94 protein-coding genes and 1 pseudogene (2 of these 95 running past the window's edge) are annotated in these 115,343 nt (G+C 69.0%); 44 read left to right on the top strand and 51 right to left on the bottom strand.

The window, feature by feature from the left end; translation table 11 throughout:
• On the top strand, nt 1-774 hold the 3' portion of the coding sequence (locus tag BME24068_RS13330) for a DHA2 family efflux MFS transporter permease subunit (protein ID WP_096499617.1). 615 nt of this gene lie to the left of the window's left edge; 774 of the gene's 1,389 nt are visible here — the last part of the coding sequence; its start codon lies beyond the left edge, outside the window; the stop codon is at nt 772-774.
• Nucleotides 775-807: 33 nt separating this feature from the next.
• Here the strand turns inward: BME24068_RS13330 and BME24068_RS13325 are convergent.
• Nucleotides 808-1,206 (bottom strand): annotated as a pseudogene (locus BME24068_RS13325) (DUF4377 domain-containing protein).
• A 467-nt stretch (nt 1,207-1,673) separates the two neighbouring features.
• On the opposite strand from BME24068_RS13325, the gene BME24068_RS13320 reads away from it, so the two are divergent.
• Nucleotides 1,674-2,867 (top strand): tyrosine-type recombinase/integrase, encoded by a 1,194-nt coding sequence (locus BME24068_RS13320; RefSeq protein WP_096499974.1) that lies wholly within the window; start codon nt 1,674-1,676, stop codon nt 2,865-2,867.
• An 86-nt stretch (nt 2,868-2,953) separates the two neighbouring features.
• On the opposite strand, the gene BME24068_RS13315 is transcribed toward BME24068_RS13320, so the two are convergent.
• From BME24068_RS13315 to BME24068_RS13305, 3 genes are all read right to left on the bottom strand, one after another.
• Entirely contained in the window at nt 2,954-3,172 is a 219-nt protein-coding gene (locus BME24068_RS13315; protein ID WP_096499621.1) for a YXWGXW repeat-containing protein, read from the bottom strand.
• A 65-nt stretch (nt 3,173-3,237) separates the two neighbouring features.
• Complete coding sequence (locus tag BME24068_RS13310; RefSeq protein WP_420887575.1) at nt 3,238-4,410, bottom strand: DUF1501 domain-containing protein; 1,173 nt, start codon at nt 4,408-4,410, stop codon at nt 3,238-3,240.
• A gap of 2 nt (nt 4,411-4,412) precedes the next feature.
• The gene (locus BME24068_RS13305) at nt 4,413-5,807 is read right to left on the bottom strand and encodes a DUF1800 domain-containing protein (protein WP_174926354.1); all 1,395 of its coding nucleotides are present in this window, start codon (nt 5,805-5,807) and stop codon (nt 4,413-4,415) included.
• 583 nt (nt 5,808-6,390) lie between these two features.
• Between BME24068_RS13305 and BME24068_RS13300 the strand changes: the two genes are divergently transcribed.
• Complete coding sequence (locus BME24068_RS13300; RefSeq protein ID WP_174926353.1) at nt 6,391-7,146, top strand: alpha/beta hydrolase; 756 nt, start codon at nt 6,391-6,393, stop codon at nt 7,144-7,146.
• Between the two features lie 141 nt (nt 7,147-7,287).
• On the opposite strand, the gene BME24068_RS13295 is transcribed toward BME24068_RS13300, so the two are convergent.
• From BME24068_RS13295 to BME24068_RS13280, 4 genes are all read right to left on the bottom strand, one after another.
• The gene (locus BME24068_RS13295; protein WP_096499629.1) at nt 7,288-7,791 is read right to left on the bottom strand and encodes a periplasmic heavy metal sensor; all 504 of its coding nucleotides are present in this window, start codon (nt 7,789-7,791) and stop codon (nt 7,288-7,290) included.
• Nucleotides 7,788-8,207 carry a hypothetical protein gene (locus BME24068_RS13290; RefSeq protein ID WP_174926352.1) on the bottom strand — a complete coding sequence of 140 codons (420 nt, stop codon included), beginning with the start codon at nt 8,205-8,207 and terminating at the stop codon, nt 7,788-7,790. Before BME24068_RS13290 ends, BME24068_RS13295 begins: the two co-directional genes overlap by 4 nt.
• Entirely contained in the window at nt 8,204-8,968 is a 765-nt protein-coding gene (locus tag BME24068_RS13285; RefSeq protein ID WP_174926351.1) for an RNA polymerase sigma factor, read from the bottom strand. The genes BME24068_RS13290 and BME24068_RS13285 overlap by 4 nt, the downstream gene beginning before the upstream one ends.
• Before the next feature lie 240 nt (nt 8,969-9,208).
• A complete protein-coding gene (locus BME24068_RS13280; protein WP_174926350.1) occupies nt 9,209-9,508 on the bottom strand; it encodes a YXWGXW repeat-containing protein in 300 nt (99 codons plus the stop codon).
• Between the two features lie 283 nt (nt 9,509-9,791).
• Between BME24068_RS13280 and BME24068_RS13275 the strand changes: the two genes are divergently transcribed.
• Entirely contained in the window at nt 9,792-11,477 is a 1,686-nt protein-coding gene (locus BME24068_RS13275) for a purple acid phosphatase family protein (protein ID WP_174926349.1), read from the top strand.
• A 73-nt stretch (nt 11,478-11,550) separates the two neighbouring features.
• On the opposite strand, the gene BME24068_RS13270 is transcribed toward BME24068_RS13275, so the two are convergent.
• Complete coding sequence (locus tag BME24068_RS13270) at nt 11,551-12,183, bottom strand: LysE family translocator (RefSeq protein WP_174926348.1); 633 nt, start codon at nt 12,181-12,183, stop codon at nt 11,551-11,553.
• A gap of 130 nt (nt 12,184-12,313) precedes the next feature.
• The gene (locus BME24068_RS13265) at nt 12,314-13,210 is read right to left on the bottom strand and encodes a LysR family transcriptional regulator (RefSeq protein WP_174926347.1); all 897 of its coding nucleotides are present in this window, start codon (nt 13,208-13,210) and stop codon (nt 12,314-12,316) included.
• Nucleotides 13,211-13,535: 325 nt separating this feature from the next.
• Here BME24068_RS13265 and BME24068_RS13260 point away from each other — a divergent pair, with 325 nt between their 5' ends.
• The 3 genes from BME24068_RS13260 to BME24068_RS13250 all read left to right on the top strand — a co-directional run bounded on the left by BME24068_RS13260 (nt 13,536) and on the right by BME24068_RS13250 (nt 15,631).
• On the top strand, nt 13,536-14,384 hold the full coding sequence (locus tag BME24068_RS13260; protein WP_174926346.1) for a sulfite exporter TauE/SafE family protein: 849 nt from the start codon (nt 13,536-13,538) through the stop codon (nt 14,382-14,384).
• A 414-nt stretch (nt 14,385-14,798) separates the two neighbouring features.
• The gene (locus BME24068_RS13255) at nt 14,799-15,059 is read left to right on the top strand and encodes a hypothetical protein (protein ID WP_006760082.1); all 261 of its coding nucleotides are present in this window, start codon (nt 14,799-14,801) and stop codon (nt 15,057-15,059) included.
• A gap of 272 nt (nt 15,060-15,331) precedes the next feature.
• The gene (locus BME24068_RS13250; RefSeq protein WP_174926345.1) at nt 15,332-15,631 is read left to right on the top strand and encodes a DUF4148 domain-containing protein; all 300 of its coding nucleotides are present in this window, start codon (nt 15,332-15,334) and stop codon (nt 15,629-15,631) included.
• Between the two features lie 122 nt (nt 15,632-15,753).
• Here the strand turns inward: BME24068_RS13250 and BME24068_RS13245 are convergent, their stop codons facing one another.
• The 6 genes from BME24068_RS13245 to BME24068_RS13220 all read right to left on the bottom strand — a co-directional run bounded on the left by BME24068_RS13245 (nt 15,754) and on the right by BME24068_RS13220 (nt 24,460).
• Nucleotides 15,754-17,529, bottom strand: a complete 1,776-nt coding sequence (locus BME24068_RS13245) for a diguanylate cyclase domain-containing protein (protein ID WP_174926344.1) — start codon at nt 17,527-17,529, stop codon at nt 15,754-15,756.
• Complete coding sequence (locus BME24068_RS13240) at nt 17,526-18,659, bottom strand: extracellular solute-binding protein (protein WP_174926343.1); 1,134 nt, start codon at nt 18,657-18,659, stop codon at nt 17,526-17,528. The genes BME24068_RS13245 and BME24068_RS13240 overlap by 4 nt, the downstream gene beginning before the upstream one ends.
• A gap of 240 nt (nt 18,660-18,899) precedes the next feature.
• Nucleotides 18,900-20,483, bottom strand: a complete 1,584-nt coding sequence (locus BME24068_RS13235; protein WP_174926342.1) for an aldehyde dehydrogenase (NADP(+)) — start codon at nt 20,481-20,483, stop codon at nt 18,900-18,902.
• Between the two features lie 94 nt (nt 20,484-20,577).
• Nucleotides 20,578-21,510 carry a dihydrodipicolinate synthase family protein gene (locus tag BME24068_RS13230; RefSeq protein ID WP_174926341.1) on the bottom strand — a complete coding sequence of 311 codons (933 nt, stop codon included), beginning with the start codon at nt 21,508-21,510 and terminating at the stop codon, nt 20,578-20,580.
• 30 nt (nt 21,511-21,540) lie between these two features.
• Nucleotides 21,541-23,115: a UxaA family hydrolase gene (locus BME24068_RS13225; protein ID WP_174926340.1), complete on the bottom strand. Its 1,575-nt coding sequence runs from the start codon at nt 23,113-23,115 to the stop codon at nt 21,541-21,543.
• Nucleotides 23,116-23,146: 31 nt separating this feature from the next.
• On the bottom strand, nt 23,147-24,460 hold the full coding sequence (locus BME24068_RS13220) for an MFS transporter (RefSeq protein ID WP_174926339.1): 1,314 nt from the start codon (nt 24,458-24,460) through the stop codon (nt 23,147-23,149).
• A 264-nt stretch (nt 24,461-24,724) separates the two neighbouring features.
• Here BME24068_RS13220 and BME24068_RS13215 point away from each other — a divergent pair, with 264 nt between their 5' ends.
• Nucleotides 24,725-25,456, top strand: coding sequence for a GntR family transcriptional regulator (locus BME24068_RS13215; RefSeq protein ID WP_096499658.1), 732 nt, complete (start codon nt 24,725-24,727; stop codon nt 25,454-25,456).
• A 111-nt stretch (nt 25,457-25,567) separates the two neighbouring features.
• On the opposite strand, the gene BME24068_RS13210 is transcribed toward BME24068_RS13215, so the two are convergent.
• Complete coding sequence (locus tag BME24068_RS13210; RefSeq protein ID WP_174926338.1) at nt 25,568-26,290, bottom strand: FadR/GntR family transcriptional regulator; 723 nt, start codon at nt 26,288-26,290, stop codon at nt 25,568-25,570.
• Between the two features lie 262 nt (nt 26,291-26,552).
• On the opposite strand from BME24068_RS13210, the gene uxuA reads away from it, so the two are divergent.
• The 6 genes from uxuA to BME24068_RS13180 all read left to right on the top strand — a co-directional run bounded on the left by uxuA (nt 26,553) and on the right by BME24068_RS13180 (nt 33,557).
• Nucleotides 26,553-27,638, top strand: a complete 1,086-nt coding sequence (uxuA, locus tag BME24068_RS13205; protein ID WP_174926337.1) for a mannonate dehydratase — start codon at nt 26,553-26,555, stop codon at nt 27,636-27,638.
• A gap of 72 nt (nt 27,639-27,710) precedes the next feature.
• Nucleotides 27,711-29,021: an MFS transporter gene (locus BME24068_RS13200; protein ID WP_174926336.1), complete on the top strand. Its 1,311-nt coding sequence runs from the start codon at nt 27,711-27,713 to the stop codon at nt 29,019-29,021.
• A 172-nt stretch (nt 29,022-29,193) separates the two neighbouring features.
• Nucleotides 29,194-30,639, top strand: a complete 1,446-nt coding sequence (locus BME24068_RS13195; protein ID WP_174926335.1) for an aminotransferase-like domain-containing protein — start codon at nt 29,194-29,196, stop codon at nt 30,637-30,639.
• A 101-nt stretch (nt 30,640-30,740) separates the two neighbouring features.
• A complete protein-coding gene (locus BME24068_RS13190) occupies nt 30,741-31,130 on the top strand; it encodes a hypothetical protein (protein WP_174926334.1) in 390 nt (129 codons plus the stop codon).
• Nucleotides 31,131-31,338: 208 nt separating this feature from the next.
• The gene (locus tag BME24068_RS13185) at nt 31,339-33,123 is read left to right on the top strand and encodes a nitrite/sulfite reductase (protein WP_174926333.1); all 1,785 of its coding nucleotides are present in this window, start codon (nt 31,339-31,341) and stop codon (nt 33,121-33,123) included.
• Complete coding sequence (locus BME24068_RS13180; protein WP_174926332.1) at nt 33,120-33,557, top strand: DUF934 domain-containing protein; 438 nt, start codon at nt 33,120-33,122, stop codon at nt 33,555-33,557. Before BME24068_RS13185 ends, BME24068_RS13180 begins: the two co-directional genes overlap by 4 nt.
• A gap of 84 nt (nt 33,558-33,641) precedes the next feature.
• On the opposite strand, the gene BME24068_RS13175 is transcribed toward BME24068_RS13180, so the two are convergent.
• The 4 genes from BME24068_RS13175 to BME24068_RS13160 form a co-directional block, all read right to left on the bottom strand.
• Nucleotides 33,642-34,928 (bottom strand): virulence factor family protein, encoded by a 1,287-nt coding sequence (locus BME24068_RS13175; RefSeq protein ID WP_174926331.1) that lies wholly within the window; start codon nt 34,926-34,928, stop codon nt 33,642-33,644.
• A complete protein-coding gene (mprF, locus tag BME24068_RS13170; protein WP_174926330.1) occupies nt 34,925-37,519 on the bottom strand; it encodes a bifunctional lysylphosphatidylglycerol flippase/synthetase MprF in 2,595 nt (864 codons plus the stop codon). The genes BME24068_RS13175 and mprF overlap by 4 nt, the downstream gene beginning before the upstream one ends.
• A gap of 373 nt (nt 37,520-37,892) precedes the next feature.
• On the bottom strand, nt 37,893-38,333 hold the full coding sequence (locus BME24068_RS13165) for a hypothetical protein (RefSeq protein ID WP_174926329.1): 441 nt from the start codon (nt 38,331-38,333) through the stop codon (nt 37,893-37,895).
• An 80-nt stretch (nt 38,334-38,413) separates the two neighbouring features.
• The gene (locus BME24068_RS13160; RefSeq protein WP_174926385.1) at nt 38,414-39,325 is read right to left on the bottom strand and encodes a LysR family transcriptional regulator; all 912 of its coding nucleotides are present in this window, start codon (nt 39,323-39,325) and stop codon (nt 38,414-38,416) included.
• Nucleotides 39,326-39,421: 96 nt separating this feature from the next.
• Between BME24068_RS13160 and BME24068_RS13155 the strand changes: the two genes are divergently transcribed.
• Nucleotides 39,422-39,859: a GlcG/HbpS family heme-binding protein gene (locus BME24068_RS13155; protein ID WP_096499678.1), complete on the top strand. Its 438-nt coding sequence runs from the start codon at nt 39,422-39,424 to the stop codon at nt 39,857-39,859.
• A gap of 4 nt (nt 39,860-39,863) precedes the next feature.
• Nucleotides 39,864-40,640, top strand: coding sequence for an SDR family oxidoreductase (locus BME24068_RS13150; RefSeq protein WP_096499680.1), 777 nt, complete (start codon nt 39,864-39,866; stop codon nt 40,638-40,640).
• Between the two features lie 45 nt (nt 40,641-40,685).
• On the opposite strand, the gene BME24068_RS13145 is transcribed toward BME24068_RS13150, so the two are convergent.
• From BME24068_RS13145 to BME24068_RS13130, 4 genes are read right to left on the bottom strand one after another with little or no spacing between them, the layout of a single operon-like run.
• Nucleotides 40,686-44,882 carry a bifunctional nitrate reductase/sulfite reductase flavoprotein subunit alpha gene (locus tag BME24068_RS13145; RefSeq protein ID WP_174926328.1) on the bottom strand — a complete coding sequence of 1,399 codons (4,197 nt, stop codon included), beginning with the start codon at nt 44,880-44,882 and terminating at the stop codon, nt 40,686-40,688.
• 16 nt (nt 44,883-44,898) lie between these two features.
• Nucleotides 44,899-45,243, bottom strand: coding sequence for a nitrite reductase small subunit NirD (gene nirD, locus BME24068_RS13140; protein ID WP_096499684.1), 345 nt, complete (start codon nt 45,241-45,243; stop codon nt 44,899-44,901).
• 38 nt (nt 45,244-45,281) lie between these two features.
• Nucleotides 45,282-47,867 carry a nitrite reductase large subunit NirB gene (gene nirB, locus BME24068_RS13135; protein WP_174926327.1) on the bottom strand — a complete coding sequence of 862 codons (2,586 nt, stop codon included), beginning with the start codon at nt 47,865-47,867 and terminating at the stop codon, nt 45,282-45,284.
• A 21-nt stretch (nt 47,868-47,888) separates the two neighbouring features.
• A complete protein-coding gene (locus BME24068_RS13130) occupies nt 47,889-49,214 on the bottom strand; it encodes an MFS transporter (protein WP_174926326.1) in 1,326 nt (441 codons plus the stop codon).
• 663 nt (nt 49,215-49,877) lie between these two features.
• On the opposite strand from BME24068_RS13130, the gene cobA reads away from it, so the two are divergent.
• The 6 genes from cobA to BME24068_RS13100 all read left to right on the top strand — a co-directional run bounded on the left by cobA (nt 49,878) and on the right by BME24068_RS13100 (nt 55,143).
• Nucleotides 49,878-50,648, top strand: a complete 771-nt coding sequence (gene cobA / locus BME24068_RS13125) for a uroporphyrinogen-III C-methyltransferase (protein ID WP_174926325.1) — start codon at nt 49,878-49,880, stop codon at nt 50,646-50,648.
• Nucleotides 50,649-50,817: 169 nt separating this feature from the next.
• Complete coding sequence (locus tag BME24068_RS13120) at nt 50,818-51,411, top strand: ANTAR domain-containing response regulator (RefSeq protein WP_174926324.1); 594 nt, start codon at nt 50,818-50,820, stop codon at nt 51,409-51,411.
• A gap of 5 nt (nt 51,412-51,416) precedes the next feature.
• Nucleotides 51,417-52,460 (top strand): CmpA/NrtA family ABC transporter substrate-binding protein, encoded by a 1,044-nt coding sequence (locus BME24068_RS13115; RefSeq protein ID WP_174926323.1) that lies wholly within the window; start codon nt 51,417-51,419, stop codon nt 52,458-52,460.
• Nucleotides 52,461-52,585: 125 nt separating this feature from the next.
• Nucleotides 52,586-53,185: a uracil-DNA glycosylase family protein gene (locus BME24068_RS13110; protein ID WP_174926322.1), complete on the top strand. Its 600-nt coding sequence runs from the start codon at nt 52,586-52,588 to the stop codon at nt 53,183-53,185.
• A 188-nt stretch (nt 53,186-53,373) separates the two neighbouring features.
• Nucleotides 53,374-54,315 carry a helix-turn-helix transcriptional regulator gene (locus BME24068_RS13105; RefSeq protein ID WP_174926321.1) on the top strand — a complete coding sequence of 314 codons (942 nt, stop codon included), beginning with the start codon at nt 53,374-53,376 and terminating at the stop codon, nt 54,313-54,315.
• Between the two features lie 129 nt (nt 54,316-54,444).
• Nucleotides 54,445-55,143 (top strand): fumarylacetoacetate hydrolase family protein, encoded by a 699-nt coding sequence (locus tag BME24068_RS13100; protein WP_174926320.1) that lies wholly within the window; start codon nt 54,445-54,447, stop codon nt 55,141-55,143.
• 124 nt (nt 55,144-55,267) lie between these two features.
• Here BME24068_RS13100 and BME24068_RS13095 read toward each other — a convergent pair whose 3' ends face one another.
• The 3 genes from BME24068_RS13095 to BME24068_RS13085 form a co-directional block, all read right to left on the bottom strand.
• Nucleotides 55,268-56,479, bottom strand: a complete 1,212-nt coding sequence (locus BME24068_RS13095) for an MFS transporter (protein ID WP_174926319.1) — start codon at nt 56,477-56,479, stop codon at nt 55,268-55,270.
• 250 nt (nt 56,480-56,729) lie between these two features.
• Nucleotides 56,730-58,319, bottom strand: coding sequence for a trypsin-like peptidase domain-containing protein (locus BME24068_RS13090; RefSeq protein ID WP_174926318.1), 1,590 nt, complete (start codon nt 58,317-58,319; stop codon nt 56,730-56,732).
• Nucleotides 58,320-58,618: 299 nt separating this feature from the next.
• Entirely contained in the window at nt 58,619-59,491 is an 873-nt protein-coding gene (locus BME24068_RS13085; RefSeq protein ID WP_174926317.1) for a LysR family transcriptional regulator, read from the bottom strand.
• Nucleotides 59,492-59,631: 140 nt separating this feature from the next.
• Here BME24068_RS13085 and BME24068_RS13080 point away from each other — a divergent pair, with 140 nt between their 5' ends.
• The gene (locus BME24068_RS13080) at nt 59,632-60,885 is read left to right on the top strand and encodes an MFS transporter (RefSeq protein WP_174926316.1); all 1,254 of its coding nucleotides are present in this window, start codon (nt 59,632-59,634) and stop codon (nt 60,883-60,885) included.
• A gap of 26 nt (nt 60,886-60,911) precedes the next feature.
• Here BME24068_RS13080 and pdxR read toward each other — a convergent pair whose 3' ends face one another.
• Complete coding sequence (gene pdxR / locus BME24068_RS13075; RefSeq protein ID WP_174926315.1) at nt 60,912-62,384, bottom strand: MocR-like pyridoxine biosynthesis transcription factor PdxR; 1,473 nt, start codon at nt 62,382-62,384, stop codon at nt 60,912-60,914.
• 160 nt (nt 62,385-62,544) lie between these two features.
• Here pdxR and BME24068_RS13070 point away from each other — a divergent pair, with 160 nt between their 5' ends.
• The gene (locus BME24068_RS13070) at nt 62,545-63,744 is read left to right on the top strand and encodes a GNAT family N-acetyltransferase (RefSeq protein WP_096499714.1); all 1,200 of its coding nucleotides are present in this window, start codon (nt 62,545-62,547) and stop codon (nt 63,742-63,744) included.
• Nucleotides 63,745-63,768: 24 nt separating this feature from the next.
• On the opposite strand, the gene BME24068_RS13065 is transcribed toward BME24068_RS13070, so the two are convergent.
• The gene (locus BME24068_RS13065) at nt 63,769-64,254 is read right to left on the bottom strand and encodes a DUF3331 domain-containing protein (protein WP_096499716.1); all 486 of its coding nucleotides are present in this window, start codon (nt 64,252-64,254) and stop codon (nt 63,769-63,771) included.
• 465 nt (nt 64,255-64,719) lie between these two features.
• Here BME24068_RS13065 and BME24068_RS13060 point away from each other — a divergent pair, with 465 nt between their 5' ends.
• The 3 genes from BME24068_RS13060 (at nt 64,720) to BME24068_RS13050 (ending at nt 67,553) form a co-directional block, all read left to right on the top strand.
• Complete coding sequence (locus BME24068_RS13060; RefSeq protein WP_174926384.1) at nt 64,720-65,784, top strand: 2,3-butanediol dehydrogenase; 1,065 nt, start codon at nt 64,720-64,722, stop codon at nt 65,782-65,784.
• Between the two features lie 160 nt (nt 65,785-65,944).
• The gene (locus BME24068_RS13055; RefSeq protein WP_174926314.1) at nt 65,945-66,601 is read left to right on the top strand and encodes a VC0807 family protein; all 657 of its coding nucleotides are present in this window, start codon (nt 65,945-65,947) and stop codon (nt 66,599-66,601) included.
• 85 nt (nt 66,602-66,686) lie between these two features.
• Nucleotides 66,687-67,553: a CPBP family intramembrane glutamic endopeptidase gene (locus BME24068_RS13050; protein WP_174926313.1), complete on the top strand. Its 867-nt coding sequence runs from the start codon at nt 66,687-66,689 to the stop codon at nt 67,551-67,553.
• A 36-nt stretch (nt 67,554-67,589) separates the two neighbouring features.
• On the opposite strand, the gene BME24068_RS13045 is transcribed toward BME24068_RS13050, so the two are convergent.
• Entirely contained in the window at nt 67,590-68,570 is a 981-nt protein-coding gene (locus tag BME24068_RS13045) for an aldo/keto reductase (protein ID WP_174926312.1), read from the bottom strand.
• 242 nt (nt 68,571-68,812) lie between these two features.
• On the opposite strand from BME24068_RS13045, the gene BME24068_RS13040 reads away from it, so the two are divergent.
• Entirely contained in the window at nt 68,813-69,667 is an 855-nt protein-coding gene (locus tag BME24068_RS13040) for an oxidoreductase (protein WP_174926311.1), read from the top strand.
• A gap of 44 nt (nt 69,668-69,711) precedes the next feature.
• Here the strand turns inward: BME24068_RS13040 and BME24068_RS13035 are convergent, their stop codons facing one another.
• The 4 genes from BME24068_RS13035 to BME24068_RS13020 all read right to left on the bottom strand — a co-directional run bounded on the left by BME24068_RS13035 (nt 69,712) and on the right by BME24068_RS13020 (nt 74,300).
• Complete coding sequence (locus BME24068_RS13035) at nt 69,712-70,383, bottom strand: MarC family protein (RefSeq protein ID WP_096499728.1); 672 nt, start codon at nt 70,381-70,383, stop codon at nt 69,712-69,714.
• A gap of 141 nt (nt 70,384-70,524) precedes the next feature.
• Nucleotides 70,525-71,325, bottom strand: coding sequence for an enoyl-CoA hydratase-related protein (locus BME24068_RS13030; RefSeq protein ID WP_174926310.1), 801 nt, complete (start codon nt 71,323-71,325; stop codon nt 70,525-70,527).
• 40 nt (nt 71,326-71,365) lie between these two features.
• Nucleotides 71,366-72,688, bottom strand: a complete 1,323-nt coding sequence (gene paaK, locus BME24068_RS13025) for a phenylacetate--CoA ligase PaaK (protein ID WP_174926309.1) — start codon at nt 72,686-72,688, stop codon at nt 71,366-71,368.
• 58 nt (nt 72,689-72,746) lie between these two features.
• A complete protein-coding gene (locus BME24068_RS13020; RefSeq protein WP_174926308.1) occupies nt 72,747-74,300 on the bottom strand; it encodes a 3-hydroxyacyl-CoA dehydrogenase in 1,554 nt (517 codons plus the stop codon).
• 544 nt (nt 74,301-74,844) lie between these two features.
• Here BME24068_RS13020 and BME24068_RS13015 point away from each other — a divergent pair.
• On the top strand, nt 74,845-75,933 hold the full coding sequence (locus BME24068_RS13015; protein ID WP_096499736.1) for a calcium:cation antiporter: 1,089 nt from the start codon (nt 74,845-74,847) through the stop codon (nt 75,931-75,933).
• Nucleotides 75,934-76,273: 340 nt separating this feature from the next.
• On the opposite strand, the gene BME24068_RS13010 is transcribed toward BME24068_RS13015, so the two are convergent.
• From BME24068_RS13010 to BME24068_RS35285, 7 genes are all read right to left on the bottom strand, one after another.
• Entirely contained in the window at nt 76,274-77,113 is an 840-nt protein-coding gene (locus BME24068_RS13010; RefSeq protein WP_174926307.1) for an amidohydrolase family protein, read from the bottom strand.
• The gene (locus BME24068_RS13005; RefSeq protein ID WP_174926306.1) at nt 77,110-78,135 is read right to left on the bottom strand and encodes an NAD(P)-dependent oxidoreductase; all 1,026 of its coding nucleotides are present in this window, start codon (nt 78,133-78,135) and stop codon (nt 77,110-77,112) included. The genes BME24068_RS13010 and BME24068_RS13005 overlap by 4 nt, the downstream gene beginning before the upstream one ends.
• Nucleotides 78,132-79,208, bottom strand: a complete 1,077-nt coding sequence (locus BME24068_RS13000; protein ID WP_174926305.1) for a LacI family DNA-binding transcriptional regulator — start codon at nt 79,206-79,208, stop codon at nt 78,132-78,134. Before BME24068_RS13000 ends, BME24068_RS13005 begins: the two co-directional genes overlap by 4 nt.
• 8 nt (nt 79,209-79,216) lie before the next feature.
• Nucleotides 79,217-81,103, bottom strand: coding sequence for a TRAP transporter large permease (locus BME24068_RS12995; RefSeq protein WP_096499744.1), 1,887 nt, complete (start codon nt 81,101-81,103; stop codon nt 79,217-79,219).
• A gap of 3 nt (nt 81,104-81,106) precedes the next feature.
• Nucleotides 81,107-82,138 (bottom strand): TRAP transporter substrate-binding protein, encoded by a 1,032-nt coding sequence (locus tag BME24068_RS12990; RefSeq protein WP_174926304.1) that lies wholly within the window; start codon nt 82,136-82,138, stop codon nt 81,107-81,109.
• A gap of 206 nt (nt 82,139-82,344) precedes the next feature.
• The gene (locus tag BME24068_RS12985) at nt 82,345-83,292 is read right to left on the bottom strand and encodes a LysR family transcriptional regulator (RefSeq protein WP_239008112.1); all 948 of its coding nucleotides are present in this window, start codon (nt 83,290-83,292) and stop codon (nt 82,345-82,347) included.
• Nucleotides 83,285-83,407: a hypothetical protein gene (locus BME24068_RS35285; protein ID WP_275405013.1), complete on the bottom strand. Its 123-nt coding sequence runs from the start codon at nt 83,405-83,407 to the stop codon at nt 83,285-83,287. The genes BME24068_RS12985 and BME24068_RS35285 overlap by 8 nt, the downstream gene beginning before the upstream one ends.
• Between BME24068_RS35285 and BME24068_RS12980 the strand changes: the two genes are divergently transcribed.
• Nucleotides 83,406-84,344, top strand: coding sequence for a 2-hydroxyacid dehydrogenase (locus BME24068_RS12980; RefSeq protein ID WP_174926303.1), 939 nt, complete (start codon nt 83,406-83,408; stop codon nt 84,342-84,344). The genes BME24068_RS35285 and BME24068_RS12980 overlap by 2 nt on opposite strands.
• 69 nt (nt 84,345-84,413) lie before the next feature.
• On the top strand, nt 84,414-85,790 hold the full coding sequence (locus BME24068_RS12975; protein WP_174926302.1) for an MFS transporter: 1,377 nt from the start codon (nt 84,414-84,416) through the stop codon (nt 85,788-85,790).
• 48 nt (nt 85,791-85,838) lie between these two features.
• Here the strand turns inward: BME24068_RS12975 and BME24068_RS12970 are convergent, their stop codons facing one another.
• The gene (locus BME24068_RS12970; protein ID WP_096499752.1) at nt 85,839-86,804 is read right to left on the bottom strand and encodes a LysR family transcriptional regulator; all 966 of its coding nucleotides are present in this window, start codon (nt 86,802-86,804) and stop codon (nt 85,839-85,841) included.
• Nucleotides 86,805-87,170: 366 nt separating this feature from the next.
• Here BME24068_RS12970 and BME24068_RS12965 point away from each other — a divergent pair, with 366 nt between their 5' ends.
• From BME24068_RS12965 to BME24068_RS12950, 4 genes are all read left to right on the top strand, one after another.
• A complete protein-coding gene (locus tag BME24068_RS12965; RefSeq protein ID WP_174926301.1) occupies nt 87,171-88,346 on the top strand; it encodes an HPP family protein in 1,176 nt (391 codons plus the stop codon).
• Nucleotides 88,347-88,450: 104 nt separating this feature from the next.
• On the top strand, nt 88,451-88,864 hold the full coding sequence (locus BME24068_RS12960) for a MarR family winged helix-turn-helix transcriptional regulator (RefSeq protein ID WP_096499756.1): 414 nt from the start codon (nt 88,451-88,453) through the stop codon (nt 88,862-88,864).
• 29 nt (nt 88,865-88,893) lie between these two features.
• Complete coding sequence (locus BME24068_RS12955) at nt 88,894-90,681, top strand: chloride channel protein (RefSeq protein ID WP_096499758.1); 1,788 nt, start codon at nt 88,894-88,896, stop codon at nt 90,679-90,681.
• A 503-nt stretch (nt 90,682-91,184) separates the two neighbouring features.
• The gene (locus tag BME24068_RS12950; protein ID WP_172441859.1) at nt 91,185-91,517 is read left to right on the top strand and encodes a hypothetical protein; all 333 of its coding nucleotides are present in this window, start codon (nt 91,185-91,187) and stop codon (nt 91,515-91,517) included.
• 132 nt (nt 91,518-91,649) lie between these two features.
• On the opposite strand, the gene ppnP is transcribed toward BME24068_RS12950, so the two are convergent.
• Together ppnP and BME24068_RS12940 are read right to left on the bottom strand one after the other, a co-directional pair.
• Complete coding sequence (ppnP, locus tag BME24068_RS12945; protein WP_012366195.1) at nt 91,650-91,970, bottom strand: pyrimidine/purine nucleoside phosphorylase; 321 nt, start codon at nt 91,968-91,970, stop codon at nt 91,650-91,652.
• 194 nt (nt 91,971-92,164) lie between these two features.
• A complete protein-coding gene (locus BME24068_RS12940; RefSeq protein ID WP_096499760.1) occupies nt 92,165-93,067 on the bottom strand; it encodes a LysR substrate-binding domain-containing protein in 903 nt (300 codons plus the stop codon).
• Between the two features lie 182 nt (nt 93,068-93,249).
• Between BME24068_RS12940 and BME24068_RS12935 the strand changes: the two genes are divergently transcribed.
• The 3 genes from BME24068_RS12935 (at nt 93,250) to BME24068_RS12925 (ending at nt 96,600) form a co-directional block, all read left to right on the top strand.
• Nucleotides 93,250-94,434: a M20 aminoacylase family protein gene (locus tag BME24068_RS12935; protein WP_174926300.1), complete on the top strand. Its 1,185-nt coding sequence runs from the start codon at nt 93,250-93,252 to the stop codon at nt 94,432-94,434.
• 55 nt (nt 94,435-94,489) lie between these two features.
• Nucleotides 94,490-95,809, top strand: coding sequence for an MFS transporter (locus BME24068_RS12930; protein ID WP_174926299.1), 1,320 nt, complete (start codon nt 94,490-94,492; stop codon nt 95,807-95,809).
• A gap of 248 nt (nt 95,810-96,057) precedes the next feature.
• Nucleotides 96,058-96,600, top strand: a complete 543-nt coding sequence (locus tag BME24068_RS12925; RefSeq protein WP_096499766.1) for an isochorismatase family protein — start codon at nt 96,058-96,060, stop codon at nt 96,598-96,600.
• Between the two features lie 75 nt (nt 96,601-96,675).
• Here BME24068_RS12925 and BME24068_RS12920 read toward each other — a convergent pair whose 3' ends face one another.
• From BME24068_RS12920 to BME24068_RS12900, 5 genes are all read right to left on the bottom strand, one after another.
• Nucleotides 96,676-97,782, bottom strand: a complete 1,107-nt coding sequence (locus tag BME24068_RS12920; RefSeq protein WP_174926298.1) for a porin — start codon at nt 97,780-97,782, stop codon at nt 96,676-96,678.
• 63 nt (nt 97,783-97,845) lie between these two features.
• Complete coding sequence (locus BME24068_RS12915) at nt 97,846-98,265, bottom strand: DoxX family protein (RefSeq protein WP_096499770.1); 420 nt, start codon at nt 98,263-98,265, stop codon at nt 97,846-97,848.
• Between the two features lie 177 nt (nt 98,266-98,442).
• Complete coding sequence (locus BME24068_RS12910; RefSeq protein WP_096499772.1) at nt 98,443-99,720, bottom strand: cytochrome c; 1,278 nt, start codon at nt 99,718-99,720, stop codon at nt 98,443-98,445.
• A 2-nt stretch (nt 99,721-99,722) separates the two neighbouring features.
• Nucleotides 99,723-101,342 carry a GMC family oxidoreductase gene (locus BME24068_RS12905; RefSeq protein ID WP_174926297.1) on the bottom strand — a complete coding sequence of 540 codons (1,620 nt, stop codon included), beginning with the start codon at nt 101,340-101,342 and terminating at the stop codon, nt 99,723-99,725.
• A complete protein-coding gene (locus tag BME24068_RS12900; RefSeq protein ID WP_124825367.1) occupies nt 101,342-101,848 on the bottom strand; it encodes a sugar dehydrogenase complex small subunit in 507 nt (168 codons plus the stop codon). The genes BME24068_RS12905 and BME24068_RS12900 overlap by 1 nt, the downstream gene beginning before the upstream one ends.
• A gap of 303 nt (nt 101,849-102,151) precedes the next feature.
• On the opposite strand from BME24068_RS12900, the gene BME24068_RS12895 reads away from it, so the two are divergent.
• The 3 genes from BME24068_RS12895 (at nt 102,152) to BME24068_RS12885 (ending at nt 111,472) form a co-directional block, all read left to right on the top strand.
• On the top strand, nt 102,152-108,196 hold the full coding sequence (locus tag BME24068_RS12895; RefSeq protein WP_174926296.1) for an alpha-2-macroglobulin family protein: 6,045 nt from the start codon (nt 102,152-102,154) through the stop codon (nt 108,194-108,196).
• A 7-nt stretch (nt 108,197-108,203) separates the two neighbouring features.
• A complete protein-coding gene (gene pbpC / locus BME24068_RS12890) occupies nt 108,204-110,465 on the top strand; it encodes a penicillin-binding protein 1C (RefSeq protein ID WP_174926295.1) in 2,262 nt (753 codons plus the stop codon).
• A gap of 317 nt (nt 110,466-110,782) precedes the next feature.
• Complete coding sequence (locus BME24068_RS12885; protein WP_174926294.1) at nt 110,783-111,472, top strand: hypothetical protein; 690 nt, start codon at nt 110,783-110,785, stop codon at nt 111,470-111,472.
• A gap of 124 nt (nt 111,473-111,596) precedes the next feature.
• Here the strand turns inward: BME24068_RS12885 and BME24068_RS12880 are convergent, their stop codons facing one another.
• The gene (locus BME24068_RS12880) at nt 111,597-112,844 is read right to left on the bottom strand and encodes a multidrug effflux MFS transporter (RefSeq protein WP_096499784.1); all 1,248 of its coding nucleotides are present in this window, start codon (nt 112,842-112,844) and stop codon (nt 111,597-111,599) included.
• Between the two features lie 372 nt (nt 112,845-113,216).
• Between BME24068_RS12880 and BME24068_RS12875 the strand changes: the two genes are divergently transcribed.
• From BME24068_RS12875 to BME24068_RS12865, 3 genes are all read left to right on the top strand, one after another.
• A complete protein-coding gene (locus BME24068_RS12875; RefSeq protein WP_174926293.1) occupies nt 113,217-113,735 on the top strand; it encodes a hypothetical protein in 519 nt (172 codons plus the stop codon).
• A 327-nt stretch (nt 113,736-114,062) separates the two neighbouring features.
• Entirely contained in the window at nt 114,063-114,923 is an 861-nt protein-coding gene (locus BME24068_RS12870) for an urea carboxylase-associated family protein (RefSeq protein ID WP_174926292.1), read from the top strand.
• An 85-nt stretch (nt 114,924-115,008) separates the two neighbouring features.
• Nucleotides 115,009-115,343, top strand: partial view of a GntR family transcriptional regulator gene (locus tag BME24068_RS12865; RefSeq protein WP_096499790.1) — the beginning only. Its footprint extends 340 nt past the window's final position; only the first 335 of its 675 coding nucleotides appear in the window; the start codon lies at nt 115,009-115,011; its stop codon lies off the right edge, out of view.

The raw sequence follows: 115,343 nt of genomic DNA, 5'->3' as shown, positions 1-115,343 counted from the left end.
GCGATGATCGCGCTGTCGCTCGCGACCGATCCGCCGATGCCCGCGCATCGCACCGGCTGGGCGATCGCGCTGGCCGTGCTCGGCGTCGCGAGCGCGCTCGCCTACCTGCCCCATGCACGCCGCCGCGCGCAGCCGCTGTTCCGGCTCGGGCTGTTCCGCGAGCCGAACTTCGGTTCGGGATTGCTCGGCAACCTGCTGTGCCGGATCGGCACGAGCGCGGTGCCGTTCATGCTGCCGCTGCTGATGCAGGTACAGCTCGGCTATACGCCGCTGCAGTCGGGGATGATGATGTTGCCGGCCGCGATCGCCGGCGTGCTCGCAAAGCGCTGGATCGCGCCGCTCGCCAGACGCTTCGGCTATGCGGCGTTTCTGGTCGTGAATACGGGGATCGTCGGCTGCGCGATCGCCGGGTTCGCGCTGATTTCGACGCGGCCCGCGCCGGTGCTGGAGATCGTGCTGCTGATCGTGTTCGGCGCCGCGAACTCGATGCAGTTCGCCGCGATGAACGCCGTGACGCTCAAGGGGCTGTCGCACGCCGACGCCGGCAGCGGCAACAGCCTGTTCACGATGATGCAGATGCTCGCGATGGGGCTCGGCGTGTCGATCGGCGGCGGGCTCGTGAACCTGTTCGCCGCGCATTGGGGTTCGATGGCGAACGGCTTCATGCTGTCGTTCGCGTGCATGGGCTCGGTCACGCTGCTGTCGTCGCTCGTGTTCCGGCGCATCGACACGGCCGCGCCGCCGCGCCCGATCGCGCCGCGCCCTTCGGCGTAGGCGGCGCCGCGAGCAAGCGGGCGCGCCGCGCCGTCAGTTCACCTGGCGGCGCTCGACGACGCGCTTGAGCACCCAGCGGATCGACGAGCCGTCGGCCGGCGGCTGCGCCACGCGGTATTCGTCGACTTCCAGCACATACTGATAGCCGGGCTGGTACGCAAAGCCCTCGATGCCCGCGTACCACCGGCTCCACGGCTCGGCCGGGCTGCTGCGCACCTACAGGCAGTCCATCGGCGCGACACCCGTGCAGCGCACCGGCCGCGGTGCGACATACACGGTTTTCGTCACGGGGCGGCCATCGGCCGGGCGAGCCGCGCGCGCGTCCGCCGCTTCCGCCGCGTCCGTCGCGGTCGCGCCGGTCTGGCAGCCGGCGAGCAGCGCGCTGCCGGCAATCACGGCCGCGCCGAGCAGCGTTCTGGTCTTGCGATTCATCTGATGTTCCTGTGGAAGCGTGGGCGGGGCGATTAGACGAACGCCGTATCTCGAAAGTTCACAAATAGCTTACAAACAGCGCGCCGCCGCCCTCATTCGCAGGACGTCGCCCGTCCGCCGACGCGCGACCTGGTGCAGATCCGCGCGAACTACGTGACGTTGATCCTGCGCTGGCCCTCAAGCGGTCACGCGGGGCTGATGTTGACATCCTCCGCCGGCTGAAGGTCGTGGATTCCTGCCGCGTTCGAGACGATGATGCTCGTCTCAGATCGCCTCGGCCGTTTCCTGCTTGCCGGAACGGACGATGTAGACGGTATTGCGGGCACGGCATTCCCGATCGCCGCCGACGGCGGCTTCACCGTGTGGTGATCGTGTATTACCATCGGCGCTTCCTCGACCGCTTCGTCGCGCCGCCCGCGCCCGCCCGGCCACTGGCGGGCGACACGGCACGCCTCGCCTCGCTTCGCATGACCTCACCCGTTCCGTCCGGCGCCTCCCTGCGGCCGCTGCCCATCGATATGCTGACCGTGCCGGCCGCGCTCGACGGACGCGCGGGCACGAACCGCTCGACGCGCGCGCATCCGCAGATCGCGGCGACCCACGATCTCGACGCGGTGCGCGCGTGGCTCGCGCGCTTCGTCGATACGCCCGCCACGTTCCAGAACTATCGGAAGGAAGCCGAGCGCCTGCTGCTGTGGGCCGTGATCGCGTGCAGCAAGCCGCTGTCGTCGCTCACGCACGAGGATCTCGTCGTGTACCGCCAGTTCCTGCTCGCGCCGGCGCCCGCCGACGTGTGGTGCGCGAACGGCGGCCGCAAGCATCCGCGCGGCGACCCGCGCTGGCGGCCGTTCTACGGGCCGCTGTCGGCGGCCAGCCAGCGGCAGGCGATGGTGATCCTCAACGTGATGTTCTCGTGGCTCGTGCAGGCCGGCTACCTGGCCGGCAATCCGCTCGCGCTGTCGCGGCAGCGGCAACGACGGCCGGCGCCGCGCGTCACGCGCCATCTCGGCGCGCCGCTGTGGCAGGCGGTCAAGGATGCGATCGCCGCGATGCCGCGCGGCGATGCGCGCGCCGCCTTCCATGCGGATCGCGCACGCTGGGTGTTCACGCTGCTGTATCTCGGCGGGCTGCGCATCACCGAAGCCGCCGACACGACGATGGGGCATTTCTTCGCGCGGCGCGACGCGAACGGGCGCGATCGCTGGTGGCTCGACGTGACCGGCAAAGGCGGCCGGCAGCGGCTCGTGCCGGCCACGGCCGAGATGATGGCCGAGCTCGCGCGCTACCGGCGCGCGCACGGCCTGCCGGCGCTGCCCGCGGACGGCGAGCCCACGCCGCTCGTGCTGCCGGTTGGCCGCACGCGCAAGCCGCTCACGCGCGCGGCGCTGCACCGGATCGTGAAGCAGGTGTTCCGGTTCGCCGCCGACCGGCTGCGTGCGCAGGGGGAAGCCGGCGAAGAACAGGCGCGCGTGCTCGAACAGGCGTCCGCGCACTGGCTGCGCCACAGCGCGGGCTCGCACATGGCCGACGGCCGCGTCGACCTGCGGCTCGTGCGCGACAACCTCGGGCACGTGTCGCTGACGACGACCAGCCAGTATCTGCATGCCGACGACGACTGGCGGCACAGCGAAACCGAGGGGAAGCACCGGATCGACTGGTAGCCGGTCATTGGCCGTGCGCGGTGCGTCGATACGCGGGCCCGCTTCCGTTCTCCCGTGCCGTCACCCGCGCGGCAGGTTGCATGCGCTCAATACACGCCCACCCAATGCCCCGGCACCCACGCCCAGTGGTTGCCGGCCCAGCGGTAATGCCCCTTCGCCCAGCGATAGCCGGGCGCCGGCGGCGGCGGCGCCACCTCGGCGACCGGCGCGGGCTGCGGCGGCCGCGCGGGTTCGACCACGCATGCGGACATCAGCGTCGCGCTCGCGGTCACCAGGACGGCGAGCGATATGGATCGGATCTTCATCGTCGATTCTCCCTGTCGTGTAATCGGTTGGCGGATGCCAGCACCGGCATCCCGGATGCCGCGCGTCACACCGTGGCATGAACGAGCCCCGTCATCGGCCGCGTCGTGCCGCTTTCGGCGAACAAGGCAGCGGCGGTACGGTCGGGGTCGAGCCGCAGGCTTTCGGCCGCCGCACCGGCGATCAGTGCGTCGAGCGACGCGGTCGGCTTCAGGTCGCGCCCTTCGTACAGGTCGGCCGGCCGCAAGCCGGGCCAGTCGGCGATCACGCGGCCGCCCGCGACCGCCCCGCCCGCCAGCATCGCGACCGACGCCTGCCCGTGATCGGTGCCGTCCGTACCGTTCACGGCGGCCGTGCGGCCGAACTCGGTTGCCACCAGCACCGTCGTCTGCTGCCACGCCGGGCCGAGGCCGTCGCGCAACGCGGCGAGCATCGTGTCGAGCGCCTTCAGCTGATTCGCGAGCCGCGCGTTCTGCGCGCTGTGCGTGTCCCACCCGCCCGTCTCGATCATCGCGATCCGCGGGCCGTCATCGCGTGCGAGGAACGTCGCCGCGAGCTTGCCGACGCCGGCCGGATCCTGACGCGCATGCGCATCGCCCGCGAGGCCGCGCGCGGCCATCGCCGATTGCCACAGCGGCCCGAGCTGCGCGTCGGCCGCGTAGAGCGCCGACACGCGCGCGAGCAGATCGTCCGGCGCGGCCGGCAGGCCGGACGCCGCATACGACGCGGCCTGCACGCTGCCGCGCAACGCGAGCGGCACGGTCGGCGCGAACGCGATCGCGCTGTCGCGCGTCCTCGGCAACATCGCGGCCAGCCGGTTCAGCCAGCCGTCTTTCACTTGATACGGCGCACGCCCGCCCGTCTCGAGCACGTTCTGTCCGTCGAAATGCGAGCGGTCGCGATACGGCGACGCGATCGCGTGGACGAACAGCGCCTGCCTGTCGCGCACCAGCTCCGCGGTTCGAACCAGCGACGGATGCAGCGCGAACGTGCCGTCGACGCGTATCGCGGCCGACGCGTCGATCGCGAGCGGGCCGCGCAGCGACGCATACGCGGGTTCCGCATACGGCACGACGATGTTCAGCCCGTCGGCCGCGCCGCGCTGGATCACGAACACGAAGCGCCGGTCGGTTTCGACGTTCGCGAACACGATGCGCGGCGCGACGAGGAACGCGCCTGCGCCGGCGGCGGCCACGCTCAGGAAATGACGACGGGTAAAAGATCGGGCGGGTCGGGCCATGTTCATCTCCGTTGAAAGTCGGGCGACACGAGCAGCAGCGCGAGCGATGTTGTCGCGCTTTCGGCGCGCGACAACGCGGTCGCCGTCGGTGCACTCAGCGAGCCGGCCAGCAGCGTCTTGCCGAGCGTGCGCGGATCGAGCCGGTCGCCGGTGCGCGCGGCGAGCCGCTGCGCGATTTCGACACGGCGCACCAGCGCATCGGGCGCGGCCCAGCTCGCGGCGACGTCGTCGTAGCCGGCCGGCGATCCGGGCCGCCACACGGGCTGGCCGAGTTGCGCGAGCAGCGGCGCGGCCTTCAGGTCGCCCGTGTCGCGCCAGCCGAGCCCGCGCAGCGACGACACGGCCCACTCCCACGGCGTCTTGAACTTGCGGTTCACCGGCGCCCACGTGTCCGGCGCATCGACGAGCGCGCGATAGACGGCCGGCAGGTCGCCGCCGCTCGCGTCGAATGCACGGGCGAGCCGGTCGGTCAGCGCGGGCGGCGGATCGTCGGCGACGAAATGGCGGGCGAGCTGGAACGCGATATGCCGGCCCGTCGCGGGTGAATGCGCAAGGTCGGCCAGAATCGCGCGGCCCTGCGCTTCGCCCGGCTGGTCGTAGCTGCGCCCCGTCACCATGCGTGCGCCCGGCTCGTGCAGCTTCGGGCGGAATACGAACGCGCCGGGCGCCGCATCGCCGGGCTGCGGCCCGCGTCCGCCCGCGATGCTCCAGCCCGTCAGCGCGCGTGCGAATTCCGTCACGTCCGCCTGCGTATAGCCGGTGCGTACGCCGAGCGTATGCAGCTCCATGATTTCGCGCGCGAGGTTTTCGTTCAGGCCGCGCCGCGCCGCGGGATTACGGGCGTCGGCGCGCAGCGCGGCCGGGCTGTCGGGGCCGACCGAGCGCGCCTGGTCGAGGAACAACTGCATCGCGGGATGCTGCTCGACGGCGACGAGCATGTCCTCGAAGCGGCCGAGCACATGCGGACGGATCGCATCGCGCTCGAATGCGCCCGCGTATGCGGCGACCTGCCCCTTGTCGACCGACACCGCGAAATGGTTCGCCCAGAAATGCACGAGACGCTCGACGAACGGCGCCGGCGTGTTCAGCGCACTGTTCAGCCGCGCGGCGACGGCGCTGCGATACGCGTCGTAGCCGTCGCGACGGATCGACTGCGCGGTCGCGCGCCTGGCCGCCGCGTCGTCGCCCGTCATCGCGTTGCGTGCATCCGCGAAGCGCGTCGCGAGCGCCACCGCGTCCGGCTCGCCGGCCCACGCGGCGGGCCGTGCGTCGTAACGGTCGAATTGGGCGACCAGCGCCGCCTTCGGATCCGCGGGCGGCGCTTCGTCGGCCCGCGCGCCGAGACCGAAGCGGTTCAGCGCGATGGCGGCCGGTGAGATGTCGTTCGGGTGGTCCATGACGGGGTTCTCGCGATGCGTACCCGTGTTTAACGGACGGTGGCGGGAAATCCGTCGCCGGGCGGCTGAATTTTTTCTGCATTGCGCGGCGCGGTGCCGCGAGCGTATGCGCTGCCGTTTGCTTTCAAACGATGACGAAAATCCGCCGGACCATGCACGGCCGGCAATTCAGCTGATGGATACGCCGCAATCGACGGCCCCCGAAACGCCGCCCTTCATCCGCTTGCCCTTCCCGCAAAGCCGTCTAGACTCAAAGGAATGTGCCGCCCGCGCGTCACGGGAGTGTCGGCAAGGGCCGCAGGATCCCGTACTCGTGCAACGCCTCGCGCGCGAAAGGCGACGATCTCTACCTGAAGCGCGACAACGCGAAATCATTCAGTTCGTCGAATCGCATTGAACGCCGCGCATCGCGTTGAAGTCGCGACATACCCCTGACGAGGAGACGTCGCCGCACGCCGTCCAGCGACGGCGCAATGCGGCAGCCGCCACGACGATGACTCATCCTTCCGCGCCATTTCATGCCTCGACGTGCCGGCGCGCACCGTCGTTCCGGGCGTGCGCGTGGCTGCTCGCCATCGCGTTGATGCTGCACGGTCATGCGGCTCACACGCAAAACGCGCCCAGGGTCGTCGACATTCCGACGCGCCCCGGCGTCACGCAACGGTTTCTCTTCATCGCACCGCAAACACCGAAAATAGCGGCGATTCTCTATGCCGGCGGACACGGTGGACTGCAGTTGGACCCGTCGGGAAGATTCGGATGGGGAGAAGGCAATTTCCTGGTGCGCACCAGAACGATGTTCGTCGATAACGGCATTGCCGTGGCGGTCATCGACGCACCGAGCGACCGTCAATCCGCGCCCTACCTCAACGGCTTTCGTCTCTCGCGCGAACACGCCGACGATGCACGCGCCGTGATCGCATGGTTGAAGGCGCAGTTGCACGTACCGGTCTGGCTCGTGGGAACGAGCCGCGGCACGCAATCCGTCGCGGCCATTGCGATCGCGCTGGCCGGCGGCGGCGGGCCCGACGGCATCGTGCTGACGTCCACGATTCTCCGCGACAACAGAGGCGGCGACCCGGTCACGAACATGGATCTCGCGAACGTCAGGATTCCGGTCCTCGTCGTGCACCATGAAAAGGACGCCTGCAAGTTGTGCCCGGTGTCCGAGACGGATGCGCTGATGAAGAAACTGAACGCGTCGCCGAAAGCCGATTTGATGATCGTGTCGGGCGGCACGTCGCGCGGCGATCCGTGCGAGGCGTTCGCCTATCACGGCTTCAATGGCGTGGAGGGTAGCGTCGTCGATGCGATCTCGACGTGGATGCTTGCGCGTTGAGCGTGCCGCAGGCGTAACGCGATTGCACGTTCGTGGCGCCGCTGCGCGAAAGTTCGCCGGTGAAGGTTCTCCGTCAGCGATCTGCGCATGCGCTATCGGAAATCGACGACGCGAGCCGAACCCGATCGCATGTCGCCCTGCTTACGGGCTCCCCGCTTCGCCCGGCTTCTTCTGCAATTTCGCCGGCAGCCGCCAGTTCCCGCTACGTCGCAGCCCGTCGACGAACTTCGCGCGCTCGTCCGGCGTCAGCGTCGCCGCGAAATCGACGACACTGCGCTCGACCTGCCCGCGCAACGCGGTGTCGGCCGCCCGCGTACGATCGAGCGCGGCATCGATCGCCGCGCGATCGAGCTGCGGCGCGGCCAGCAGATCCAGCACGGTGATCCGGCCGTCGCGCCCCTCGCGCGCGAAATCCCGACCGTCCTTGCGCGCCGCCTTCAGCGCCGCGGCAAATTCCCGCTGGCGCGCGTCGGTCAATTCGTCCGCGGCGAAACGCAGCGCGGTGTGCTGCGCAGGCATGCCGGCCACGTGCAGGCCGCGATGCGTCGAGAACCACTGATACGCTCCGCCGCCGATCGCGCCGAGCACGAACACGTTCAGCACGACGGAACCGACGAGGATGTATTTCCAGCCGCGTTCGCTCACTCGTCGCCTCCGTCGATGCTCGGGCCGCCGAACGTCGTCGTCAGGTAGCCGGGTTCGTGCTGCGCGACCGGCGCGCTGCCGAGCATCAGCATCGACACGGCCACCGCGCCCGCCAGCGCACCGGCCAGCCCGACGCCCGCGAACGCCGCGCCCGACCACCACACATTGCCTCGGCGCCGCGCGCGTTGCGGCGCGGGCGCCGTCGCGACGATGCGTTCGACCAGCGCCGGCGCGGGCGGCGCAACGGTGTCCTGCGCGAGCCACGCATCGAGGTCGGCCGCATCGTCGAGCGCCTCCAGCGCGTCGCGCGGATGCGCGTGGGCCCACGCTTCGGCCGCCGCACGTTCGTCCTGCGGCCAGCGCCGCGCATCCGAGCCATACGCGGCGACGATGGTACGGAATCGTTCGGGTGTCATCGCTTTTCCTCGCTAGGTGGATCGCCGGCCAGTTGCGCACGCAGGTTGCGCCTCGCGCGCGCGAGCAGGCTTTCCAGCGCATCGACGGTGATGCCCATCAGGTTGGCCGCTTCGATGTTCGACATGTCCTGATAGTACTGGAGCACGAGCGCTTCCCGCTGCCTCGGCGGCAACGCGGCGAGCGCGTCACGCACGCGCGCGTCGCGCGAGCGCCGCTCCGCGTGCGCGGCCGGCCCGGGTTGCGTGTCGGGCACCTCGGGCAGCGTGTCGACCGGCTCCTCGCGCCGCCCGCGCAAGCGGTCGTAGCAGAGGTTCAGCACGACGCGATGCAGCCACGTGTCGAAGCGCGCGTCGCCTTCCCGCCAGCGCGGCGCGTGATTCCAGATCCGCAGGAAGGTTTCCTGCGCAACGTCCTCGGCTTCGGTGCGGTCGCCGAGCATGCGCGTCGCCAGCGCGAGCAGCCGCGGCAGCTTGCGGGCGACGAGCACGCGCACGGCCGACACGTCGCGCGCGCCGACCCGTGCGACGAGTTCCGCGTCCGGATCGCCGTCGCTCAACGCGGGCTGCTCCGCGGCGTGCCGCGCATACGCCGCACTGTGCCGGCGGGTGCGCCCGCCGTCCGGATGAAGCTCATCGTCGTGCTCTCCTTGCATGCGTCGGGCCGGCACCGCGGGGCGCCACGCCGACGGTTCGGCCGCGCGTGATGCGCCGCGGCCGATGTCGGCGCTGTCGGCTTCATCGACATCCGGCTCGAACCGCATACCGATCCGGTCGATCGCTCGCCGGACGCCGCGACCCGCGGCAGCCGGCCGGCGCGATCAATATACGACGACCGGCGCGGGCCGGTAATAGGCCGGACGCGCCGGCACCACGACGCAGCCGGCCAGCACGATGGCCGCGGCCGCCAGTATCACGATGGTTCGGAAAGGCATGGTTCGACTCATGGCGTCTGGATGAAGTCCCGCCGCGCCGGCGCCGCACGCCGCGCGACACCGCGGGCATCACGCCCAGTGGCCCGGCACCCAGCGCCAGCCCGGGCCGCGCGGGGCCCAGTGTCCGGGCGCCCAGCGATAGCCCGCGCGAACCGTCCGCCAGTGTCCGGGGGCCCACACGTAGCGGCCCTGCCGCCAGCGCCAGTGACCTTGATCCCACGCATAGCCCGCACGCGGCGCCGGCACGACTTCGACGCGCGCCGGCGGCGGTGCGACCGGCGCGACGATGACGGCCTGCGCGAATCCGGCGGACGTCGCCAGCGCCGCCGCGCAGCCGGCAGCAAATCGCAATGAAATGGAAAGTTTCATGAAAGACTCCGAAGCATCGGGCTCGGCCGGAAGCAGCCGTTCATGTCCTTGAACGACGCGTGCGGACGAAATCCGTCGCGCCATCGGCAAATAAATGTCCGCCGCGCCGAAAGCACCGATGGAGGCGCGCGATGCGTTGTTTACCGTCTGTCACAACCCGGCAAAACTGCCCTTCGACAATGCGTACCACCGGGATCCCGCTCGTTTCCGGCCCACGCCCCGGCCGCGCACGCGCCGGCCGGGCGGTTCCTCATCTCGCGTCCCAATCAACGAGAATACGATCATGTCGAACCCGGACAACTTCTCCGCCGAGCCGAACGAGCCGGCCGCTTCCGTGTCGCGTCGCGGCTTCCTGAAACTGGCCGGCGTATCGAGCCTCGCCACCGCCACGGGCGGGCTTGCGGCCGCCCGTGCCGCCGCGTCGAACCCGGACGGCACGCCCGAGCAGGTTCACCTGACGTGGGGCAGCGACCCGACGTCCGAAGTCGCGATCTCGTGGGTGTCGCTCGCGCCGGCCGTCAATCCGCGCGCGCGCATCGTCGCCGACGGCGAGGCGGCACACACCGTGCACGGCGTGCAGCGTCTCTACACCGACGGCCTGAACGGCGAGACCGTGTTCACGTATCACGCCCGCGTGCACGGGTTGAAGCCGAACACGCGCTACCGCTACGAGCTGACGGCCGACAACGACAGCAACGCCGCGCAGCCGTTCTCCGCGACCTTCACGACCGCGCCGCGCGGCCGCGCGCCGTTTCGCTTCACGAGCTACGGCGACCTCGCGACGCCGAATGGCGCGTGGGTGCTGTCGTCGCCGCAAAGCCGCTTCGCGGTGCAGGCCGTCGAGCAGTTCCAGCCGCTGTTCCACCTGCTGAACGGCGATCTCTGCTACGCGAACCTGAACCCCGCGCATCAGCCCGAGGTGTGGCGCGACTTCGGCAACAACAACCAGACCTCGGCCGCGAATCGTCCGTGGATGCCCTGCCCCGGCAATCACGAGATCGAATTCAACAACGGCCCGCAAGGCCTCGACTCGTATCTCGCCCGCTACACGCTGCCGGAGAACGGCACGCGCTTCCCGGGCCGCTGGTACAGCTTCCGCGTGAGCTCGGTGCTGTTCATCTCGCTCGACGCCGACGACGTCGTGTATCAGGACGCGGCCGCGTTCGTCGGCGGCCCCGATCCGCTCGTGCCGGCCGCGAGCACCGGCCGCCCGCCGATCGCGCCGGGCACGTCGTTCTACGTACGCGGCTACAGCAACGGCGAACAGACGCGCTGGCTCGAGCACACGCTGCGTCACGCGTCGCACGACGACGACATCGACTGGATCGTCGTGCAGATGCACCAGGACGCGCTGAGTTCGTCGAAGACGGGCAACGGATCGGACAAGGGCATCCGCGAGGCATGGCTGCCGCTGTTCGATCGCTATGGCGTCGATCTCGTGCTGTGCGGCCACGATCACGACTACGAGCGCAGCTACCCGGTGCGCGGCTGCAATCACCGCGCGGGCGTCGATGCGTCGACCGGCGAAGTCGTCGAGACGCTGCAGCCGCGCCCGGTCGGCACGGCCGATCCGGCGCGCACGACGTTCGACACGAGCCACGGCACGATCCACCTGATCCTCGGCGGCGGCGGCACCAGCGCGCCGCTCGACGTGTACGGCGAGAATCCGGCGACAGGTTACGCACAGGCGAAGATCTTCACGAAGCCGAACCGGCCGGTGCCGGGCGCCACTGCAAACACGTTCGTGCGCCAGGGCGCCGATGCGTTGGAGGACGCGATCTGGTCCGCGCGCCGCGATACCGGCACGGGGTACGGCATTGCCGTGTTCGACCACGATCCGGGCAAGCCGGGCGGCCAGACGACGATCACGATGCGCTACTACCACGCGCCGGGCGCGGATCAGCAACCGACCGCGCAATACGAGCTGTTCGAGACGATCGAACTGAGCAAGAAACGGCACGGGCATTGATGCGCCGGTCGCCCGCCGCGCGCGAGGGCGTGGCGGGCGGCGACCGGCTCCCTCGGCACCCTAGCGCCCTCGTCTAGCTTCGCGATTCCAGCGCGATACGCACGGCCAGTCCGGCCAGCACCGTCCCCATCAGCCAGCGCTGAACCAGCGCCCACACCGGCCGGCCGGCAAGAAACCCCGCGATCGCACCGGCCATGCACGCGATCAACGCGTTGACGCAGAGGCTGACCGCGATCTGCACGCAGCCCAGTGCGAGCGATTGCATCAGCACGCTGCCGTGCCCCGGTGAAATGAACTGCGGCAGCAGCGACAGATACATCACCGCGATCTTCGGGTTCGCGAGGTTCGTCACGAAGCCCATCGCGAAGAGTTTCGCACCGCTGTCGTGCGGCAATTGCCGGACCTGGAACGCCGAGCGGCCACCCGGCTTGAGCGCATTCCACGCGAGATACGACAGGTACAGCGCACCGCCAACGCGCAACGCGTCGTACGCATACGGCACGGTCAGCACCAGCGCGGTAATGCCGAACGCTGCGCAGAACATGTAGAACACGAACCCCAACGCCACGCCGCCGAGCGACACCAGCCCCGCGCGGCGGCCCTGGCAGATCGAGCGCGAGATCAGGTAGACCATGTTCGGGCCGGGCGTCAGCACCATGCCGAGCGATACGAGTCCGAATGCAATCAGGGTGGGCAAGGCCGGCACGGCGATCTCCTTCGAGGCAATGGAAATGGAATCAGCGGCGAGTGTCCACAATGTATTGCATGTCAACACAGGTCAGCATGAATAAATTGCAAGCCCCTCATGAGCGCGTTTCATCGCGCTGCGCCCCTCGTTACTTGCTCTTTTTCGCCCGCGTCTGGGTCGCCCTGCCTGCCTTGGCGCGCTGCGCGTCGACCAGCTTCACGAATTCATCGGCGACCGCGTTGCCGGTCGCATTCCACGCCAGGCGCACCGAACGACGCAGCCTGGGCGACAGCTCGAGCACCCGTCCGCCGAATCGCGTGTAGCTCAACGTGATGCGCGGGACGATCGACACGCCCATTCCCGCCTCCGCCATCGACAGGATCGTCCGCATCTCGACCACGTTGAATGCGGCTCGCAGCACCGCACCGTTGCGGGCGAAGTAATCCGCGATGACCGGCCCGCATCCGGCTTTCGAGAAAATGAACGGTGCCGCCGACAACACTTTGGCCGACACGCTCTTGCGGCCGTCGAACGTGTCGTGCGCGGCCACCGCGACGAAATCCTCGTCGAGCAGCGGCAGGTTGTGCGCGAACGTCTTGGTGCCCGCCACCACGCCGATGTCGGCCGTGCCGTCGTCGATCCACCCTTCGACTTCCGCGTCCGTCCCTTCGAGCAGCACCGCCGTCACACCCGGATGCCGCTCTTTCAGCGTCTCCAGCGCGGGCACGACGAACGCCAGCGATACGCTCGGCAGCGACGCGACCACCAGCCGCCCTTCGAGCTTGCCGCGCGACAGGCTGCACTGCTGGCGCAGCGTCTGCGCTTCGCGCACGACGTTCTGCACGTACGGCCACAGGCGTTCACCCGCCGCGGTCAATACGACCGGCTGCCGGTCGCGCAACAGCAGCTTGACCTCGGTGAGCGCTTCCAGTTCGGTCAGCGCGTGGCTGATCGCCGACTGGCTGCGACTGAGCCGATCGGCCGCCGCCGTCAGCGAGCCGAGTTCGACCACGGCCGCCAGTGCCTGCAACTGCGCAAGCGTCATCTCGCCTCCTCGTTTCGATGCATGTATTTTTCACATGCTAGGGTCGCACATCATGAATCGAATTGTATTGAACGGCGGCAACGATATGCAGCGGTCGCCGATGCCCCGCGCCGCGCTCGGGTAAGATTCAGCCTCGAACCGCGTGCGAGGCTGTCGAAGGGGCGCTCGTCTGCCGCGGGCCGGCCGGTGCGGACCGGCGGCCGGGCAATGCAGGCGGGCGACCGGTTCGATTCCAAACCAAACAACAACAGCGTGCCGAGCCGCACGCGCCGGCAGCAGGTGCATTCGATCGTGCCCGCCGCCGGTTAGTCTCGACCTGCTTCCGATGACTCATCTCGATCTGACTGAAGGTGTGCTGGTTGCCAGCCTGCATGGGCTTGCATTGCTCGATCTCGCCGGCATCGCCGTCGCGCTGCTGCTCGGCGGCATGGTCAAGGGGATCACCGGCATCGGCGTGCCGCTCGTCGCGATGCCGATCCTCAGCCAGTTCCTGCCGATCCGGCATGCGGTGCTGCTGCTGTCCATGCCGATCATTCTCGGCAACATCCCGCAAGCGCTCGAAGGCGGCGAAGTGCTGGCCACCGCCCGCAAGATCGCCGCGCCGATCGTGGGTACGGTGATCGGCAACGTCGTCGGGGTCGCCATTCTCCTTTCGCTGAACGCCGGGCACGCGCAGGCCGCATCGGGCGCGCTGCTGATCGTCGCCGCGACGCTGATGCTGAGCGCGCCGAAACTCAACCTGCCGTCCGCATGGCAGCAGCCCGTCGGATTCGCGCTCGGGTTCGGCGCGGCGCTGATGGAGAGCATCGCGTCGGTGCCGGGCCCGCTGCTCGCCACCTACCTGATTTCGTCCGGCGCGACCGGCCGGGCCTTCACGAAGCAGATCGCGATCATCCTCGTGGTGTCGATCGTCACGCTGATCACGACGTTCGGCGGCGCCACGCACGCGAGCGCCGCCGACCTCGCGGTTTCCGCGATGGCCAGCCTGCCGGCCATCGCCGGCATGTGGCTCGTTCGCCCGCTGCGGGACCGGATGTCGCCGCGCATCTTCCGGACCGTCGTGCTGCTGTTCGTGCTCGTCGCCGCGTCGCAGATGATCTGGAAGTCCGGCATCTTCCGGCACGCGGCACCGCCCGTCGCGCAGATGGACAACGGGCACGCCGGCAAGAAATGACGCCGGCGACGCCGGCCCGGCTCCCCGGCTGCAAGCAATCGCGCATGCGTTCTGAAAGCTGCGAAGCGTAGTATTCGCGAACCTGGCGCACCGCGCCCGACTCCACGAGAACGGGCCGGCGTCCGGTATCGACATTGCTGCTTGCCGGCCGACAGCCCGTCGGCGACGGCACGTTCTTCAAAGGCGCGAAATGGAAACATGGGTGTTGCTGGGCTGCGGGTTCGGTGTCGGTTTGCTGATTGCCGTCTGGGGGATCTGGTCGCTCAAGTAACGTGAGCATGACGAAGTTTTCGCCCTGACGCCCGCATCGGCGCGACGCTCGCCGGCGCGCCTCCCTTGCGCGCGGCCCCTGTCATTCCTTCCCCTCCGCCGTCGCGCGCCGCCCCATTCCTCAAGACGCGTTAGACTGTCCGGATGGAACAATGCCGTTATTGCCAGAGAATCCGCGATGAATGGGATTGCCACGGGGACGAATGCCGCCGTGCGATCGCGAAGGCACTGCGCCGACAGCGTGCGGGCCTGCCGATGGTGCCCGATCGCATCCGCAACGAATTGCCGTCCGGCGCGCCGACCCAGCAGGTGATCGCGGTCCTGTCGCGCCAGCGCCTGCGCGCGCGCCGCGGCAACGAGGAACGCCGCGAGCGCAAGGAAATCGACGACGCCGACGGCGTCTGATCCCGCGCCCGGCCCCGGTCCCGCGCCGTCTACCGGCGCCCCGCCGCCGGGCGCCCGCCCGCGCACGGCGGATCGCCGTCTTCCCGCCCTTCACTTGCAGATCCCGCAATATCGATTGGGGCCAGACCGACCTTATCCCGATATTATTGCCTCGCCTGCAATGATCTTTCGCTGGAATACACGTTTACCCTAGATCCACCGAAGCCTACGATGTAATCAATCGCTTACGACATGGTGTCGACGGCGAAGTCAATAAAACATCGGAGGTCATCATGAAATCGCTCGTTTCCGCAGTCGTCGCCGCTGTCGCCCTGTCCGCCTCGTTCGGCGCATTCGCTCAAAGCACCGTGACCCGCGCCCAGGTGCGCAACGAACTCGTCCAGCTCGAAAACGCCGGCTACAAGCCGAGCCAGTCGAGCCCGTACTACCCGGCCGACATCCAGGCCGCGCAAGACCGCGTGCATGGCGCGGACGCCACCGGCTACGGCGCACAAGCGGCCCCGGTCGTCCAGGGCGGCGCACCTGCCGTCAAGGTGCATAACGCACGCGACTCGGTCTACTTCGGCCACTAAGCCTGCCGCCGCCGCGCGCGTCGCGCGGTTCGCGCCAAGCGCTACAACGAGCCCGTCCCGCGACGGGCTCGTTGCGTTTACACCGCGAGCCAGCACACCCGCAAACCGTCAGCCGTCAGCCATCAACCGGTGCCGCCCGACGCAATGCGGCCGTCCGGTTCGGTGCCGAGCGCGCCGCTCAACAGTTCCTGATAGCGCACGCACGCGCGCTGCGCGGATGCCTTCGCCGCGTACATCGCCGCATCGGCCTTGACGAGCAGTTCCTCGGCCGACGCGCCGTCGGCCGGATACTCGCTGACGCCGATGCTCGCGCCGACGGCCACGCGCCTGTCGCCGAACTCGAACTCCTCGGCCATCACGAACTGGATGCGCGACGCGATATCGCCGATCGCCGCCGACGAGCGCAAGTCGGAAATCAGCACGATGAACTCGTCGCCGCCAAGCCGCGCGGCCATGTCGCCGCTGCGCAGCACCTGGCTCAGCCGCTTCGCCACGGCAACGAGCGTCCGGTCGCCGGCCGCGTGTCCGTGCTGATCGTTGATCTGCTTGAAGCGGTCGAGGTCGACGAACATCACGGCCAGCCCTTGCCGCACCGCGGCCGCATGCCGGATCGCCGCGTCGAGATGCGTCATGAAGAGCAGGCGATTGGGCAGCGCCGTCAGCGGATCGTGGCCGGCGAGATGCGTGAGTTCCTGCTGCTTCGCGCGCAGCATCGCGACCTGCGTGCGGATCTCGACGCGCATGCTGTCGAAGCAGCGCGCGAGCACGCCGATCTCGTCCGAACGCGCGACGGGCAACCGTTCGGCGGCCGGATCGTCGAACACGTGCGTCGCGGCGCGCGCGAGCATCTGCAACGGCCGCGTGATCGCGCGCGCGAACAGGATCGCGAGAATCACCGCCATCACGCTGGAGATGAGCACCATCCGGATGATCCGGTCGCCGAGGATCCCGGCCGGCGCCAGCACATCGGCGAGCGGACGCGCCATCCCGAGCACGACGAAGCGGTTGCCCTCGTTTTTGCCGAACGGCGTGCGCACGAACGCGAACATCTGGCCCGGCGCCTCGGCGGGCTGCCGGAGGCCGTTGAGCGTCACCTGCGTATCCGGGCCGGTAAACAGCGTGCGCGTGACGGCAAAGCTGTCCTGCATCAGCACGCGCCGCCCGCGATCGAAGCCGAACGCCTGCGACGGATCGGGATGCACGAGGAAATCGCCCCATTCGTTCGCGAGATACACCACGTAGTCGTGCGGCAGATCGCGTTCGAGCCGATCGAACATGCGCGACAACGCGACGTCGACGATCAGCGCTCCGACGATCCGGCCGGACGTATCGACGACCGGCGTTCCCACGCGCAGGATCGGCAGCCCTTCGGCCGCATGCGAACCGGTCTCGTGATTGATGACGATCGGCGACAGGTAGATGTGACCGGGTGCGGTCGCGAGCGTATCGAACACGTAGGAAAACTGCCCCTTCTCCTGGAACGCGCTGTCGGGCAACACGACGACCCCGTGCGTGTCGCGATCGACGCGGATGCGCTCCAGCCCGAAATGTTCGCTCGCGATCAGGCGGATCTGCAGGTATTCGGGGTGATTCCGCATGAAGCTGTAATACACCTGCTCGAGCCGCGTGCGCGGCCCGCGATCCGCGTTTTCGTCGCGCGCGACGATCGGCGACGACGGCAACTGCGCGAGCACGAGCGCATCGTCGGCGACGTCGGCCAGTGCCGTCGTGAAGCGCTGTCCGAGCAGTTGCGTCGACATCAGCAGGCTGTGCTGCGCTTCGTCCACGAGCATCGTCCGGTTCGCGCGATACGCGTAGTAGCCGGTCGTGCCGGACGCGATCACGCCGATGCACGCGAACAGCACGGACAGTTTCGACGTGAGCCCGAGCCGGATCATTTTTCGAAGCGCTCCGGACGATCGCCCGACACGATGCGGCTCCACAGCGACTCGCGCCGCGCGATGTCCTCGACCGGCTGAATCCACACGAGATGCGGATGCCCGATCGCGAGACCGGGCGGCAGGTCGAGCGTGTTCGCGAGCCCCTGGCGCTCGGTCAGCAACGCGCCGATCGCCGGTTCGAGCATGTAGTTGATCCACGCGAACGCGAGTTCGCGACGCGCCGCACCGCGCGTGACGGCCCAGCAGTCGAGCCATGCGAGCGCGCCCTCGTCCGGAACCACGTAGCCGACGTCCACGCCGGCGCGGCGCAGCAGTTCGACCTGCTGCGTGCCGTAGTTGCCGAACATCAATGCCGCGTGATGCTGGACGAACAGTTCGGTCGCTTCTTCAGGAAGCGTGTAATACGTGAGCAGGTTGCGTCGCAGGTCGATGAGCTTGTGCGTGACGGCCAGCGTCTGCGCGTGCGACAGGTGAAACGGGTCGGGATAGCCGAGCGCGAGCGCGGTAAACGAGAAGTTGTGCTGCGCGCTGTTGAAGTCGAGCACCCTGCCGCGGTAGCGGGGATTCCACAATTCAAGCATCGAGCGCGGCGTGGCCGCCACCTGCCTGCGATCGTAGATGAGGCCCATCGACGAATACGTGAACGGAATCCCGTACGTCGCGCCGCCGTGCACGAGGCCGCCGATCGCCGCGACGTGCTGAAAATTCGGCAGTTGCCGCCGGCGGTTCGGGATACGCGACAGGTCGATCGGCGCGAGCAGGCCTTCGCGCGCATAACGCTGGATCTCCGCCGTGTTGGCGGCGAGCACGTCGTACGGCGGCGGAGACGCGCTGTGCATGCGGGTCCAGAGCGCTTCGTCGGAATCGACGAAGGTCACTTCCACCTGTACATGAAATTGCGCCTCGAATGCATCGACCACATCCTGGTCCGCATAGCCGGGCCATGCAAGCACGCGCAGCAAGCTGTCGGCGGCCATGCCGGCCGACGCCGCGGACGCGGCCGCCGCCGGCACGCAGAACGCGCCGAGCACCGCGACGACGAGCAGCCGACGCAACCCGCGACGCACACGCCGACGCGCGCCGACACCCCTGCCCAATGGCTCTTCGTCCGTATTCCCCGGCTGCATTCGACTGTCCTTTTTCGAGCCGATGCGGATCGTGCAACGAGACCATAAAAAGCCCGCGTACGCAATCGGCACAAGCCGCACGAACGTACGCCCCGAGCGACTGTGACCGGTTGCGCGAATTGAATCGATTCGAATTGAAGCGAATCGAATCGATTCGATTCGATTCGATTCGTCAGCGGAAAGCCTCCGTTGCGCAGCCGGGCCGCGGATGCATGCCGCGCGACCGGCAACGCGTGCCGGTCATGCCCGCACGCCGAGCCTCCCGTCGATGCTCCGCGGCACGTTCAGCGGATTGCCGTCGCGCAGCGCGTCGGGCAACAACCCGTCGGGAACGTCCTGGTAGCAGACCGGCCGCAGGAAACGGCCGATCGCGGCGCTGCCCACCGACGTGGAGCGGCCGTCCGACGTCGCCGGATACGGCCCGCCATGCACCATCGCATGCGCGACCTCGACGCCCGTCCCGAAGCCGTTCACGAGGATCCGTCCGGCGCGACGCTCGAGCAGCGGCATGAATGCGCGTGCCGCATCGCGATCGCGCTCGTCCAGATGCAGGGCGGCCGTCAGTTGCCCGTCGAGCCGTTCGACGAGCGCGTGCATCGCGTCGAGACTCGGGCAGCGCACGATGAGCGACGCGGGGCCGAACACCTCGTCGTGCAATGCCGCGTGCCGCGCGAAATCCTCCGCCCGCGTCGCGAACAGCGCCGCGCGGCCCGCGTGACGGATCTCGCCGCACGCCGCGCCACACGCCAGCCGTTCGACGGCGGCATGGGTCGCGAGCCGCTCGACCGCCGAATCGTATGCGGCATGGATACCCGGCGTCAGCATCGCGGTCGCGGGAAGGTCGGCCAGCGCGGCGGCGGCGGCCGCCTCGAAGCGCCGCAGCGCCGGGCCGTCGACGCCCAGAATCAGCCCCGGATTCGTGCAGAACTGGCCGGTGCCGAGCGTCAGCGACGCGGCGAACGCGCGGCCGATCGCTTCCGCGCGCGCGTCGAGCGCATGCGGAAACAGCAGCACCGGATTCACGCTGCTCATCTCCGCGTACACGGGAATCGGCTGCGGGCGCGCGGCGGCCAGCGTCATCAGCGCGACACCGCCCGCACGCGACCCCGTGAACCCCACCGCCTGGATCCGCGGATGACGCACGAGCGCCGTGCCGACGTCGTGACCATCGTCGAACAGCAGCGAGAACGTACCGTCCGGCATCCCGCATGCGTCGACCGCCTCCCGGATCGCGTGCCCCGCCAGCGCCGACGTGCCGGGATGCGCGGGATGCGCCTTCACCACCACGGGGCAGCCGGCCGCGAGCGCCGACGCGGTGTCGCCACCCGCCACCGAAAAAGCCAGCGGGAAATTGCTCGCGCCGAACACGGCGACCGGGCCGAGCGCGACGTTCTGCAGACGCAGATCCGCGCGCGGCGACGGCTGACGTCCGGGTTGCGCGGGATCGATGCGCGCGCCGAGAAACGCGCCGTCCCGCACGACCTGCGCGAACATCCGCAGTTGCGCGACCGTGCGCGCGCGCTCGCCTTCGACCCGCGCGCGCGGCAAGCCGCTTTCCGCGACACAGCGCGCGATCAGCGTGTCGCCGAGCGCCAGCAGACGGTCGGCGATGGTGTCGAGCAAGGTTGCGCGCGCATCGAGCGGCCGGTTGCGATAGTCGTCGAACGCTTGCGCCGCCAGCGTGCACGCCGCGTCGACGTCCTGCGCCGACGCGCGGCCGAACACGGGATCGAGCGCGGCGCCGGTGGCCGGATCGATCGCCTGGAACCCGGCCGCGCCGGCAACGTCGCGCCGGCCGATCAGGGAAGCGCCGGAAATATGCATGAATCGTCCTCGGTGAATCATTGAATCGTTGAATCGATCAAGCGTGCCGCGCCGGCATGCCGGCCGTCGGGCAGCGTCGGTAGGCGCGGCTGCCTCAACGGCCCCAGCGCAGCACGAGCGGGTCGAGCGGCCGCGCGATGCGCAACAGGCTGTCGCGCGTGGCCGGATGCATCGCCGGCAGCGGATGGCGCACGGCGTCCGACGCGATCACGCCGCCCGCCTTCATCAGCGCCTTCGCGGTCGCGATGCCGCCCTGCCGGTTCTCGTGATTGATCAGCGGCAGCCAGCGCTGGTACCGCCGCTCCGCTTCGGCGGCGTCGCCGGCCACCCATGCGTCGAGGATCGCGCGAATGCCGTCGGGATAGGCGCCGCCCGTCATCGCCCCCGTCGCGCCGGCCTCCAGATCGGCCATCAGCGTGATCGCCTCTTCGCCGTCCCAGGGCCCCACGATCGCGTCGCCGCCGAGCGCGATCAGTTCGCGCAGCTTCGCGGCCGCCTGCGGCACCTCGATCTTGAAGTACGACACGTTCGGAATCTCGATGGCCATCCGCGCGAGCAGCGCGGCGGACAGGTGCGTGCCGCTCGCCGGCGCGTCCTGGATCATGATCGGGATGTCGATCGCATCGGACACGGCGCGGAAGAACTCGACGATCGCCGTCTCGCTCGCGCGGAACGTCGCACCGTGATAAGGCGGCATCACCATCACCATCGCGGCTCCGGCGTCCTGCGCGCGGCGGCTGCGCTGCGCGCAGACGGTCGTGCCGAAATGCGACGTCGTGACGATCACGGGCACCCGGCCCGCCACGTGCTCCAGCACGCAGTGCATCACCGCGTCGCGCTCGTCGTCGGCCAGCGAGAACTGCTCGGAGAAATTCGCGAGCACGCACAGGCCGTCCGAGCCCGCGTCGATCATGAAATCGACGCAGCGGCGCTGCCCGTCGAGGTCGAGGCGGCCGTCGTCCGCGAAGATCGTCGGGACGACCGGAAACACGCCGCGATAGCCGGCGGCTGAAAGACTCGATTGCATGGGTGAAACTCCTTGCTGCGAAAGGTGAGGTCAGGTAATGGCGCCGATCTGCCAGGGCACGAACTCGTTCTGTCCGTAGCCGTGCAGTTCGCTGCGCGTCGGGCGGCCCGAGGCCGCGTCGAGCATCATCCGGAACAGCGTCGCGCCGAGCGCGTCGATGCGCACGCCGCCGTCGAGCACGTCGCCGCAGTTCAGGTCGATGTCGTCGGCCTGCCTGCGCCACAGCGCGCTGTTGGTGGCGAGCTTCAGCGACGGCGTCGGCGCGCATCCGTACGCGGAGCCGCGCCCCGTCGTGAAGCAGATCAGGTTCGCGCCGCCCGCGACCTGGCCGGTCGCGGAGATCGGGTCGTAGCCGGGCGTGTCCATGAACACGAGCCCTTTCGCGCGCACCGGCATCGCATACTCGTAGACGTCGACGAGATTCGTGCTGCCGGCCTTCGCGATGCCGCCGAGCGATTTCTCCAGCACGGTCGTGAGCCCGCCCGCCTTGTTGCCGGCCGACGGATTGTTGTTCATCGATGCGTGATGGCGCGCGCAGTAGTCCTCCCACCAGCGGATGCGCGCGACGAGCTTCTCGCCCACGTCGCGCGACACCGCCCGGCGCGTGAGCAGATGCTCGGCGCCGTAGATCTCCGGCGTCTCGGACAGGATCGCCGTGCCGCCGTGCCGCACCAGCAGGTCGACCGCCGCGCCGAGCACCGGATTCGCGGTAATGCCCGAATAGCCGTCGGAGCCGCCGCACTGCAGGCCGACCGTCAGGTGGCTCGCGCTCACCGGCTCGCGCCGCACGTCGTTGGCGGCGGCGAGCATCGACTCGACGAGCGCGATGCCCTTCTCGATCGTCCTGCGGGTGCCGCCGCTGTCCTGGATCGTGAAGGTGCGCAGCCGCGCGTGTTCGGCCAGCCCTTGCGTCTCGAGCAGGCGCGGGATCTGGTTGGTTTCGCAACCGAGACCGATCATGAGCACCGCCGCGAAATTCGGGTGGCACGCATAGCCGCCGAGCGTGCGCTGCAGGATCGCGAGTGCGTCGCCGTCCGGGTCGACCGCGCAGCCGACGCCATGCGTGAGCGCGACGACACCGTCGACGTTCGGATACGCGGCGAGCGCCTCCGGATGGATGTCCCGGCGGAAATGATCGGCGATCGCGCGCGCCACCGTCGCCGAGCAGTTCACGGAAGTCAGGATACCGATGTAATTGCGCGTCCCGACGCGGCCGTCCTCGCGCACGATGCCGTCGAAGGTCGCGCGCTGCGCGTCCGGCACGAAATCGGTTGCGCCCGCACCTGCGCCGAACGCGTAGTCCCGCGCGAACTCGCCCATGTCGAGGTTGTGGGTATGGACGTGCTGGCCGGGCCGGATCGGCTGGCTCGCGAAGCCGATGATCTGGCCGTAGCGATGCACGGGCGCGCCGGCCGCGATCGCGCGCGTCGCGATCTTGTGGCCGGCCGGGATCAGCCCGGCGACGGTCACGCCTTCGTCGTCGATGAGGGTGCCGCCCACGAGTTGCTCGACGGCGACGACGACGTCGTCGGCGGGATGAAGCCGGATCGTGCGCGCGCGCGGCGCGGCGGGCGCCGGCTGGGTTTCGATGGAAAGGGACGACATGGTGGTTTCCGGTTGAATCAGGCGACGGGCATCAGTCGAGGCCGCGGTCGCGATAGTCGATGAGGCTCGCGCAGACGGCCAGGCCGAACGCGGCCACGACGAAGAACATCAGCGCGAGGAAATAGGTGCCGGTGAATTGCACGATGAGGCCGATCAGGATCGGCACGATGACGCCGACGATGTTGCCGCCAAAGTTCATCGCACCGGCCAGCAGGCCCGCGCGGGACTGGCCGCCGAGCGTCGCCGGCACGCCCCAGAACATCCCGCACCAGCGGATGAAGAACAGCGCGATCGACAGCAGCACGACGACGCTGACGAGCCCCGTCGCGAAGCTCACCGCGAGAATCGCCGCGGCGGACGCGAAGCCCGCGACCGAGAACATCGAGCGCATCACGCGGTTCGGTGCGCCGCCGGCCGCGCGCCACTTGTCGGCGACCCAGCCGCCGAACAACTCGCCGACGAAGCCGCACATGAAGATGATGAAGGTCGCGCCGCCCATCTGCTTCAGGTCGAAGCCGTGCGCCTTGTGCAGGTAGCTCGGCATCCACGTCATCAACCCGTAGAACACGCTGTTGTAGCAGGCCCAGCTCGCGAACATGAACAGCACGGAACGGTCGCGCAGCAGTTCGCGGAACGGCACGCGCGCCTTCGGCTCGCCGGTGCTCGCCGCGGCCGCATGCGCGCTCACGTGCTCCAGTTCGGCCGCGTTCACGCCCGCATGCTCGGAAGGATGATTGCGGATGTACCACCACGCGCCGATGCCGACCACGATCGTGCCCACGCCCGCGACGACGAACGCCAGCCGCCACGAACCGAGGCCCGCGATCAGCGCGGTGATGATGATCGCGCCGCAGGCCGAGCCGAGCGGCGCGCCGCCGTCGAGCAGCGCCGCGCCGCGGCCGCGTTCGGACGGCGTGAGCCACGTGCCCGCGAGCTTCGCGCCGGCCGGCATGATCGGCGACTCGGCGATGCCGAGCCCGAGCCGCGTCAGCAGCAGCGGCACCCAGCTGAAGCAGACGGCCGCGACGGCCTGGCACGCCCCCCACGCGATCGTGGCAAGGCCGACGATGGTGCGCGCCTTGAAGCGGTCGACCAGCAGCCCGCTCGGAATCTGCATCAGCGCGTAGGTCCAGAAGAACGCGCTCAGCAACACGCCCTCCATCGCCGGCGACAGGCTGAATTCGGTCGAGATGATCGGCAGCGCGACCGACAGCGACGCGCGATCGATGTAATTGATCGACGACAGCAACAGCAGCAGCCAGAAAATCCGCCAGCGCACGGCAGTCGGCGCGGCGGCCGGGGCATGGACCGTCTGGCGCGGTCCGGCTGAGTCTTCGATATGCATGCCTGTCTCCTGTGGGGATGATCGTCGGCCCGCCTTTTTCGTTGAGACGGCCAACTAATATATTAGTTGGCAATTATAGAGATGCAGACCGGCAGCGTCACCGGGGTAAACCCGCTGCCCCGGGGTCGAGCCGATCGTCCGAATTGCCGCGCGACATCCCGGAAATGATGCGTGCACTAATATACTGATCGACCGGCGCGCGCCGGCCCGCACCGGAGTGCGATGCGAACGCGTGCCGGCTACCTGCCACCCTCTTGCCGATTTATGAAGTCAGAACCCACCGTCCAGGACACTTTCATCGCCCGCCTGATCCCCGCGGACTTCGCGCTGGACCGCTCGCAGGCGCTGTCCGTGCAGATTCACGCGCTGTTGCGCGACGCGATCGTGACGATGACGCTGCACCCGAACGACGTGATCTATGAACGCGCGATCGCCGACGCGCTCGGCGTGTCGCGCACGCCCGTGCGCGAGGCGCTGCTGCAGCTTGCGCGCGAGGAGCTCGTATTGATTGCCGCGCAGTCCGGCACCTTCGTCGCGCCGGTGAAACGCGAACAGTTCGCCGAGAGCGCCTTGATCCGCAAGGTGCTGGAAACCGCCGCGATCCGCCGCGCGGCCGAGGTCATCAGCGCGCGCGAGCTCGAGCAGCTGCACGACATCCAGGACGCCCACCGGCGCGCAATCGCGCGCGGCAACGCGGTCGCCGCGATCGCCTGCGACAACGCGTTCCATGCGACCGTCAGCGCGGCCGCGCGGCTGCCGCGCGTGCAGCAGCTCGTCGAATTCGTGCGCGCGCCGATCGATCGCGTACGGCACGTGACCGTGCGCGACCCGGTCGTCGGCGAAGTCACGCTCGCGCAACACCAGAAGCTGCTCGACGCGCTCGAATGTCACGATGCCGACGCGGCCGAGCGCGCGCTGCACGAGCACCTCGACGACGCGTACGCGCGGCAGCAGCGTGCGTACGACGATCATGTCGCGCTGTTCGAGGGCACCTGACACGCGCGGGGCGCGACGCGGCGGCCTGCCCGCACCGATGAAGCGCCCGCCTCCCGGAACTCGACTCGATACCCGGACGGCAAACGACTTCCCTCAGCGGCAGCCCCCCGGTTAGCGCCAGGCCTGCGTGAATTCCGCGATCACGCGCGACAGGTGCGCGCGCATCGCGTCGCGCGCACCGTTCGCATCGCGCGCCATGATCGCCGCGAAGATGCGCTGGTGATCTTCCTGCGACGCTTCGCGCAGCGCGGTCGAGTGAAAGTGTTCCTCGATCTTGTCCCACAGCGGATCGCTGCGCGCGCAGTCCCACATCGCCGTGACCATGTGCAGCAACACGGTGTTGCCGGTCGATTCCGCGATTCTCAAATGGAACTGGCGATCGGCCGTGTCGTACGCGGCCTTGTCGTTCATCTGCTCGCGCATCGTCGTCAGCGAGAAAAACAGCCGGTCGAGATCGGCGTCCTTGCGCTCGGTCGCCGCGAGCGCCGCGACTTCCGCCTCGATCAGCCCGCGCGCGCGCAACGTCTCGATCGGGCCGGGGCCGCGCGGCACTTCGAACGTCACCGGGCGCGCGGCGTCGGCCGCCGACACGTAGATGCCCGAGCCGACCCGCACCTCGACGACCCCCTGCACCTCCAGCGCGATGATCGCCTCGCGCACCTGCGTGCGGCTCACGCCGAACTGGTCGGCCAGGCTGCGCTCGGAGGGCAGCCGCGCGCCGGCTTCGAACGCCCCGGCCGCCACCATCGCGTGAATCTCGCGCGCAAGGCCGATATAGGAGCGGTCCGCGGCTTCGGCGTCGCGGCTGGCGGGCGGGCTGGAAAGATCGGTCATCGAATGGGCTCGCAACGGGCTTGCCGGCGCGCGCGCGGCGCCGGAACCACAAAATGGTACACCAATTCTGGCCACCGCCTGCCAGCCAGCACCGCCAGGGCTTCGGTACGGGCCCGACGGGCAGCAAAAATTGGCAAACAACTGGTAAACCACTATCCCGCCAAACTGGCATACCAATCATAATCCGCTCACACCGACGACGGGGCCGGCATGTTGCCGCCCGGTCGTCCGCTGCATGAACCGCCAGTCAGGAGCTGCTCCAGTGAAGATGTCCTTCCGTTGGTACGGCGAGTCCGATCCGGTCTCGCTGCAATACATCCGTCAGATCCCCGGCGTCACGCAGATCGTGTCCGCGATCTATGACGAACCCGTGGGCGAAGTGTGGCCCGCCGACAAGATCGCCGCGCTCAAGGCGACGATCGAGCAGGCCGGCCTGCGCTTCGAGGTCGTCGAATCGGTGCCCGTCCACGAGGACATCAAGCTCGGCAAGCCGAGCCGCGACCGCCTGATCGACAACTACCGGCAGACGATCCGCCATCTCGGCGCGGCCGGCGTCCGCGTGATCTGCTACAACTTCATGCCCGTGTTCGACTGGACGCGCACCGAGCTGTCGAAGACGCTCGACGACGGTTCGACCTGTCTCGCGTTCAGCACCGACGCGGTCGACCGGATCGACCCGAACGACGGCATCGCGCTGCCGGGCTGGGATTCGAGCTACCGGGCCGACGAGTTGCAGGCGCTGCTCGCCGACTATCGCAACGTCGACGAAGCCGCGCTGTGGGCGAACCTCGAGTACTTCCTGAACGCGATCATCCCGGTGGCCGAGGAAGCCGGCGTGAAGATGGCGATCCACCCGGACGACCCGCCGCGCCCGATCTTCGGGCTGCCGCGCATCGTGAAGAACCGCGACGATCTCGCGCGGATCCTCGGCATCGTCGACACGCCCGCGAACGGGCTGACACTGTGCTCGGGCTCGCTCGGCGCGGGGCCGCAGAACGACGTCGAGGCGCTCGTGCGCGAATTCGGCGCACGGGGCCGCATCCATTTCGCGCATATCCGCAACGTGAAGGTCGACGCGAACGGCGACTTCGAGGAAACCGCGCACCTGTCGAGCTGCGGTTCGCTCGACATCGCCGCGATCGTCAAGGCGTATCACGACACGGGCTTCACCGGCTACGTGCGTCCCGATCACGGCCGCATGATCTGGGGCGAAACGGGCAAGCCCGGTTACGGCCTCTACGACCGCGCGCTCGGCGCGGTCTACCTGAACGGCCTGTGGGAAGCGCTGGCGAAGTTCGACGCCACGCCGCACGTGCAAGCGCAAACACAAACGCAAGCGTCGCGATAAACCGCCCCTCCCGAGGCGGCCGGCGCAGCGGATCGCCGGCCGCCCGTCACGACATTCCGCGCGGAGACTTCCATGCCACGCATCCGATGGACCATGATCCTGATGTGCTTCCTGGCCAACGTCATCAACTTCATCGATCGCGCGAACCTCGCGATCGCCGCGCCCAGCATCCGCGCCGATCTCGGGCTCGACGCGGTCGGCATGGGGCTCGTGCTGAGCGCGTTCTTCTGGACCTATGCGTTCCTGCAACTGCCGGCCGGCTGGTTCATCGACAAGGTCGGCGTGCGTGTGAGCCTCGCGCTCGCGGTCGGCTGGTGGTCGGTGTTTACCGTCGCAACCGGCGCCGCGCGCGGGCTCGCGCAGCTCGTCGGCGTGCGGTTGATGCTGGGCGTCGGCGAAGCGGCCGCGATCCCGTCGTTCGCCAAGGTCGCGTTCAACTGGTTCCCGCGCAGCGAACGCGGGCTCGCGAGCAGCATCTTCGACAGCGGTTCGCGCGTCGGCTCCGCGCTGTCGCTGCCGCTCGTCGCGTGGCTGATCTCGATCGTCGGCTGGCGCGGCTCGTTCGCGATCACCGGCGCGATCGGCATCATGTGGGCGCTCGCGTGGTGGTTCATCTACCGCGACCCGGAACGCTACCGCGCGATCGCGCCGGACGCCGTCGATGCGCTGCTCGCGCAGCGCGGTGCGCCGACCGTTGCGCACGCAACCGACGCCCCGAAAGTGTCGTGGCTCGACCTGTTCCGCTACCGCACCGTGTGGGGCATGATGATCGGCCTGTTCTGCCTGAACTTCGCGATCTACTTCTTCATCACGTGGTTCCCGAGCTACCTGCTGCAGTCGCGCGGCTTCTCGCTCGCGTCGCTCGGCACGTGGGGCATGCTGCCCGCGCTGCTCGCGATTCCCGGCGGCTGGCTCGGCGGCTACGTGTCGGACAGCCTGTTCCGGCGCGGCTGGAGCGCCACCGCCGCGCGCAAGACCTGCCTCGTGCTCGGCATGCTGCTGTCGTCGTCGATTGCGCTGTCGGCGTTCGTCGAGAGCGTGTGGGCCTGCCTCGCGCTGTTCGCGCTCGCTTATGCCAGCCTGTCGTTCGCCGGCGCGAACGTGTGGACGCTGGTCGGCGAAGTCGCACCGACGCCCGCGCACGTCGCGTCGCTCGGCGGCATCCAGAACTTCGCGGGCAATCTCGCCGGCATCTTCATCACGACGTTCACGGGCGTGATGCTGTCGATCACGAAGGGCTCGTTCGTCGTGCCGCTCGCGGTGGCCGGCGCACTGTGCGTGGTCGGCGCGCTGTCGTACCTGTTCGTCGTCGGCAAGGTCGAACCGCTGCCGCCGCTGCGTAACGGCGCGAACGGACGCAACGCGGAGCCGAACGCGGCCTGATGCCGCGCAAGCGTCGAAAGCGCCGGAAGTACCTGGCGTACCGAGCAAGCGCGACTGGCCTCGGCCGTCGCGCTTTCCTTTTCGGGCCGCTCGTCGGACAATGACCCGCGCCCGCCGGCGCGGTGCCGCACCGGCCCCCGCGCGCGGCGGCGACGTGTTCCCGCCCGCGCCGATGAAACGCTACGAAACCCTCGCCCATACGATCGCCGACGAAATCCGCAACGGCAACCTCGCGGTCGGCACGCGCCTGCCGTCGCTGCGGCAGATCATCGCGCAGCATGGCGTGAGCCAGTCGACCGTGTTCCGCGCGTACTACCTGCTCGAGCAGTGGGGGCTGATCCGCGCACGGGAACGCTCCGGCTACTACGTCGCGCCAGGCGCCGGTGCCGGCGCAGGCCCCGGCGCGGCCCCGCCCGCGAAACGCCGCGCGACCCGCGCCGGCGCCACGCGCAAGGTCGACATCAGCGATCTCGTGTTCTCGGTGCTCGATGCCGCGACGCAGCCCGGCATCGTGCCGCTCGGTTCCGCGTTCCCGTCGCCACAGCTGTTTCCGCTGCCGCGCCTCGCGAAATCGCTCGCACAGGCGACGCGGCTCGTGAGCCCGTGGAGCACCGTCGTCGACCTGCCGCCCGGCAACGAGGCGCTGCGCCAGCAGATCGCGCGACGCTATCTCGCAACCGGCGTCGCGCAGCCCGTCGACGAGATCGTCGTCACGAACGGCGCGCTCGAAGCGCTGAACCTGTGCCTGATGGCCGTCACGCGGCCGGGCGACGTCGTGGCCGTCGAATCGCCGGGCTTCTACGCGGCGCTGCAGGCGATCGAGCGGCTCGACCTGCGCGCGGTCGAGATTCCCGTCGATCCGCGCACGGGCCTCGATCTCGACGCGCTCGCAAACGCCCTCGAACGGCACGACATCCGCGCGTGCTGGTTCATGACCAATTTCCAGAATCCGACCGGCGTCACGCTCTCCGTCGACAAGAAGCGCGCGCTGGTGGACATGCTGGCCGCGCGCAACGTGCCGCTGATCGAGGACGACGTGTATGGCGAACTCCATTACGGCCCCGACTACCCGCTGCCCGCGCGCGCGTTCGACCGCCACGGGCTCGTGATGCACTGCAGTTCGTTCTCGAAGACGCTCGCGCCGGGCTACCGGATCGGCTGGGCCACCGCCGGCCGTTTCGCGGAAAAGGTGCAGCGGCTCAAGCTGATGACGACGCTGTCGGCGAGCATTCCCGCGCAGGCCGGCATCGCGAACTACCTGGAGCACGGCGGCTACGACCGCCACCTGCGCAAGCTGCGCGGCGCGCTGCAAACGCAGCTCGCGCGCATGGACGACGCGCTGCGGCGCTGGCTGCCGCCGGGCGTCGAATGGGTGCGGCCGGACGGCGGGTATTTCCTGTGGCTGTCGTTTCCCGACGCGATCGACGCGATGGCGCTGCACCGCGAGGCGATCGCGCGCGGCATCAGCTTCGCCCCGGGGCCGCTCTTCTCCGCCGCGCACGGGTTCGAGCGCTGCGTACGCGTGAACTTCGGCCATCCGTGGAGCCGCGACATCGAACGCGCGATCCGCGTGCTCGGCGAGCTGGTCGCCGAACCGACGGTGCGCAAGCCGGGCTGATCGCGCATCGTGCGCAAGCTGCGCGCCGCCGGCATCACGTCCCTGCAGCGAAGCCGCGCGCGGGTTACATTGCGGATCCCGCCGCTCCTTCACGATTTCCCATGAGCCAACTGCCCTACCTCGATCGCGACGCGCTGCTGAAACTGGCGGCCGAAGCGGCACACGTCACGCAGCCGTGCACGTGCACGAAAACATCGCTCGCCGGCTGGACGACCCTGCCGCTGTCGCTGCCGGACACGCAACTGGCCGAAGTGGCCACGCTCGCGCCGCCCGGCGAGGCGGAGCCGGTCTACGACGAATATCATCCGGCCGGCACGCGCTATGCGTCGGACGATGCGCCGATCGCGCTGCGTCATTTCCCGTACAACCGCTGCAACGTCAGCCGCTGCGTATCGTGCGGCCGGCTGTACCTGCGTTATCAGGAAGGCGGCGGCTACTTCATCGACCAGCGCATCCGCGCGCTCGATCCGGCGCTCGTCGTCGACGCCTGAACCCGCCACGGGCATGCGCGCCCGTTCGCGCCAGCGCCAGCACCGGCGTCCTGCCGGCCAATCTGCTGCGCCCTTTTCGTCCCGATCTGCTGCTTGTCCCGCCGCCCGGCGTTCCCTACGCTGTCTCCGGTTGCCCGACACCCGTCGCAACCTTCCCTGTCGAGCGGCGCACGCCCCGTGCGCCGCCGCTCATCTCGCGTATCACGTCATGTACCGATATACCGATTTCGACCGGGCGCTCGTGCACAGCCGCGCCGCCCAGTTCCGCGACCAGCTCGAACGCTGGCAGCACGGCACGCTGAGCGAGGACGCGTTCCGGCCGTTGCGCCTGCAGAACGGCTGGTACGTGCAGCGCCATGCGCCGATGCTGCGCGTCGCCGTGCCGTACGGCGAACTGTCGAGCGCGCAGCTGCGCGTGCTCGCGCGGATCGCACGCGACTACGACGTGCCCGACGACGCCACCTATCGCGCCGCCTGCGACGCGCAGGCGCTGCTCGGCACGCTGCGCCTGCCGACCCGCAACGCCCATTTCACGACCCGCACCAACGTGCAGTTCAACTGGATTCCGCTCGCGAAGGCCGCCGACGTGATGGACCTGCTCGCGACCGTCGACATGCACGGGATCCAGACGAGCGGCAACTGCATCCGCAATATCTCGTGCGACGAACGCGCGGGCGTCGCGCCGGACGAGATCGCCGATCCGCGGCCGTTCGCCGAGGTGATGCGCCAGTGGACGACGCTGCATCCGGAATTCGCGTTCCTGCCGCGCAAGTTCAAGATCGCGATCACCGGCGCGGCCGAAGACCGCGCGGCCACCGACTGGCACGACGTCGGGCTGAAGCTCGTGCGCAACGACGCGGGCGAACTCGGTTTCCGCGTGAGCGTCGGCGGCGGCATGGGACGCACGCCGATGATCGCGACGCTGCTGCGCACGTTCCTGCCGTGGCGGCATGTGATGAATTACATCGAGGCGATCGTGCGCGTGTACAACCGCTACGGACGCCGCGACAACAAGTACAAGGCGCGCATCAAGATCCTCGTGAAGACCGAGGGACAGCGCTATATCGACGACGTCGAGGAAGAGTTCCGCCAGATCGTCGAGCTCGACGGCGGCCCGCACACGATCCCGCAGGCCGAGTTCGAGCGGATCGCGGCGTCGTTCGTGCCGCCGCGTCTCAAGCCGCGCACGCTCGACCTGCAGGACGCCGGCACGCGTATGGCCGCACACGCCACGCGTCATCCGGCGTTCGCGCGCTGGCTCGCGCGCAATGTGGCGGCGCACCGCGACCCGGCGCTGCGCATCGTCACGCTGTCGTTCAAGCGCCGCGTGCAGGCGCCCGGCGACGCGTCGCCGGAGCAGCTCGACGCGCTCGCCGACCTCGCCGAGCGCTTCTCGGCCGGCGAGGCGCGCGTCACGCATGCGCAGAACGCGGTGCTGCCGTGGGTGCACGTCGACGACCTGTTCCTGCTGTGGGAAAACGCACGCGCCGTCGGGCTGGCGAGTGCGAACGTCGGACTGCTGACCGACATGATCGCGTGCCCCGGCGGCGACTTCTGCGCGCTCGCGAACGCCCGCTCGATCCCGATCGCCGACGCGATCGCCGAACGGTTCCAGGATCTCGACATGCTGCACGACGTCGGCGACATCGACCTGCACATCAGCGGCTGCATCAACTCATGCGGCCACCATCACAGCGGGCACATCGGCATTCTCGGCGTCGACAAGGACGGCGCCGAGTGGTACCAGGTGACGCTCGGCGGCTCGGACGGCTCGAGCGCGAGCGGCCCCGCGCGGCCGGGCAAGGTGATCGGCCCGTCGTTCTCGGCGGAAGAAATCGTCGACGTCGTGGATGCGCTCGTCAACGCGTATCTCGACGCGCGGCTCGACGCCGACGGCCACGCGGAGCGATTCATCGACACGGTGCGCCGCATCGGCGCGGAACCCTTCAAGGCGGCCGCGAACAACGCGCGTCACCAGCCGGAGCACGCATGAAACCGACCGACGACAACGACGTGAACGCACGCATCCGGCTGCTGACGCCTGCCGAGCACGCCGGCGACACGGGCGCACCCGACACCGCGACGCCGGACATCCTGACGATCGGCAACGACGAGGAACTGCCGCCGCTCGCCGCACGAATCGCGCAGGCCGCGCGCATCGACCTGCATTTCCCGTCCTTCACCGACGGCCGCGCGTACAGCCAGGCATACCTGCTGCGCAAGCGCTTCGGCTTCACCGGCGACCTGCGTGCGACGGGCGACGTGCTGATCGACCAGTTGCTGCTGATGGAGCGCACCGGGTTTTCGAGCGCGGTGCTCGGCGGCGACGCAGACATCGCGGCCGCGCGCCGGCAACTCGACCGGTTTCCGGGCTTCTATCAGCGCGACGCGAGAGGAACGGTGCCGCGGCAGGACGCCACGACCTAGGCGAAGAAACGACGACGGGCGGCCCGCAGGCCGCCCGTCCGATGAACCTCATGCCCGCGCCCGCCGCGAAGCGGGCGCCGGCGTTCAGCGCGCCGCCACCGGCTTGCCGAACGCGCCGAGAATCTTCTTCTCGAGCGCGATGTAGTCGTGGCCGAAGTGGTGGTCGCCCCCCGTCTTGATCACGTCGACGCCGGTGTTCACGAGCGCCGGGCACATCGTGTCCTTCTCTTCCGCGCCGTAGAAGCACTGCACGCGCTGCGGCGGCACCTTCGCCATTTCCGGCGCGACCTTCAGCGCCTTGTCGCTCGCGGGCATCCCGAGCCAGCCCGTCACGCGGATCTGGAAATCCGCCGCCGGCGCGAAACCGAGCAGCGACATCACCGAGACCTTGTCGCGCAGGTCGGCCGGCAGCCGGTTGTACGCGAACGGCATCACGTCGGCGCCGAACGAGTAGCCGACCAGCGCCACCCGGTCCGCATGCCAGCGCGCCATGTAGGTGCGCATCACGCGCGCCAGGTCGCGGCTCACCTGTGCGGGCGGCCGCTCGCTCCAGAAGTAGCGCAGGCTGTCGATGCCGACCACCGACACGCCGTCGCGCTGCAGCGCCTCGGCGATCGTCTTGTCGAGATCGCGCCAGCCGCCGTCGCCCGAGATCACGATCGCGAGCCGGTCGCTGCCGCCCTTGGCCGGCAGCTCGACGAGCGGCAGGTCCGACACGTCGAGCTCGTCGCTCGCGCTGGTGTCGTGCAAGTGCGCGGTGACCAGCGACACGAGCTTCGCGGTGTCGCCGGCCGCGGCCGTTTCGACGAAGCCCGGCATCGCGCGGCGCACGATCGTCGCATCGGGCGGGCACGGCTTGAAGCGCGCATCGAGCTTCACGGCCGGGGCGACCGACACGACGCCGGCAATCGTGTTTTCCGGCGCCATCGACAGGATCTGCTTCGCGATCGCGCCGCCCTGGCCCACGCCCGCCACGATCGGCGCGTAGTAACGCGACGACTGCGCGAGACGTTCGAGCTGGTGGCTGACCGCTTCGGCGTCGCCGTCGAGGTGGTGACAGGTTTCCTGCTTCGCGGCAAGGGCGAGGTTCGCCGCATAGCGCTCCGAATCCACGCCGACCGTCATCGCGCCCGCTTTCGCGAGCGCGTCGGCCGCCTGCTGGTCGGCCACGCCCCAGCCGCGCTCGCGCGAGAACAGCACGACGAAGCCGCGCAGCGGGCCGCTCGGCTTCGTCACGGTCACGGGCCCGTAGCGGCCGCCCGACACGGTTTCCGGTTTCGCCGCGGCCTGCTGTGCCGCGCACGCGGCGCCGGCCAGCATCATTCCCGCGCAGGCGAGTGCCGCCTGCGCGATAACCTTCTTCAACATCATGAACGCCGACCTCCAGCCAGCAAGGACAGATCCGCGAGCGTGACGAACACGCCGACCGAGCCCGAGGCCGCGAGATAGCGCGGCTCCCAGTGCGGCTCGAACTTGCTCTTGAATGCACGCAAGCCGCGGAAGTTGTAGAAGCGGCCGCCGAAGCGCCAGACCATCAGGCCGAGCCGGTGGAACGGCGACGGCATCTTCGCCGCCCCCATCCCCGAGAACGGCGCGATGCCCAGGCTCAGCTTGCGGAACCCCGCTTCCTTCAGATGCAGCGCGAGCTGCGTGAACAGATACTCCATCGCATACGGCGACGCTTCCGGCAGATGACGCATCACGCCGACGGTGGCCTCGGTGTTCAGGTCGGTCGTCATGAACGTGACGAACGCGATCGGCGTGTCGGCCTGGCGCACGAGCATCACCGACTGCGTCGCGAGATAGCCGTCGTGGAACGCGGCCACCGAGAAGCTCTTCTCGCGCGCGTCTCGGCTGTCGAGCCAGCCGTCGGAGATGTCGCGCAGCGCCGGCAGCGCGGCCGGCACGTCGCATGGCGCGATCACCTCGACGGTCAGCGCGTCCTTGTCGCCGCGGCGCAGCGCATAGCGCAGATGCGAACGGTTCGAACCCTTCAGGTCGAACTGGTCGAGCGCGATGTGCGCTTCCTCGCCGAGCTTCATCAGCGTGAGCCCGGCATCGAGATACAGCGGCAGTGCATTCGCGCGCACCTGGTAGAACGCCGCGCGGCCGCTGTGCGCGTGCGCCAGCGCGATAAACTTGCTGATCAGCGCCGGCCATTCTTCGCGCGGCCCGACCGGGTCGTGCAGCGCGGCCCACGTGCGGCCGTTTTTCGCGTACATCAGGAACGCGCGGCGCGATTCCGAAAACAGGAACGACTTGTCGCCCATCAGCGCGAGGCCCGCATCACTGCACTCCTGCGCGCGGATGATCTGTTCCGCGTCGAGCAGGTCCTGCTCGACGGGCTTCACGAACCGCCCCGGCGCCGGGCGCAGCAGTTGCCACAGCGCGAACATCGCGACGAACACGCCGGCGGCGAGCGTCGCGCGCAGTGCGCGCGGCGCGCGGGCGTCGAACGAGAAATGCGACCAGAGATCGCGCGTGTACGGCACGTCGCGGAACGCGAAGCACAGCACCCACACCGCGAGGATCAGCACCATCGTCACCGACACGAACCAGCTCACCGTGAAGCGCTCGGCGAGCAGCGACGAATGACGGTTGAAGCGGCGGCGGCTGACGAGCAGCAGCACCAGCAGCGTGCCGAGCACGCCGGCTTCGACGAACGCGAGGCCCTTCGCCAGCGACAGCGCGAGGCTCGCGAGCGTCAGCGCGAAGGTCATCCACCATGCGCCGTCCAGGCGGCGCAGCAGCCCGCGCGCGACGAACAGCAATGCGACGCCCAGCACGCTGCAGATCACCTGCGAGCCTTCGAGCACCCACAGCGGCACGATGTTGCGCAGGATCGCGATCCGGTGCCAGAACGCGGGCGTCGCGCTCGAAATCACGAGCATCCCGCCGACCGCGAACGTGACGAGGCTCAGGAACAGCGGCGCCAGTTGCGACACGCGCGCAGCCTGCCGCGATACGAGCCGGCGCCGCAGCGCGCGCCCTTCGAACGCGGCCAGCAGGCCGGCCGACAGCACGAGCGGCACGCCGAAGTAGATCGCGCGGTACGCGATCAGCGCCGCGACCATCTCATGCGCGGGCACTTCGCGGCCCAGCGTGAAGACCATCGCGGCTTCGAACACGCCGATCCCGCCCGGCGTATGGCCGATCATCCCGAGCAGCAGCGCGGCCGCATAGACGGTAATGAAGGTCGGGAAGCCGACCGGCGCCGCGGGCAGCAACACCCACAGCGTGAGGCCCGCGGCCACGACGTCCATCACCGCATAGACCACCTGCGCGACGAGGTCGCGCCGCGCGGGCACGTCGAACGTCAGCCATTTGAAGCGCGTGACGACCGGACGCGCGGTGTTGCCGCACATCGCGACCATCCCCGCCAGCACGATCAGCAGCGCGGCGCCGCCCCACGTGAGCACGCCGGGCGCGACGTGCAGCATCGCGGCGAGCGTCTGCGGCACGCAGACCATGCCGACTGCCGTCATCAGCACCAGCGCGAGCGCGAGCGTGCCGCTGGTGAACACGGTCATCCGGCCGATCTGGGCGGGCGTGACGCCCGACACGCCGTACACGCGGGCGCGAACCGCGCCGCCCGTGAGCGCGCCGAAGCCGGTCGCGTTACCGAGCGCGGAGCCGGCGATCGCGCCGATCCACAGCGCGGCGCGCGGCACTTTCGCGGCGACGTAGCGCAGGCCGACCGCATCGCGGGCGACGAGCGCGAGATAGCTGAGCGCCGTCGCGGCGAGCGACGCGCCCCATTCGCCGATCGCCATGTGGCGCAGTTGGCGGATCACCGAGCGGTAATCGACGGATTCGGACAGGTGCTGGAAAACCACGATCAGCAACAGCCCGATGCCGAGCGCGAGCAGCGGCGACAGCACGCGCTCGTTGCGGATCAGCGCCGAGACACGCGCGATCGCCGCCGCGGCACGGCCGGGCGAACCAGGGTGGCGGGAAGACATAGATTGTTCAGTGGTGGTGCATAGCTTGTCGCGGCGCCGGGGGGGCCGGGCGGCGACGAATCTGGTTGTTCTGCGTGGGCGGTCGGCCTGGGACGGAGGCAGGCAGCGCCTGGATCAGAAATTACGAGTATACGGAATTCATCTTACAGAATCTTTCGATCTCGCACCGGGCCGTTCGGGCGCGTCGGGTGCATCGACGGCGCATCAGAATCATGCGCAAGGTGCGCATCATACCGGGAACCGGCAGGGATTTTTCATCGGATGAATGACGGATTCCGGATTCGGGAGAAATTCTCCGCGAAACGCCGCGCGCGCGAGCGCAAAACCGCGAGCGCACGCGGGTTTCAGGAACGGGGCAGGATCGCGCTCCCCGTCATTTCGCCCGCTCGTGCTCCGCCAGCCCGATCGCCTTGTAGTCGTAAGTTGGATAGAACTCCGTACGGTATGCGCCCCACGCCGTATCCTCGAGCACGCGATTGACCTCCCGCAGCCGCGACGCCGGCAGCCGCAGCACGACGACCTGCCCGATCCCCATCGCCACGGTCCAGCTCACCACCTCGACGCCCGGCGGCGGGAACGCCTTGTAGAACCCCTGCCGCGCGAGCTGCGCATTCAGCTCGGCGAGCGGGCGCGACTGGTCGTGCTTGAGGAAGACGGTCAGCAGTACCGCGTTGTCCGGTGTCGCGGAAGCCGACCCGGCCGGCACGGTCGACGTCTGGCCGCACGCCGGTGCGCTGCCTATCGCGGCGGCGGCAGCGGCCAGCACCGCGGCAATCGCCAGGGTTCGAAGCGGGAAATGCGGGATGGCCGTCATGACGCGACTCCGTGACTGCGTGAAGGGAGCCGTCATCATGCGCCGCCCGGCGACGCGCTGCAGCGGGCCTTGCGCGCGCCCTACCCGGCGCTCGCCGCACGCTCGCGCAGCACGTCGATGAGCGCGCGCAGCTTCGCCGGCACGTGCTTGCGATTCACGTAATAGAGCCACATCGGCGGCAGCGTGCGGCACGCGCCGGGCAGCACCTCGACGAGCGTGCCGTCGCGCAGGTCCTGCCCGATGCGCTCGCGCATGAACGCGAACGCGATGCCGACGCCCTCGCGCGCCGCGTCGATCACCGCATCCGCATCGTTCGTCACGAACACGCCGTCGGGATCGAGATCGACGTCGCGGCGGCCGTCGTGCAGCAGCCATTTGTGCAGGCGGCCGCTTTCCGAGAAGCGGAAACGGATGCACGCATGCCGTTCGAGTTCCGCGAGCGACGCGGGCGTGCCGTGCCGCGCCAGATAATCGGGCGATGCAACCAGCGCGCATGACAGCGCCGGCGCGATCCGCACGCCGATCATCCCCGGCTGCAGCCGGTCGGCCAGACGAATCCCCGCATCGAAGCCGTCCTTCGCGATATCGACCAGTTCGTTGTCGTAGCGGATCTCGAGCCGGACTTTCGGATAGCGCTCGCGGAACGCCGCGAGGATCGGCGCGATCACGAGCGTGCGCGCCAGCGGCAGCGCGGTGATGCGCAACAGCCCGCCCGGCTCGCTGCGCGCCTCCTTCAGTTCGTCGCGCGCCTGCATGACCTGCCGGTACGCCGGCTCGGTCTGCCGGCGGTATTGCTGGCCGGCTTCGGTCAGGCTCACGCCGCGCGTGCTGCGGTTGAACAGTTTCACGTTCAGCTCGCCCTCGAGCTGCCCGATCGCGAGGCTGACGGCGGCGGGCGTCAGCCCCAGCGCGGCGGCCGCGCGCGTGAAGTTGCCGGCGGTGGCGACGCTCATGAACACGTGCAGCCCGGCCATCGGATCGCGTCTGCTCATCATTAAAAAAACTTGAAACTCCTTCGAGCGGAACGCGGATTCTCCCATATACCAGAACTGCCTACACTGGCCTGGTCGCCCTCACCGGAGCAGCCGATGCAACCCCATGGCACCACCCTTCCGCTGGCAGCCGTTCAACATACGATCGACGCGGCGCTCGCGCACGCCGCGTCGCTGCAGGTCGACGGCGTGTCGATCGCGATCGTCGACGCCGGCGCGAACCTGGTCGCGTTCCTGCGCACCGACGACTGCTTTCTCGGCGCGATCGACCTCGCGCAACGCAAGGCGCTGACGGCGGTGCGCTTTCGCGCATCGAGCGGCGCGATCGGCGCGATGTCCGGCGACGGGCCGCTGCGCGGCATCGAGCACAGCCACGGCGGGCTCGTCACGTTCGGCGGCGGCGAGCCGCTGGTTGACGGCAACGGACGCTGCGTCGGCGCGATCGGCGTCTCCGGCGGCAGCGTCGAACAGGACGACGCGATCGCATGTCACTGCCGCGATCGCTTTCACGCAACCTTCCACACCTCGAGGTAAGTACATGGCAACGAAACGCATCCTCATCACCGGTGCAGGCACCGGTTTCGGCCACGAAGTCGCGCTGCGGCTCGCGCGACACGGTCACGACGTGACGGCCGGCGTCCGCACGACCGCCGAGATCGACGCGCTGACGGACGCCGCCGCGCAGCGCGACACCGTGTTGCGCGCGGTGAAGCTCGACGTCACGTCGGCCGACGATCGCGCCCGCGCCGCCGAATTCGACATCGACGTGCTCGTGCACAACGCGGGCGTCGGCGAAGCCGGCGCGCTGGTCGACCTGCCGATCGGGATCGTGCGCGACCTGTTCGACGTCAACGTGTTCGGCCCGCTCGAACTCACGCAGCAGATCGCACGCGGGATGCTCGCGCGCAAGCACGGCAAGATCGTGTTCGTGTCGTCGATCGCCGGGCTCATCACCGGGCCGTTCACGGGCGCCTATTGCGCGTCCAAGCATGCGATCGAGGCGGTGGCCGAGGCGATGCACGCGGAACTGGCGCCGCACGGCATCCGCGTCGCGGTCGTGAACCCGGGCCCGTACCGCACCGGCTTCAACGACCGGATGATGGAAACGCCGCGGCGCTGGCACGACCCGGCCGTCCACACCGTGACGCCCGAGCAGTTGACCTTCCCGCTCGAACAGCACGATCCGGAGGAAATGATCGCGAAAATGGTCGACGTGATCGAAGGCGACGGCGGCGCGTTCCGCAACCTGCTGCCGCAAGCGTCGGAAGCGTTCGTGCGCGCCGAGCAGGCGCACGCGTGGGAGCGGCGGCAATAAGCGCCAGCCGAGCGGCGCGCGCCGGCCGGCGCCAGCCGCCCACGATCAGTACACGTCCCGCATGTAGCGCCGCGCCTTCGCGAGCCGCGCGACGTAGTCGTTCGCGGCTTCGTCCGACATCCCGCCGTGCTCGGCCACGATCGCCTTCAGCGCGGTATCGACGTCCTTCGCCATGCGCGCGGCGTCGCCGCACACGTAGAAGTGCGCGCCCTCCTCCAGCCACGCGTACAGCTCGGCGCCCTGCTCGCGCATCCGGTCCTGCACGTAGATCTTGTCGGCCTGGTCGCGCGAGAACGCGAGATCGAGCCGCGTCAGGAAGCCGCTGTCGCGCATCGCGCCCAGCTCGTCGCCGTAGTAGAAGTCGGTCTGCGCATGCTGCTCGCCGAAGAACAGCCAGTTGCGGCCGCGCGCGCCGCGCGCCTGCCGCTCGTGCAGGAAGCCGCGGAACGGCGCGACGCCGGTGCCCGGCCCCACCATCACGACCGGCACGTCGCCGTTCACCGGCGGCCGGAAATGCGCGGACTTCTGCACGAACACCGGCACGCGGCCGTCGTCCGCGCGATCGGCGAGGAACGTCGACGCGACGCCTTTGCGTGCGCGGCGGCCGTTGTGATAACGCACGGCCGACACGGTCAGGTGAATCTCGCCCTGGTGCGCGCTCGGGCTCGACGCGATCGAATACAGGCGCGGCTGCATGCGCTTGAGCATCGAGACCAGCTCCGTGCCCGACAGCTCGACCGGAAACTCGTGCAGCACGTCCGCAAGCTGTTGCCCCCACAACCATTGCTTCAGATCGGCCTTGCGCTCGTCGCCGAGCAGCGCCTTCAGTGCGCCGTTCGTGCTGCGCGACGCGATGAACGCCAGCGTGTCCGGATGCGGGCGCGTGATGTCGAAGTGGCACGCGAGCGCATCGCCGAGCCGCACGTCGCCGACGCCCGCGACCGACACCGGCGCATCGGCCTTCAGCGCGGTGACGGCCAGCAGCTCGTCGACCAGCTCCGGGCAGTTGGTCGGCCACACGCCGAGCGCGTCGCCGGCTTCGTATTCGAGGTTCGCGCCGTCGGTCGACAGCGACACGTAGCGCGTGTCCTTCGCCGCGCCCGGACGGTTGAGCCGCAGGTTCGCGACGAGCTTCGACGGCGCCGGATGCGCCTTGCTCGGCAGCAGCCCCGACGGGCTCATCCCCGTGGTCGGCACCGCGTGCAGCGCCGCATCGGCCTCCTTGATCCGCGCGACCACGCGTTCGAGCCACTGGTCGGCATCGCGCTGGAATTCGACGTCGCAGTCGACGCGCGCGCACAGGCGTGCCGCGCCGAGTTCCGCGAGCCGTGCGTCGAGCCGGCGGCCGTGTCCGCAGAACTGGTCGTAGTTGCGATCACCGAATGCCAGTACCGCGAAGTGCACGCCGTCGAGCCGCGCGACGCCGCCGGCCTGCAGCGCGTCCCAGAACTCGCTGCCGTTGTCGGGCGCGTCGCCGTCGCCGAACGTGCTCGTCATCAGCAGCACGTATTGCGCGCCGGCCAGCGACGCGACGGTGTAATCGGACATGCATGCGGTGCGGATCTCGAAGCCCGCGTTCATCAGCTGCGTCGCGTAATCCTCGGTCAGCGATTCGATATTGCCCGTCTGCGACGCCCACAGCAGCACGACCTTCGGGCGCGTGCGCACGATCCGCACGCCGCCGGGCGCGGCGGCTTCCGCCGGCAGCGCGGGCGCCGCCGCAGCGGGCGCGCCGGCGGGCAAGGTACGGCTGAACAGCCCGGCGAGCATCCCGTCGAGCCAGAACCGCACCGGCGGCGTGAGCGGCGCGCCGGCCGGCAGCACCGGCACGCTGCCTTCGCGCCGGCCGGCGCTCGCCTTCAGCCCGCTGACGAGGCCGGCCACGTACAGGCGTTCCGCATCGCTCAGCGGCGGCGGCGCGAGATCGGCCACGCCGAGCGCGGCCGCAAAAGTGTCGAGGTCTGCCATGTCGGATTCCTGTGAAGCCGTGATCGGCGGCGCGATGGCGATCGCGGGCGTGGGTCGCGCATCGTCCGCGCCTGCGTCGTTGCGCGCCGTGTCGTCGTCGGCCGACGCGAACGCGTCGGTGTCGACGCGCGTCAGCGCGACCGCGCAATATTTCAGTTCGGGTTGCTGCGATTCCGGATCGATCGCGTCGTTCGTCACCGCATTGATGCACAGATCGTCGCCGTACACGTCGTTCCAGTGCATCGGCGCGAAGCAGTTGCCGCGCCGCACGCGCTCGGTCACGACGGCCGGCAGCACCGCGCGGCCGCGCGCCGAGCGGATCTCGACGCTGTCCTTCGCGGCGATGCCGAGCGCGCGCGCGTCGTCCGGATGCAGTTCGACGAACGGGCGCGGGTTCAGCTTGTTGAGCATCGCGACCTTGCCCGTCTTCGTCATCGTGTGCCATTGGTGCTGCAGCCGGCCGGTGTTCAGCACGATCGGGAACGTGTCGTCGGGCAGCTCGGCCGGCGCGACGTGCGGCCGCGCGAAGAAGCGCGCCTTGCCGGACGGTGTCGGGAACGCGAGGCGCGGCGCCTCGTGCCCGTCGGCGGCGGCGCGCAGCGTCTGGCTCACGCCGTCGTTCAGGTAGCGGACCGGGTGCCGCTCGCGCGCGGTGCCCGGCGCGACCGGCCATTGCACCGGGCCGTCGCGCAGCGCCGCATGGCTCGCGCCGCGCAGGTCGTAGCCCGTCGCCGGATTCGAGAAGCGCACGATCTCGTCGAACACGTCGGCCGCCGACGCATAGTCGAACGCATCGCCGAAGCCCATCGCGCGCGCGACTTCCGCGACGATGCGCCAGTCCGGCAGCGCGTCGCCGGGCGGCGCGATCGCGGCGCGCATCAACGTCATGTTGCGCTCGGAGTTGATCATCACGCCGTCGCCCTCGGCCCACAGCGCGCCCGGCAGCAGGATGTCCGCGTAGCGGTTGGTCTCGGTGTCGAGGAACGCGTCCTGCGCGATCACGAGCTCGGCGGCCTGCAGCCCCGCGATCACGTTCTGCCGGTTCGGCACGGTCGCGACCGGATTCGTGCAGACGATCCAGCACGCCTTGATGTCGCCGGCCGCCATCCGCTCGAACAGGTCGACGGTGCCCTTGCCGGCGTCCTTGCGCAGCGTGCCGGCCGGCACGCGCCACAGGTGCTCGACGAAGCGCCGGTCGTCGTCGGACAGCACCGAGCGCTGGCCCGGCAGCCCCGGGCCCATGTAGCCCATCTCGCGCCCGCCCATCGCGTTCGGCTGGCCGGTCAGCGAGAACGGCCCGCTCCCGGTGCGGCAGATCGTGCCCGTCGCGAGATGCAGGTTGCAGATCGCGTTGGTGTTCCACACGCCGTGCGTGCTCTGGTTGAGCCCCATCGTCCAGCAGCTCATCCAGTCCTGCGCGTCGCCGATCCATTGCGCGGCCGTGCGGAGGTCGGCTTCCGCGAGCCCCGTGATTTCAGCGACGCGTTCGGGCGTGTAGTCGGCGAGGAACGCGGGCATCGCGTCCCAGCCTTCGGTGTATGCGTCGATGAACGCGGCGTCGGTGCGCCCGTTCGCGTGCAGCAGGTGCAGCAGCCCGTTGGTCAGCGCGAGATCCGTGCCCGGCCGGATCTGCAGGAACAGGTCGGCCTTGTCGGCGGTGCCGGTGCGGCGCGGATCGACGACGATCAGCTTCGCGCCGGCCTTCACGCGATCCATCATCCGCAGGAACAGGATCGGGTGACAGTCGGCCATGTTCGCGCCGATCACGAAGAACAGGTTCGCGCGATCGAAGTCCTGGTACGACCCGGGCGGGCCGTCCGCGCCGAGCGACTGCTTGTAGCCGGTGCTCGCGCTCGCCATGCACAGCCGCGAATTCGACTCGATGTTGTTGGTGCCGACGAAGCCCTTCGCGAGCTTGTTCACGAGGTATTGCGCCTCGACCGACATCTGCCCCGACACGTAGAACGACAGCGCATCGGGCCCGTGCGTGTCGAGCACCGCGCGCAGCCGCCGCGCGGTCTCGGCGATCGCGTCGCGCGCCGGCAGCGGCACGAGGTCGTCCTCGCGAGCGCGGCGCACGAACGCGCGATCGAGCCGCCCCGAGCGGCGCAGCGCGACGTGCGCGGACGAGCCCTTCGTGCACAGCCGCCCGAAGTTGGTCGGATGGTCGGAGTCGCCGGACACCTTGACGACTTCGCCATCCTCGACGTGCAGCACCATCCCGCAGCCGACGCCGCAGTACGGGCACACGCTCTTGACGGGGGTGGCGCTCATGCGTGCTCCGGGATGCTCAGGCGGCGATCCACACGAAACCGTCCTCGACCCGCGACGGATACGCGCTCACCGATTGCTCGGGCGCTTCCAGGCATTCGCCGGTGCGCAGGTCGAAATGCTGCTTGTACAGCGGCGAGGCAACCACGACGCGCTCGCCGAGGCTGCCGATCAGCCCGCGCGACATCACGGCCGCGTGCGACACCGGGTCGACGTTGTCGATCGCGAACACACCGCCTTCGGCATGCGCGACATGAAACACCGCGACCTGCTCGCCGTTGACGAGCGCGCATACGCCGGTGTTCGGCACGATGTCGTCGAGCGGGCACACGCGGGTCCAGGACAGGGGAAGACGATCGTTCATGATGGGCTCCTTGGAAAAGACGCTGGTGTCGGTCAGGGTCAGACGGTTGCGGATTCGATCGCGGATTCGGCGACGACGGGAATCGACACGGGCTTGCCGCCCACGCGCTCGTCGGGCGTCGCGGGACGGATCTGGCCGCGCGTCTCGACGAATGCGATGGTGGTGTCCGGCGCGTCGCTGTTCACGAAATGGCGGAAGCGCTTGCGCGTGTCCGGATCGGTGACGGCCTTCTTCCATTCGCATTCGTACGTGTCGACCACGTGCTGCATGTCGGCCTCGAGCTCGGCCGCGATCCCGAGCTTGTCGTGCACGACGACGTCGGTCAGGTAGTCGAGCCCGCCTTCGAGGTTGTCGCGCCACACGCTGGTGCGCTGCAGCCGGTCGGCCGTGCGCACGTAGAACATCAGGAAGCGGTCGATGTAGCGGATCAGCGTCGCGCGGTCGAGGTCGGACGCGAGCAGTTCGGCGTGGCGCGGCTTCATCCCGCCGTTGCCGCACACGTACAGGTTCCAGCCCTTCTCGGTCGCGATGATCCCGATGTCCTTGCCCTGCGCTTCCGCGCACTCGCGCGTGCAGCCCGACACGCCGAACTTGATCTTGTGCGGCGCGCGCAAGCCCTTGTAGCGATTCTCGATGTCGATCGCGAGGCCGACCGAATCGTCGACGCCGTAGCGGCACCACGTCGAGCCGACGCACGACTTCACGGTGCGCACCGACTTGCCGTACGCATGCCCCGATTCGAAGCCGGCCGCGATCAGCTCTTCCCAGATCGACGGCAATTGCTCGACGCGCGCGCCGAACAGGTCGACGCGCTGGCCGCCGGTGATCTTCGTGTAGAGGCCGTACTTGCGCGCGACCTGGCCGACCGCGATCAGCCCTTCCGGCGTCACCTCGCCGCCCGGCATGCGCGGCACGACCGAATACGTGCCGTCGCGCTGGATGTTCGCGAGGTAGTAGTCGTTCGAGTCCTGCAGCCCCGCGTGCTCCTTCTTCAGCACGAACTCGTTGAAGCACGACGCGAGGATGCCCGCGACGGCCGGCTTGCACACGTCGCAGCCGAGGCCGTGGCCGTGCTTTGCCAGCAGTTCGTCGAACGTCGTGATGCGCTCCACGCGGATCAGGTGGAACAGCTCCTGGCGCGAATGCGGGAAGTGCTCGCACAGATGGTTGTTGACCGCGAGGCCCTGCTTCTTCATCTCGGCCTTCATGATCTGCGTGACGAGCGGCACGCAGCCGCCGCACGACGTGCCGGCGCCCGTGCACGACTTCAGCGCGCCGAGGCTGGTCGCGCCGCCGGCCACCGCCGTGCAGATCTGCGACTTCGACACGTTGTTGCACGAACAGATCTGCGCGCCTTCCGGCAATGCGTCGACGCCGATCGCGGGCTTCGCCGCGCCGTCCGACGACGGCAGGATCAGGAATTCCGGCGACTCGGGCAGCTCGATGCGGTTCAGCATCATCTGCAGCAGCGTGCCGTATTCGGCCGCGTCGCCGACCATCACCGCGCCGTGCAGGAACTTGCCGCAGTCCGACACCACCAGCTTCTTGTAGACCTGGCGGCGCTCGTCCGCGTACTGGTAGGTGCGGCTGCCGGCGGTGGCGCCGTGCGCGTCGCCGATGCTCGCGACGTCGACGCCCATCAGCTTCAGCTTGGTGCTCATGTCGGCGCCGGCGAACGCGGCTTCGGCCGCTTCGTCGACGTCGCCGCCGAGCTGCTTCGCGACCACGCGCGCCATGTCGTAACCCGGCGCGACCAGGCCGTACACCATCCCGTTCCAGGCCGCGCATTCGCCGATCGCGTAGATGTCGGCGTCGCTCGTGCGGCACGCGTCGTCGATCGCGACGCCGCCGCGCGGGCCGATGTCCAGCCCGCAGGCGCGCGCCAGTTCGTCGCGGGCGCGGATGCCGGCCGAGAACACGATCATGTCGGCGTCGAGGTGCGAGCCATCGGCGAACGCCATCCGGTGCACGCCTGCCTCGCCGTCGACGATTTCCCGCGTGTTCTTGCCCGTATGCACGGTCACGCCGAGCGCCTCGATCTTCGCGCGCAGCATCCGGCCGCCGCCGTCGTCGACCTGCACGGCCATCAGCCGCGGCGCGAATTCGACGACGTGCGTATCGAGCCCCATGTCGCGCAGCGCCTTCGCGCATTCGAGGCCGAGCAGCCCGCCGCCGACCACCACGCCGCGCTTCGCGTGCGTGCCGCACGCCTGCATCGCTTCGAGATCCTCGATCGTGCGGTACACGAAGCAGCCCGAGCGATCGTGGCCGGGCATCGGCGGCACGAACGGGCGCGAGCCCGTCGCGAGCACCAGCTTGTCGTACGCGAGCGTTTCGCCCGACGCGAGCGTGACCGTGTGCGCATCGCGATCGATCGACGCGACGCACGCGTTCAGGCGCAGATCGAACTGCGGATGACGCGCGAAGAAGCCCGGCTCGACGAGCGACAGGTCGTCCGCCGACTTGCCCGCGAAGAATTCCGACAGGTGCACGCGGTCGTATGCCGGGCGCGGTTCCTCGCCGAGCACCGTGACCTGCAGCGCGTGCGCCGTGCCGGCTTGTGCCGCGATGCATTCGAGGAGCTTGTGGCCGACCATCCCGTGGCCGATGACGATGAGTTTCATGATGACGTTTCCTTCGGTCGGTCAGTTCGCGGCGTTGGCGGCGGCCAGCGCGCGATCGCGCAGCTCGGCCTCGCGTGCCTTGTGTTCTTCGCTGAAGCGCACGGCCATCGCGCACAGCGCGGTCGCGGTGACGGCGAGGCCGAGCATGCTCAGCGTCTGCTGCACGTCGCCGACGCCCTTCAGCAGGAAGGCCGCGGCCACCGCGCCGACGTTGCCGCCCGCGCCGACGATCCCCGCGACGCCGCCGAGCGCCTTGCGGTCGATGAACGGCACGAGCGCGTAGGTCGCGCCGCAGGCCATGTGCGTGAAGAGGCCGAAGGTCAGCATCGCGACGAGCGCCGTACCGATGCCTTGCGCATGCGAGAACCAGATCAGCCCGAGCCCTTCGCCGACGATCAGCGCGCACAGCAGCATCGCGCGCACGTCGAGGCTGCGGCGCGCGGCGATCCTGTCCGACAGCCAGCCGCCGAGCGCGCGGGCGAACAGCGCGAGCAGCCCGAACAAGCCGACCGCGAAGCCGGCATCCTTCAGCGACAGGTTGAAGTGATCGACGTAGTACAGCGCGGCGATGTTGTGGATGAACACCTCGACGCCGAAGCACGCGCCGTACGTGACGAACAGCATCCACACGCGATAGTTGCCGCACGCGGCAAAGAAGCTCGCCCAGCCGCCCTTCTTGCCGCTGTCGACCGTCACGCCCTGCTTGCGCAGCGCGACGAAGTCGCCTTGCGGGCAGTCCTGCGTGAAGCGCCAGTACGCCCACGCCATCACGAGCATCGCCGCGCCCGGCACGACCAGCGCGATACGCCACGACGCGTCGTCGCCGAAGCCGAGCATCAGGCCGGCCGCGACGAGCAGCGGCATCATCGCCTGCGTCGCGCCCGCGCCGGCGTTGCCCCAGCCGGCCGTCGTCGCGTTCGCGGTGCCGACCACGTTCGGCGCGAACATCACCGACGTGTGGTACTGCGTGATCACGAAGCCCGCGCCGATCGCGCCGATGCCGAGCCGGCAGATCAGGAACGACAGGTAGTCGTGCGTGAACGACACCGCGAACACGGGGATCGCGCCGAGCACCAGCAGGCCGACGTACACGCGGCGCGGGCCGAAACGGTCGCACATCGGGCCGACCAGCAGCCGCACGGCGATCGTCGCGGCCACCGCCGCGATGTTGATGTTCGCGACCTGCGCCGCGGTGAAATGGAATTCGCGCGCGATCAGCGGCATCAGCGGCGCGCACGCGAACCACGCGAAGAAGCACACGAAGAACGCCATCCACGTGAGATGGAACGCGCGCATCGGCGCGGTGCGGAAGCTGAAGAGATCGATACGGGTAGCTTTGTCGGTCATGTCATCCGCCAAACGAAAAACGGCGTCCTGCGCACCCGGTCTCGTCGAGAGACCCGATGCGTAGGACGCCGTTGCCCATGAAGCCCGTTGCCGGGCACGTCGGTAATCGGTACTGCGGACGGATCGCCGTTGATCCGCCCGGACGAGCTTACGCAAACGCCGTGCCATGTCGGACCGAATCGCGCCGCAAGGCCCGCCGCGCAAGGCTCGCCGGCCGATGCGGGCGTCGCCGCGATGCGCCGTTCAGGATGCATCGGCATGCAGCGAGGCACAGATGTGGTGCGCTGCAGCACTGTCGCCGTGCGACATCGCGGTGCGCGCCGGTGCGGCACGATGCACGCCGATGCGGCATCGCATGCGCTGCGGCCCCGCGGCTGCATGCGTCTCTGCGGCCGATGCAGCCGCCGCTGCGGTGCATGCCGCCACGCGCGCCGCGTTGCGCGCGCAAGTTGGCCCGGATATTGCTGAATCTGCTGCACACCGGCAACGGCGCCGGTGGGCAGTCTCCGCAAAGCAGGCCCGCCATGAACGGCGGGCACGACAGACCTGGACAACGACGTCCCCCGTGCGCGGCACGGCCGGATGCCGTGGTCGCTTCGGCCGCCCGCCGCCGCGCAACGACACGCACTCGACCGCCGCACGCACGCGGTACTGGAACACGACATGACGACAGGCAAAGTCACGCTGCTGGGCGCCGGCCCCGGCGATCCCGATCTCCTCACGCTGAAGGCCGCGAAGGCGCTGGCGGCCGCCGACGTGCTGCTGCTCGACGATCTCGTCGCGCCCGGCATCGTCGAACTCGCGCCGCACGCGCGCGTGATCCGCGTCGGCAAGCGCGGCGGCTGCCGCTCCACGCCGCAGGCGTTCATCGAGCGGCTGATGCGCCGCTACGCGCTGCGCGGCGCGCACGTCGTGCGCGTCAAGGGCGGCGATGCGCTGCTGTTCGGCCGCGCCGGCGAAGAACTCGCGACGCTGCGCGCCGCCGCGATTCCGGTCGACATCGTCAACGGCATCTCGTCGGGCTTCGCGGCCGCCGCGAGCCTCGGCATCTCGCTCACGCATCGCGAGCACTGCCAGGGCGTCACCTTCATTACCGCGCATCGCCAGGATCACGGCGAACCCGACTGGCGCGCGCTCGCCGCGACCGGCACGACGCTCGCGATCTACATGGGGATGAGCCGCGTCGACAGCATCGCGGCCGGCCTGCTCGGCGCGTTGCCCGCGTCGACGCCGGCCGCCGCCGTGCAGTGGGCCGGCACGCCGCACGAACGCCGCTGGACCGGCACGCTCGACAGCCTCGCGCACGGCGTGGCCGCGGCCGGGCTCGGCAGCCCGGCCGTGATGCTCGTCGGGGCGGCGATCGGCGAAGCGTTCGTGCAGTGCACGGATGCCGCCGCTGCCGTCGGTCACGCGATGTTGCCCCGGGCCGCGTAATGCGTCGCATCGCGCGGCGCCGTCCGCACGCCTTTTCCGTCGACCGCAGCCGCGTTCGCGCCGGCTGCCGGGGACGCGAACGCGCAGCCCCGAATCCGTCGCCGTCCGTCCGCGCCCCGCAACCTCCATTCACGCGTTGCACCGCAGCCTGTCCGCCCCCGTTCGCGTCATGAGTTCGTCCGCCCCGCCCGCACGCCTGCGCGTGCTGCTCGTCACCGATACCGACAAGCCGATCGGCGAACTCGGCGACGCGCTCGCGCGCCTCGGCTACGAAATGCTGAACGACGTCGCGACGCCCGCGCGCCTGCCCGCCGCCGTCGAGGAGCAGCGCCCCGACGTCGTGATCATCGATACCGATTCGCCGTCGCGCGACACGCTCGAACAGCTTGCCGTGATGCACGCGACCGCGCCGCGCCCCGTGCTGATGTTCAGTCACGACGCCGACCAGGCGCTGATTCACGCGGCAGTCGGCGCGGGCGTCAGCGCGTATCTCGTCGAAGGGCTGTCGGCCGAGCGTCTCGCGCCGATTCTCGAAGTCGCGCTCGCGCGCTTCTCGCACGACGATGCGCTGCGCCGCCGGCTCGCCGACGTCGAACGCGAACTCGCCCAGCGCAAGCTGATCGACCGCGCGAAGCGTCTGCTGATGGATCAGCGCAGACTGTCCGAACACGATGCGTATGCGCAATTGCGCAAGCGCGCGATGGATCAGGGGCTGCGCATCGTCGACGTCGCGCGGCAACTGCTCGACGCGCCACCTCAATGACTGCCATGAACACTTCGTCTCCCGTCGCGCCGGAACGCGCGCATCTTCGTCTCGGGTTCGTCGCGCTGAGCGACGCGGCCCCGCTGATCGTCGCGCAACGGCTCGAGCTCGGCGCGCGCCACGGCCTCACGCTCGAACTGAGCCGCCAGCCGTCGTGGGCCGCCGTGCGCGACAAGCTGCTGACCGGCGAGCTCGACGCCGCGCACGCGCTGTACGGGCTCGTGTGCGGGCTGCAGCTCGGCATCGGCGGCCCGCAGGCCGACATGGCCGCGCTGATGGTGCTCAACCGCAACGGCCAGGCGATCACGTTCGCCCGCGGCCTCGCCGACGCGTACCGCGCAAGCGGCGACGTGCGCGCCGCCTTCGCGACGCTCGGCCGCAAGCCGTTGCTCGCGCAGACCTTCCCGACCGGCACGCACGCGATGTGGCTGAACCACTGGCTCGCGTCGCACGGCGTCGATCCGCTGCGCGACGTGCGCAGCGTCGTGATCCCGCCGCCCGAGATGGTCGCGGCGCTCGCCGGCGGCGAGCTCGACGGCTTCTGCGCGGGCGAGCCGTGGCACGCGGTGGCCGATGCGTGCGGCGCGGGCCGCACCGTCGCCGTCACCAGCGAAATCTGGCCCGATCATCCGGAGAAGGTGCTCGCGACCCGGCGCGAGTTCGTCGCGCTGTATCCGGCCACCGCGCGCGCGCTGATCCGCACGCTCGTCGATGCGTGCGCATGGCTCGACGACGCCGCGCACCGCCGCGACGCGGCCGGCTGGCTCGCATCGCCCGATGCGCTCGGCGTGCCGGCCCGGCTGATCGCGCCGCGCCTGCTCGGCGACTACGGCACGGGGCCGTTCGCGCAGCCGCCGCTGCCGATCCGCTTTCACGACGGCGGCACCGTGAACCGGCCGGATCCGCACGACGGCCAGTGGTTCCTGTCGCAATACCGGCGCTGGGGCATGCTCGGCGGCACGCACGACGACGCGGGCATCGCCGCGGCGATCGCGCAAACCGCGTTGTATGATGCTGCGGTCGCCGAAGGCGGTGCAGCGGGCATGTGACGCCCGGATACGAGGCGGTCTTAAAAGGCGCAGTGCCATGCCGCCCCCCCGAAGCGATGCACCGGCCCCGGCGCGCTGCCCGGACGCTCCGGTCCGTGTCGCCACGCCGCCCCCATTCCGAATCGATGCCGAAACGAACGCGCGCGCCGCTCGACGTGCTGCTCACCGAAATCCGCGCGTGCCGCGCATGCGAAGCCGATCTGCCGCTCGGCCCGCGCCCCGTCGTGCGCGCCCATCGCGACGCCCGCATCCTGATCGTCGGGCAGGCGCCCGGCGCACGCGTCCATGCGAGCGGCATCCCGTGGGACGACGCGAGCGGCAAGCGGCTGCGCGACTGGCTCGGCGTCGATGCCGACACGTTCTACGACGAGACGCGCTTCGCGATCGTGCCGATGGGTTTCTGCTACCCGGGCCGCGGCGCGAGCGGCGACAACCCGCCGCGCCCCGAATGCGCGCAATTGTGGATCGACCGGCTGCTCGCCGAACTGCCGTCGATCCGGCTCACGCTGCTGATCGGCCAGTACGCGCAGCGGCATTTCCTGCGCGACACGCGCAAGGCCACGCTGACCGACACCGTCGAAGCGTGGCGCGACTACGGCCCCGACGTACTGCCGCTGCCGCATCCGTCGCCGCGCAACCAGGCGTGGTTCAAGCACCATCCGTGGTTCGACGCCGAGGTCGTGCCCGAGCTGCGGCGGCGCGTCGCGCCGCTGATCGACCGGTAGCCGGGACGGGAACGGCGCTCGAGGGCGCCGGCACGATTCGGCGTCCCGCCCCGTCGTCCACCCGTTCACCCGCCCGCCGGCGCCGCAACGGCCCCCGCTTCCGGCCCCCGATTTCGGACGATGCCTGGGGCAGACCGATTTCGCTGTACCATCGCGGCTCAACCGCGCCACGAACAGCAGAATCCTTCATGCCCTCCACCGCCCCGCCGCGCCTGTACGGGATGCCCGAACGCAGCGACCGGCTCGACTTCTACATCCGCGACCAGACGTCGCGCCAGGCGATCACCGAGCCGCACCGGCACGCGTATTTCCAGATCCAGTTCAACCTCGGCGGCGACACCGAGCAGCGGATCGGCGGCGTCACGCGGCCGTTTCCGCGCGGCGCGCTCGCGTTCGTGCTGCCGCACCGCGAGCACCTGATTCCGCATCCGGAAGGCGCGCACTTCGTCGTGATCAACTTCAGCCAGGCGTTCCTGCGCGCCGATCTCGACGTCGATCCGCTCGATCTCGAGGACGTGCCCGCGCACCGCTTTCCCGAGCTGACGCCGTTCCGCTTCCAGGAGCATCTCGACTTCATCCTGACCGGCGACGCGTTCGACGAGGCGCGCCGCCTCGCGCTGTGCATGCTCGACACCGACCGCGTGCGCACGTTCGGCTCGACCACGCTGCTGCGCGGCTACCTGCTGCAGTTGATCGGGCTCGTCTGCACGCAGTACGCCGGTGCGCTCGACAAGCTCGCGCAGCGCGGCGCGCAACGGGCCGGCCGGCGCGACGCGCTCGCGCGCGTGCTGCGCCACGTGCGTGCGAACCTGACCCGCGAGGACCTGACGCTCGCCGCGACCGCCGAGGCCGCGTTCCTGTCGCCGAACTACCTCGCGCACCTGGTGCGCAAGGAAACCGGCAGCACCTTCACCGATCTCGTGACCGAGCGCCGGATCGCGCTCGCCCAATCGTTGCTCGCGCATACGAGCCGGCGCATCGCGGACATCGCGCGCTCGGTCGGCTTCCGCGACGAAGGGTATTTCGCCCGGCGCTTTCGCGCGCGGGTCGGCGTGTCGCCGAAGGCGTACCGGGACGCGAACGCCGCGCTGCCCGGCGCCGACGACACATCCGCGGCCGGCGACGCGTAGTTTTGTCCGGTTAAAACGCAGTTGCGTCGCATCCGGGAGCACATGCGTCGGGTATCGTTTCATGCATGCCGGCCCGTGCCGCGTTGCGCGGACGTCGGCATCCGTCTATCCATCGAACGAGGCCATCCGATGTCCGCATACGTCATCGACGCTTTCGAGCGTCCTTCCGTCGAAGTCGAACAATCGTCCGCGCGCTTTCCGGTGCGCCGCGTGTTCTGTGTCGGCCGCAACTACGCCGACCACGCACGCGAAATGGGTGCCGATCCCGATCGCGAACCGCCGTTCTTCTTCACGAAGCCGGCCGACGCGATCGTCCCGGCCCGCGGCACCGTCCCGTATCCGCCGCTGACGAACGATCTCCATCATGAAATCGAGCTGGTCGTCGCGATCGGCAAGGACGGCCGGTCGATCGACCCGGCCGACGCGCTGTCGCACGTGTGGGGCTACGGCGTGGGCGTCGACCTCACGCGCCGCGACCTGCAGGCCGAAGCGAAGAAGCTGAGCCGTCCGTGGGACTGGGCGAAGGGCTTCGACGCGTCGGGCCCCGTGACCGCGCTGCGTCCGGCCACCGCGACCGGCCACCCGGCGAGCGGCCGGATCTGGCTCGACGTCAACGGCGAAACGCGCCAGCAAGGCGATCTCGCGGACATGATCTGGGCCGTGCCCGACGTGATCGCATACGTGTCGCGCTCGGTCGAACTGAAGGCCGGCGACCTGATCTTCACCGGCACGCCGGCCGGCGTCGGCGCGCTGCAGCCGGGCGACCGCGTGACGGGCGGCGTAGATGGCGTGGCCGCGTTCGAGTTCGTGGTCGGCGCGAAGCCGTAACGCATCCGCAGGGCGCACGCGACGGGCCGCCCATTCGAGGGCCGTCGCGTTGCGCCGCCTGCCGCCGATCGCTGCGATGCGGGCATTGCTCCGGGCCGGCACGCCCTTCGCATGCCGTCGTCGATTACACGTCGCCTTCGCGTGCATCGAACCGGCGCACGCACACGGCGGCCGCGAGCGCGAGCGCGGCGGACAACAGCATCATGACCAGCGGCGCATAACCCGCGTTGCCTGTCGTCAACACCGCGCCCGTCAATGACGACAACGCGGCCCCGCCCGCGATCGTCATCGCGCCGGCCAGCCCTGACGCACTCCCGGCCAGTTCCGGCCGCACCGACATCGCACCGGCATGCGCGCCCGGATTCGACAGCCCGTTGCCGACGCCGATCAGCACGCACGGCCCGAACCACGCGATCGCGTGCGTCGCCCCGCCGAACCACAGCGCGAGCGCGATCGCCGGCCCCAGGCACGCGACGACTCGTCCGCACAGAATCGTCGTGGCGAGCGGATAACCGCGCGCACGCCGCGCGGCGACGAAGCTGCCGCACACGAACCCTGCCGTGACCGCCCCCATGCAGACACCGATCTCCGCCGGCGGAATACCGAACACCGTTTTCGCGGCGAGCGGCGCGCCGGCCAGGAACGCGTAGAACGTCCCCGTCGAAAACGCCATGCAGAGCGCATAGACCCAGAAGCGGCGCGCATGCAGCAACGCCGGATACGCGCGAAGCTGACGCGCGAGCGACGGCGACCGGTTCGTATGGGTTTCGACGAGATCGAACGCGCACCAGCCGAGCAACACCATCCCGGCCGCGCCGAGCAGCCAGAAGCTCGCGCGCCAGCCGGCCGTCTGATCGAGCGCGCCGCCGAGCGTCGGGCCTAACATCGGCGCGAACGCGGCCGCCATCGCCGCATAGCCGATCCGGCTCGCCGCGCGCGCACCGCCGCCGGTATCGCGAATCGTCGCCATCGACACCGGGTAGACCGACGTGATCGCCGCCTGCATCAGCCGGCAGCCGAGAAACACGCGGATATCGGTCGCCATCGCGCAACCGAGCGAGCCGAGCGTAAACACGCCGATGCTCGTCAGCACGATCGGCCGCCGCCCGAACCGGTCCGACAGCGGCCCCATCACGCACTCCAGCGACGCGGCCACCGCCGCGTAACCGCCGAGCGACAGCGCGACCATCGCGTAGCCGGCGCGCAGGTCGCGCGCGATCGCGGGCAGCGACGGCAGGAACAGGCTCAACGGCAGCACCGAGAACGCGCACAAGAGGAGCAGCGTCGCGTGTCGCGGCGCAGCCGGTTCGGAAGCGATCGGCAGGTTCGATTGCAAGCGGATGCCCTCCGCGCACGCGCCGCATGGCCGTGCGCAACGCAAAAAAAGCCCCCGAACCAGTCGGGGGCGCATGGGTGCCGGCGCGGTGCCGCTACCGGACCCTGCGCCTGTGTACTACTACGATGAAGCTTGCCGTATTCATGCCCGTATTCATGCCCGTTTTCATGCCGGATAGCGCCTGAATGCCCGAGTCGCGGGCAGCGATGTCGAACGATGGTAGGCGCACGACGCAGCCCGCGTCAACGCCCTATCTTGCATGCACCGACACGAACCTGCGCGCGTTGTCGCGCTGGATCAGCACCGCGATCACGCTGCCGCCGGTCGCTTCGAGCGTCTGCACGTCGTCCGGCGTTTCGAGCAGCGTGTCGTTGAGTTCGAGGACGACGTCCCCCGGCCGGATCCCCGCACTCGCCGCCGGCCCGTGCACCGCGTCGACCATCATCCCGACCGCGAGCCCCGTCGAGCGCCGTTCGTCGTCGCTCAGTGGGTGCATCGTCAGCCCGAGGCGATCGCCGCCGTCGGCCGGCCGTGCGGCGGCTGCGGCTACACCGGCCACGCCGGCAGCACCCGCGGCGCCCGCCGCGCCAGCGCTGCCCGCGGCGGCGGCGTTGCCGATCGCGTCGTCCGCTCCCGTGACCGTCAGCACCATCGGCACGCGGTTGCGGATCAGCCGCAGCGGCGCCTTCCCGCCGGGCGGCAACGCGGCGGCCAGGTCGTTCAGCTCGGCCGACCGGCCGATCGGCTTGTCGCCGAACTGCACGATCACGTCGCCGGGCCTCACGCCGGCCGCGGCGGCCGGCGAGCCGGAATCGACGCCGTTGACGAGCGCGCCCGCCGGACGCGGCAAGCCGAACGCGGCGGCCAGCCCGATGCCGACGTCCTGCACGTCGACGCCCAGCGCATTGCCGGACGACGCGCGCTGCGCCTGCGCGTTGGCCCGCATCTGCGCCTGAACCTGCGCACGCACCTTCGCCGCGAGCGCGATCGGAATCGCGAACGTCATGCTCGCGTAGCGGTTCGCGCCCGTGTACACCTGCACCGCGATGCCGATCACGTCGCCCGCCCGGTTGAACACGGGGCCGCCGGAATTGTCGGGATTCACCGCGATGTCCGTCTCGAAGAACGGAAACACGCCGCCGTCGGGCAGCGCATGCGACGTCGCGCTGACGATGCCGGCCGTCACCGTGTTGCCCGAGCCGTCCGGCGCGCCGATCGTCATCACCGGCTCGCCCGCGCGCACCCGCGACGAATCGCCGATGCGCACGAAAGGCAGCTTCGTCGCGTCGGCGTGCAGCACCGCGACGTCGCTCTGCGGATCGACGGCCAGCACCGTCGCCTTGAATTCGCGACGGTCGGCGAGCCGCACCGTCACGTCGCTCGCATCGCCGACGACATGCGCGGACGTCAGGATCAGCCCGTCGGCGCTGACGATGAAGCCCGAGCCGCTGCCGGACACCGCGCGCGGCGACGTGTCGGGCGCCGGCGCCTGCGGCCCCTGGGTCGACGGCGGCGGCGCGCCGCGCCGGAAGAACGCGGCGATCGGATCGTCGGGATCGAGGATCGTGAACGACGGGCCTGCCGCCTGCTGGTCGGGCGCGGCCGTCATGATGGTCACGACCGCCGGGCCGTAGCGGTCAACGATCGCGGGGAAGTCGACCGGCATCGAGTAAGGCGGTGCCACCGGGCGATCCTTCGCGACGGGCGGGGTGGCGGGCGGTACGGCAGGTGGCGCGACGGTCGCGGCAAAGGTGGGCGGCAGGGACGACAAAAAGCAGGCGAACACGCCCCCGGTCAACGCGGTGCGAAGCACGGCGCGAGCAAGCGTCTGGCGAACCACGGTGCACCTCCCCCGGCAGTCGCGCGACGCCCGGCGCGAGACGCGCGGACGCCCGACAAGCACCGGTACACGCTCCATTTATAGTCCACGCCGCATCGCGCAACATACGCATCGAAACCCGCATGCCGGGTGGCCGCGCGACCGCGGAGCCGCGACAGCGGGCATTCCGGACAAAGTGGGCGATTCGTCAATCCGAATATTCACCGCGGATCGCATCCGGCCCATCGACGAAACGGGCAACGTGCGGCCAGCCAGATTCGGCGTTCACGCGAGTCGATGGAAATCGACAAGCCGCACGCTCACGCCAGCGTCAGAAAATTACGCACCACCGCCGACGGATCATCGCGTCGCGACGCAATCGCCAGCCGCGCGCGCAGGCCGTTACCCGCGACCGGCCGATACACGACGCCCGCGACCTGCACCTGCGTGATCGCCTTCGGCACGATCGACACGCCGAGCCCGGCCGCGACGAGCGTCACCGCCGAGGCGATTTGCGGCGCCGGCTGCGCCATGCGCGGCTGGAAGCCGGCGGCATTGCAGGCGGCGACGATGTCGTCGAACAGCGCACTGCCCGCTTCGCGCGGCACCTGGACGAACGCCTCGTCGGCCAGCGCCGCCAGATCGATCCGGCGCCGCTGCGCCAGCCGATGCGCGACCGGCAGCGCGACGAACATCGGCTCCTCGTCCCAGTCCGCCGCCAGCAACGTGTCGGCGATGCGACGCTCCGGACGCACGATCGCGACGTCGAGCCGCCCGGCTGCCAGCGCCTCCAGCAGCACGCCGGAAGTCGCTTCCTGCAACGTCAGCTCCGTGTCCGGAAACGCTTCGCGGAAACGGCGAATCAGGTCGGCCACTTTCGAATTGAACGCCGCCGTGCCGGTGAAGCCGACCCGCAGCTGCCCGATTTCGCCGCGTGCGGCCCGCCTGGCCGCCCGCGCCGCGCGCTCCGCATCGTCGAGCACGCGCCGCGCCTCTTCCGCGAACACCTCTCCCGCGACGGTCAGCTCGGCACCGCGCGCGGTCCGCCTGAACAGCTCGACGCCCAGTTCGCTCTCGAGCGCCTTGATCTGCTGGCTCAACGGCGGCTGCCCCATGCCGAGCGCTTCCGCGGCCTTGGTGAAGTTCGACGCGGCGGCCACGGCCAGAAAGTAGCGGAGATGTCGGAGTTCCATACGCTATGTGATCCCGGGGTAAACGGAAGCGGCTTCAAGGTCAGATGCAAAACATATCGCTACGGTTTCTTTCATATATTGGACATATGTTTGACCATGCGCAAGAATTCGGGTATTCCCTAGCACATCGGGTGCATACCATGTCTTCTCCCGCGATTCCGCCTGCCGCCGCGCGCGTCCCGAACGCCGCGGCCGATGCGCTGCCTGCCGGCGTGTCGCCGCGCTCGGCGGCTTACAAGCGCATCGCGCTGGCGCTGTTCCTTGCCGGCTTCTCCACCTTCTCGCTGCTGTACTGCGTCCAGCCGTTGCTGCCCGCGTTCGCGCGCGAATTCAACATCGGCGCGGCGTCGAGTTCGCTGTCCCTGTCGCTGTCGACCGGGATGCTGGCCCTCTCGATCCTGTGCGCCGGCGCGCTGTCCGAGCGCGTCGGGCGACGCGGGCTGATGTTCGCGTCGATGACGCTCGCCGCGCTGTTCAACCTGCTCGCCGCGATTTCGCCGAGCTGGAACCTGCTGCTGGTCTGGCGCGCGCTCGAAGGCTTCGCGCTCGGCGGCGTGCCGGCGGTGGCGATGGCCTATCTTGCGGAAGAAATCGCGCCCGACGGGCTGGGGCTATCGATGGGGCTGTACGTCGGCGGGACCGCATTCGGCGGCATGATCGGGCGAATCGGGATGAGCGCGCTCGAAGAGTATTTCTCGTGGCGGACCGCGATGCTGTCGATCGGCGTCGTCGATCTGCTCGCCGCGATCGCATTCGTGATGCTGCTGCCGCAGTCGCGACGCTTCGTGAAGCGCACCGACCTGACGCTGCGTCACCACTTGCGGCTGTGGCGCGCGCAACTGCATCACGCGCGGCTGCCGTTCGTGTTCGCGATCGGCTTCCTGGTAATGGGCTCGTTCGTGACCGTATACAACTATGCGGGGTTCCGGCTCATGGCGGCGCCGTTCAACCTGAGCGCAACGGCATGCGGGCTGATCTTCGGCGCATACCTGTTCGGGATGGTTTCGTCGTCGAGCGCGGGCGCGCTCGCCGATCGCCTCGGGCGGGCACCCGTGCTCGTGAGCGGCATTCTCGTGTTTGCGGCGGGCCTCGCGCTGACGCTGTCGCATTCGCTCGTCGCGATCATCGTCGGGATCGTGCTGATCACGATCGGCTTCTTCGTCGCCCATGCGGTCGCGAGCGGCTGGGTCGGGCATCTCGCCGGATCCGCGAAGGGGCACGCCGCGTCGCTCTACCTGCTCGCGTATTACCTCGGGTCGAGCGTGCTCGGCTCGGCCGGCGGCACGTTCTGGCAACACGGTGCGTGGCGCGCCGTCGTCGCGTTCGTCGCGGTGCTGCTCGTGCTCAGCCTGGTGGCCGCGCATCGGATCATTCGGGCCGAACGCGTGCGGTGAACGGCATCGACGCACACGCGCCCGTCTCAATCTCCCGCGACCCGATGCGCGATCGCCGACAACGTCCGCAGCATCGGCGCGAACGCATCGGCCGACGTATTGCCGAACCCGAGCACGAGCCCGTTGGCCGCCGACGTCGCATGGATCGAAAACCCCGACAGCGGAAACGGCCCGATGCCGTGCGTGCGCGCCGTCTCGACGATCGCCCGGTCGCGATAGCGCGCCGGCAACCGCAGCGCCAGATGGAGGCCGCACGGCCCGCCCTCGACCTGATGCGGCACGCTGAATGCGTCGTCGAGCGCGGCGAGCAGCGACCGCCGCCGGTCGCGATACAGCCGGCGCATCCGCCCGAGATGCCGCCCGTACTCCCCCGTCTCGATGAAATCGGCAAGCGCGAGCTGCACGTGGCGCGTGCCGCCGCGCAGCATCTCCGGCAGCGCCGGCCGCACCGCGGCCAGCAACGCGTCGGGCAGCACCAGAAAACCGATCCGCAGCGCCGGGAACATCGTCTTGCTGAACGAGCCGAGATAGACGACCGGCGAATCGGCCGCGAGCCCGTGCAGCGCGCCGATCGGCTCGCCGGTGTGGCGGAACTCGCTGTCGTAATCGTCCTCGATGATCCAGGCGCGATGCCGGCGCGCGGCGTCGATCAGCGCGAGACGGCGCGAGATCGACAGCACCGCGCCGGTCGGGAACTGGTTCGACGGCGTCGTATAGACGAGCCGCGGCGTCCGTTCGCGCCAGTCGGCGTCTTCCGCGCGCAGCCCCTCCGCGTCGACCGGCATCGGCACGACGTCGAGGTCGGCCGCCTGCATCGCGCTGCGCGCGCCGCGATAGCCGGGTTCCTCGACCCAGACCGTGTCGCCCGGGTTCGTCAGCAACTGCGCGCACAGCGCGATCGCGCCCTGCGCGCCTTCCGTGATCGCGATCTGCTCGGGATCGCAGCGCACGCCGCGCGTCACCGCCAGATGGCGCGCGATCGATTCGCGCAGCGCGCGCTCGCCGAGCGGGTCGCCATACGCCAGCAGGTCGCGGCCCTCGCGGCGCAGCGCGCGGTCGATCGCGTGCCGCCATGCGTCCACCGGGAAATGCGACAGCGCGGGCACGCCCGGCCGGAAACCCTCCGACTCGCCGGTGCCGATCAGGCTCGGACGGATCCGCCCGAGCCGCTGCGCGACGACCGGCGCCGCCGCCCGGCGACGCGGCGCGGCCGGCCGCGACAGCCCGACCACCCGCGTGCCGCGACGATCGGATTGCAGGAAGCCTTCAGCGACGAGCTGCTCGTAGACGGCCGCCGTCGTGTTGCGCGACACGCCGAGTGTCTCGGCCAGCGCGCGCGTGCCGGGCAATCGCGTGCCGGCCGGCATCGCGCCGCCGAGAATCGCGTCGCGCACGCGGCGCAGCAACTGGCGCTGCAGCGAAGGCGCGCCGGCCGTGCGCGCGAGCGGCGCGTCGAGCGGCAACAGCGGCGCATTGCCGGAAGGAATAGCAGTCGTCATCGGGATGTCGCGGCGTGGAAGTCTCGGGCATGGCGCCATCATGGCTTCATCGTGGCACCATAAATTCAGCGTAGTCTGGCGCTTCTCATGGTACCTCGCCGGGACTACGATCGTCTGCATGCCGGCATGTCGCCGGCCGCCAACCGAAGCGAGATCGACCTTGTCCACGCTCACCAACGCCTTCCAGCAGCCCATCGGCCACCCCGTTCCGGACTGGTCCGCCCGCCCGCGCCCCGAGCGCATCGTGATCGAAGGCCGCTACTGCCGGCTCGAACCGCTCGACGCCGACCGCCACGCGTCCGACCTGTATGCCGCGTACGCGCAGGCGCCCGACGGCGCCGACTGGACCTATCTCGCGCACGGCCCGTACGCCGACGAGTCGGGCTACCGCGACTACGCGCGCGGCGCGGCGACGAGCGCCGATCCGCTGCACTACACGGTGATCGACCGTGCGACGAACCGCGCGGTCGGCACGCTCGCGCTGATGCGCATCGATCCGGCCAACGGCGTGATCGAGGTCGGCTCCGTCACGTTCTCGCCGCTGCTCAAGCGCACGCCGATCTCGACCGAAGCGCAGTACCTGCTGATGAAGTACGCGTTCGACACGCTCGGCTACCGGCGCTACGAATGGAAGTGCGACGACCTCAACGAGCCGTCGCGCAAGGCGGCCGCGCGGCTCGGTTTCCGTTACGAAGGCACGTTCCGGCAGGCGATCATCTACAAGGGCCGCAACCGCGACACCGCGTGGTTCTCGATCATCGACGGTGAATGGCCAGCCGTGCGGGCCGCGTTCGAAGCCTGGCTCGCACCGGAGAACTTCGACGCGCAAGGCGCGCAGCGCGAATCGCTCACCGCGATCCGCCACGCCCAGGCGCAGGCCCGCGATGCGGCCGGCCGCGCGAACGACGCGACGCGCGTCACGGTCCGCCCGCTCGTCGCCGCCGACGAAGCCGCATGGCGCCCGCTGTGGCAGGGTTATCAGAAGTTCTACGAGACCGCGCTGAGCGACGCCGTGTTCGCGACCACGTGGGCACGGCTGATGGATCCCGACGAGCCGATGTTCGTGCTCGGCGCATTCGATGCGTCGGGGGCGCTCGTGGGAATCGTGCACGCGCTCTACCACCGCTCGTGCTGGACGGAAGGGCCGTACTGCTACCTGCAGGACCTGTTCACGGCGGCCGACGCACGCGGACAGGGCGCGGGCGGCGCACTGATCGAGGCCGTGTACGAGCGGGCCCGCGAAGCCGGCGCGAGCCGCGTGTACTGGCTCACGCACGAGACCAACACGACCGCCCGCGCGCTGTACGACAAGCTCGCGAACAACGCGGGGTTCATCCAGTACCGGAAGGATCTCAAGTAACGCGCAACCGCGGCCGGCCGGCGTTCAGCCTGCCACGCCGGCCGGATCCGTCGCGTCGTGGTCCGGCGCCGGCACGCCGGCCCGCGCGGCGGCGCCCATGCCCGGCACCGACGCCGGGCGGATCATCTCGTCGCCGTTGACGGGCACCGGCCGCCGCACCGGCCGGTACACCGGTTCGCCCGGCTCGATCGCCCGCCCCGAGATCGCGCAGCGGCCCGCCTGCAACGCGACGCGCAAGCGCCAGCGTTGCTCGCCGTAATGACAGCGCCCGCTTTCGCTCCAGCGCACCAGCAGGCCGTCGTCGCCGGCCTCCAGAACCGTCACGAACAATTGCGGGCGCAACGGTGAAGCGCCCGGCGCGACCGACTCCGGAACCGGCGCGCGACAGGCACTCGCCGACGGCCGCTCCATTCCAGCCTCTGCCGGCAACGGCATCGCGCCCCGCTCGTCGGCGACCAGCATGTGATACGACACGTATTCGCAGATCAGGCTTTCGATGAAGTTCGGCATGCTTGACGACATTCCGTGAAGATTGAAACGGGCCGGCGCAGCGCGGGCGATCGGACTACCGCAGATGATACAAATTGAAGTTAACTTCAAGTAAAGAGCGCGCGGGCGCAATGTTGCGTTTCACCAATCGGAACAATGGGCGGTTACGGCGGCGACACCGACCGGGCCGCGTGTCTCGCGTTTCGTCTCAAACGGCTGAGACGAATGTCCCGGCGTCTCATGCGAGCGGCGGCATCGCGGTTGCAACAAATTTCGCGCGCGCTTCACGCGGAGCCGCCGGCGGTAGCCGCGAAGCGCCCTGCCGCACCGCACACCGCGCGCCCCGCATTCATGCTGGCCCCGTTCCTGCATCTCGGTCGTTCGCGCAATCGCGCGACGGACGCAGCGGCCCCCTTGCCCCGCGCCCGACGACAACCCGACGGAGACAGCAACGTGAGTACACCGGCACCGAACACCGCACCGAGCATGAAGGCCGCCGTCTGGCGCGGCCGCCGCGACATCCGCGTCGAAGAGGTTCCCGTTCCGGCGCACCCGCCGGCCGGCTGGGTCCAGATCCGCGTGCACTGGTGCGGAATTTGCGGCTCGGATCTGCACGAATACGTCGCGGGGCCCGTGTTCATTCCCGTCGACGCCCCGCATCCGCTGACGGGCCTGAAGGGCCAGTGCATCCTCGGCCACGAATTCAGCGGCGAAATCGCGGCGCTCGGCGCGGGCGTGACCGGCTTCGCGCCCGGCGACCGCGTGACGGCCGACGCCTGCCAGCATTGCGGCAAATGCTGGTATTGCACGCACGGGCTGTACAACATCTGCGAGAACCTGGCGTTCACCGGCCTGATGAACAACGGCGCATTCGCCGAATACGTGAACGTGCCGGCCGAACTGCTGTACCGGTTGCCGGAAAACTTCCCGACCGAGGCCGGCGCGCTGATCGAGCCGCTCGCGGTCGGGCTGCATGCGGTGAAGAAGGCCGGCAACATCGTCGGGCAGACGGTCGTCGTGGTCGGCGCCGGCACGATCGGCCTGTGCACGATCATGTGCGCGAAGGCCGCGGGCGCCGGGCGCGTGATCGCGCTGGAAATGTCGGCCGCGCGCAAGCAGAAGGCGCTCGAAGTCGGCGCAACGGTCGTGATCGACCCGAAATCGTCCGACGCGATCGCGGAGGTCAAGGCGCTGACGGGCGGCTACGGCGCCGACGTATCGTTCGAGTGCATCGGGCACACGACCACCGCGAAGCTCGCGATCGACGTGATCCGCAAGGCGGGCAAGTCGGTGATGGTCGGCATCTTCGAGGAGCCGACGCCGTTCAACTTCTTCGACATCGTGTCGACCGAGAAGGAAGTGATCGGCTCGCTCGCGTACAACGGCGAATTCGCGGACGTGATCCGCTTCATCGCGGACGGCCGCATCGACGTGCAGCCGCTGATCACCGGACGCATCGCGCTCGGCGACATCGTCACGCACGGCTTCGAGGAGCTGGTCAACCACAAGGACCGGAACGTGAAGATCATCGTCCAGCCGGCAACCGCATGATGCGTGCATGACGAACACGCCGGCCGCCCGGCCGGCGTGCGTTCGCGCCCGTTGTCGAGTCGATGCGCGCGCAACGGCGGGCGCCGCCACACACGGGGTCCGACTTCGATATACTCGAAGCGACCTCACCGCTCCGCGCGCTACCCGCGCGCCCGCTCCCGTGAAACCACGAGCCGGCCTGATTCTCGAACTCGTCGTCAACCTGCTGCTGCCCTGGGTCGCCTACCGGGTCGCGCATCCGTATGTCGGCGAAACCGGCGCGCTGTACGCGTCGGCGGTCCCGCCGATCGTCTGGTCCATCGTCGAATTCATCCGCTCGCGCCGCATCGACGCGGTCGCCGCCATCGTGCTGCTCGGCATCGCGCTGTCGATCGCCGGAATGGCGCTCGGCGGCAGCGCGCGCACGCTGCTGATGCGCGAATCGCTCGCGTCCGGCTCGATCGGCGTCGTCTTCCTGCTGTCGCTGTTCCGCGACCGTCCGCTGATCTTCTATCTCGCACGCGCGACGGTGGCCCGCGAGATGGCCGGCGGCGCCGCGCGTTTCGAGACGGTCTGGGCCGAGCAGCCCCGGCTGCGCCGGATGCTCCGGCTGATGACGTTCGTCTGGGGCGCGTGCATGACGCTGGAAATGCTGCTGCGCCTGTGGATGGTCGTCGCGTGGCCCGTCGAGCGCGTGCTCGTCGTGTCGCCGATCATCGGCTACACGGTGTTCGGCGCCCTGCTGCTGTGGACCTTCTGGTATCGGCGGCGGGTGCGCGAGCGCAATCGCGTCGACATCCCGACCCGCGACAGCGTGACCGAAATCGCCAGCCGCTGAGTGCTCTCCGCGTGTGCGGCCGGGCGGGGTGTCACGGTCGCTGCGGTATGATGCGCGGCGTTTCGTCCGACGCACGCCCCGCTCCATGTCCCTTTCGCTTCTCCCGAGCGCCACGATCTGGCTCGCCCTGTTCGCGGCCGCCGCGCTCGCGTGGCATCGCCCGCTGCACGGGCCGAGCCTCGCGCTCGCCGCGCTCGGCTATGCCGGTGCGCTGGCGTTCGGCACGCTGTCGCCCGTCGTGCTGGCGCCGCTCGCGCTGCTCGCGGCCGCCGCCTGGGGCGTCGCGCCCGGCCGCCCGCTCGCGGTTCGCCTCGTCGCCCACCTCGGGTTTGCCGCGCTCGCGATCGCGCTGAGCCTGCACCTGATCCCCGGCTTCCACAATCCGCGCGTGATCGAACCGACGCGGTTCACGCCGGATGCCGTGCCGTTCACGATGTACCTGAATTTCGACAAGCCGCTCGTCGGCCTGTGGCTGCTGTGGGTGCTGCCGTGGGTCGCGCCCGACGTCCCGCTGTCGCGCGTGCTGCGCACCGGCGCCGTGGCGGCCGTCGGGACCGCGGCGGCCTGCCTGGCCGGCGCGCTTCTGTTCGGGATGGTCGGCTGGGCGCCGAAATGGCCGGCGTCGGGCTGGATGTGGCTCGTCAACAATGTGCTACTCGTGACGCTCGCCGAGGAAGCGCTGTTCCGCGGCTACATCCGAGGCGGGCTGACGCGCATCCTCGGCCGCTTCGCGTGGGGGCCGTGGGCCGCGCTGGCGATCGCCGCGGTGCTGTTCGGCGCCGCGCACGCGGCCGGCGGCTGGCCATGGATCGTGCTCGGCACGGTGGCCGGCGTCGGCTACGGCCTCGCGTGGCGGCGCGGCGGGCTGCTCGCGGCCGCACTCGCGCATGCGGGGCTGAACGTCATCCACTTCGGGCTGTTCACCTACCCGATGCTCGCCGCCGCGCGCTGAACGCCACGCGCAGCGGCCAGCTCCCGCAGGGGCCGCTCAGTTGAACCCGGCCACCGCGTGCGGCACGTACGGGCCTTCGAGCGCCGCGATTTCGTCGTCCGTCAGCTTCAACTGAAGTGCGCCGAGCGCGTCGTCCAGATGGTGCGGCTTCGAGATGCCGACGATCGGCGCGGTCACGCCGCGCTTGTGCGCGACCCACGCGAGCGCGACCTGCGCACGCGGCACGTTGCGCGCGGCGGCGATCGCCGCGACCGCCTCGACGACAGCCCGGTCGGCATCCGCCGTCGCGTCGTACAGTCGCTGGCCGACGTCGTCGCTCTGCTGCCGGCCCGTCGATTCGTCCCAGTTGCGCGTGAGCCGGCCGCGCGCGAGCGGGCTCCACGGAATCACCGCGACGCCCTCGGCCTCGCACAGCGGCAGCATTTCGCGTTCCTCCTCGCGATACAGCAGGTTCAGGTGGTTCTGCATGCTGACGAAGCGGGTCCAGCCGTTCTGCTTCGACGTATACAGCGCCTTCGCGAACTGCCACGCAAACATCGACGACGCCCCGATATAGCGCGCCTTGCCCGCCTTCACGACGTCGTGCAGCGCTTCGAGCGTCTCCTCGATCGGCGTGCCGTCATCCCAGCGGTGAATCTGGTACAGGTCGACGTAGTCGGTGCCGAGCCGCTTCAGGCTCTGGTCGATGTCGGTCATGATCGCCTTGCGCGACAGCCCCGCGCCGTTCGGCCCCGGGCGCATCCGGTAGAACACCTTGGTCGCGATCACCACCTCGTCGCGCTTCGCGAAGTCGCGCAGCGCGCGGCCGACGATCTCTTCGGACGTGCCGTCCGAATACATGTTCGCGGTGTCGAAGAAGTTGATGCCAGCCTCGATCGCGCGCTGGATGATCGGGCGGCTTTCCGCTTCCGGCAGCGTCCACGGATGCGTACCGCGCGTCGGCTCGCCGAACGTCATGCAACCCAGCACCAGCTTCGACACGTCCATCCCGGTCGACCCGAATTTCACGTATTCCATTGCACGCCTCGTCATTGAAGTGGGGTTTGCGGCCGGATGCGCGCCGCGCTTCGGCACACCGGGCACGAACGGTGCGGCGCATCCGCCAGACGTCGCATGGTATCCCGCGGCGCGCAAACGCGTATCGGTGCGCCCGCTGCACGCCGCGCGCATCGGGCGCACAATCGGCGCTTCGGAAGGTTCGCCCCTGCGGCGCCCGCCGCCGCGCCACAGCACCTGTTCACCTCATGAAAGGAGCTTCCATGACCACCACCACCCACGACAAGCCGGTCTGGTTCATCACGGGCTGTTCGACCGGCTTCGGCCGCGAGATCGCGCGCAAGACGCTCGGCCTCGGCTACCCGACCATCGTCACCGCGCGCAATCCGGATTCGCTCGCCGGGCTTGCCCCCGAATTCGGCGAGCTCGCGCTCGTGCTGCCGCTCGACGTGACGCAACCCGCGCAGATCGACGCGGCGACGCGTGCCGCGCTCGCCCGCTTCGGCCGCGTCGACGTGCTCGTGAACAACGCGGGGATCGGCTATTTCGGTTCGTTCGAGGAAAGCGAGCGCGACGAAGTGCGGAAAATGTTCGACATCAACGTCTGGGGCCTGGCCGACATGACGCGCGCGCTGCTGCCGACGCTGCGCAAGCAGCGTGCCGGCACGATCGTGAACATCTCGTCGGTGGGCGGCATCGTCGCGTCGCCGGGCGTCGGCTTCTACAACGCAACGAAGTTCGCGGTCGAGGCGCTGTCCGAATCGCTCGCGCAGGAACTGGCGCCGCTCGGCGTGAAGGTGCTGATCGTCGAACCGGGGCCGTTTCGCACCGACTGGGCCGGCCGCTCCGCGAACCAGGCGCCGCAGACGCTCGACGACTACGCGGCGACCGCGAAGCTGCGCACCGACACGATCCGCGGCTATAGCGGCAAGCAGCCGGGCGACCCGGCGCGCGCGGCCGACGCGATCGTGAAGATGGTGGAAAGCGACGATGCGCCGCTGCGCCTGCTGCTCGGCAAGGTTGCGCTGACCAACGCGAACCGCAAGCTCGACGCGCTCAGGCACGACTTCGACGGCTGGGCCGACGTGTCGCGCGGTGCCGACTATCCGGACGCGTAGCGCCGCGCCGGGCCGCGCGTCGCAGGACGAACCGGTTACCTGGTTTACTTGATCTGGTCGGCGAGCGGCTGCAGGAATTCGGAGAAGCCGGTCAGCATGATCTGCACGCCGATGCACAGCAACAGGAACGCCGACACGCGCTTCGCGACCTTGGTGCCTTCGCTGCCGAGGTAGCGCGACAGCAGCGCGGAGCGGCTGTAGACCTGCCAGATCACGATCGCAACCAGTATGGAGACGGTGATCGACACGATGCTCGACAGCATGAACTCCGACAGCTTGTGCGTGCGGTTCGCGTTCAGCGCGATCGCGGTCGCGATCGAGCCGGGGCCGACCGTCAGCGGCATGGTCAGCGGGAAGAACGCGCGCGTCATGATCGCGTTCGCGTCGATCGGCTTCACGGGCGTGTCGCCGCCGCCCGGGCCGTCCGGCTCGTTGAGCATCTGCCAGCCGGCCACGGCGACCGCGAAACCGCCGCCGATCCGCAGCGCTTCCATCGAGATCCCGAAGAAATGCAGCACCGGCGTGCCGGCGAAGAACGCGACCAGCAGCACGATGAACGCGTTGAACGCCACCTTCTTCGCGAGCAGGTTCCGCTCGTGCTCGGTCAACGCCTCGGTGCGTTCGAGAAACAGGAACGCAATGCCGATCGGGTTGATGATGCCGATCAGGCCGGTGAAGCCGAACAGGATCTCGGAGATAAGGCGGTTGACGATCATCGGAGCGAAGCAACGGTCAGGGCTGGGCCGGCGGTGCGCCGGGAGTCACGCATTGTAGAGCAAGCGCCGGCGCCCGAGACGCAAATCGCGGCCCGCGCGCAACACGCCTGCCGCCGCCCCGCCGCACGCCGCTGCCGCGCGTTATTCCGCGCCCGGCTCCCAGGCCGGCGGCCGCTTCGCGAAGAACGCGGCGAAGCCCTCCTTCGCCTCCGGCGTCGCCCGCACGCGGGAGATCGTCTGCGCGGTGAAGGCCGCGCGTTCGTCCGACGGCGGATACTCGCCGATCGCGTCGAAAAAGCGCTTGATTTCCATCAGCGCGTTCGGGCCGTTGCGGCTCAGCTCGGCGAGCGTCTTGTCGAGCGCTTCGTCGAGTGCGTCGAGCGGCACGGCCTGATGAATCAGCCCGATCGCGACGGCTTCGCCGGCCGCGAGCTGCGTCGCGGTCAGCGCGAGCCGGCGCGCCTGGCGCTGGCCGACCGCCTCGACCAGATACGGGCCGATCACCGACGGCAGAATTCCGAAACGCGCCTCGCTCACCGAAAAGCGCGCGTGATCGCTCGCGATCACGATGTCGCAGGCCGCGCACAGGCCGACGCCGCCGCCGAACGCGTGGCCCTGCACGCGCGCGACCGTCGGCTTCGGGCATTGCCGGATCGCGCGCATCATCGCGGCGAACCGCTCCGCGTCGCGCAGGTTCGCGGCCACATCGTTCGCGCTCGCGCGCTGCATCCACTGCAGGTCGGCGCCCGCGCAGAACGCGCGGCCGTCCGAGCGCAGCACGATCGCGCGCACGTCGTCGCGCCGGCCGAGCGTCGTGAACGCGTCGGTCAGCTCGGCGATCATCGTCTCGTCGAACGCGTTGAGCACGTCGCCGCGCTGCAGCGCGACGGTCGCGATGCCGCGCGCATCGACGGCGACGGCCAGGGTCTTCAATCCATCCATCGAACAGGTTTCCTCGGGGTAGAACAGGGAACGGACACGCTCAGGCCACATGCCGGCGGTCGATCACGCGGCGCGCCTTGCCGGTCGCGCTGGCCGGGATGCCGCCCGCCGCGAGCACCGTCACGCCAGCCGACACGCCGATCATCGTCTTGATCCGGTGCTGCAACTCGCGCGCGATGGCCGCACGCTCGCCGTCGGTCACGCATGCGACGGCCTCGGAGCGCAGTTCGACCGCGAGGTCGAGCCGGTCCATGTGGCCGTCGCGCGAGATCGTGATCTGGAACTGCCCCGACAGCTTCGGCTGCGCGACCACGATCTCCTCGATCTGGCTCGGGAACACGTTCACGCCGCGCACGATCAGCATGTCGTCGGAGCGGCCCGTGATCTTCGCGAGCCGGCGCATCGCGCGCGCGGTCGGCGGCAGCAGCGCGGTGAGGTCGCGCGTGCGGTAGCGGATCACCGGCATCGCTTCCTTCGTCAGCGACGTGAACACCAGCTCGCCTTCGCTGCCGTCGGGCAGCACTTCGCCGGTCACCGGGTCGATGATCTCCGGATAGAAGTGGTCTTCCCAGATCACCGGGCCGTCCTTCGTCTCGACGCATTCGCACGCGACGCCCGGGCCCATCACTTCCGACAGCCCGTAGATGTCGAGCGCGTCGATGCCCACGCGCGTCTCCACTTCCTCGCGCAGCGCCTGCGTCCACGGCTCGGCGCCGAAGATGCCGATCTTCAGCGACGACGCGGCCGGGTCCATCCCCTGCCGCACCATCTCGTCGATCAGGTTCAGCATGTACGACGGCGTGACGAGGATGATCTTCGGTTCGAAATCGCGGATCAGCTGCACCTGCTTCTCGGTCTGGCCGCCCGACATCGGCACGACCATGCAGCCGAGCCGTTCCGCGCCGTAGTGAATCCCGAGGCCGCCCGTGAAGAGCCCGTAGCCGAACGCGTTGTGCAGCGTGTCGCCCGGGCGGCCGCCGGCCGCGCGGATCGAACGCGCGGTCACGTTCGCCCACGTGTCGATGTCGCGCGCCGTGTAGCCGACCACCGTCGGCTTGCCCGTCGTGCCGCTCGACGCATGCACGCGCACGACCTGCTCGCGCGGCACCGCGAAGAGCCCGAACGGGTAGTTGTCGCGCAGGTCGTTCTTGGTCGAGAACGGGAATTTCGCGAGATCGGCGAGCGTCTTCAGATCGTCGGGATGCACGCCCGCCGCGTCGAACGTCCGGCGATAGTGCGCAACGTTGTCGTACGCGTGGCGCAGCGACCATTTGAGGCGCTCGATCTGCAGCGCCTGCAGTTCGTCGCGGCTGGCGGTCTCGATCGGGTCGAGCGCGGCGGCAGGATGCGTCGGGTGAGTCATCGGGGTGCTCCTCCAGTGGAGTAATGTCGTTGTCGTAATCGGGGTGGCACGCCGGCGGCTAGCGGAAGGTGCGGCCGGCAGCGTGCAGCGCGGCGATGCGCGGCGACACGCGATAGCGGTCCTCGCCGTAGCTCGCCGCAAGGTTCGACAGCACGCGATGCACGCGGCCGATGCCGATCGCATCGGCCCACGCGAGCGGGCCGCACGGGTAGTTCACGCCTTTCTCCATCGCGAGATCGAGATCGGCGGGCGAGCACACGCCCTGGTTGACCGTGTCGGCCGCCTCGTTCGCGAGCATCGCGACGGTGCGCATCGCGACCATGCCCGGCACGTCGGCGATGCCGACGACACGGAAACCCGCTTGCTGGAACAGGCCGACCGCATCCGCATAGGCCGCGTCGCTGCACTGCAGCGCGCGCGTGAGCGCGACGAGCCCGGCCTGGGCGTAATCGCGCGCGAGATCGACGAGCACGAGATCGGCCACGCCGGTTTGCGCGGCGCGCACCGTCGCGGTGCGACCGTCGGTCAGCGCGATCGATGCGCGGCCGGCCACGGCGAGCAGTTCGTCGGCGTGCGCGCCGTCCTGCCGCGCGCCGGCGAACTGCCCGGCGAAGCGCGCCCGCAGCGCGGCGGCCGGGCCGTCCTGCGCGAACAGCGCGACGTCGGCCGGCGCGTCGCGCGGCGGTTCGAGATCGGGCGCGGGCGGCGTCGCGCCGTCCGCATACGAATAGAAGCCGCGCCCCGACTTGCGCCCGAGGAAGCCGGCGTTCACGAGTTCCTGCTGGATCAGCGACGGCGTGTAGCGCGGGTCGTTGAAATACGCGCGGAACACCGACTCGGTCACCGCGAAGTTCACGTCGTGGCCGATCAGGTCCATCAGCTCGAACGGCCCCATCCGGAAGCCGCCCGCGTCGCGCATCACCGCATCGATCGATGCCGGCGTGCCGCCCTGTTCGTTCAGCACGCGCAGCGCCTCCGCGTAATACGGGCGCGCGACGCGGTTCACGATGAAGCCCGGCGTCGACTTCGCCAGCACCGGCTTCTTGCCCCACGCGGCGGCGGTGTCGTACAGCACCCGGGCAACCTCGGGCGCCGTGGCGAGCCCGCTGACCACCTCGACGAGCGCCATCAGCGGCGCCGGATTGAAGAAATGCAGGCCGGCCACGCGCTGCGGCGCGCGCAGCCCGGCGGCAATCGACGTGATCGAGATCGACGACGTGTTGGTCGTCAGCACGCAGGTGTCGTCGACGTGGCGTTCGAGCGTCGCGAAAATCTCGCGCTTCACGTCGAGCCGCTCGGCCGCCGCCTCGACGATCAGCGCGGCGCCCGCGAAATCGGCCAGCGCGCGCACCGCGCGGATCCGGCTCCCGGCCGCCCCGGCCTGCGCCGGCGTCATCCGGCCCTTCTCCGCAAGCCGCGCGAACTGTGCGCGGATTCCGGCGAGCGCCTTGTCGCAGGCGGCTTCGTTCAGGTCGTACAGCAACACCGTATGGCCTGCGGCCGCCGCGACCTGTGCGATGCCCGCGCCCATCGCGCCCGCGCCGATCACGCCGACGACCGCCGACGGCGCCAGCGCGCCCGAATTCACCGAATGTGCAGAAGAAACAGCCATCGCTTGCGATCCGTCATGAAGTGGAAGTGCGAGCGATTATAAACCGACCGGTCGGTAGATTTATGTCAGGGCGAGCCCGAATTTGTCGTGCAATAGACCGTTACGGAAACTGCAAAAACAAAAAAATCGAACGATCGGGGCACTTTTTGTAAACCGAAAGGTCAATGAAAGCAATCTAATGTGAGATAGTAGCCCCCGAACGCCTGATAAAATTCGACAAACCGCCGGATTTCAGGGGGAAACCGCGTGTCACGCCACCGCTGTCGACCATCGCCCGCCGCCCGTCCGGGGTCGGATCCAGGCTTCCGGCCTGCAGGTCGTCACGTGCCCGCACCCCGCCACCGGCGGCCGACCGCATCGAACCGTTTCAGTTTCATCCAGCGACGGGCTTCGGCCCGCCCGCGCCCCTCGCCGCCTCATCGCGGCGAACCCCGGGCAGCACCTGCTCATCCGTTTCATCGTCCTCGTTCGGCGGATCATCCGGCCGGGCTTCGTCAACCCGTGACGGCGCGTCGCGCGCCGCCACCCGCATAGGAAACCGCCCATGCCGCTCTCGTCCAACCAGCTTCCGCGCTGGACCCTCTGGGCCCCGCTTGCCGCCTGGCTGGTACTCGCGCTGTCGCGCGTCGTGCCGGCCGAAGGCCTCGTCATCGCGCTGTTCGCCGCCGCCCTCGCCGGCGCCGTGTTCGCCGCGGTCCATCACGCCGAAGTCGTCGCGCACCGCGTCGGCGAGCCGTTCGGCACGCTCGTGCTCGCGGTGGCCGTCACCATCATCGAAGTCGCGCTGATCGTGTCGGTCATGCTCGGCGCCGGCCCCGAGAAGTCGGGCCTCGCGCGCGACACCGTGTTCGCCGCCGTGATGATCATCTGCAACGGGATCGTCGGCCTCTGCCTGCTGGTCGGCGCGTGGAAGCACGGCGAACAGGACTTCCAGGGGCGCGGCGCGAGCAAGGCGCTCGCGGTGCTCGCGTCGCTGTCGGTGCTGTCGCTCGTGATGCCGAACTATCTGAGCGCCGCGCCGGGCCCGCAGTTCTCCAGCTCGCAGCTTGCGTTCGCGGGCATATCGTCGCTCGTGCTGTACGGGGTGTTCGTGTTCGTGCAGACCGTCCGCCATCGCGACTACTTCCTCGCCGCGCACGACAGCGCGAACGAGTCCGTGCATGCCGCGCCGCCCACCACGCGCATGGCGATCATCAGCATGGTGCTGCTGTTCGCGAGCCTCGTCGCGGTCGTGCTGCTCGCGAAGCTGCTGTCGCCGGCCGTCGAGCACGCGGTGATGAAGCTCGGCGCGCCCGAAGCCGCGGTCGGCATCGTGATCGCCGCGCTCGTGCTGCTGCCCGAAGGGCTGGCGGCCGTGACCGCCGCGCGCGCGAACCGTCTGCAGACCAGCATGAACCTCGCGCTCGGCTCGGCGCTCGCGAGCATCGGGCTCACGATCCCGACCGTCGCTGCCGTGTTCATCTGGGTCGGCCAGCCGCTCACGCTCGGCATCGGCGCGATGGAAACCGTGCTGCTGTCGCTGACGCTGCTGGTGAGCACGCTGACGCTCAGCCAGGGACGCACGACGGTGCTGCACGGCGTCGTGCACCTGTCGCTGTTCGCGGCCTATCTGTTCCTGTCGATCACGCACTGATCCACAACGGCGCGGGGGCCCGGCGGATACGCTCCGCCGGCCTCCCGCGCATCGCTTCACCTTCCCCGCTCGATCGAATTGCTTCGGATTCCTGTGCCGCCGCGCGTGCCGAACGGTCGGCGGCACATTGCGTGGACGCGCGCCGGCGGCGTCGCTGGGCGACGGCGTAGGCGCGCGTCCACGCAATACGTGTCGGAGGCAGCAGGCTGTGGCGACACGCGACGGCGCCGTTGGGCGGCGCGCGTCGCCGCAGCCTGCATGCGGACGGGAAAGCGTACCGATTGACGGTACGGAACGGGACATCGAAACGGCGCCGGCGGTCGGCCAACCGGGCATTACGTCACGAAGCCGTCGCGGCGTTCGTATCGAATCCGTACAGCACCGCCGGATTGTCGACGAGAATCGCGCGGCCCGCCGCATCGTCCGCCGTACATGCGTGCAGCCAGCCGAGCATGCACGCATCGTCGGGCACCGGCGATGCGTTCGGGTGCGGCCAGTTGCTGCCCCACACGCAGCGCGCCGAATGCGCGTGCGCGAGCACGGTCGCGAGGCGTGCGACGTCGTCATAACCCGGCGCACCGGATCGCGACGTCTCGTAAGGCGCGGACAGCTTCACCCACACGTGGCCGCGATCGAGCAGGCGCCGCAGCGTAACGAACGCGGCGGCATCCGGCGCAACCGGCGTCAGGAACTTGCCCGTGTGATCGATCACGACGCGCGCGGGCAGCGACGCCAGCGTTGGCTCGACGTCCGGCAGCGTGCGGCCGTCGAGCTGCAGGTCGATGTGCCAGCCGAGCGGCGCGATCCGCGCGGCCATCCGTTCCAGTTCGTCCCATCGCGACGTGCCGCCCGACAGCATCATGAACCGCACGCCGCGGATGCCCGCCGCGTGCAGCCGCTCGAGTTCGGCATCCGGCACGTCGACCGGCACCGTCGCCACGCCCCGCGCCTGCGGGCCGAGCGCGGCCAGCGCAGCGAGCGTGCAGCGGTTGTCGAAGCCATAGCCGGTCGGCTGCACGACGACGACGCGCGCAAGACCGAGCGCCCGTTGCACGCGCCGATACGCATCCGCCGGTGCGTGCGGCGGCCGGAACGTCGCCGTCGGCGCGAGCGGATACGCATCGTCGTAGATGTGGATATGGCAATCGCACGCGTGCATGCCGCCGTCGTCGCGCGTCATCGTGCGTCGCCCTGCACGGCGGACGTGTCGGTCGATCGCCAGCGTTCGAGCCGCGTCGCGTGTGCCGCGTTGACCGCACCGTTCGGCACGCGCCCGTCGAGCAGCGCGGCGAGTTGCTCGACCGTCTCCAGCGCCTGATGCTCGACCGCCGGCCGCGTCAGCCCGCCGATATGCGGGGTGGCGATCACGCGCGGATGCGCGGCAAGCCCGGGGGTCGGCATCTGGTCCGCCGCACGGCCGACATCGAGCGCGCAACCGGCCAGCCGGCCGCCGTCGAGCGCCTCGGCGAGCGCCTGCTCGTCGACGAGCTCGCCGCGCGACGCATTGACGAAGCACGCACCGGGTTTCATCGCGGCGAACGCACGCGCATCGAACAGGTTCGCGGTCGCCGGCGTCGCCGGCGCAAGGCATACGACGTAATCGGCATCGCGCAGCAAGGTCGCCCAATCGACCTGTTCGAGCGGCGGCGCATCGACCCGCACGTACGGATCGCTCACCAGCACGCGCATTCCGAATGCGGTCGCGATCGGCGCGAGACGGCGCGCGATCTGTCCGTAGCCGACCACGCCCAGCGTGCTGCCGCGCAATTCGCGGCCCATCAGCGGCACCGGCGGTGCGCCGCGGCGGTACGCGTTCGCATAGGCGCCGATGCCGCGCGCGAGGTCGATCATCGCGCAGATCACCCATTCGGCAACCGCCGGCCCGAAGCCGGGGCTCGCCTGCGTGACCAGCACGCCGGATGCGCTCGCCGCACCGACGTCGACGGTGCGGATGTCGACGGCGCAGCGCAGGAACGCGGCAAGCGCGGGCAGCCCGTCGAACAGCGCGCGCGGCGCCGGCGTCTGCCGGTACGCGATGATCGCGTCGCATCCGTGCGCGGCGGCGATCAGCTCGTCCGTGCCGAGTTCGCGGTCCAGCGGATTGCACGTGACGTCCGCGATCGCCCGCAGCGCGCGCAGCGCCTTCGCGCCGAAGTAGTGATCGAGCATCCCCGACGGATGAGTGACGTAGACGTGCGTCATGCCAGGCCTCCGTCAGCGTCGGGCGCATGCGGCGGCGGCGCAACCGACGCGCGCGCCACGAGCGTGACGCCCGGAAACACGCACTGCCCGGGCCCCGACGACGCCTCGCCGTCGTGCCGCATCACGCGTCGCACCATCTCCGCGGCCATGTCGGGGACGGGCAACTGCACCGTGGTCAGCGCCGGCGACGAAATCGCCGACAGGAAATGACCGTCCATCCCCACGACCGACACATCGTCGGGCACCCGCAATCCGCCGTCGCGCAGCCCGGCCATCAGGCCGAGCGCGAACAGGTCGTTGACCGCGACGATGCCGGTCGGCCGCGCCGGATCGGCCGCGAGCGCGGCGCCGAGCGCACGCCCGACGTCGACGATCACCGCGTCGCCGTATTCGTTCGCCGGGCCGCCGTCGAGCACCTGCGCGTCGACGCCCGCATCGCGCGCCACCGAGAGAAAGCCGCGAATCTTGTCGCTGCGGCTCACGGTGATGCCGGCCACCGTCGCGAACGCGAGCCGCGTATGGCCGGCGGCCACGAGGCAGCCGGTCGCGAGCCGCGCGGCCGCCTCGTTGTCGGCCGTCACGTGATCGACCTGCGATTGCTCGCCCGGCGTCGCGCGGCGGTCGTAGCTGACGACCGTCATCCCGCGTGCGGCCGCGCGCTCGAGGTGGCTTTCGTCGGCGAGCGACGAGATCACGATCACGCGCCGCACGCCGTGCGCGAACAGGTCTTCGAAGAACGACGCCTCCTTGCCGGCATCGCGATACGTGTTGCCGATCAGCACGCGATGACCGTACTGCTCCTGCGCGCAGGCCTCGATCTCGCGCGCGATGTAGCCGTACATCGGGTTGGCCATCGACGGCACCAGCAGCCCGACGAGCGGCGTCTGCCCCGTCTTGAGCTGGCGTGCGAGCGTGCTCGGCCGGTAGTGCAGCGCGTCCATCGACGCCTTCACGCGTTCGAGCGTCTCCGGCTTCATCTGATCGGTGCGGCCGTTGAGCACGTTCGAAACCGTGCTGACCGAAACGGCCGCATGACGGGCCACGTCCTGAATCGTACTCATGTCGTCTTGCATTGAACGGGCTACAGGCCGAAATGGGCCGGCAGCCACAACGAAAACGCCGGTGCGAAGATCAGCGCCACCAGGGCGGCGAACAGCACCAGCAGGTATTTCACCATCGGCCGCGCCACGCGCCCGACCTCGGTTCCCGTGATCGCGCAGGTCGTGAACAGGCCGAGCCCGACCGGCGGCGCGAACAGTCCGAGCCCCATCGCCACCACCACGACCGTGCCGAAATGCAGCGGGTTGATGCCGAGCTGCAATGCGATCGGCGCGAGCAGCGGCCCGAAGATGATCAGCGCGGGCGCGCCTTCGAGTACCGCGCCGAACACGATCATCAGCAGCGCCGCCAGCAACAGGAATGCCGTCGAGCCGTACTGATGCGCGAACGCGGTCATTGTGCCCGAGACGAGCGCCGGAATCTGCTCGATGGACAGCGCGAACGACACGCTCGACGCCGCCGCGACGATGAACAGGATACCGCTCGCCATCGACGCCGCACGCACGAACACGCGGCCGACCGAACGCCAGGTCAGTTCGCGGAACGCCGCCCAGCCGACCACGAGCGCATAGACCACCGCGAACGCGGACACTTCCGTCGACGTCGCGATGCCCGACGTCACGCCCTTGCCGATCATCGCGACCATGATCAGCGCGACGAGCGCGCCGCCCGCGAGCGGCAGCCATGCGCGACGCTCGGTGAACACCGCGTCGATGTCGATCCGGCGTCCGCAGATCACGGTCACGACGGCCAGCGACGCAGCCAGCACGGCCGCCGGCACGATCCCCGCGAGAAACAGCCCCGCGATCGAGATGTTCGCGACGAAGCCCATGATGATCATGTTCACGCACGGCGGAATCGTCTCGGCCATCACCGCGCTGCACGCGAGCAGCGCCGCGGTTTCGTCGGGGTCCTGGCGTGCGCGGCGCACGGCCGGCATCACGACGCCGCCTACCGCCGCGATGTCGGCCAGCTTCGAACCCGATACGCCGGAAAAACACGCGGTCGCGAAGATCACGATCAGCCCGAGCCCGCCGCGCACGCGCCCGAACATTCGCAGCAGCAATTCGACGAGCCGCGCGGACATCCCGTTCGACTCCATCAGCAAGCCGGCGAGAACGAAGAACGGCACCGCGAGCAGCACGAAGTGATCGGCGCCGGCCATCACCTGCTGCGAGTACACGAGCAGCGGCAACGTCGGATCGGCGAGGAAATACAGCAGCGCCGAGAAGGCGAGCACGAAGCCGATCGGCACGCCCAGCACGAGCCCGCCGACGAAGCCGGCGATCAGCAGCGCGCCCGGTGCGATCGCATGCTCGGGCTGCAACGCATTCCAGCCGTATACAGCGCCCGCGAGCATCGCGCAGCACGCGAGCGTGCCGATCACGCGGCGGCGCGGCGCGTTCAGTGCGTTCGCCAGCGCGAACACGCTCATGAACAGCGCGCCGAACATCATCGGATACACGTTGATCCAGCCCGGCAGGCCGCCGGTGGTCAACTGGTCGTACGAGTCGCCGAGCAGCTGCCACGACGACACCAGCAGGTTCAGCGAAACCGCCGCGACGATCCAGTGCCCGATCTGCACGAGCGCGCCCTGCCAGCTTGCCGGCAGCCAGCCGCGGAACAGGTCGATGCCGACGTGCTGGCTGCGCCCCAGCACCGTCGCCGCGCCGAAGAACACCAGCACGATCATCAGCGCGCTCGCGACCTCCTCGGCCCAGTCGACCGGATCGTGAAGGAAATAGCGGAAGATGACCGACACGAACACGACCAGCACGTCGGCGGCCAGCACCGCCGCCGATACGTATTCGATCCAGCGCATCGCCGCGTCCAGCGTGCGCGACGCGATACGGGCCGGACGGCTTGCGTCGGCCGCCGGCATGGCGCTCGAGACGGAACCGGTATCCATCGCTCAACCTCGCGCGGCGGCGATCGCCGGAAACAGCGACGCCGTCGCCGGATACTGCTTCGCGAACGCGACGTAGAGCCGGTCATGCATCGCCTGCCGCAGCGCCGTGCGCTCGGCGTCGACCATCGGATGGAACGTCATCCCGTGCTGCTTCAACGCCTGCTCCGCCTGCGCGGCCTTCTGCGTGGCAATCGCGCGCTGCTGCGCGGTCGCATCAGCCACCGCGCGGTCGAATGCCGGGCGCAGGTTCGCGGGAATCCGGTCGAGCGCGCGCCGCCCCATCACCACGGTCATCGCCGCGAACACGTGGTGCGATTGCCAGCACGATTTGACGATCTCGTCGAAGCGGCTCGCGAGCACTGTGGCCGGATCGTGCTCGAGCCCGTCGACGACACCCGTCTGCACGGCCATGTACAGTTCGCCGAACGGAATCGGCGTCGGCACCGCGCCCATCACCTTGAAGGTGTCCATGAACGCCGGCGTCGGCAGCACGCGCAGCTTCGTGCCCTTCACGCCCTGCAGCGCCGTCACGGGCTGCTTCGTGAATACGCAACGGCCGCCGAAGTGCGAGCCCCACGTCAGCACCGAACAGCCCGAGCGCTTTTGCAGCAGCGCGTTCAGGCTGGTGCCGACCGGACCGTCGAGCACCTTCGCGACGTGCGCATAGCTGTCGAACAGGTAGCCGAGATCGAGCATGCCGAGCTCCGGCGCGACCGTCGCCCAGATCGACGACCCCGCGATCATCATGTCGATCGCCCCGATCTTCACCTGCTGCGCGACGTCGCTCTCCTTGCCGAGCTGGCTGTTCGGAAAGTAGTCGACCCGGATCGCATCGCCGACGCTCGCCTTCAGGTTCGCGGCGAGGCGCTCGTACCACACGTAGTGCGCGGCGTTCTGGTCGGCCGGCATCGACGACGAGCAGCGCAGCGTCACGGTCGGCTGCGCCGCACGGGCGAGATCCGGCACACCGCCCGCGACCGCGAGCGTGGCTGCGGACGCCGTTTGCAGAAAGCGCCGCCGGGTGAAGGTAGTCATGGACGTCTCCTTTGCGATTGCGCCTCCCGGCGCACTGTATCGATTTAGTGTATCGATACAGTAATACGACGACCGATGAGAACAAAATGAGGGTTTCCCCCTGTTTTCGGGTGAAAAGTCGATGGATGCGGGAGCGATTTCCGGCCCGGATTCGGGATGGAATGCGGGATTTCCTGACTTCCGGGACCGCTGGCGCGGCGTCAGGCCTAAGCGCCGCCGATATCGTCAGACAACTGACTTTCGGTCGAGACTCGGGCGTTACACGGCTCGGCCGTCAGAAACTGCTCGACCATCGCGTTGAACACCGGCAGCGCCGGATTGTCGTTGTCCGCGCGCCAGGCGAGATACAGTTCGGCCGCCACGTCGACGCCCGCGAGCGGCCGGAACACCACGCCGTCGACATGCAGCTCGCGCGCCGATGCAGGCACGAGCGCGGCGCCAAGCCCGGCGCGCACGAGGCCGAGGATCGTATGCGTCTGCCCGACGTAATGCAGGTAGTTCGGCAAGCGCCCGGCGCCGGCGAACATCCCCGAGATCATGTCGTGGAAGTACTTCCCCTCGTTCGGCGAATACGCGATGAACGGCTGCCGGTCGAGTTCGTCGGGGCCGATCCGCTCGTACGCGGCGAGCGGCGCGCCCTGCGCGACCGCGACGAGCATCGGCTCGCGCTGCACGAGCCGGTATTCGAGCGGGTGACGCGCGGCACGCTGGCGCACGAAGCCCGCATCGAGCATGCGCGACGCGAGCGCGTCGATCTGCACGGTCGACACCATCTCGCGCAGTTCGACATCGACGTCCGGCAGCGCGTGCGCCGCATGCGCGAGCAGCACCGGAATCATCCGGTATGCGCTGACGGCCGTGAAGCCGAGCGTAATGCGCCCGGCGCCGCCGTGCGCGACGCGCTGCGCGGCCTGCTCCGCCCGCGCGGAAAATTCGAGGATGTGCCGCGCATCGCGCAGGAAGCGCTCGCCGGCCGCGGTCAGCCTGACCTGCCGGCTGCTGCGTTCGAGCAGTGCGATGCCGAGCGCATGTTCGAGCAACTGGATCTGCCGGCTGAGCGGCGGCTGCGTCATGAAAAGCCGCCTGGCCGCGCGGCCGAAATGCAGTTCCTCGGCCACTGCGACGAAACAGCGAAGCTGGTTCAGTTCAATCATTCAATTCTTGAATCAATCGATAGTCTTTTGATGTTAGACCGATATCGATACGATTTCTATACTCGGTTGCACCTGATGCGCGGCCCGCGCCGCGCACGATGACCGAGACCTTCATGACCATCGATATCCTGCTCACCCAGCCGCTTCCCGACGTCATCGACGCCGAACTGTCCGCCCGTTACGCAGTGCATCGCCTGTATGCGGCCGACCAGCCGGACGCACTGCTCGAGCGCGTCGCGCCGCGCATCCGCGGCGTCGTCACCGGCGGCGCGAACGGGCTGTCCGCCGCGCTGATGGACCGGCTGAGCGCACTCGAAATCGTCGCGATCAGCGGGATCGGCACCGATGCCGTCGACCTCGCGCGCGCCCGTGCACGGGGCATCCACGTCACGACGACGCCCGACGTGCTGACCGACGACGTCGCCGACATGGCGATGGGGCTGATCCTGATGACGCTGCGCGACCTCGGCGCCGGCGAGCGCATCGTGCGCGCCGGCCGCTGGGGCAAGGCCGCGCAGCCGCTCGCGACGCAGGTGACGGGCAAGCGGCTCGGCATCGTCGGCCTCGGCCGCGTCGGGCGCGCGATCGCGCAACGCGCGCAGGCGTTCCGGATGCCCGTCAGCTATTTCGGCCCGCGCGAGCATCGCGACAGCGTCTATCGCTACGCGCCCGACCTGATCGCGCTCGCACGGGACAGCGACGTGCTGGTGCTCGCGGCTTCCGCCGATCACGGCAACGTGCTGGTGACGGCCGAGGTGCTCGCCGCGCTCGGCAGCAAAGGATTCCTGATCAATGTCGCGCGCGGCAAGCTCGTCGACGAAGCCGCGCTCGTGCGCGCGCTCGCCGATGGCACGATCGCCGGCGCCGGCCTCGACGTGTTCGCCAACGAACCGCACGTGCCCGCCGCGCTGCTCGAACTGGAGCGCGTCGTCGTGCAGCCGCACCGCGCGAGCGCCACGCACGAGACGCGCGAAGCGATGGGCCGCATCGTGCTCGCCAACCTCGCCGCCTGCTTCGCGGGCCAACGGCCGCCGACCAGCGTCACGCGCTGATCGCGACAGTCCGCCTTCACGGCTACACGAAACCAGATGCCTCCGCACGACGGAGGCCAGGAGACACGCATGTCCAGTCGATCCAGCGGCGGCGCAGCCGCCACCGCATCGCCAGCCTCACCCGCCGCATCGCGCACGATCGGCCGCGTCCGCTACACGGTGCTCGCGCTGATCTTCGCGGTCACCGTCGTCAACTATGCGGACCGCGCGACGATGTCGATCGCCGGCACCGGCGTCGCGCACGATCTCGGGCTGACGCCCGTACAGCTCGGCATCGTCTTCTCGGCATTCGCATGGGCCTATGCGATCGGCCAGATCCCGGGCGGCTGGCTGCTCGACCGCTTCGGCGCGCGTCGCGTGTACGGCCTGAGCCTGCTGCTGTGGTCGGTGTTCACGATGCTGCAGGGCACGGTCGGCGGGTTCGCCCTGCAGGGCGTGGCGGCGACGCTCGCGCTGTTCGCGATGCGCTTCATGCTCGGCCTCGTCGAATCGCCGGCGTTCCCGGCCAATTCGCGAATCGTCGCGTGCTGGTTCCCGACGGCCGAGCGCGGCACCGCGTCGGCACTGTTCAATTCCGCGCAATACATGGCCGTGGTGCTGTTCACGCCCGCGATGGCGTGGCTTACGCACGCGCTCGGCTGGGAGCACGTGTTTCTGTGGATGGGGCTGCTCGGCGTCGCGCTGGCCGCGCTGTGGTTTGCGTGGTATCGCGAGCCGCACGGCCATCCGCGCGTGAGCGACGCCGAGCGCGACTATCTGCGTGCGCACGGCGCGCTCGTCGATCTGGAGGCGAACCGCGTCCGCCACCGCGCACGCGTGTCGTGGCGCGATGCATCGCAACTGTTCCGCCACCGCAACCTGTGGGCGATCTATATCGGTCAGTACTGCATCACGGCGCTCACCTACTTCTTCATCACCTGGTTCCCGATCTATCTGATCAAGGGACGCGGGATGACGATCATGGAAGCGGGCTGGGTCGCCGCGCTCCCCGCGCTCTGCGGGTTCACCGGCGGCGTGCTCGGCGGCGTGCTGTCGGACTGGCTGATCCGGCGCGGCGTGCATCCGTCGCAGGCGCGCAAGACGCCGTTCGTCGTGGGGATGGCGATGGCGACGCTGCTCGTGCTCGCGAACGGCGCCGCGTCGAACGCGGTCGTGATCGCGCTGATGACGATCGCGTTCTTCGGCAAGGGGCTTGCGGCGGTCGGCTGGGCGGTGCTCGCCGATACCGCGCCGGAAGGCATGGTCGGCCTGAGCGGCGGCGTGTTCAACGGCCTCGGCAACATCGCGGGGATCGTCACGCCGCTCGTGATCGGCTACTTCGTCGCGCACACCGGCTCGTTCGCGGGCGCACTGTGGTTCGTCGCCGCGCACGGGCTGATCGGCATCGCCGCGCACGTGTGGCTCGCGGGCCGCTTCGAGCGGATTCGCGTGACGCCGGACGCATGAGCGTCGGCACGCCGCGCGAGCCCGTTCGTGCGGCGAGCGCGCGCCGTGTTACGCGTGGGGCACGGCCGGCGCCTCCTCGACCGCGAGCCGGTCGAGTTCGCGCAGATCGTTTTCCAGCGCCGGCGTGAGCGTCGTGCGCAGGTGATCGAGGAACGTGCGGATTTTCGCGTCGAGATAGCGGCGCGTCGCATAGACGGCATATACGCTGACCGTCTGCAGCCGGTACTCGGGCAGCACGCGAATCAGCCGCCCTTCGCGGATGTCGTCGAGCACGGTGTACAGCGCGACGCACGCGATTCCGCGCCCGGCCCGCACCGCGACGCACAGCGCGTCCGGCACGTTGACCTGGAACGGCGCCGGCTGCAGTTCATATACCGCCTCCTCGCCGTCGTTGCGCTCGAGCCGCCACTCGCTGGCCGGCGACGCGGGCGTATCGAGGCGCAGGCATACGTGGTTCGGCAGGTCGTCCGGCGTCTTCGGCGTACCGTGGCGCGCCAGATAGTCGTGCGATGCGACCAGCACGCTGCAGCTCGTGCCGCAGGTCTGCGCGACGTAGCCCGAATCGGGCAACTGCGACGCGGTCACGATCGACACGTCGTAGCCTTCCTCGACGAGATTCGGCATCCGTTGCGCGAGCGTCAGCTCCACCGACACATCCGGGTTGTCTTCCTGGTAACGCACGATCGACGACACGACGTGACTCTGCCCGAGCCCCGTCATCGCATGGATGCGCATCTTGCCGCTCGGCCTCAGCAGCGCGTTGCGCGCCTCCGCGTTCGCATAGTCGATTTCGGCGAGGATCGATTTCGCACGCTCGAAATAGCGTTCGCCGCTTTCAGTGAGGCCGAGATGGCGCGTCGTGCGATGCAACAGACGCGTCTGTACGTGTGCTTCGAGATTCGATACCGCGCGCGACACCTGCGCGGTGGTCGCGTCGATTTCCTTGGCGACCGCGGTAAAACTGCCGGCTTCGACAACGCGCACGAACAGGCGCATGTTTTCGAGCATGTCCATTGAATTGGCTTGGGGAGTGTCGGTGGAGAAAAGGCGGCGGCGTTCGCGTCAGAGCAGAAACGGGACGCGCGCGCGAACCACGCCAAAGCGATCGCCGTGCCGGGAAACAGGCGTGAGAGCGGGCATCGCGTACGTGGTTCTGACATATCGGGGGATTCGGTGGGCCGAATTGTACGCCGCTGCAGACAAATTTGCGCATCTACGCGGCCCCCGGGCTTTCATCCGACGAAAGGTTTTTGCAAGACACGTGCGTCGCGCGCATGCAACGTCTTGATGCGGTGCGACAATTTGTATCACGACGCGATATAATTTCGTTTTTGTCCGCGATGCGTCAGCTCGCGCCGCCATTCTTACCGCTTCCCGTCCATGTCGTCAGGCTCTTCCCCGTCGCGCCGCACGTTCCGGCAGTGGCTGCACAGCTTCATTCCCCATCCGATGACGCTCGGCTGGCGCGAACGCATGCGTTCGTGCACGGGGGCGCTCGTCGGCATCGCGACGGTCGGCATCACGATGCGGCTGATGCCCGGCGTGCCGGGCCTCGTGCCGCTGCTCGTCGCACCGATGGGCGCGTCGGCCGTGCTGCTGTTCGCTGTGCCCGCGAGTCCGCTCGCGCAGCCGTGGTCGATCATCGGCGGCAATCTCGTCGCGGCGACGGTCGGCGTTGCGTGTGCGCAGTGGATCGCGGATCCGATCACGGCCGCCGCGGTCGCGATCGCATTCGCGATCGGCGGCATGTTCGCGCTGCGCTGCGTGCACCCGCCATCGGGCGCGGTTGCGTTGACGGCCGTGCTCGGCGGCCCGGCGATCCACTCGCTCGGCTTCGGCTTCGTGGTCGAGCCGATCGCGCTGCAGTCCGCGATCCTGCTGTCGGCCGCACTCCTGTACCACGCGCTGACGGGCCACCGTTACCCGCACGGCGGCGTGCGTCCCGACGCGAAACCGCAGGCGGGCACGGACGCGCCGGCCCGCGGCGGCTTCACGCGCGGCGACCTCGACGCGGTGCTGAAGCGTCGCGGCGAATGGCTCGACGTCGATCCCGACGATCTCGAAATGCTGCTGCGCGAAACCGAGATGCAGGCGTATACGCGCACGTTCGGCCAGCTCACGTGTGCCGACCTGATGACGAAGAACGCGATCGAAGTCGCACCGTCGACGTCGGTGCCGGCCGCGCTCACGCTGCTCGACCGCCATCGCGTAAAAGCGCTGCCGGTGGTCGATGGCGAGGATCGCCTGATCGGCATCGTCACGCGCGCCGACCTCACGCGCCAGATGCGTCGCCCGGCACCGCTGTGGCAGCGGCTGTCCGCGCGGCTGCCGCAGTCGTTCGGCGGCCAGCCCGCCAGCGTCGCCACCGTGATGACGCGCGATGTCGCATACGTGCCGCAAACCATGCCGATCACCGCGCTGGTGCCGCTGTTCACGCATTCGGGCCACCACCACATCCCGGTCGTCGACGCATCGCGCCGGCTGGTCGGAATCATTACGCAGACGGATCTCGTCACCGGCCTGTACCAGCAGGCGCAGATGCTCGAGGCCGCGTAACACCGGCGCAACGCGAAATGCAGGTCATTCCGCGAAAACCCGGCCATTTATATCATATTGTGATATATTCCGCGCTACCGAAACCGCCTGCCCGACCGACCGCCATGTCCGACACCCGACGCGCACTGACCAAAAGCGATTTTCAGCAACTGTCCGAGTTCCGCTACCAGATGCGCCGTTTCGAGCGCTTCTCCGAACGCGCCGCGCAAAGCGAAGGCGTGACGCCGCTGCAATACCTGCTGCTGTTGCACATCAAGGGCTACCCGCACCGCGAATGGGCAACCATCGGAGAACTCGCGGAACGCCTGCAGGCGCAGCATCACGGCGTCGTCGCGCTGGTGACGCGCTGCGAGGCGCTCGGCCTCGTGAAGCGCAAGACGAGCGAAGCCGATCGCCGGCAGGTCGAGGTTCACCTCGAGCAGGCAGGCGAAACGTTGCTGGCCCGTCTCGCGGCGATGCATCGCGCCGAGCTGACGTCGCTCAAGGGCACATTCCAGGTTCCGCAGATCGATTTTTGACCCAAGCTTTACCGACCTTTTCAACTCCGATGAACGCACCACATAAACGCGATTTCTCGACCAACGAACGCCTGCCCAGGATCGCGTTGCTAGCTGCCGTGATCGGCTTGCTCAGCACGCTGGCGGCGTTCGTGCTGTTGAGCCTGATTCACCTGTTCACGAACCTGTTCTTCTTCCAGCAGTTCTCGTTCGCCGACCACTCGCCTGCCAATAATACGCTCGGCGCATGGGTGATCGTCGTGCCGGTGATCGGCGGGCTGATCGTCGGCCTGATGGCGCGCTTCGGTTCGGAGAAGATCCGCGGCCACGGCATTCCGGAAGCGATCGAGGCGATCCTGTTCGGCAAGAGCCGCATGTCGCCGAAGGTCGCCGTGCTCAAGCCGCTGTCGTCCGGCATCGTGATCGGCAGCGGCGGCCCGTTCGGTGCCGAAGGCCCGATCATCATGACGGGCGGCGCGCTGGGCTCGCTGATCGCGCAATGCGTGCACGTGACCGCCGCCGAGCGCAAGACGCTGCTCGTCGCGGGCGCGGCCGCCGGCATGACGGCCGTGTTCGGCACGCCGGTCGCCGCCGTGCTGCTCGCGGTCGAGCTGCTGCTGTTCGAATGGCGTCCGCGCAGTTTCCTGCCGGTCGCGCTCGCGTGCGCGGTGGCCGGTTTTGCGCGCGCCGTGTTCTTCGGCGTCGGTCCGCTGTTTCCGCTGACGACATCCGCGCCGACGCCCGTCGCGCTGCTGTCGTGCATCGTCGCCGGCCTGCTGTCGGGCATGCTCGCATGCGGCCTGTCGGCTGCGCTGTACCGCATCGAAGACGGCTTCGCGAAACTGCCGGTGCACTGGATGTGGTGGCCGGCGCTCGGTGCGATCGTGATCGGCATCGGCGGCTGGCTCGAGCCGCGCGCGCTCGGCGTCGGCTATGACGTGATCGGCGACCTGCTGCACCAGCACATCGCGCTGAAGATCGCGCTCGCACTGCTGATCGTGAAGGCCGTGATGTGGGTGGTCGCGCTCGGCTCGGGTACGTCGGGCGGTGTGCTGGCCCCGCTGCTGATGCTCGGCGCGGGCCTCGGCACCGTGCTGTCGCCGGTGCTGCCCGGCGGCGATCCGGCGCTGTGGCCGCTCGTCTGCATGGCCGCGACGCTCGGTGCAACGCTCGGCGCGCCGCTGACCGCGATCGTGTTCGCGTTCGGCCTCACGCACGACGCGAACGCGCTGCTGCCGCTGCTCGCGGCGACGCTCGTCGCGCACGGCTTCGCGACCGTCGTGATGAAGCGTTCGATCATGACCGAAAAGATCGCGCGTCGCGGCTATCACATCTACCGCGAATACGGCGTCGATCCGCTCGAGCGCCATGACGTGGGTGAAGTGATGACATCCGCCGATGCGCTCGTCGCGATCGACGGCGCAACGACGCTCGACGCGGTCGAGTCGCAGTACTTCGGCGCGAAGCAGACGCACCGTGCCTACCCGGTCGTGCAGAACGGCCGCCTGCTCGGCCTCGTCGATCGTGCGACGCTCGATGCGCAGCGCGCGCAAGCCGGTGCCGGCGCGACGCTCGCGAGCGCGTTCGCCGATCGCGCACCTGCCGTCGCGCTCGCACACGAAACGTGCCGCGTCGTCGCGTCGCGCCTCGCGATGCTCGGCCTCGAACGCCTGCCGGTCGTCGACGATCCGCAATCGCTGCGCATCACCGGCATCGTGTCGCGCAGCGACCTCATCAAGCCCGCGCTCCAGCACTTCGACGACGAGCAGAAGCGCGAACGCTTCCGTCCGGTCGTGCCGGCCAACCTGCGCGACAGCGGCACCCGCAAGCCCGTCTGACGCCGGCAGCGTGCGCGGCGCAGCGCCGCGCTTCCCCCGCTTCACTCCGCCTCGCGAAACGGCGCGCACCGCGCGCCGTTTTTGCATTCCGCGCGCCCGTGTTTAAACTTCGTTGACAATTCAACAGGCGAAAGTTTGTCATCATGGAATGCATGCGACGGGGCCACCCTTCAGCCATTCCACTTCGTCAGCCAATAAAGAAGCGTCGCGGCGCAACATGCGAAGACATGCAGCACGCCGCGATCGTCCATTCGCCACATCGCCGGACAACGAGCAGACCACACGGCGCATGACGTCGTTCCCGCGTTTCCCCGCTCGTTCGGGCCGCGCACGACGGCATGTCGCACCGCCACAAAACGCACAGCACTCGGGTTGTCGTCCGGCAAGCGCATTAACAACTTGTTTCCGATTCACCGGAACCGCGCTCGCTCGATGCAATCTCACAGGCACGCAGTTTTGCTGCGCATCCCACTCAATCAATCACGACTCGAGGGAGATAAAACGTGAACGTGAAATACTTACCGCTCATCGCATTGACCGTGGCAATTTCTGCTCATGCGGCCGATCCGGCCGTGCAGAATGTGGGACAAAGCCAGAAGCCCGCCCAGGACGTCTCCGCATGTATCGCGAAGACCTGGGCCGACAAGTCGCAGCAACAGGTGATCTCGCAGAACGTGCTCGCCAACGGCCTCGCGACCGACGTCTACGCACCGGGCCAGCAGCCGCCGAACGGCGCCGCCGCGATGGTCCGCCCGTCGTGGAAGCCGGACGCGAAGACGTGGGTCGGCGTTCGCGGCGACGCCGCTTCCGCGGGCGACATCAGCGCCTGCCTGTAAGCGCCGTGCCGGGCGGCATCGCGCCGCCCGCATGCGACAAGCCCCGCTTCGGCGGGGCTTTTTGTTTTCCGCGCATCGGCGCGCGGCCGATGCGCGCGCGTGCCGCGCGTGGGAATCCCTGCGTGAAGGTGCTTACAGGTAGCTGCAGACGTAGTCGAGCGTCTCGAGCACTTCGATGTCGAAGCGGCTCTTGCCCGGCACCGAGAACGATTCGCCGGCGCCGTAGGTTTGCCATTCGCTGCTGCCGTCGAGCTTCACGCGGCACTTGCCGGCCTGCACTTCCATCAATTCAGCCGCGTCCGTGCCGAAGTTGAGCGCGCACGGCAGGATCACGCCGAGCGTCTTGCGCGTGCCGTCCGGGAAGAGCACGGTATGCGACACGCACTTGCCGTCGAAATAGACGTTCGCGCGCTTGACGACCGATACGTTGTCGAATTGGGTTGCACTGGTCATGTGATGCCTCTGATTGCTGGATGCCGGATGGCGTGTGGTTGGAAGCCGGCCGGGTCGGCGGGCCGGCCGATATGATACCGGCTCGCGGCGCACATGCCGCAAGCCTGCAATCGCGCACGGGAAGCGACGAAGGCGCACGACCGATAATCAGGATCACTACGTTGTGTGATTGCCCGAATCCGCATGCGCTCCGCTCACCGCAATCCCTTGCGCCGCGCGGAATCGCGCAGGCAGTCGAGCAGCATCGCCGCGGCGGGCGTGAGCGGGCTGTCGCGGCGCGTAACGACCTGCACGGACACGCCCGGCAGCCGCTCGCGGATCGGCAACACCACGAGCTGGTCGCGCGCCCACTCCCCTTGCAGCAGTTGCTCGGGCATCGACGCGATCAGGTCGCAACCCGTCATCAGGCTGTGTGCAAGCCCGAAGCTCGGGCATTCGACGACCCGCTGCGGCACCGGCAGCCCGTATGCGACGAATGAATTGAACAACACCTGGGTCGAGCTTTCCGGCGACGGATTCATCAGCCAGTCGGCTTCGACGAGATCGGCGAGCGACGTGGCCGACGCCAGCGGATGCCCCTTGCGCGCGACGATCAGCGATCGGCTCGCATAGAGTTCCGCGTGATCGAACTCGGCCGCGAGCAGTTCGGGCACGACGACGGCCACCGCGAAATCGAGCGAGCCGTCGTGCAGCCGCGGCAGCGCGACGCCCGGAAACCCTTCGACGAGGTTGACGCGCGCAACCGGAAAGCGCCGCCGGAACGCGCGGAATGCGTCGGGCAGAATCGTCACGGCGGCGGCCGGCGTGATCGCCGCCGCGACCGAGCCCGTCATCGCGCCCTGGGCCTGCTCGATGTCGTCGCGCGCGCGCTGCATTTCGGCGACGATCAGCCGCGCGCGCACCTGCAACTGCTGGCCGAACGCGGTGAGCTGCACGCCGCGCGCGGTGCGCACGACGAGCGATACGCCGAGCGCGATCTCCAGCTCCTTCACCGCCTTCGTCAACGCTGCCGGCGACACGTTCAGGCGCCGCGCGGCCGCACGGATACTCCCTTCTTCCGCGACGGTGACGAACGCTTTCAGCTGATGGTATTTCATGGCGGCATGCGTGATTCGTGGAAACCCTGTTGTGCCGCGCCGCATGCCGGCTCAGGGTATTCCCGAGCGGCAACCAGTGGTGTGCACCAAAGCAATTTAGCAGCTTCTGGTACGCAAAAGAAATTTATATGCTTGCACGTCATATGCGCGTCAAACGCCCACCGTCCCCCACAGGAGACACCATGCTGCAAGCCGTGAACCCCGTCATCCCCGGCATCGCCGCGATCGCCCCCGATCTGATCGAGGTGCGCCGCCGCATCCATGCTCATCCGGAACTCGCATTCGAGGAAACGCTGACCAGCGACCTCGTCGCCGAACTGCTCACGGGCTGGGGCTATGAAGTGCATCGCGGCATCGGCAAGACGGGCGTCGTCGGCGTGCTGCGCGAAGGACAAGGCACGCGCACCGTCGGCCTGCGCGCCGACATGGATGCGCTGCCGCTCGCGGAAGCTACCGGCCTGCCGTACGCGAGCCGTCACGCGAACAAGATGCATGCATGCGGCCACGACGGCCATACGGCAATGTTGCTGTGCGCGGCGCGCCACCTCGCGGCCACGCGCCAGTTCTCCGGCACGCTAAACCTGATCTTCCAGCCGGCCGAGGAAAACTTCGGCGGCGCGAAGTCGATGATGGACGACGGCCTGTTCGATCGTTTCCCGTGCGATGCGATCTTCGCGATCCACAACATGCCGGGCCGCGCGGCCGGCGACATGGCGTTCCGCACCGGCGCCGCGATGGCGTCGGCCGACCGCGTGACGATCACGCTGCGCGGCGTCGGCGGTCACGGCGCGATGCCGCACTTCGCGCGCGATCCGATGTCGGCCGCGGGCAGCATCATGGTCGCGCTGCAAACGATCGTCGCGCGCGAGGTCGACGCGCAGCACGCGGCCGTGATCACGGTCGGCAGCGTACAGGCCGGCGAGACCTTCAACATCATTCCCGAAACCGTCGTGATGAAGCTGTCGGTGCGCGCGTTGAACGCCGACGTGCGCGCGCTGCTCGCGCGGCGCATCGAAGCACTCGTCAAAGGCCAAGCGGAGAGCTTCGGCGTCACCGCGGAAGTCGATTACGACTACGGTTACCCGGTACTCGTCAACCATCCGGAGCCGACCGCCTTCGCGGCCGACATCGCGCGCCAGATGCTCGGTGCCGAGCGCGTCGAAACCGAAGCCGCGCCGCTGATGGGCAGCGAAGACTTCGCGTTCATGCTCGAAGCGCGCCCCGGCTGCTATGCGTTCATCGGCAACGGGATCGGCAGCAAGGGCGGCTGCATGGTGCACAACCCCGGCTACGACTTCAACGATGACATCCTCGCGATCGGCGCGAGCTACTGGGTGCGCGTCGCCGAAGCGTGGCTCGCGGCCTGACGGCCGTTCCTCACGGCTCTTCATCACACAGTTCCGCGCTTACCGGGGGAACCCCATGGAAACGTCCGCTCTTTCGTTCGCCGGCTCGCCGGCCGATGCCCGCACCGCCGCGAAGAAACGCCGCCTGATCGCGGCCGCCGCCGTCGGCAACGCGCTCGAGTTCTACGACTTCACGGTCTACAGCTTCTTTGCGATCCTGATCGGCAAGCTGTTCTTTCCCGTGCATTCGTCGTTCGGGCAGTTGATGCTCGCCGTCGCGAGCTTCGGTGTCGGCTTCGTCACGCGTCCGCTCGGCGGTCTCGTGATCGGCATGTACGCCGATCGCGCCGGCCGCAAGAAGGCGATGATCCTGACGCTGCTGCTGATGGCGCTCGGCACCCTGACGATCGCGGTCGCGCCGACCTTCGCGCAGGTCGGCATCGCCGCACCGCTGCTGCTCGTGCTCGCGCGCCTGTTGCAGGGGTTCGCATCGGGCGGCGAAGTCGGCGCGTCGACGACGCTGCTGCTCGAACAGGCGCCGCAGCACCGCCGCGGCTTCTACGCGTCGTTCCAGTTCTCGAGCCAGGGGCTCGCCGCGCTCGCGGGCGCGCTGACCGGCGTCGCGCTGACGTCGACGCTCAACGCCGCGCAGCTCGAAAGCTGGGGCTGGCGCATCCCGTTCGTGATCGGCACGCTGTTCGTGCCGATCGGCTACTGGCTGCGCCGCACCGTCGAGGAAGTGCCGGCCGCCACGCCTGCCGCCGCGCATGAAGAACCGGTCGCGTCGCTGCCGCTCGCCGACGTGCTGCGCCATCACGGCAAGGCCGTGTTCGCGGGGCTCGGCGTGACGATCGGCGGCACGTCGATCCACTACATCATCGTGTTCTACATGGCGATCTACGGCGTGCAGGTGCTGCACCTGCCGACCTGGCTGTCGATGACGGCTGGCTGCATCGCCGGCGCGATCCTGATGCTCGTGACGCCGATCGGCGGCCACCTGTCGGACGTCTACGGGCGCAACCGGATCGTCTGGTGGACGCGCATCGCGCTGATGCTCGCGATCTATCCCGCGTTCATCGCGTTGAACCGCTGGCCGGGCGCCACCTCGCTGCTGTCGATCATCGCCGCGCTGTCGGTCGTGCACGCGATCAACATCGGCGCGACGGGCGCCATGCTCGGCGAGCTGTTCCCGCGTGCGGTGCGGGCGACCGGCGGCGCGCTCGTCTACAGCGTGGGCGTCGCGATCTTCGGCGGCTTCGCGCAGTTCTTCGTCACGTGGCTGATCGCCGCGACCGGCAATCCGAATGCGCCCGCGTGGTATGCGATCGGTTGCGGTGTGTTCACGCTGCTCGCGATTCGCTGCATGGACGAGAAGGCAGGGAAAGCGCTCGACTGACTGGTGGGCGGTGCGTTGTGCATGGTGCATGGCGCGTGCCATTGACGCGGCCCTCGCTCATCGTGCATGATCGCTTCATGCACAACGCCACGACCACGCTTTCGACGACCACGCGCACGACCGCCTCCGGCGGGCCCGTGCGGCGAGTGCGCGCAAGGTCGTAGCGTCACCGATTCGCGCAGGCCCCGCCGGTTCCGGACGGGGTCTCTTCGTTTCTCCGTCCGCACCGGTCATTCAGGAGAAACGCAATGTCCGAAGTCCGTTCGCCCAAACGTGCGCTGCTCGTCGTCGACATGCAGGTCGGGTTGTTTCACGGCCCCGATCGTCCGCATGACGGCGAACGCGTGCTGGCCAACATCAACCGGCTGATTCATCGCGCACATGAAGCGGGCGCGCCCGTGTACGCGGTGCGTCACACCGGCCCGGCCGGCTCGCCGATCGCGCCCGACGCGCCGCTCGCCGCGCTGCTGCCGGCGCTCGCGATCGATGCACAACGCGATACCGTGTTCGACAAGACGCGGCCCAGTTGCTTCGCCGGCACGCGACTCGCGGGGTGGCTGCACGCAGCCGGGATCGGCGAAATCGTGATTGCGGGGATGAAGACGCAGTACTGCATCGATACGACCTGCCGCGCGGCCGGCGATCTCGGCTTGCGTGCGGTGCTCGTTGCAGATGCGCATACCTGCATGGACACGCTGGAGTTGCCGGCCGAGCGGATCGTCGCGCATCACAATGCGACGCTTGGCGGGCCGTTTGCGACACTGACGACGACCGAGGCGTGCGGGTTCTGAGCCGGCTGTGCAACCTGTAAACGCAACAAGGCACGGACCCACCCTCACCCGTGCCTTGCCCGTGCTACACCCCGCTCAGAACGTATGCATCATCCCCACATACGCGCCCGTCTGCGACTCGCCGGTCATCGGGCTCGTGCCCGACGTCGCGTCGCGCGGCGTCGCGAGCAGCGAGAAGTTCGAATTCCCGCCATTACGCACATACGCCACCGTGCCATACAGGAACGTGCGCTTCGACAGGTTGTAGGTAGTACCGAGCACGTACATGATCGCGTGGCCCGACGGATCGTGCGACGCATCGCCGCCGCCGTCGCCCACCTTCACGTAGTACCCGCCCCCCGTCACGGCCCACTGCGGATTGGCCGCATAGGTCGCACCGAGCCAGTAGTGATCGGCACGATCGGCGACGCCCGCCGGGCTGTCCGGCGCCTGGTAGTGCGTATACGCGCCCTGGATCTTGAACTTCGCGACCTTCACGTTCGCGCCGACGAAATACTCGCGCGACGCGGTGAAGATGTTGCTGAACTTGCCGTTGTTGTCGCGCAGTTCGTCGTAGATGCCCCGCACGTCGAGCAGCGCCGAGTGATACGACAGCATGATCCCGTCCGAGCGGCCGAAGTCGTCGGCCGCGCCGTAGTTGAAACCGCGCGACTGATTGCCGAACGCGTATTGCGCCTGCACGTCGAAGCCGCCGATCACCGGGCTGTGATATTCGATGTTGTTGCTGCTCTGCTGCCAGTTGCGGCCGCGCACGAGCGATGCGGACGAAAACGCCTGCTGGACGAACGGATCGAATTCCCACACGCCGTCGCTGTCGATGAAGAGGTTGCGGCCGGCCTGCAGCTGGCCCCACGTGTCACTCTTCAACCCGACATACGCGCGGCGCGACCACATGCGCCCGCCGCCCGTCTGGCCGTTCATCACCTGGAAGGCGGTTTCGAGGTTGAAGACGGTCGACATGCCGCCGCCGAGATCCTCGACACCCTTCAGGCCGAACATGCTGGTGCCCCAGTCGCCGCTTTCGGCACTCCAGCGTGTCGCGCTACCGCCGTTCGGCTGAGCGATGTGGTTCAGGTATTCGACGCCGCCGTCGATCCGGCCGTACAGCGTCACGCTCGTCTGTGCGAATGCGGCTGCAGGCGTGGCAGCCGCAATCAGCCATGCGAAATGTTTGAGTCGCAAAATGATGCCCCCTCGGAGTCTCGACCGTCCGGCGCGCGCCCAATGCGCGCGCCGGCGGCCCGTTCACCCGCGATCGATCGAAAAACGTCCGGGGCCGGCCGCGCAAAGCGCGAGCAGGCCGCCCGAGATCGCGATGTTCTTGTAGAAATGAATCATGTTGTTGATCTGCTCGCCGCCCGTCATCGTCCAGTAGCGGTGGCCGATGAGCGCGGTGCCGATCGTGTACAGCGCAAGCAGCAGCGCGAGCGGCCGCGTCTGGAAGCCGACGAGGAGCGCGATGCCGACGAACAGCTCCATCACGACGGCGATCGCCGCCGAAATGATCGGCGCCGGCGCGCCCTCCGTTCCCATGAACGCGATCGTTCCGGAGAAGTCGACGATCTTCTTCCAGCCGAACATCACGAACAGGATCACGAGCAGGATTCGGGACAGCAGCAGCAGCACATCGCGCTGGGACGCGAGAAACGGTTGATTCGGTGTCATGGTGTGATCAACGAAAACGATGCGCGAAGCGCGCGCACCGGATTGCCAACGAACCAGAACGGGCAGCCGCCTGCGCCGCCCGCCCTCCTCTGCAACAACCGGCATCGGGGCCCGCCCGATGTGCTGTGCTCCTCCTCTTGTCAGTGTTGCCCTGCTTCGTGCCGCGTGCTGCCGGCGTCAACGCGCCTTCGCGACGTCCTGCTCGGTCACCTTCGCGGCCGGATTGCCGAACTGCGCGGTCAGGTAGTTCGTCAGCGCGGCGATCTGTGCATCCGACAACTCGTTGCGGAATGCAGGCATCGCGACATCCTCGCTGCCGGCCTTGCGCTGCACGCCGTTCAGGATCACCTGGACCAGGTTGGCCGGGTTCGACGCACCCACCGTCGAGTTGTGGAACAGCGACGGGTAGTAACCGTCCGGCGTGCCCTTGCCCTGCATCTGGTGACACGTCGCACAGTTGCCGAGATACAGCCGCGCCGGATCGATGCCCGACGACGCGAGCGCCACGCCGCGCAGCTTCAGCCCGTCCTCGGCCGGCTTGCCCCACGACGAACGCGACTGCTTCGCGCTGCCGTCGGCCACGGCCGGCACCGTGCGGATGTACGTCGCGATCGCGCCGATGTCGGCGTCGGTCATCTTCGAGAAGCTGTGCTCGACCGCCTCGGCCATCGGGCCGGCCGCCTGCGCGACACCCGGCACGCTGCCGGTACGCAGGTACTGGACGAGCTGCTGCTGGGTCCAGCCGCCGATCCCCGCGTTCGGATCCGACGTGATGTTGTAGCCGTCCCAGCCCGCGAGCACCGAACCCGACAGGAAGCTGCCGCCCGTCTCGTCGAGCGACTTCTCCTGCATCGCAACGCCGCGCGGGGTGTGGCACGTGCTGCAGTGCGCGAGGCCCTGCACCAGGTACGCACCGCGGTTCCACTCGGCGCTTTGCGCCGGCTTCGGCTCGTATACGCCGTCCTTCAGGAACAGCCAGTTCCAGATCTTCAGCGGCCAGCGCATGCTCAGCAGCGCGGGAATCTCGTTCTTCGGCGGCGTCTGCTTGACCGGCTCGACGCCGTGCATGAAGTACGCGTACAACGCCTGCACATCGTCGTCATTGACCTTCGCGTACGACACGTACGGCATCGCCGGATACAGGTTGTCGCCGTTCTTCGCGACGCCGTGGCGCACCGCTCGCTCGAAGTCCTCGAACGTCCAGTTGCCGATGCCGGTGTCCGGGTCCGGCGTGATGTTGCTCGAATAGATCTTGCCGAGCATCGGCACCGGCATCCCGAGACCGCCCGCGAACGGCTTGCCGCCCTTCGCGGTGTGGCAGGCCATGCAGTCGCCCGCGATCGCCAGGTATTCGCCGCGCTTGATCTGCGCGGGATCGGCCGAGTCGGCCGCGCGCACGAGACCGGGCAGCGCGAGGCACCCGGCGAGGAGGAAGGTGAGAGTAGATTTCCGCACGGTCAGACTTCCTTCTTCAGCGTGTCCGACATCCGCAGCGCAAGCGCCGCGATCGTCAGCGTCACGTTCACCGTACCGACGGTCGGCATCGTCGAGCTGCTCGAGATGAACAGGTTCGGATGGTCGAACGTGCGGCAGTCCTTGTCGACGACCGAGTCGCGTGCATCCGCGCCCATGATCGTCGCACCCGTGATGTGGTTGTTCGGCGCGAACTCGTCGTTGAACACGACTTCCGTGCCGCCCAGCACCTTCGCGGCCGTCGCATAGACTTCACGCGTATGCGCGGCGCCGCGTCTCACGTAGTCGTCGATCGCGTACGTGATTTCCGGGCGCGGAATGCCGATCGCGTCGGTGGCCGTCTTGCTCGGCACGATGCGGTTCTCGGGCTGCGGCAGGATTTCGTGGAAGCAGTCGAACTGCACGTAGCGCGCGGAGCGGTCGCGGATCTGCGCGTCGAGCTCGTCGGGCTTCATCAGCTTGCCCGCCTTGAAGATCTTCTGCGTCTCCTGGTTGATGCGCGACATGTTCGACAGGTGGATCTTCTTCGCGGCTTCCGTCGCCCGGAACGGGCCGTCGCGGAAACCGATCAGCGACGTCATTTCCTGCGGGCCGCGGCCCGGCCACAGCTTGTCGTTCGCGTAGAACGACACGCCCGTGCCCGGGTGGTCCATCAGGTTGCGCCCGACCATGTCGGAGCTGTTCGCGACGCCGTTCGGGAAATCGCGGTTCGCCGACATCAGCAGGATCTTCGGCGTCTCGATGCCGTTCGCGGCCACGACGAAATACTTGCCTTCGACGCGATGGTCGGCGCCCGTCTTGTCCTTGTAGATCGCGGCGACGATGCGCTTGCCCGGGCCCGTCTCGAGCTTGTAGACGACCGCGCTGTCGATCAGCTTCGCGCCGGCCTGCTCGGCCTTCTCGACGTGCACGATGCCGTTGTACATCGCGCCGATCGGGCAGATCGGCATGCAATTGTTGTTCCCGCAACAAGTCGGCCGGCCGTCGTACGGGCGGCTGTTGCGCGCGACCGGCTCGGTCACCACGTGGAACTTCGGATCGTAGCCGTTCAGCGCGCTCTTGATCGTCTGCTCGTTGAACGACAACGGCAGCGGCGGCATCGGGTACGGCTCCTTGCGCGGCGAGTACAGGTCTTCCTCGGGCCCGGGGCCCCACACGCCGAGTTCTTCCTCGGCGCGCTGATAGTAATGCTCGAGATCGTCGTACTGGATCGGCCAGTCGCGCGCGACGCCGTACACTGTCTTCATCTTGAAGTCGTTCGGGATGAAGCGCCACGCCGACGCGGCCCAGTGCCACGTCGTGCCGCCCACCGCGCGGATGTACTGCGAGTTGAACTTGTGCTCGCCCTTCAGGATCAGGTAGTCGTTCGGCGGGCCGTATTCCGGATGCGGTGCCCACGGGCTCGACGGGTACGGGGCCATGAAATCCGTCTTGTCGGGCTGGTTCCGGAAGCGCTCGACGATATCGCCGCGCGGCATGCGCGGGCCCGCTTCGAGCAGGATCACCGACTTGCCCGCCATCGCGAGCTGGTGCGCGACGATCGCGCCTGCGACACCGGACCCGACGACGACGACGTCGGCTTTTTGCGTATCGGTATCGGCCATCAGGCTTGCCTCTCGATCGGTTTTTCGGCCCAGAAGCCGGGTTTGTTGGGGCAATACGAAGGGATCACGAGCGTATCGGACACGACGCTGAACATTAATGCTTCTTCGTACGTAATCACGACGTTGTCGATGATGCCGAGATACCACGCTTCGAGGATCGTCAGCGCGGAGGCTTCCTGATCGGGGCTCAGCGAACCGGACGCGAGTGCGCCGGCGAGTTGCGACAGACCGTCGGTCGTCTTGAACGAGCCCTTCTGCAACGCCTGCAGGAAGCGTTCGCCGAGCACGCGGCTCAGCCCTTTCTTGCCTGTCAGCGCTTCGGAGAGCGTCATGAACGTATCGAGCGGCGCGGTGCCGGGATTGTCGGCCAGGGCCCGCAACGCCAGTGAGCCGGTGAGGCCCGCCGCCGTCAGCGCCAGTGCGCCCTGCAGCCATTGACGCCGCGTGATGCCGCTTGCGGCTGCGTCGTCATCGCGACGCGAGTGGGGAGTGTTGTCGTTGTGCATGTTTCCTTCTCTCGAACACCGGATTCGGGAAAACCACGCTTGATAATTCTCAAACATTGGCGCGGCCCTGAAATGTACGCGCACAAATCGGATCGGACAATGGTTTTATAGTCCATTAAATGTTCCGCATTCCGAGACAATCGACATTTCGCTGCATCTTTGTGTCGTCGACGCGACAATTCTGCATCGTGATGCCGTGTGTCGCAAGCCGACGACACGCAGCATTCCGTCATCCGCTCACATGCGCGTCGGTTAGAATCGCCTGCAATCAAACAGAAAGCTTCCCTCCGAGGGCATCGAGCGATGAAGCAGCACGACAAACACAACAACACGAATCAATCCAACGCCAATCACACCACACGGCTGTTCCTGCGCATCGGCGCGGTTGCGGCGCTCGGCGCCGCGGCCGCACTGTCGCTGCATGCGCTCGCCGCACGCACCGTGAGCGTCTCGCCGCAAGGCACCGTCACCGAGGTCCGGCAAAGCGTCGTCAAGTTCGACGAAGCGATGGTCGCGTTCGGTTCGGCGTCCGCGCCGAGTCCCGCGCGCATGACCTGCAACGATGCCGCTGCCGCGCGCGGCCAGGGTCACTGGCTCGACGACAAGACCTGGGTCTACGATTTCGAGAACGACCTGCCGCCGGGCGTACGCTGCTCGGTCGCACTCAACGACACGCTGCGCTCGGTCGCCGGCAATGCGGTGAGCGGCCCGCGCCGCTTCACGTTTCAAACGGGCGGCCCGTTCCCGGTGACGGTGCGCCCCGGCTCGCGCGAGATCGAGGAACGCCAGGTCTTCGTGCTGAAGCTGAACGGCCCGGCCGAACCGCGCTCCGCGCTCGCGAACATCTGGTGCGAAGCGGCCGGCATCGGCAACCGCATCCCCGTCACGGCCGCCGCCGACGACACCCGCACCGCGCTGCTCGATCACTTCGGGCTGAAGAAGGACGCCGCGCGCGTGCTCACGCTGTCGTGCGCGCAGGCGCTGCCGGCCAGCGCGAAGATGCAGCTCGTCTACGGCAAGGGCGTGGCGAGCCCGAGCGGCATCGCGAACGAAACCGAGCGGCGTTTCGACTTCACCGTGCGCGCGCCGTTCGCCGCGAGCTTCTCGTGCGAGCGCGAGAACGCGAAGGCGCCCTGCACGCCGCTGCGTCCGCTGACGCTGTCGTTCAACGCGCCGATCTCGCGCAAGAACGCCGAAGCGATCAAGCTGCGCGGCCCTGACGGTTCGCTATCGCCGACCTTCGCCGCGGACGACCACAGCGACGAAGTGATGACCGTCACGTTCAACCCGCCGCTGCCCGCGCAGGCGAGCCTGACGATCGAGCTGCCGTCCGGGCTGCGCGACGTGACCGACCGCTCGCTCGCGAACGCCGACCTGTTCCCGCTCGCGACGCGCACCGCACCGATGCCGCCGCTCGCGAAATTCTCGTCGGGCACCTTCGGCATCGTCGAGCGCTTTGCCGAACCCGATACGCCTGCGCTCGTGCCGGTCACGCTGCGCAACGTCGAAGCCGATCTCCATATCGCCGGCCTCAACGCGGGCGGCGCGCAATTCGCGAACCTGAAGGTCGAGAACGACACCGCGATTCGTCAATGGATGCGAACCGTCGACCGCTTCGACAACTGGTCGATGACGGCCGGCACGATCGACGAGCGCATGCCGGGCTTGCTGCAACGCAAGGGCCAGCACCCCGTCTACGTGCCGCTCGAAGCCGGCGAAAAGATGCCCGCGCCGCAGAACCGCCGCATCGACGTGCGCTCGCTGTCGCTGCTCGACGGCGAACCGGGCGCGCAGGCGCTGACGCTGCCGAAGGCCGATCCGAAGACGCTGCGCCCGTTCGAGATCGTCGGCGTGCCGATCGACAAGCCCGGCTTCTACGTGCTGGAACTCGCGTCGCCCGCGCTCGGCCGCTCGTTGCTCGCGAAACCGTCGAGCATGTACGTGCGCACCACGGTGCTCGTCACGAACCTCGGCGTGCACCTGAAACAGGGGCGCGAGAACAACCTCGTGTGGGTCACGACGCTCGACAAGGGCAAGCCCGTGCCGAACGCGCACATTCGCGTATCGGATTGCAACGGCGACGAGATCGCGGCCGGCACGACCGACGCGCAGGGCCTGCTGAAGATCGACGGCCCGTTCGAGCCGAAGCACGAATGCCGTTCGTCGGAACAGCGCTTCGACGATTACTTCGTGTCCGCACGCGTCGACGATCCGAAGACCGGCCCCGACATGGCGTTCGTCAGCTCGAACTGGAATCGCGGGATCGAATCGTGGCGCTTCAACGTGCCGACCGACAACGACAGCGCACCGACGGTGCGCGCGCATACCGTGTTCGACCGCACGCTGCTGCGCGCCGGCGAAACCGTGTCGATGAAGCATTTCCTGCGTACCGAGACACTGCAGAGCCTCGCGTTCCCGTCGCAATACCCGACGCGCGTGACGATCCGCCATCTCGGCTCGGACCAGACGTACAAGCTGCCGCTCACGTGGACGGCCGACCATAGCGCCGACACGCAGTTCACGCTGCCGCCGGCAGCGAAGCTCGGCGAATACAGCGTGTCGCTCGAAGGCGGCCCGGACGATGCGCCGACCACCAGCTACTACAGCGGCAGCTTCCGCGTCGAGGCGTTCCGCCTGCCGGTGCTGAAAGGGTCGATCAGCGCGCGCGACGCGCAGAAGCGCCCGCTCGTCGCCGTGAAGGAAGCGCCGCTCGCCGTGCAGATCGACTACGTGTCGGGCGGCGGCGCATCGAACCTGCCCGTGCAGGTGTCGGCGCTGATGAAGTGGGCATCGCCGCCGTTCGCGGACCGCTTCGAGGACTTCAGCTTCTCGCCGTATCGCCCCGACACGAGCGACGGCAACGCCGACGACGATTCGCAGGACGGCGACAACGCGTCGTCGTCGAACAGCGATCCCGATGCGACGAAGCTGATCGCGGACAAGCTGCCGCTGACGCTCGATCGCAACGGCGCGGGCTCCGTCACGCTCAAGGGGCTGCCCGACGTCGACGCGCCGAAGCGCATCGCGCTCGAAGCGACGTTCGCGGATCCGAACGGCGAAGTGCAGACGATCCGCGGCGACACGATCCTGTGGCCGGCCGCGGTGGCGGTCGGCATCAAGGCCGGCCATTGGGTGTCGGTCGGCCAGCGCGTGCCCGTGCAGGCGCTCGCGGTCGATCTGCAGGGCAAGCCGCGTGCGTCGGTGTCGATCGAGATCAAGGGCGTCGCGCACGTCACGACGTCGTCGCGCAAGCGGATGGTCGGCGGCTTCTACGCATACGACAACAAGAGCGACACGCGCGACCTCGGCGTGCTGTGCTCGGGCAAGACCGACGACAAGGGCCGCATGGCCTGCGACGCCACGCTCGAGCAGGCCGGCAACGTGCAGCTGATCGCGGTCGCGAAGGACGGCGACGGCCGCGCGTCGAACGCGTCGACGTCGGTGTGGGTCACGCGCGAGGACGAACTCTGGTTCGGCGGCGACAACACCGACCGGATCGACGTGATTCCGGAGAAGACTTCGTACGAGCCGGGCGAAACCGCGCGCTTCCAGGTGCGCATGCCGTTCCGCTACGCCACCGCCCTCGTCGCGGTCGAGCGCGGCGGCGTGATGGAAACGCACGTCGTGCAGCTGAACGGCAAGAACCCGACCGTCGACCTGAAGGTCGGCGAATCGTGGGGGCCGAACGTGTACGTATCGGTGCTCGCATTGCGCGGCCGGATTCGCGAAGTGCCGTGGTACTCGTTCTTCACGTGGGGCTGGAAGGCGCCGGTCGAATGGGCGCGCGCCTTCTGGCGCGAAGGCCGTCACTATGAAGCGCCGACCGCGTTCGTCGACCTGTCGAAGCCCGCGTTCCGCTATGGCCTCGGCGAGATCAAGGTCGGCACGGGCGTGCATCGTCTCGGCGTGACCGTGACGACCGACGCCACGCGCTACACGGTGCGCAGCAAGGCCCAGGCGCATGTGAAGGTGACGCTGCCGAACGGCCAGCCCGCACCGGCCGGCACGCAGATCGCGGTCGCGGCCGTCGACGAGGCGCTGCTCGAACTGATGCCGAACAACAGCTGGGACCTGCTCGACGCGATGTTGCAGCGTCGCGCATACGGCGTTGAAACGGCCACCGCGCAGATGGAAATCGTCGGCCGCCGCCACTTCGGCCGCAAGGCCGTGCCGGCCGGCGGCGGGGGCGGCAGCGCGCCGACGCGCGAGCTGTTCGACACGCTGCTGCTGTGGAACCCGCGCGTGACGCTCGACGCGAACGGCAGCGCGACCGTCGACGTGCCGCTGAACGATGCGCTGACGCGTTTCCGGATCGTCGCGATCGCGGCGGTCGGCGCCGATCGCTTCGGCACCGGCAGCACGTCGATCCGCAGCACGCAGGATCTGCAGCTGATCTCCGGCCTGCCGCCGCTCGTGCGCGAAGGCGATGCGTTCCGCGCGCAGGTCACGCTGCGCAACACGACCGACCGCGCGATGCAGGTCGTCGTGACGCCGCGCGTGACGGGCCTCGACGTCGCGCCGCAAACCGTATCGCTCGCGGCCAACGCGGCGACCGAGGTGGCGTGGACGATCACCGTGCCCGAGCAGGCGCTCGACGCGGCCGGCGCGCTGAACTGGCGCATCGAGGCGGCCGAGCAAGGCGGCAAGCGCGCGTCCGATGCGCTGGCCGTCGCGCAGAAGGTCGTGCCCGCGCTGCCGGTGACCGTGCAGCAGGCCACGCTCGCGCAGGTCGACGGCACGCTGACGGTGCCCGTGTCGGCGCCGGCCGGTGCGGTCGACAACGCACAGGGCACGCCGCGCGGCGGTATCGCCGTGTCGCTGCAGTCGAAGCTCGCGGACGGCCTGCCCGGCGTGCAGCGCTGGTTCGAGCGCTATCCGTACCGCTGCCTGGAACAGCAGGCGTCGCGCGCGATCGGCCTGCACGACCCCGCGCAATGGCAGGCGCTGGTGGCGCGCATGCCCGTCTACCTCGACAGCGACGGGCTCGCGAGCTACTTCCCGCCGTCGTCCGACGATTCGCACTCGGGCAGCCCGACGCTGTCGTCGTACCTGCTCGTCGTAGCCGACGAAGCCGGCCGCCTCGACCCGCGCTTCGCGCTGCCGGAAGACATGCGCACGCAGCTGGAAGCCGGGCTCGCGCGCTTCGTCGACGGCCGCATCGAACGCAACACCTGGGCGCCGCGCCAGGATCGCGACCTGCGCAAGCTCGCCGCGGTCGAGGCGCTGTCGCGTTACGGCGCCGCCCAGGGTCGCATGCTCGGCTCGATCGAGATCGCGCCGAACCAGTGGCCGACGTCGGCGCTGATCGACTATCACGCGATCCTCACGCGCGTGAAGGACATCCCGCAGCGCGACGAGAAACGCGCGCAGGTCGAACAGATCCTGCGGGCGCGCCTCACGTACCAGGGCACGCAGCTCGTGTTCTCGACCGCGCGCGACGACGACCTGTGGTGGCTGATGACGAGCAACGAGACCAACGCCGCACGTCTCGCGCTCGAATTCGCGGGCGACCCGGCGTGGAAGGACGAGATGCCGCGCGTGACGGCCGGCCTGCTCGCGCTGCAACGCCAGGGCGCATGGCAGACGACGACGTCGAACGCACTCGGCCTGCTCGCGGTCGAGCGCTTCTCGCGCACCTACGAAAGCACGCCCGTCACCGGCACGACGAAGGTCGCGCTCGGCGGCAACGAGCGCGCGATCTCGTGGTCGCAGGCACCCGCACCCGCCGATACCCCGGCGTCGGCCACGGCCGCGACGCGTGCGGCCACGGCACGCAGCGTGCTGATGTCGTGGCCGCACGCGTCGCAGGCGCCGGCCACGCTGTCCGTCACGCAGGACGGCACGGGCCGCCCGTGGGCGACCGTCGAGAGCCTCGCGGCCGTGCCGCTGCGCTCGCCGTTCGCGGCCGGCTACCGGATCACGAAGACGATCACGCCGGTGTCGCCCGCCGTCAAGGGCGTGCTCACGCGCGGCGACGTCGTGCGCGTGCATCTCGACATCGATGCGCAAAGCGACATGACGTGGGTCGTCGTCAACGATCCGATTCCGTCCGGCGCGACGATCCTCGGCTCGGGCCTCGGCCGCGACTCGGAAGCCGCGACCCAGGGCGAGAAGACGCCGGACGGCGCGTGGCCGTCGTTCATCGAACGCGACTTCGACGGCTACCGCGCGTATTACGACTATTTGCCGAAGGGCAAATTCTCGGTCGAATACACGGTGCGGCTGAACAACGTCGGTACGTTCGGGTTGCCGCCGACGCGTGTCGAAGCGCTGTACGCGCCGTCCGTGTACGGCCTGTGGCCGAACCCGCCGATGACCGTGAAGCCGGCCGACGCGAACCAGTCGTGAGCAAGCGATGATCGAACAGGTATGGCCGCGGCCGGCGCGTTTCGCCGGCCGCGTATTCGTCGCCGTCGTGCTCGCCGCGCCGCTCGTCGCGCATGCGCTGCCCGGCTACGACGACGTGCGCCGCAACTGGCGCAGTTCCGACTGGGTGCTGCTCGCGCGCGACGGCACGCCGCTGCAGCGCACGCGTGTCGATCTCACCGAACGCCGCGGCGACTGGGTGTCGCTCGCCGACGTGTCGCCCGCATTCCGCGAAGCGATCGTCGTGTCGGAAGACAAGCGCTTCTACGAGCACAGCGGCGTCGACTGGCGCGGGATTGCCGGCGCGGCCTGGGGCAACCTGTGGAACGAGCGCACGCGCGGCGCGTCGACCGTGACGATGCAGCTCGCCGGCCTGCTCAGCGATTCGCCGCGCCGCTCGGGCCAGCGCTCGCTGCCGCAGAAGGCCAGCCAGGCAATGAACGCGCTGCTGCTCGAACGCGGCTGGCGCAAGGACCAGATTCTCGAGGCGTACCTGAATCTCGTGCCGTTTCGCGGCGAGACGGTCGGGCTCGCCGCGCTGTCGCAGGTGCTGTTCGGCAAGGCGCCGTCCGGCCTCGACGCACGCGAGGCCGCGATCGCCGCCGCACTGTTGCGCGCGCCCAACGCGGCACCCGCGAAGGTCGCCGAGCGCGCGTGCCGGATCCTGCGCGACATGCACGCGGAGCAGGCGTGCGCGTCGCTCGACGGCTACGTGCAGCTCGTGACCGCGCGCCCGGCCAACGCCGTGCGCGACGACGGCGCCGCGCTCGCCCCGCATTTCGCGCGGCGCATCGCGGCCGAGGTCAGGCCGAAGGCCGGCGCGCAGGTACGCACGACGCTCGATGCGCCGCTGCAGCGCTTTGCGCGCGACACGCTGACGCGCGCGCTGACCGAGCTCAACGCGCCCGCGCACCGGCGCAACGTGCAGGATGGCGCGGTCGTCGTGATCGACAACGCGACCGGCGAGATCCGCGCGTGGGTCGGGTCATCGGGGGCGCTGTCGAGCGCGCGCGACGTCGACGCCGTGCTCGCGCCGCGCCAGGCCGGCTCGACGCTCAAGCCGTTCCTGTATGCGCAGGCGATCGACGAGAAACGGCTGACCGCCGCGTCGCTGCTCGACGACGCGCCGATCAACCTCGCCGCCGGCGGCGGCCTGTACATTCCGCAGAACTACGACAAGGACTTCAAGGGCTGGGTGAGCGTGCGCAGCGCGCTCGGCGGTTCGCTGAACGTGCCGGCCGTGCGCACGCTCGTGCTCGTCACGCCGCATCGCTTCGCGAGCACGCTGACCGCGCTCGGCCTGCCGCTCGCGCAGGAAGGCGACTATTACGGCTTCAGCCTCGCGCTCGGCAGCGCGGACGTCACGCTGCTGTCGCTGACCAATGCGTATCGCGCGCTCGCGAACGGCGGCGTCGCGCGCAAGACCGTCGACCTGCCCGCGGCAGCGCTCGCTGCCGGCGCATCGGCCCCGAACCCGGCCCCGGCCGCAACGACGACACGCGCGAACGACGGCACGCGCGTGTTCAGCGAAGCGGCCACCTTCATCGTCACCGACATCATCTCGGACAACAACGCGCGCGTGCGCACGTTCGGCTTCGACAACCCGCTCGCGACGCGCTTCTTCTCGGCGGTCAAGACCGGCACGAGCAAGGACATGCGCGACAACTGGACCGTCGGCTTCACGTCGCGCTATACGGTCGGCGTGTGGGTCGGCAATGCGGACGGCTCGCCGATGTGGGACGTGTCGGGCGTGACGGGCGCGTCGCCGGTCTGGTCGGCCGTCGTCGGGTATCTGCACCGCGACCTGCCGAGCCGCGCGCCGCGCCCGCCTGCCGGTGTCGAAACGCGCCGCATCACGTTCGAGCGCGACGTCGAGCCGTCGCGCAACGAGTGGTTCCTCGCGGGGACGGCGCTCGACACGATCCGGCTCGCCGCGCCCGTCACGCCGGGCAAGGACGGCGCACGCGCGCCGCTGACGATCGGCACGCCGACCGACGGCACGATCTTCGCGATCGATCCGGACATTCCGCCGAAGAACCAGCGGATCTGGTTCGAGCGTTCATCCGGACACGCCGGCCGCTTTGCATGGCGGCTCGACGACAAGGTGATCGGCCATGCCGACCGCGTCGCATGGATGCCGTGGCCGGGCCGGCACCGGCTCGAACTCGTCGATGCGCGCGGCAACGTCGCGGATGCGATCGGCTTCGAGGTGCGCGGCGCGTTCGCGAAATCGGCCGCGCGCAAACCCTGAGCGCGTGAGCCGGCCGCTTACTGGCCTTTACCAGCCTTACTGGCCGGCTGTGTTCGCCTTCGGCTTTAATCGTCCCGCAGCGTAACCAATTGCGAAGGGAATCGAAAGGTTCCGGCGCCGGGCGGTTGCCGCGTTGTTGCGGTGCGGCGGCGCCGTTCGTGTGAGTAAACAGGGCAAAACGTGTCCGCCGGAAGCGCACCCTGCCCGCGCTCCGCCAGGAAAACAGGCAAGCACCGCCCGGATCCGGGACATAGAATATGAACGGCGCCGCGCCTGCGACGCCCAACGGTTGCCCCTTCCTGCGATTGCCCGCGACCATGAACCTTCGTCATCCGCGCTTCATCCGCCCTGCGCTGGGCACTGTCTGCGCCGCAACCCTCGTCACCGTTGCGGCCTGCAACGGCGACGCGTGCTTCGGCGTGGACGTCTGCTTCAACGACAACACGCAGACCGTCGCGCTGTCCGGCACGGCCGCCACCGGCGGCGCGCTCGCGAGCGCATCGGTGACGGTCAGTTGCGCGCAAGGCTCGGCGACGACGCTGACCGACGGCGGCGGCAACTACCGCGTCGCCGTCAACGCCGCGCTTCCATGCGTGATTACCGTCGCATCGGGCGGCACGAGCCTGCACTCGCTCGCGTATGCGGGGGGCACCTTCAACACGACGCCCGAGACCGAGTTGCTGCTCGTCTATCTCGCCGCGCAGCTCGGCACGAACACGGCCGGGTTGATCGGCAACTTCCAGGGCAATGCGCACTTCCAGCAGGTGATGGGCAACGCGAGCACGGTGCAGGCCGCACAATCGGCGGTGGTGACGAATCTGCAGCAGCGCTATGCGGTCACGCTGTCGACACCGGCGTTCCTGACGACGCCGTTCGTGGTCGGGCAACCGGGCGTCGACGGCGATCTCGACGCGCTGGCGAAGGCCGGCGCAATCGATTCGAACGGGATGCCGGATGCAGCCGCGGTTTCGCTGTTGACTCAGGCGGGCGCGGCGCAGCCGCTATAGGCGGCACTACCGCGAAACAAGGATCGGACGTCAGGCGCCCGCCTCGATCGCCGTGTCGGCGTCGGCCTCCGTATCGGCCGGCAACGCCCATCGCTCGCGATCGCGCCATGCATGCGCGATGCGCTTATGCGGCCTCGCCGCTGCCGCACGCGACGGTCGCGGCCTGCTGCTGCGTCAGGTAGCGCAGCAGCTTCGTCACCATCCACACGACGATGAACGACAGCGCGACGAAGAACACCGCGAGCGGCGTCAGCACCTGGATCGACACGAAGCCGGCGAGGCCCATCATCGCGGACGACACGAGCAGCAGCGCGCAGCCGAGGATCGCGCTGGTCAGCCCCGCGATATGCGGGAACAGCGAGTTGCCCTTGGCCATCAGCGTCGGATACATCGCGCCCGCGCAGAAGCCCATCACGAGCACCGGCGTCGCGAGCGTCCACACGCGCAGGCCGACGATCAGCGCCAGCACGAGCATCGCGACGGCGGCGCCCGCCATCACGCGCGCGCCGATGCGCAGCCGCTGCTCGGCGCTCGGCAGCCCGTGCCCGTGAATCCGGTTTGACAGCCCGCCGAGGAAATACATCAAGCCGATCCCGAGCGCGAGATAGCCGAAGAAGGTCGGCGGCTTGTGCAGCGTCGTCTGCACCATGAACGGCCCGACGATGTTGAACACCAGCAGGATGCTGTAGCACAGCCCCTGCGCGAGGAAGCAGCTCTGGAACACCGGGCTCGCGAGCACCTTGCCCGCGTTCGTCATCAGCGTGCGCGGCTCGAGATGCACCGGCTTCGGCAAGGTTTCGCGGTAGTGCCACAACAGCGCCCACATCACGAGCGAATACACGAGCAGGAACACGAGGCACGCGCGCCAGCCGAACCATTCCTGCAGGTGCGCGCCGATCACCGGCGCGATGATCGGCGCGAGGCCCCACGCGATCGACATGTACGTGAACGCATGCATCAGCGCCTGGCCGGAGAACGAATCGGTGATGATCGCCTTCGCGAGTAGGTTCGTGGTCGCGATCCCGAAGCCCTGCAGGCAGCGCGCCAGCACGAACGTCTCGAGGTTCGGCGCGGCGAGCGACAGCAGGCAGCCGATCGTGTAGATCACGAGCCCGAACGCGAGCACGCGCTTGCGCCCGTACGCATCGGCGATCGGGCCGAAGATCAGTTGGCCGAGCGCATAGGCGGCCATGTAGCCGGACACGCTCGACTGGATCGCCTGCGGCGTCGTCGCGAACGAGCGCGCCATGTCGGGCAGCGCGGGCACGTAGATGTCGATCGCGAGCTGGCCGGCGGAGGCGAACAGGCAGATCAGGAACAGCAGGAAGCGCGGCGAGTTCGATTCGCGCGCGGAAGTGAGCGAGGCGTTCATGACAACCGGGAAGGATTCGGACGGCGGCAACACGCGCCAATTTGTTCGAATCACGAACAGCGGTGCGCGGCGAATCGCATATTGTGCCTGTTGTTGCGCGACGCGACAGGAATCCCATGGCGCGGGCGAGGTTGAATGCCGATTGCGGCACAGCCGGAAACCGGCTAGGCGCCCCGTTTGCGCGGTGCGCAAAGACTCCGCGACTGCAGCGGATCGGTCGCGGCTGCACGGGACAGGTGCTTGCCGCAGGCCTGCGTCGCTTTTAATCCTGACTTAAGCCAGCGCCCGCATATTCATCCATGGCTCCATCCGTGAGCCGCACGATTCGTTCGTTGTTGATTCGATCAGTTTCGTTTGATGGAGATACGATCTATGCGATTCCGTTCGTATATGGCGCTGGGCGCGCTGGCGCTGATGCCCGTGCTCGCCCTGGCCGGACAGGCCGCCACCGCCCCGGCCGCGCAACCGGTGTTCGTCGATGTCGACGGGCACGCCGTGCCCGTGAAAGCCGAAACGCACGTCGTCCGCACGGCGCTCGGCCCGATGAAGGTCAGCTCGTGGAGCTGGCACAGCCCGCATGGCGGCGCGAGCTTCGAGATGCAGACGTCGTCGTCGGGCGGCATGCCGCCGGCGGCCGCGCTGCGGCAGATGCAGGCGGCCCACGCGCAGATGGCCGCGATGCAGCAGCAGATGATGGTGCTGCAGCACGTGGCGCTCGCCAACGCGCTCGCAATGCCGATGCCGCAACCGGTCGGCTTCGCGATGCCGATGTGGGCAATGCCGGAACCGGTCGTCGTGATCGTGCCGGCGCAGCCGCCCACGCGATCGATCGCGCCGGCACCGGCACCGGCGGCGCGACCGACCGCACGCGGGCCGGAAATCAAGGCCTGACGGCAGGCTCCGTCGCGCGAGCGCCCGGGCCGAAAACCGAAACCGCCGGCATGTGCCGGCGGTTTTTTTATTGCCTGTCTCACGCGTGCCCCGCGCCGGCCAACCGGAGCGCTGCCCGCGTCGTCGCGCCGGCCCGCGAGCCCGCCGCCTCCGCCCGCCCTCGGTACTTTCCACCCATTGACACACCTCCCCGCCCTCATCCTATACTCCCCGAAGCGCCAATAAATTGTTGAACAATCCAGCACCGAAATTGACGCCTGACCGGCCACCGCAAAGGGCTTCGGCCGGATTGCCGCATCTGCCAACTTTCCCCGAGAGCACCGCGTCATGTCGAACTATCCAGCCGCGTACCAGGTCACCAAGGGCTCCGTCCTGAACGTCGACAAGGTCTTTTATTCCGCGATTGCCCAGCGCCAGGACGCGCGCGAGCGCATCGCATCGCACATCGTGCCGATTCGCAGCGGCTTCGCGTGGACAGTGCCGGCCGGTCACGTATTCCGGATCGTCACGCTGGAAGGCCCGCAAGTCGCCGATTTCAACATGTGGAACCTGCACAATCCGCGCGAGCGCATGTGGGCATCGCGCACGCGCCAGCTGCAGGCCGCGCACGTGACGACGTTCGACCGGCTCTGGTCGACGCTGCCGTACCTGCGCCCGATGGTCACGATCACCGACGACACGCTCGCCGGCTACAGCGTCGACGGTGACGGCGGCCGCGTGCACGATCTGCTCGGCACGCGCTGCGATCCTTACGTGAACAAGCTGCTGACCGGCGAGGATTTTCATTTCCATTGCCACTCGAACCTCGTGCGCGCGGTCGCGCCGTACGGGCTGACCGAATTCGACGTGCACGACGTGCTCAACGTGTTCCAGTGCACGGGCCTGAACGACGACGACAAATACTTCATGAAGGCCTGCCCCGCGAAGCCCGGCGACTATCTCGAGTTCTTCGCGGAAATCGACGTGCTGTGCGCGATGTCCACCTGCCCGGGCGGCGATCTGTCGGTGCCGATGTGGGGCCCCGACGCGCGCGACCCGATCGACGTGTGCCGGCCGCTCGGCGTCGAGGTGTACCGGCTCGACCCGAGCCTGCTCGAAGGCTGGGCGTCGCCCCCCGTCGCACCGTACCGCGGCATGCACGGCATGCAGCCGCCGCAGGCTGACTGGCAGTCCGGCAAAACGGCTTGACCGGCCCCGCAGCCCGTAGAATGGCGAAACGCCGCCGGCCGGTCACGCCGGCGGCGCACGATCGGGAGAGGAGTGAACGAACGGAATGGCAAGCGAAAAAACGAGAGGACAATCGGTCGCCGACCGGATCAGCCATCAATTGCGCGAGCACATCATCAGCGGCAAGCTGCCGCCGGGCACGGCACTGATCGAGATGGACCTCGCCGCCGAGTACGACACGTCGCGCAACTCGCTTCGCGAAGTCCTGCATCAGCTCGGCCGTGAAGGGCTCGTCACGTTCGTGCGGCACAAGGGCGTCGTCGTGCGCACGCTCAACCGCCAGGACGTGCGAGATCTCTACGTTGCACGCCGCACGCTCGAACTGCATGCGCTGAACACGGCCGAACTCGCGCAGCCAGCACTGCTCGAAAAGATGCAGAC

It is taken from the genome of Burkholderia anthina, assembly GCF_902498995.1.
Classification (GTDB): Bacteria; Pseudomonadota; Gammaproteobacteria; order Burkholderiales; family Burkholderiaceae; genus Burkholderia; species Burkholderia anthina.
Note: the sequence above shows the minus strand (reverse complement) of the source record. Positions and strands in the feature narration are given on the sequence as shown.

What these genes read in the sequence shown, in the direction of transcription:
- BME24068_RS13180 (WP_174926332.1), top strand. Translation starts at nt 33,120, where the DNA reads ATGAAACCGACCGACGACAACGACGTGAACGCACGCATCCGGCTGCTG.
- BME24068_RS13255 (WP_006760082.1), top strand. Translation starts at nt 14,799, where the DNA reads ATGGAACAATGCCGTTATTGCCAGAGAATCCGCGATGAATGGGATTGC.
- BME24068_RS13065 (WP_096499716.1), bottom strand. Translation starts at nt 64,254, where the DNA reads ATGCCGAACTTCATCGAAAGCCTGATCTGCGAATACGTGTCGTATCAC.
- BME24068_RS13275 (WP_174926349.1), top strand. Translation starts at nt 9,792, where the DNA reads ATGTCGAACCCGGACAACTTCTCCGCCGAGCCGAACGAGCCGGCCGCT.
- BME24068_RS12870 (WP_174926292.1), top strand. Translation starts at nt 114,063, where the DNA reads ATGTCGAACTATCCAGCCGCGTACCAGGTCACCAAGGGCTCCGTCCTG.
- BME24068_RS13175 (WP_174926331.1), bottom strand. Translation starts at nt 34,928, where the DNA reads ATGATGTTGAAGAAGGTTATCGCGCAGGCGGCACTCGCCTGCGCGGGA.
- BME24068_RS13245 (WP_174926344.1), bottom strand. Translation starts at nt 17,529, where the DNA reads ATGATCCGGCTCGGGCTCACGTCGAAACTGTCCGTGCTGTTCGCGTGC.
- pbpC (WP_174926295.1), top strand. Translation starts at nt 108,204, where the DNA reads ATGATCGAACAGGTATGGCCGCGGCCGGCGCGTTTCGCCGGCCGCGTA.
- BME24068_RS12915 (WP_096499770.1), bottom strand. Translation starts at nt 98,265, where the DNA reads ATGACACCGAATCAACCGTTTCTCGCGTCCCAGCGCGATGTGCTGCTG.
- BME24068_RS12940 (WP_096499760.1), bottom strand. Translation starts at nt 93,067, where the DNA reads ATGAAATACCATCAGCTGAAAGCGTTCGTCACCGTCGCGGAAGAAGGG.
- BME24068_RS12955 (WP_096499758.1), top strand. Translation starts at nt 88,894, where the DNA reads ATGAACGCACCACATAAACGCGATTTCTCGACCAACGAACGCCTGCCC.
- BME24068_RS13220 (WP_174926339.1), bottom strand. Translation starts at nt 24,460, where the DNA reads ATGCATATCGAAGACTCAGCCGGACCGCGCCAGACGGTCCATGCCCCG.
- nirB (WP_174926327.1), bottom strand. Translation starts at nt 47,867, where the DNA reads ATGAAACTCATCGTCATCGGCCACGGGATGGTCGGCCACAAGCTCCTC.
- BME24068_RS13000 (WP_174926305.1), bottom strand. Translation starts at nt 79,208, where the DNA reads ATGCAAGACGACATGAGTACGATTCAGGACGTGGCCCGTCATGCGGCC.
- BME24068_RS12970 (WP_096499752.1), bottom strand. Translation starts at nt 86,804, where the DNA reads ATGGACATGCTCGAAAACATGCGCCTGTTCGTGCGCGTTGTCGAAGCC.
- BME24068_RS13285 (WP_174926351.1), bottom strand. Translation starts at nt 8,968, where the DNA reads ATGCGGTTCGAGCCGGATGTCGATGAAGCCGACAGCGCCGACATCGGC.
- paaK (WP_174926309.1), bottom strand. Translation starts at nt 72,688, where the DNA reads ATGACTCACCCGACGCATCCTGCCGCCGCGCTCGACCCGATCGAGACC.
- BME24068_RS12935 (WP_174926300.1), top strand. Translation starts at nt 93,250, where the DNA reads ATGCTGCAAGCCGTGAACCCCGTCATCCCCGGCATCGCCGCGATCGCC.
- BME24068_RS13265 (WP_174926347.1), bottom strand. Translation starts at nt 13,210, where the DNA reads ATGACGCTTGCGCAGTTGCAGGCACTGGCGGCCGTGGTCGAACTCGGC.
- BME24068_RS13235 (WP_174926342.1), bottom strand. Translation starts at nt 20,483, where the DNA reads ATGCATATTTCCGGCGCTTCCCTGATCGGCCGGCGCGACGTTGCCGGC.
- BME24068_RS12980 (WP_174926303.1), top strand. Translation starts at nt 83,406, where the DNA reads ATGACCATCGATATCCTGCTCACCCAGCCGCTTCCCGACGTCATCGAC.
- BME24068_RS13010 (WP_174926307.1), bottom strand. Translation starts at nt 77,113, where the DNA reads ATGACGCGCGACGACGGCGGCATGCACGCGTGCGATTGCCATATCCAC.
- BME24068_RS12885 (WP_174926294.1), top strand. Translation starts at nt 110,783, where the DNA reads ATGAACCTTCGTCATCCGCGCTTCATCCGCCCTGCGCTGGGCACTGTC.
- BME24068_RS12985 (WP_239008112.1), bottom strand. Translation starts at nt 83,292, where the DNA reads ATGATTGAACTGAACCAGCTTCGCTGTTTCGTCGCAGTGGCCGAGGAA.
- BME24068_RS13040 (WP_174926311.1), top strand. Translation starts at nt 68,813, where the DNA reads ATGACCACCACCACCCACGACAAGCCGGTCTGGTTCATCACGGGCTGT.
- BME24068_RS12960 (WP_096499756.1), top strand. Translation starts at nt 88,451, where the DNA reads ATGTCCGACACCCGACGCGCACTGACCAAAAGCGATTTTCAGCAACTG.
- cobA (WP_174926325.1), top strand. Translation starts at nt 49,878, where the DNA reads ATGACGACAGGCAAAGTCACGCTGCTGGGCGCCGGCCCCGGCGATCCC.
- BME24068_RS13250 (WP_174926345.1), top strand. Translation starts at nt 15,332, where the DNA reads ATGAAATCGCTCGTTTCCGCAGTCGTCGCCGCTGTCGCCCTGTCCGCC.
- BME24068_RS13045 (WP_174926312.1), bottom strand. Translation starts at nt 68,570, where the DNA reads ATGGAATACGTGAAATTCGGGTCGACCGGGATGGACGTGTCGAAGCTG.
- BME24068_RS13210 (WP_174926338.1), bottom strand. Translation starts at nt 26,290, where the DNA reads ATGACCGATCTTTCCAGCCCGCCCGCCAGCCGCGACGCCGAAGCCGCG.
- BME24068_RS12895 (WP_174926296.1), top strand. Translation starts at nt 102,152, where the DNA reads ATGAAGCAGCACGACAAACACAACAACACGAATCAATCCAACGCCAAT.
- BME24068_RS13160 (WP_174926385.1), bottom strand. Translation starts at nt 39,325, where the DNA reads ATGAGCAGACGCGATCCGATGGCCGGGCTGCACGTGTTCATGAGCGTC.
- BME24068_RS13145 (WP_174926328.1), bottom strand. Translation starts at nt 44,882, where the DNA reads ATGAGCGCCACCCCCGTCAAGAGCGTGTGCCCGTACTGCGGCGTCGGC.
- BME24068_RS12880 (WP_096499784.1), bottom strand. Translation starts at nt 112,844, where the DNA reads ATGAACGCCTCGCTCACTTCCGCGCGCGAATCGAACTCGCCGCGCTTC.
- BME24068_RS13020 (WP_174926308.1), bottom strand. Translation starts at nt 74,300, where the DNA reads ATGGCTGTTTCTTCTGCACATTCGGTGAATTCGGGCGCGCTGGCGCCG.
- BME24068_RS12995 (WP_096499744.1), bottom strand. Translation starts at nt 81,103, where the DNA reads ATGGATACCGGTTCCGTCTCGAGCGCCATGCCGGCGGCCGACGCAAGC.
- BME24068_RS12900 (WP_124825367.1), bottom strand. Translation starts at nt 101,848, where the DNA reads ATGCACAACGACAACACTCCCCACTCGCGTCGCGATGACGACGCAGCC.
- BME24068_RS13115 (WP_174926323.1), top strand. Translation starts at nt 51,417, where the DNA reads ATGAACACTTCGTCTCCCGTCGCGCCGGAACGCGCGCATCTTCGTCTC.
- BME24068_RS12930 (WP_174926299.1), top strand. Translation starts at nt 94,490, where the DNA reads ATGGAAACGTCCGCTCTTTCGTTCGCCGGCTCGCCGGCCGATGCCCGC.
- pdxR (WP_174926315.1), bottom strand. Translation starts at nt 62,384, where the DNA reads ATGACGACTGCTATTCCTTCCGGCAATGCGCCGCTGTTGCCGCTCGAC.
- BME24068_RS12875 (WP_174926293.1), top strand. Translation starts at nt 113,217, where the DNA reads ATGCGATTCCGTTCGTATATGGCGCTGGGCGCGCTGGCGCTGATGCCC.
- BME24068_RS12905 (WP_174926297.1), bottom strand. Translation starts at nt 101,342, where the DNA reads ATGGCCGATACCGATACGCAAAAAGCCGACGTCGTCGTCGTCGGGTCC.
- BME24068_RS35285 (WP_275405013.1), bottom strand. Translation starts at nt 83,407, where the DNA reads ATGAAGGTCTCGGTCATCGTGCGCGGCGCGGGCCGCGCATCAGGTGCA.
- BME24068_RS13120 (WP_174926324.1), top strand. Translation starts at nt 50,818, where the DNA reads ATGAGTTCGTCCGCCCCGCCCGCACGCCTGCGCGTGCTGCTCGTCACC.
- BME24068_RS13190 (WP_174926334.1), top strand. Translation starts at nt 30,741, where the DNA reads ATGAGCCAACTGCCCTACCTCGATCGCGACGCGCTGCTGAAACTGGCG.
- BME24068_RS13315 (WP_096499621.1), bottom strand. Translation starts at nt 3,172, where the DNA reads ATGAAGATCCGATCCATATCGCTCGCCGTCCTGGTGACCGCGAGCGCG.
- BME24068_RS13015 (WP_096499736.1), top strand. Translation starts at nt 74,845, where the DNA reads ATGCCGCTCTCGTCCAACCAGCTTCCGCGCTGGACCCTCTGGGCCCCG.
- BME24068_RS13200 (WP_174926336.1), top strand. Translation starts at nt 27,711, where the DNA reads ATGCCACGCATCCGATGGACCATGATCCTGATGTGCTTCCTGGCCAAC.
- BME24068_RS13225 (WP_174926340.1), bottom strand. Translation starts at nt 23,115, where the DNA reads ATGTCGTCCCTTTCCATCGAAACCCAGCCGGCGCCCGCCGCGCCGCGC.
- BME24068_RS13155 (WP_096499678.1), top strand. Translation starts at nt 39,422, where the DNA reads ATGCAACCCCATGGCACCACCCTTCCGCTGGCAGCCGTTCAACATACG.
- BME24068_RS13060 (WP_174926384.1), top strand. Translation starts at nt 64,720, where the DNA reads ATGAAGGCCGCCGTCTGGCGCGGCCGCCGCGACATCCGCGTCGAAGAG.
- BME24068_RS13130 (WP_174926326.1), bottom strand. Translation starts at nt 49,214, where the DNA reads ATGACCGACAAAGCTACCCGTATCGATCTCTTCAGCTTCCGCACCGCG.
- BME24068_RS13195 (WP_174926335.1), top strand. Translation starts at nt 29,194, where the DNA reads ATGAAACGCTACGAAACCCTCGCCCATACGATCGCCGACGAAATCCGC.
- BME24068_RS13100 (WP_174926320.1), top strand. Translation starts at nt 54,445, where the DNA reads ATGTCCGCATACGTCATCGACGCTTTCGAGCGTCCTTCCGTCGAAGTC.
- BME24068_RS13305 (WP_174926354.1), bottom strand. Translation starts at nt 5,807, where the DNA reads ATGGACCACCCGAACGACATCTCACCGGCCGCCATCGCGCTGAACCGC.
- BME24068_RS13215 (WP_096499658.1), top strand. Translation starts at nt 24,725, where the DNA reads ATGAAGTCAGAACCCACCGTCCAGGACACTTTCATCGCCCGCCTGATC.
- BME24068_RS13300 (WP_174926353.1), top strand. Translation starts at nt 6,391, where the DNA reads ATGCTGCACGGTCATGCGGCTCACACGCAAAACGCGCCCAGGGTCGTC.
- BME24068_RS13280 (WP_174926350.1), bottom strand. Translation starts at nt 9,508, where the DNA reads ATGAAACTTTCCATTTCATTGCGATTTGCTGCCGGCTGCGCGGCGGCG.
- BME24068_RS13320 (WP_096499974.1), top strand. Translation starts at nt 1,674, where the DNA reads ATGACCTCACCCGTTCCGTCCGGCGCCTCCCTGCGGCCGCTGCCCATC.
- BME24068_RS13290 (WP_174926352.1), bottom strand. Translation starts at nt 8,207, where the DNA reads ATGACACCCGAACGATTCCGTACCATCGTCGCCGCGTATGGCTCGGAT.
- BME24068_RS13260 (WP_174926346.1), top strand. Translation starts at nt 13,536, where the DNA reads ATGACTCATCTCGATCTGACTGAAGGTGTGCTGGTTGCCAGCCTGCAT.
- BME24068_RS13080 (WP_174926316.1), top strand. Translation starts at nt 59,632, where the DNA reads ATGTCTTCTCCCGCGATTCCGCCTGCCGCCGCGCGCGTCCCGAACGCC.
- BME24068_RS12975 (WP_174926302.1), top strand. Translation starts at nt 84,414, where the DNA reads ATGTCCAGTCGATCCAGCGGCGGCGCAGCCGCCACCGCATCGCCAGCC.
- BME24068_RS13240 (WP_174926343.1), bottom strand. Translation starts at nt 18,659, where the DNA reads ATGCAGCCGGGGAATACGGACGAAGAGCCATTGGGCAGGGGTGTCGGC.
- BME24068_RS13005 (WP_174926306.1), bottom strand. Translation starts at nt 78,135, where the DNA reads ATGACGCACGTCTACGTCACTCATCCGTCGGGGATGCTCGATCACTAC.
- BME24068_RS13085 (WP_174926317.1), bottom strand. Translation starts at nt 59,491, where the DNA reads ATGGAACTCCGACATCTCCGCTACTTTCTGGCCGTGGCCGCCGCGTCG.
- BME24068_RS13165 (WP_174926329.1), bottom strand. Translation starts at nt 38,333, where the DNA reads ATGACGGCCATCCCGCATTTCCCGCTTCGAACCCTGGCGATTGCCGCG.
- BME24068_RS12965 (WP_174926301.1), top strand. Translation starts at nt 87,171, where the DNA reads ATGTCGTCAGGCTCTTCCCCGTCGCGCCGCACGTTCCGGCAGTGGCTG.
- BME24068_RS12925 (WP_096499766.1), top strand. Translation starts at nt 96,058, where the DNA reads ATGTCCGAAGTCCGTTCGCCCAAACGTGCGCTGCTCGTCGTCGACATG.
- BME24068_RS13230 (WP_174926341.1), bottom strand. Translation starts at nt 21,510, where the DNA reads ATGCAATCGAGTCTTTCAGCCGCCGGCTATCGCGGCGTGTTTCCGGTC.
- BME24068_RS13035 (WP_096499728.1), bottom strand. Translation starts at nt 70,383, where the DNA reads ATGATCGTCAACCGCCTTATCTCCGAGATCCTGTTCGGCTTCACCGGC.
- nirD (WP_096499684.1), bottom strand. Translation starts at nt 45,243, where the DNA reads ATGAACGATCGTCTTCCCCTGTCCTGGACCCGCGTGTGCCCGCTCGAC.
- BME24068_RS13310 (WP_420887575.1), bottom strand. Translation starts at nt 4,410, where the DNA reads ATGGCCCGACCCGCCCGATCTTTTACCCGTCGTCATTTCCTGAGCGTG.
- mprF (WP_174926330.1), bottom strand. Translation starts at nt 37,519, where the DNA reads ATGTCTTCCCGCCACCCTGGTTCGCCCGGCCGTGCCGCGGCGGCGATC.
- BME24068_RS12990 (WP_174926304.1), bottom strand. Translation starts at nt 82,138, where the DNA reads ATGACTACCTTCACCCGGCGGCGCTTTCTGCAAACGGCGTCCGCAGCC.
- BME24068_RS13185 (WP_174926333.1), top strand. Translation starts at nt 31,339, where the DNA reads ATGTACCGATATACCGATTTCGACCGGGCGCTCGTGCACAGCCGCGCC.
- ppnP (WP_012366195.1), bottom strand. Translation starts at nt 91,970, where the DNA reads ATGACCAGTGCAACCCAATTCGACAACGTATCGGTCGTCAAGCGCGCG.
- BME24068_RS13110 (WP_174926322.1), top strand. Translation starts at nt 52,586, where the DNA reads ATGCCGAAACGAACGCGCGCGCCGCTCGACGTGCTGCTCACCGAAATC.
- BME24068_RS13030 (WP_174926310.1), bottom strand. Translation starts at nt 71,325, where the DNA reads ATGGATGGATTGAAGACCCTGGCCGTCGCCGTCGATGCGCGCGGCATC.
- BME24068_RS13105 (WP_174926321.1), top strand. Translation starts at nt 53,374, where the DNA reads ATGCCCTCCACCGCCCCGCCGCGCCTGTACGGGATGCCCGAACGCAGC.
- BME24068_RS13050 (WP_174926313.1), top strand. Translation starts at nt 66,687, where the DNA reads ATGTCCCTTTCGCTTCTCCCGAGCGCCACGATCTGGCTCGCCCTGTTC.
- BME24068_RS13150 (WP_096499680.1), top strand. Translation starts at nt 39,864, where the DNA reads ATGGCAACGAAACGCATCCTCATCACCGGTGCAGGCACCGGTTTCGGC.